The organism is Dietzia sp. NPDC055343, assembly GCF_053645265.1.
The window spans coordinates 114,412-196,176 of sequence record NZ_JBSHMJ010000003.1 but is presented as its reverse complement, the minus strand read 5'-3'; the positions used below and the strand labels follow the sequence as shown (position 1 = coordinate 196,176).

Annotated in this window: 65 protein-coding genes (1 of these 65 only partly in view); 27 read left to right on the top strand and 38 right to left on the bottom strand. The window is 71.3% G+C overall.

Translation table 11 applies throughout. The features are described from left to right. Positions 1-260: 260 nt before the first annotated feature. On the bottom strand, positions 261-2,318 hold the full coding sequence (locus ACWIE7_RS02805) for a DUF6541 family protein (protein WP_454068541.1): 2,058 nt from the start codon (positions 2,316-2,318) through the stop codon (positions 261-263). Beyond that, positions 2,318-2,839, bottom strand: a complete 522-nt coding sequence (locus ACWIE7_RS02800; RefSeq protein ID WP_454057937.1) for a GtrA family protein — start codon at positions 2,837-2,839, stop codon at positions 2,318-2,320. Before ACWIE7_RS02800 ends, ACWIE7_RS02805 begins: the two co-directional genes overlap by 1 nt. Before the next feature lie 95 nt (positions 2,840-2,934). Here ACWIE7_RS02800 and ACWIE7_RS02795 point away from each other — a divergent pair, with 95 nt between their 5' ends. The 6 genes from ACWIE7_RS02795 to ACWIE7_RS02770 all read left to right on the top strand — a co-directional run bounded on the left by ACWIE7_RS02795 (position 2,935) and on the right by ACWIE7_RS02770 (position 15,746). Next, on the top strand, positions 2,935-4,365 hold the full coding sequence (locus ACWIE7_RS02795) for a lipase family protein (RefSeq protein WP_454068540.1): 1,431 nt from the start codon (positions 2,935-2,937) through the stop codon (positions 4,363-4,365). Between the two features lie 201 nt (positions 4,366-4,566). After that, positions 4,567-6,015, top strand: a complete 1,449-nt coding sequence (locus ACWIE7_RS02790) for an FAD-binding protein (protein ID WP_454068539.1) — start codon at positions 4,567-4,569, stop codon at positions 6,013-6,015. 203 nt (positions 6,016-6,218) lie between these two features. Continuing rightward, positions 6,219-6,980, top strand: a complete 762-nt coding sequence (locus ACWIE7_RS02785) for a decaprenylphospho-beta-D-erythro-pentofuranosid-2-ulose 2-reductase (protein ID WP_454057940.1) — start codon at positions 6,219-6,221, stop codon at positions 6,978-6,980. A 2-nt stretch (positions 6,981-6,982) separates the two neighbouring features. Continuing rightward, the gene (locus ACWIE7_RS02780) at positions 6,983-8,950 is read left to right on the top strand and encodes an arabinofuranosyltransferase (protein ID WP_454068538.1); all 1,968 of its coding nucleotides are present in this window, start codon (positions 6,983-6,985) and stop codon (positions 8,948-8,950) included. A 6-nt stretch (positions 8,951-8,956) separates the two neighbouring features. Next, positions 8,957-12,325, top strand: coding sequence for an arabinosyltransferase domain-containing protein (locus ACWIE7_RS02775; protein WP_454068537.1), 3,369 nt, complete (start codon positions 8,957-8,959; stop codon positions 12,323-12,325). A 22-nt stretch (positions 12,326-12,347) separates the two neighbouring features. Next, entirely contained in the window at positions 12,348-15,746 is a 3,399-nt protein-coding gene (locus tag ACWIE7_RS02770; protein WP_454068536.1) for an arabinosyltransferase domain-containing protein, read from the top strand. Positions 15,747-16,065: 319 nt separating this feature from the next. Here ACWIE7_RS02770 and ACWIE7_RS02765 read toward each other — a convergent pair whose 3' ends face one another. From ACWIE7_RS02765 to ACWIE7_RS02715, 11 genes are all read right to left on the bottom strand, one after another. After that, complete coding sequence (locus ACWIE7_RS02765; RefSeq protein WP_452099822.1) at positions 16,066-17,619, bottom strand: acyl-CoA carboxylase subunit beta; 1,554 nt, start codon at positions 17,617-17,619, stop codon at positions 16,066-16,068. Next, positions 17,616-22,640 (bottom strand): polyketide synthase Pks13, encoded by a 5,025-nt coding sequence (pks13, locus tag ACWIE7_RS02760; RefSeq protein ID WP_454068535.1) that lies wholly within the window; start codon positions 22,638-22,640, stop codon positions 17,616-17,618. Before pks13 ends, ACWIE7_RS02765 begins: the two co-directional genes overlap by 4 nt. A gap of 90 nt (positions 22,641-22,730) precedes the next feature. Further along, entirely contained in the window at positions 22,731-24,686 is a 1,956-nt protein-coding gene (gene fadD32 / locus ACWIE7_RS02755; RefSeq protein WP_452099820.1) for a long-chain-fatty-acid--AMP ligase FadD32, read from the bottom strand. Between the two features lie 164 nt (positions 24,687-24,850). Then, positions 24,851-25,816, bottom strand: coding sequence for a cutinase family protein (locus ACWIE7_RS02750; protein ID WP_452099819.1), 966 nt, complete (start codon positions 25,814-25,816; stop codon positions 24,851-24,853). Between the two features lie 139 nt (positions 25,817-25,955). Next, entirely contained in the window at positions 25,956-26,447 is a 492-nt protein-coding gene (locus ACWIE7_RS02745) for a DUF732 domain-containing protein (protein ID WP_454057336.1), read from the bottom strand. Continuing rightward, positions 26,444-28,387, bottom strand: a complete 1,944-nt coding sequence (locus ACWIE7_RS02740; protein ID WP_452099817.1) for an alpha/beta hydrolase-fold protein — start codon at positions 28,385-28,387, stop codon at positions 26,444-26,446. The genes ACWIE7_RS02745 and ACWIE7_RS02740 overlap by 4 nt, the downstream gene beginning before the upstream one ends. A gap of 270 nt (positions 28,388-28,657) precedes the next feature. After that, complete coding sequence (locus tag ACWIE7_RS02735) at positions 28,658-29,800, bottom strand: alpha/beta hydrolase (protein ID WP_454068534.1); 1,143 nt, start codon at positions 29,798-29,800, stop codon at positions 28,658-28,660. Between the two features lie 185 nt (positions 29,801-29,985). Then, positions 29,986-32,049 carry an arabinosyltransferase gene (locus ACWIE7_RS02730; RefSeq protein WP_454068533.1) on the bottom strand — a complete coding sequence of 688 codons (2,064 nt, stop codon included), beginning with the start codon at positions 32,047-32,049 and terminating at the stop codon, positions 29,986-29,988. A 13-nt stretch (positions 32,050-32,062) separates the two neighbouring features. Then, a complete protein-coding gene (locus ACWIE7_RS02725) occupies positions 32,063-33,097 on the bottom strand; it encodes a decaprenyl-phosphate phosphoribosyltransferase (protein ID WP_454068532.1) in 1,035 nt (344 codons plus the stop codon). Then, the gene (locus tag ACWIE7_RS02720) at positions 33,097-33,663 is read right to left on the bottom strand and encodes a phosphatase PAP2 family protein (protein WP_454068543.1); all 567 of its coding nucleotides are present in this window, start codon (positions 33,661-33,663) and stop codon (positions 33,097-33,099) included. Before ACWIE7_RS02720 ends, ACWIE7_RS02725 begins: the two co-directional genes overlap by 1 nt. A gap of 82 nt (positions 33,664-33,745) precedes the next feature. Further along, on the bottom strand, positions 33,746-35,746 hold the full coding sequence (locus tag ACWIE7_RS02715; protein WP_454068531.1) for a glycosyltransferase: 2,001 nt from the start codon (positions 35,744-35,746) through the stop codon (positions 33,746-33,748). 171 nt (positions 35,747-35,917) lie between these two features. On the opposite strand from ACWIE7_RS02715, the gene ACWIE7_RS02710 reads away from it, so the two are divergent. Continuing rightward, positions 35,918-36,640 (top strand): peptidylprolyl isomerase, encoded by a 723-nt coding sequence (locus ACWIE7_RS02710; protein WP_452099812.1) that lies wholly within the window; start codon positions 35,918-35,920, stop codon positions 36,638-36,640. A gap of 132 nt (positions 36,641-36,772) precedes the next feature. Here ACWIE7_RS02710 and ACWIE7_RS02705 read toward each other — a convergent pair whose 3' ends face one another. Then, on the bottom strand, positions 36,773-38,224 hold the full coding sequence (locus ACWIE7_RS02705; RefSeq protein ID WP_454068530.1) for a DUF5129 domain-containing protein: 1,452 nt from the start codon (positions 38,222-38,224) through the stop codon (positions 36,773-36,775). 79 nt (positions 38,225-38,303) lie between these two features. On the opposite strand from ACWIE7_RS02705, the gene ACWIE7_RS02700 reads away from it, so the two are divergent. After that, the gene (locus tag ACWIE7_RS02700) at positions 38,304-39,578 is read left to right on the top strand and encodes a hypothetical protein (protein WP_454068529.1); all 1,275 of its coding nucleotides are present in this window, start codon (positions 38,304-38,306) and stop codon (positions 39,576-39,578) included. Between the two features lie 151 nt (positions 39,579-39,729). Here the strand turns inward: ACWIE7_RS02700 and glf are convergent, their stop codons facing one another. Beyond that, positions 39,730-40,929: a UDP-galactopyranose mutase gene (glf, locus tag ACWIE7_RS02695; protein ID WP_295650709.1), complete on the bottom strand. Its 1,200-nt coding sequence runs from the start codon at positions 40,927-40,929 to the stop codon at positions 39,730-39,732. A gap of 538 nt (positions 40,930-41,467) precedes the next feature. Here glf and ACWIE7_RS02690 point away from each other — a divergent pair. Continuing rightward, the gene (locus ACWIE7_RS02690) at positions 41,468-43,486 is read left to right on the top strand and encodes an N-acetylmuramoyl-L-alanine amidase (protein ID WP_452099809.1); all 2,019 of its coding nucleotides are present in this window, start codon (positions 41,468-41,470) and stop codon (positions 43,484-43,486) included. 302 nt (positions 43,487-43,788) lie between these two features. Here ACWIE7_RS02690 and ACWIE7_RS02685 read toward each other — a convergent pair whose 3' ends face one another. Both ACWIE7_RS02685 and ACWIE7_RS02680 read right to left on the bottom strand, forming a co-directional pair. After that, positions 43,789-44,679 (bottom strand): HAD family hydrolase, encoded by an 891-nt coding sequence (locus tag ACWIE7_RS02685; RefSeq protein ID WP_452099808.1) that lies wholly within the window; start codon positions 44,677-44,679, stop codon positions 43,789-43,791. Then, on the bottom strand, positions 44,676-45,542 hold the full coding sequence (locus ACWIE7_RS02680) for a lysophospholipid acyltransferase family protein (protein WP_452099807.1): 867 nt from the start codon (positions 45,540-45,542) through the stop codon (positions 44,676-44,678). Before ACWIE7_RS02680 ends, ACWIE7_RS02685 begins: the two co-directional genes overlap by 4 nt. Before the next feature lie 67 nt (positions 45,543-45,609). Between ACWIE7_RS02680 and ACWIE7_RS02675 the strand changes: the two genes are divergently transcribed. Then, complete coding sequence (locus ACWIE7_RS02675; protein WP_452099806.1) at positions 45,610-46,125, top strand: PaaI family thioesterase; 516 nt, start codon at positions 45,610-45,612, stop codon at positions 46,123-46,125. 151 nt (positions 46,126-46,276) lie between these two features. Here the strand turns inward: ACWIE7_RS02675 and serS are convergent, their stop codons facing one another. After that, complete coding sequence (serS, locus tag ACWIE7_RS02670) at positions 46,277-47,539, bottom strand: serine--tRNA ligase (protein ID WP_452099805.1); 1,263 nt, start codon at positions 47,537-47,539, stop codon at positions 46,277-46,279. Positions 47,540-47,627: 88 nt separating this feature from the next. Next, entirely contained in the window at positions 47,628-47,975 is a 348-nt protein-coding gene (locus tag ACWIE7_RS02665) for an ankyrin repeat domain-containing protein (RefSeq protein ID WP_230931205.1), read from the bottom strand. A gap of 142 nt (positions 47,976-48,117) precedes the next feature. On the opposite strand from ACWIE7_RS02665, the gene ACWIE7_RS02660 reads away from it, so the two are divergent. Together ACWIE7_RS02660 and ACWIE7_RS02655 are read left to right on the top strand one after the other, a co-directional pair. Further along, on the top strand, positions 48,118-49,236 hold the full coding sequence (locus ACWIE7_RS02660; protein WP_452099804.1) for a septum formation family protein: 1,119 nt from the start codon (positions 48,118-48,120) through the stop codon (positions 49,234-49,236). A gap of 22 nt (positions 49,237-49,258) precedes the next feature. After that, the gene (locus ACWIE7_RS02655) at positions 49,259-49,609 is read left to right on the top strand and encodes a metallopeptidase family protein (RefSeq protein ID WP_295650728.1); all 351 of its coding nucleotides are present in this window, start codon (positions 49,259-49,261) and stop codon (positions 49,607-49,609) included. Positions 49,610-49,648: 39 nt separating this feature from the next. Here the strand turns inward: ACWIE7_RS02655 and ACWIE7_RS02650 are convergent, their stop codons facing one another. The 3 genes from ACWIE7_RS02650 to ACWIE7_RS02640 are packed head-to-tail and all read right to left on the bottom strand — an operon-like array spanning position 49,649 to position 51,824. Beyond that, positions 49,649-50,281: a histidine phosphatase family protein gene (locus tag ACWIE7_RS02650; protein ID WP_230931146.1), complete on the bottom strand. Its 633-nt coding sequence runs from the start codon at positions 50,279-50,281 to the stop codon at positions 49,649-49,651. Further along, a complete protein-coding gene (gene pheA / locus ACWIE7_RS02645; RefSeq protein WP_452099803.1) occupies positions 50,278-51,210 on the bottom strand; it encodes a prephenate dehydratase in 933 nt (310 codons plus the stop codon). Before pheA ends, ACWIE7_RS02650 begins: the two co-directional genes overlap by 4 nt. 20 nt (positions 51,211-51,230) lie before the next feature. Then, a complete protein-coding gene (locus ACWIE7_RS02640) occupies positions 51,231-51,824 on the bottom strand; it encodes a hypothetical protein (protein WP_452099802.1) in 594 nt (197 codons plus the stop codon). Between the two features lie 82 nt (positions 51,825-51,906). Here ACWIE7_RS02640 and ACWIE7_RS02635 point away from each other — a divergent pair, with 82 nt between their 5' ends. The 3 genes from ACWIE7_RS02635 (at position 51,907) to ACWIE7_RS02625 (ending at position 55,132) form a co-directional block, all read left to right on the top strand. After that, entirely contained in the window at positions 51,907-52,599 is a 693-nt protein-coding gene (locus ACWIE7_RS02635) for an APA family fibronectin-binding glycoprotein (protein WP_452099801.1), read from the top strand. An 82-nt stretch (positions 52,600-52,681) separates the two neighbouring features. Then, positions 52,682-53,482, top strand: coding sequence for a CPBP family intramembrane glutamic endopeptidase (locus ACWIE7_RS02630; protein WP_452099827.1), 801 nt, complete (start codon positions 52,682-52,684; stop codon positions 53,480-53,482). A 108-nt stretch (positions 53,483-53,590) separates the two neighbouring features. Further along, on the top strand, positions 53,591-55,132 hold the full coding sequence (locus ACWIE7_RS02625; RefSeq protein ID WP_454068528.1) for an LCP family glycopolymer transferase: 1,542 nt from the start codon (positions 53,591-53,593) through the stop codon (positions 55,130-55,132). A gap of 39 nt (positions 55,133-55,171) precedes the next feature. On the opposite strand, the gene ACWIE7_RS02620 is transcribed toward ACWIE7_RS02625, so the two are convergent. From ACWIE7_RS02620 to ACWIE7_RS02605, 4 genes are all read right to left on the bottom strand, one after another. Then, the gene (locus ACWIE7_RS02620) at positions 55,172-56,203 is read right to left on the bottom strand and encodes a hypothetical protein (protein ID WP_454068527.1); all 1,032 of its coding nucleotides are present in this window, start codon (positions 56,201-56,203) and stop codon (positions 55,172-55,174) included. Between the two features lie 162 nt (positions 56,204-56,365). Further along, positions 56,366-57,274: a DUF5926 family protein gene (locus ACWIE7_RS02615; RefSeq protein ID WP_452099798.1), complete on the bottom strand. Its 909-nt coding sequence runs from the start codon at positions 57,272-57,274 to the stop codon at positions 56,366-56,368. Beyond that, positions 57,267-58,142, bottom strand: a complete 876-nt coding sequence (locus tag ACWIE7_RS02610; RefSeq protein ID WP_452099797.1) for a glycerophosphodiester phosphodiesterase family protein — start codon at positions 58,140-58,142, stop codon at positions 57,267-57,269. Before ACWIE7_RS02610 ends, ACWIE7_RS02615 begins: the two co-directional genes overlap by 8 nt. Positions 58,143-58,145: 3 nt before the next feature. After that, positions 58,146-58,991, bottom strand: a complete 846-nt coding sequence (locus ACWIE7_RS02605; RefSeq protein ID WP_454068526.1) for a DUF4328 domain-containing protein — start codon at positions 58,989-58,991, stop codon at positions 58,146-58,148. A 77-nt stretch (positions 58,992-59,068) separates the two neighbouring features. Between ACWIE7_RS02605 and ACWIE7_RS02600 the strand changes: the two genes are divergently transcribed. Continuing rightward, complete coding sequence (locus ACWIE7_RS02600) at positions 59,069-59,455, top strand: DUF488 domain-containing protein (protein WP_452099795.1); 387 nt, start codon at positions 59,069-59,071, stop codon at positions 59,453-59,455. A gap of 204 nt (positions 59,456-59,659) precedes the next feature. Continuing rightward, a complete protein-coding gene (locus ACWIE7_RS02595; RefSeq protein WP_230930860.1) occupies positions 59,660-59,863 on the top strand; it encodes a cold-shock protein in 204 nt (67 codons plus the stop codon). Between the two features lie 112 nt (positions 59,864-59,975). Here the strand turns inward: ACWIE7_RS02595 and msrA are convergent, their stop codons facing one another. Continuing rightward, positions 59,976-60,653, bottom strand: coding sequence for a peptide-methionine (S)-S-oxide reductase MsrA (gene msrA / locus ACWIE7_RS02590; protein ID WP_452099794.1), 678 nt, complete (start codon positions 60,651-60,653; stop codon positions 59,976-59,978). A 102-nt stretch (positions 60,654-60,755) separates the two neighbouring features. On the opposite strand from msrA, the gene ACWIE7_RS02585 reads away from it, so the two are divergent. Continuing rightward, complete coding sequence (locus ACWIE7_RS02585; RefSeq protein WP_230930861.1) at positions 60,756-60,929, top strand: hypothetical protein; 174 nt, start codon at positions 60,756-60,758, stop codon at positions 60,927-60,929. A gap of 25 nt (positions 60,930-60,954) precedes the next feature. Here ACWIE7_RS02585 and ACWIE7_RS02580 read toward each other — a convergent pair whose 3' ends face one another. Then, complete coding sequence (locus ACWIE7_RS02580; RefSeq protein ID WP_452099793.1) at positions 60,955-61,395, bottom strand: NUDIX hydrolase; 441 nt, start codon at positions 61,393-61,395, stop codon at positions 60,955-60,957. A 205-nt stretch (positions 61,396-61,600) separates the two neighbouring features. On the opposite strand from ACWIE7_RS02580, the gene ACWIE7_RS02575 reads away from it, so the two are divergent. The 3 genes from ACWIE7_RS02575 (at position 61,601) to ACWIE7_RS02565 (ending at position 65,401) form a co-directional block, all read left to right on the top strand. Next, positions 61,601-62,203 (top strand): superoxide dismutase, encoded by a 603-nt coding sequence (locus tag ACWIE7_RS02575; protein ID WP_452099792.1) that lies wholly within the window; start codon positions 61,601-61,603, stop codon positions 62,201-62,203. A 243-nt stretch (positions 62,204-62,446) separates the two neighbouring features. Next, on the top strand, positions 62,447-64,540 hold the full coding sequence (locus tag ACWIE7_RS02570) for a neutral/alkaline non-lysosomal ceramidase N-terminal domain-containing protein (RefSeq protein ID WP_454057350.1): 2,094 nt from the start codon (positions 62,447-62,449) through the stop codon (positions 64,538-64,540). A gap of 93 nt (positions 64,541-64,633) precedes the next feature. Continuing rightward, a complete protein-coding gene (locus tag ACWIE7_RS02565) occupies positions 64,634-65,401 on the top strand; it encodes an SDR family NAD(P)-dependent oxidoreductase (protein WP_454068525.1) in 768 nt (255 codons plus the stop codon). A gap of 258 nt (positions 65,402-65,659) precedes the next feature. On the opposite strand, the gene ACWIE7_RS02560 is transcribed toward ACWIE7_RS02565, so the two are convergent. Then, the gene (locus tag ACWIE7_RS02560) at positions 65,660-67,354 is read right to left on the bottom strand and encodes a TM0106 family RecB-like putative nuclease (RefSeq protein WP_454068524.1); all 1,695 of its coding nucleotides are present in this window, start codon (positions 67,352-67,354) and stop codon (positions 65,660-65,662) included. Between the two features lie 124 nt (positions 67,355-67,478). Between ACWIE7_RS02560 and ACWIE7_RS02555 the strand changes: the two genes are divergently transcribed. Further along, positions 67,479-68,321: a DUF6474 family protein gene (locus tag ACWIE7_RS02555; protein ID WP_454057352.1), complete on the top strand. Its 843-nt coding sequence runs from the start codon at positions 67,479-67,481 to the stop codon at positions 68,319-68,321. After that, a complete protein-coding gene (locus tag ACWIE7_RS02550) occupies positions 68,318-68,932 on the top strand; it encodes a copper resistance CopC family protein (RefSeq protein WP_454057353.1) in 615 nt (204 codons plus the stop codon). Before ACWIE7_RS02555 ends, ACWIE7_RS02550 begins: the two co-directional genes overlap by 4 nt. Before the next feature lie 294 nt (positions 68,933-69,226). Here the strand turns inward: ACWIE7_RS02550 and ACWIE7_RS02545 are convergent, their stop codons facing one another. Beyond that, positions 69,227-70,792 carry a succinic semialdehyde dehydrogenase gene (locus ACWIE7_RS02545; RefSeq protein WP_454068523.1) on the bottom strand — a complete coding sequence of 522 codons (1,566 nt, stop codon included), beginning with the start codon at positions 70,790-70,792 and terminating at the stop codon, positions 69,227-69,229. Between the two features lie 125 nt (positions 70,793-70,917). Between ACWIE7_RS02545 and ACWIE7_RS02540 the strand changes: the two genes are divergently transcribed. The 3 genes from ACWIE7_RS02540 to ACWIE7_RS02530 all read left to right on the top strand — a co-directional run bounded on the left by ACWIE7_RS02540 (position 70,918) and on the right by ACWIE7_RS02530 (position 75,166). Next, complete coding sequence (locus ACWIE7_RS02540; protein ID WP_454068522.1) at positions 70,918-71,712, top strand: MerR family transcriptional regulator; 795 nt, start codon at positions 70,918-70,920, stop codon at positions 71,710-71,712. Positions 71,713-71,842: 130 nt separating this feature from the next. Then, entirely contained in the window at positions 71,843-73,978 is a 2,136-nt protein-coding gene (locus tag ACWIE7_RS02535; protein WP_454068521.1) for a heavy metal translocating P-type ATPase, read from the top strand. Positions 73,979-74,278: 300 nt separating this feature from the next. Continuing rightward, a complete protein-coding gene (locus ACWIE7_RS02530) occupies positions 74,279-75,166 on the top strand; it encodes an oxidoreductase (protein WP_454068520.1) in 888 nt (295 codons plus the stop codon). Positions 75,167-75,222: 56 nt separating this feature from the next. On the opposite strand, the gene ACWIE7_RS02525 is transcribed toward ACWIE7_RS02530, so the two are convergent. Genes ACWIE7_RS02525 through ACWIE7_RS02515 form a run of 3 tightly spaced genes read right to left on the bottom strand, consistent with a single transcriptional unit; the run spans position 75,223 to position 78,729 of the window. Further along, positions 75,223-75,987: a hypothetical protein gene (locus tag ACWIE7_RS02525; protein WP_454057357.1), complete on the bottom strand. Its 765-nt coding sequence runs from the start codon at positions 75,985-75,987 to the stop codon at positions 75,223-75,225. Positions 75,988-76,045: 58 nt separating this feature from the next. Beyond that, positions 76,046-77,530 carry a cardiolipin synthase gene (gene cls, locus ACWIE7_RS02520; protein ID WP_454057461.1) on the bottom strand — a complete coding sequence of 495 codons (1,485 nt, stop codon included), beginning with the start codon at positions 77,528-77,530 and terminating at the stop codon, positions 76,046-76,048. 32 nt (positions 77,531-77,562) lie between these two features. Further along, positions 77,563-78,729: an amidohydrolase family protein gene (locus ACWIE7_RS02515; protein ID WP_454068519.1), complete on the bottom strand. Its 1,167-nt coding sequence runs from the start codon at positions 78,727-78,729 to the stop codon at positions 77,563-77,565. Between the two features lie 134 nt (positions 78,730-78,863). Between ACWIE7_RS02515 and rraA the strand changes: the two genes are divergently transcribed. Beyond that, a complete protein-coding gene (gene rraA, locus ACWIE7_RS02510; RefSeq protein WP_344992601.1) occupies positions 78,864-79,346 on the top strand; it encodes a ribonuclease E activity regulator RraA in 483 nt (160 codons plus the stop codon). Here the strand turns inward: rraA and ACWIE7_RS02505 are convergent. The 5 genes from ACWIE7_RS02505 to ACWIE7_RS02485 form a co-directional block, all read right to left on the bottom strand. Continuing rightward, positions 79,343-79,753, bottom strand: coding sequence for a hypothetical protein (locus tag ACWIE7_RS02505; protein WP_452099781.1), 411 nt, complete (start codon positions 79,751-79,753; stop codon positions 79,343-79,345). The two genes, rraA and ACWIE7_RS02505, sit on opposite strands and share 4 nt — an antisense overlap. 136 nt (positions 79,754-79,889) lie before the next feature. Continuing rightward, on the bottom strand, positions 79,890-80,444 hold the full coding sequence (locus ACWIE7_RS02500) for a hypothetical protein (RefSeq protein ID WP_454057360.1): 555 nt from the start codon (positions 80,442-80,444) through the stop codon (positions 79,890-79,892). Beyond that, entirely contained in the window at positions 80,441-80,743 is a 303-nt protein-coding gene (locus ACWIE7_RS02495) for an RNA-binding S4 domain-containing protein (RefSeq protein WP_452099779.1), read from the bottom strand. The genes ACWIE7_RS02500 and ACWIE7_RS02495 overlap by 4 nt, the downstream gene beginning before the upstream one ends. A gap of 10 nt (positions 80,744-80,753) precedes the next feature. Then, positions 80,754-81,113, bottom strand: coding sequence for a hypothetical protein (locus ACWIE7_RS02490; RefSeq protein WP_452099778.1), 360 nt, complete (start codon positions 81,111-81,113; stop codon positions 80,754-80,756). Between the two features lie 123 nt (positions 81,114-81,236). Continuing rightward, positions 81,237-81,765: the 3' end of a glutamate synthase subunit beta gene (locus tag ACWIE7_RS02485; RefSeq protein WP_454057362.1), read on the bottom strand. Its footprint extends 944 nt past the window's final position; the window shows 529 of its 1,473 coding nt (coding positions 945-1,473); the start codon falls outside the window, past its right edge; the stop codon is at positions 81,237-81,239.

The window sequence follows — 81,765 nt, the reverse complement described above, 5'->3', positions numbered from 1 at the left end:
CACGATGCCGCGGCTGACGCGCGAGTAGAGGTCGTCGTTGACCCATTTGCGCGGGCCCGAGAACAGGGTCCGCTGGAGGAGCAGGTCGCGGTCGGTCTGTCCGTCAGTGGGCGTGCTCGCGGCGGTGCTTCCGCCGGTCATGTGCGTGGGCATGTGCTCCCTCACTCGAGTCTCTGTGCTGACCGACGCGTACGGCGGGCCGACACCAGGCTAATGGCTGCGGTGCCCCACCCCGGCCAGTGCGTGGCAGGACGCCCGGGTCAGGGCTCGGCCGGCTGGTCCGGACCGCCCACCACTGACAGCGAATCGACGTCCTGCTCGACCGGGGGCACGACCGGAGGGACCCCCGGCGGTACCGGCAGAAGTGGGTGGGGTGACACCGGGCGCACGCGGTACAACCGTGCGCCTTCGTTGGCGGCGACCAACTCCAGATGCGGGTTCCAGCCCATACCGACGAATCCCGGGGGCCGTCCCGGCCCGCCGATGACCCCCGAGCCCACGATTACCCACCGCACGTCCATATTCTCGACGGTGAGGGTGACACCGGGATCGAACCCGTACCTGGCGATGGACGTGTAAAGCAGCATCCGGGCCGGGCCGACCTGCGAGTCCGGATCCTCCACCAGCGGCGCCGGCAGCACCACAGGAATGCCGTAGAGGGTATAGATCCAGCTCGATCCGTCGAACGGATCGCCCAGAACCATTCCGCCGTCGTACCGGTCGGCGAGCTCGGCGAACATCTCCGCCTCGTACTCGTTCACCGCGGGGCCGTTCCCGTATACCCACCGGGTGAGCTCCCCTCGGACGGTCAGATGTCCTCCGACAAGCGCCGCGGCCAGCATCAACAGCATCGCCGCTTGCACACCGCCTCGCGCGGCCGCCGGACGGATCCGGGCCGCGCCCGCGGCGAGCGCGCCCGCCCCCAGGCCGACCACCGGGGTCGACGCCACGATAACGAGAGCATGCAGGCGACTGCCGTCGTCCCACCACACCGCGGTGAACAGGTGTGACCAGTCCGCCGCGACCGTATACGCAAGGAAGAACTGCACGGAGAAGGCCAGTCCGGCGAGAGCAAGTGCGAGCGGCGGCCGCGACCGTCTTTGCACGGCCACCGCAACCCCCACGATCAAGAGCAACCACCAGAGGACGGATAGCGGCGGAAACAGCGCCACGTTGAGGTACTCACCGATCACGGTGGATACCGGTGACAACTTGGGCCAGCGGAAGCCCGCCACATCGGACCCGGAGACCAGGGAGAACTGTGGCAGGAACACGGCCATCGCGGCGAGCGCCGCCACGACGAACGTAACCAGACTCCACGCCCTGGAACCGTCGGCCGACCCCACGGCCAGCAGGGCCGCCAGCACGATCGCCGCCCCCGCGCCGACAGACGGGTGGACGGCCAACAGACCCGCCATAACCGCACCCAACAGCAGGGCCCGGCGCAGGTCGAAGCGTCGGAAACGGACGATCAGCACACCCAGTGCCACGGCTCCGGTGATCGAAGCGACTCCGAGAGCGTAAGGCAGAACCGGACCCCAGTTGATGCGTGCGAAGGGGAAGGACCACGTGGTGGCGGCCATCGCGGCCGATGCGGCCACTGCGACGGGACCGCCGTCGAGGTGACGCACCACGGCCACGGTGCCCAATACGAAGATCACCACGGTCGCCGCAGACAGCGCGGAGAGCACTCCGGGCATCGACTGACCGGGCAACTGTAGGAGCAGCGCCCCGACCGCGTGGTAAACGTCCGGGTAGTAGAACGAGTCGTTCGCGGGCTGCGCCGCCCCCGCGAGCGCGAACGGGCTGGCCGCGCCCTCCTCGGCGATGAAGCGGATCGCCACTCCGTGGAAGATCGCGTCCCAGTACTGGGCCGGCTGCCGCAGCAGGTCACTGGACCAGATCACCTGTCCAGCCCCGACGACGACAGCCCCGAGCACCACCGCCCCGGCGGCCCACCAGGCCCCTCGGGAGGACGTGGCCCCCGACGCGACCGGCGACACAGCCACGACGTCGTCGTCACCCTCAGTGCGTCGCGCCCACGGTGCGCGCTGGTCCAGCACGCCCGCCGCCACAGCGCCCAAGGCCACCACGACGAGGCAGATCACCAGCCATCCGGCGACGGCCGCCGGGGTCCACCGGATCCCCGCGGCCGTGGTGACCATCGCTCCGACCGAGTACATCGCGTACCCCGCCGCCGGCGCCGCCGCGAGCACGCTGAGCGGTCGCCGTACCAGCATCGCCGCGGCCGCGGCGCCTGGCAGATAGAGCAACATCAGGAGAAGGGCGACGCTGCCGATGGCGGAGAGGACGGTCATCAGCGCACCCGGAAGATCACCGTGCGCTGAACTATGAAGTTGGTCACCGTCGCCACACCCTGCGCGATCACGTAGCCGATCGAACTGGCCCAGAACTCATTCCACCCCATGCCCTGGAACCAGGGCATCAGCACCATGAACAGGCCCCACTGGACGCCGAACATCACGGCGTACAGGCACATCGTCGCCACGAACCGGGACCGCGACGGCTCCGCCTGGAACGTCCACCGCCGGTTGAGCGCGTAGGCGGTGAGCGTGCCGGCGACGAACGAGAGCGCCTTGGCCCAGCCCGGACTGACGCCTACCAGCATCAACAGCTGCAGCAGGCCGTAGTCGACGATCGCCGACAGCACGCCGGTCAGGAAGAACCGGATGATCTGAGTCTTGAGGTCGGTCGGGGCGGCCGGGTCGGACTCGTGCCGTGACTCGAGCGGGTCGACGGCGCCGCGCAGCGAATCCAGGACCGAATCGCCCGTCAGGTCCGCGCCGCCCGTGCCCGTGCTGTCTGGGGAGGAACTCACCCGACCAGCGTAGGTCGGCGCGCCGGGAAGTGAACATCGACACCTCCAGCGCAGGTCCGGCGCGTGCGCCCATTTGGTGCCGCTACCGTAGACGCATGACCCCTCGGCCCCGCCCCCTCCCCGGCCGCCTCGTCTCGACACTGGCCCTCGCCGTGGCCTGCGCGATAGCCGGCTCCCCCGCCGCGGTGGCCGACACGACCGGCACCGCACCGACGTTGCCGCCCGGCGCCGCACCGACCCTCTCGCCCGGCTCCGTCGAACTCCCCGACCCCCTGGCCGGCTTCCGCCCCGCGCCCGAACACGAGCGCACCCCGGAGCGGTACCTGCCCAGCCCGTCGCCGGACCCCTGGTACTCGGATCCGCCCGCGGTCGACCCGGCCACCGCGCACGGCACCATCCTCGCCGCCCGGCCGGTGACCGTCCCGCCGATCAACATGCGCAACTTCGGTCGGGGCTGGCAGGTCCTGGTGCAGAGCGCCGACTCCCACGACCAGCCGCAGCAGATCGTCTCCACGATCCTCGAGCCGGCCACCCCCTGGGACGGGCCCGGGCCGCGGCCGCTCGTGTCGTTCAACGTCACGATCGACTCGCTCGGGTTGGAATGCATGCCCTCGCACGTGCTGCCCAACAAGTTCAACATCGAGCTGCCACCTTTCCTGCAGATCCTTGCCGACCGCGGGTACGGACTGGTGGTGACCGACTTCCAGGGCCCCAAGGCCGCGTACGCCGCGGGCCGCGCGAACGGGCGGGCCGTCCTCGACGGGATGCGGGCCGCGCGCGCGTTCGTCCCGCCGGGTGACACCGACCCGCTGTTCGCCGACTCGCGCATCGTGCAGGTCGGCTACTCGGGCGGCGGGATCGCCACCGGGTGGGCGGCTCAGCTGCAGCCGGTGTACGCGCCCGAACTGACCGGGGTGCTGGTCGGCTCCTCCGTCGGCGGGGTCCCGGCCGACTATTCCGATCTGTTCGACAGCATGGACGGCACCGTCGCCTCCGGGCTCTACCGGGCCGCCGTGCTCGGACTCGCCCGCGAGTACCCGGAGCTCTACCCGCTGCTGAACGACACCGGCGACGTGGCCGCCTACCACCTTCGCGACTCGTGCGCCGCCGCCAACACCGCGATCGGGATCCTCCGCGCGCCGCTGTCGATGCTCACCGACGTCGATCCGCGCACCGACCCGACCGTCCGGCGCGTCATGGCCCGCAACCGGCTGGGCACCGCCGACCCCGCCAACGGCGCCGACCCGCGCGAGGTCCCGACCGGCCCGGTGCAGGTGTGGCACGGCGACGCCACCGTCCCGATCGGACCCGGCCCCGGCTCCTCGACGGGCCCCGGCGACTTCTTCGTCCCCGAGTGGACCGCCCGCCGGCTCACCGACGAATGGTGCGAGGCGGGCGCCGACGTCGAGTACACGCCCGTGGCGGGCGAACACATCACCGCCGCCTACACCGCGGTGGGGCCGGCCCTCGACTGGGTGGATGCCCGCGCCCGGGGCGTGCCCTTCACCTCCGGATGCCAGGCGTAGCGGATCCGGCATCCGCGCCCGCGCACAGCCCACCCGGCATCCGCGCCCGCACCTGTGCGTTCCGGAGCCAGGCGCTCCTCTCCGTGAACTCCCGCGCGCGCTTCCGCGGGGCGGGAGTTCATCAAGGGGAGCGCCCGCGTCGTCCACTCAGGGGCCCACGTGTAGACGAGCCCGGGCCGCGGTGGCGGTAGCCTCGACTGCGTGAGCACCGCACAGAACACGACCCCGGCCCGGCCCTCCCTCGACACCGAGCTCAAGCGCCTGACCGGCTGGGGGCGCACCGCGCCCGCGATGAGCCACGTGCTCACTCCCCGGTCGGTCGACGAGATCTCGGCGGCGGTCTCGACGGTCAACGACGCCAACGCCTCGTCGCCGGACCACCTGCGCCGGGGCGTGATCGCCCGCGGCCTCGGCCGCTCCTACGGCGACAGCGCCCAGAACTCCGGTGGCCTGGTGCTGGACATGAGCCGGTTCAACCGCATCCACGAGCTCAACGCGGAGAAGGCAATCGCGGTGGTCGACGCCGGCGTGAACCTCGACCAGCTCATGCGCGCGGCCCTGCCGTTCGGTCTGTGGGTCCCGGTGCTGCCGGGCACCCGCCAGGTGACGGTCGGTGGCGCGATCGGCCACGACATCCACGGCAAGAACCACCACTCCGCCGGGTCGTTCGGCAACCACGTCACGCGGATGGAGCTGCTCGTCGCGGACGGGCGGGTGTTGTCGTTGGAGCCGGGCGGGACCGACGACGACGAGGACGGCAGTCTCTTCTGGGCGACGGTCGGCGGCAACGGCCTCACCGGCATCGTGCTCAAGGTGTGGATCGCCATGACGCGCACGGAGACGGCGTTCTTCCTCGCCGACGACGACCAGACGGGCTCGCTCGACGAGACGATCGCGCTGCACACCGACGGTTCCGAGGACAGGTACACCTACTCCTCCGCCTGGTTCGACGCGATCAGCGCGCCCCCGAAGCTCGGCCGGGCCGCGATCTCGCGGGGCAACCTCGCGACGCTCGCGCAGCTCGAGGAGTACGCACCCGAGCTCGCCAAGAACCCGCTGACGATGGACGCCAAGCCGCTGCTGACGTTCCCGGACATCTTCCCCAACGGGCTGGCCAACAAGTGGTCCTTCAGCCTGGTGGGCGAGGCGTACTACCGCATGGGCGGGACGCGCCGGAACAAGATCAAGACGTTGCCGCAGTTCTACCACATGCTCGACCTGTTCGGAGAGTGGAACCGGGCCATGGGACCTGCGGGTTTCCTGCAGTACCAGTTCATCGTCCCGCCGGGCGCGGTCGACGGGTTCAAGGAGATCATCGGGGACATCCAGCGCTCCGGCCAGTACTCCTTCCTCAACGTGTTCAAGCTGTTCGGCCCCGGTAACCAGGCGCCGCTGTCCTTCCCGATGGAGGGCTGGAACGTGTGCGTGGACTTCCCGATCAACGACCGGCTGAACGCGTTCGTCAACCACCTCGACGCGAAGGTCATGTCGATGGGCGGGCGCCTGTACACGGCCAAGGACTCCCGCGTCCCGGCCGAGCGCTTCCACGCCATGTACCCGCAGATCGACTCGTGGATCGCGACGCGCCGGCGGATCGACCCCAACGGCGTGTTCGTCTCCGACATGGGTCGGCGTCTCGAACTGCTCTGACCCGGCGGGGCGACGCGGCCCCACCGCCCCCGCCGTCCGTCCATAAGAGCCTTCCGCACATTTCCACTCGCCCGACGTGTGCCGAACACTCTTATCGACCGGAGGGCGGGGGATCCCGGCGGCGCACCGGGGGATCTCGGCGGCGCACCGGGGGATCGAGACGGGCGGCCGGGGGATTGAGGGCCGTCGGTAGACTGCCGTCCATGATCAATGCCGTCGGCGTCCCCCAGACACTGCTCCTGCTCGGGGGTACCTCCGAGATCGGCCTGGCCATCTGCGCCGAGTACCTCACCCAGGGGCCGATGCGTGTGATCCTGGCATGCCTGCCGGGTGACCCCGGGGTCGAGGACGCCAGGGCCGAGATGACGGCCGCCGGCGCGACCGCGGTCGAGGTCGTGGACTTCGACGCCGCGGCCACCGACACCCACCCGGCCACGTTCGAGCAGATCTTCGCCGGGGGCGACGTGGACGTGGCGATCGTCGCGTTCGGCCTGCTGGGGGAGAACGAGGAACTCTGGTCGGACCAGCGCAAGGCGGTCCAGATCGCGCAGATCAACTACACCGGCGCCGTCTCGGTGGGCGTCCTGCTCGCCGAGCGCATGAAGGCCCAGGGCTACGGCCGGATCATCGCCATGAGCTCGGCCGCCGGTCTGCGCGCCCGCCGCTCGAACTTCGTCTACGGCTCCACCAAGGCCGGTCTCGACTCCTTCTACACCGGCCTCGGGTACGCGCTGGCCGAGCACGGGGTCGACGTGCTGGTCATCCGGCCCGGCCAGGTGCGCACCCGCATGTCGGCGCACGTCGACGAGGCCCCGCTGACCATCAACAAGGACGAGGTGGCCCGGATCGCGGTCAAGAACTCCGGTCGCGACAAGGGCGCGGTGTTCGCCCCGGCCGCGTTCGGCGGGGTCATGGCCGTGCTCACCCACGTGCCGCGGCCGATCTTCCGCAAGCTCCCCTTCTGAGCATGCGCCCAGCGCTCCGGGGACTCGGTCTGGCGGGGGCGGCGACCCTCCTCGCCGCCGTCGTCACCGCCGTCGTCCTCGTCGGGTTCTCGCTCGTGACGTTCCCCGCGTACGGCAACTCCAACGTCCTGCGCGCGCTGACCGTCGTGGGGCAGACCGCCGCGCTCGTGCTGGTGGTACTGGGGATCCTCGCCGCGCGTGCGGGTGAGCGGCCGGGCGGTCGGGCCGGGCTGGTGCGTCTGGGCAAGCTCGCCGCGCCCACCGGGTCCGCGCTGCTGGTGGCCGCCACCCTCGGCATCCCGCTGGCGGCGTCCCGCCTCTACCTGCACGGCGTGAGCGTCGACCAGGAGTTCCGCACGCAGTTCCTCAGCCGGTCCACCACGTCGCTCGGCCTGCCGGACATGGCCTACGCCGACCTGCCCTCGTTCTACCCGTCCGGCTGGTTCTGGCTGGGCGGGCGCTTCGCCAACCTCGCCGGGCTCGAGGGCTGGGCGGCGTTCAAACCGTGGTCGATCCTCTCGCTGGCCGTGGCCGCCGCCCTGGTCACCGTCCTGTGGACGCGCCTGCTGCGCACCGACCTCGGCGCCGTGGTGGGACTGGTCTCCACGGCCATGATGCTCACCTACGGCAGCCCCGAGCCCTACGGCGCCGTGGTGGCACTGTTCATCCCGCCGGTGCTGATCCTGGCCTGGCACGCCGTCCACCCCACCGCGGCCCGGCCGGCCGGCGACGCCCCCGGTCCCGTCCCGCAGCCCTCCGGCATCGCGGCCACGGTCGCCACCATGGTGTTTCTCGGCGCCTCCGCCAGCATGTACACCCTGTACACGGCGCTCGCCGCCGGCACCGTCGTGCTCATGGCCGCGATCGCCACCGTGCTGGCGCTGCGCGGCCGCACCGGTTACCCGGCCTGGCTGCCCGCGGCCCGGCTCGCCGTGATCGGCGTCGGCTCCCTCGCGATCGCCCTCGTCGTGTGGGCCCCCTACCTCCTGGCCTCGCTCGGCGGGGCGCCGGCCGACTCCGGCACCGCCCTGCACTACCTGCCTGATTCCGGCGCGCGGTTGCCGCTGCCCATGACCGCCGGCGGGCTGACCGGTCTCGTCTGCCTGGCCGGTCTGATCTGGATCGTCGTCCGGGCCCGGTCCTCGCGCCGCGCGCAGGCCCTCGGGCTCGGTGTGGCCGCCGTCTACCTGTGGTGCCTGGCGTCGATGGCCGTCACCGTTCTCGGCACCACCATGCTCGGCTTCCGCCTCGAGCCCGTGCTCATCGGTCTGCTGATGGTGGCCGGGGTGTTCGCGATCGCCGACGTCGCCGGGCTGCTGGTGCGGGCCGCCGGACGTCAGAACGGCTCGGATCGCCCCGCCGCGGAGGCCACTGGATGCCGACGGCGGGCGAGCGCCGCCGTGGGCGTGGTGTCCGCCCTGGCCGTGCTCGCGCAGGTGCAGGGCATCCCGGACCACCTGCACGAGGAGATCCGGCTCGCCTACACCGACACCGACGGGGCCGGCGCGCGGGCCGACCGCTTCCCGCCCGGACCGGAGTCCCACTACGCGGACGTCAACGCCGTGATCGCCGAGGCGTTCCCGGGCCGCGACAAGACCGACCTCGTCGTCGTCAGTACCGCGGACGCCTTCCTCGCCTACAACCCCTACCTGGCCTACCAGGCGGTGACCTCCCACTACGCCAACCCGCTGGGACGCTACGCCGACCGCAACGCGGCGATGATCGCGTGGGAGGAGGCCACCAGCGGCGAGGAGCTCCACGCCCTCATGACCGGCACGGACTGGCGCGCCCCCGACGTGATCCTGGCGCGCCCCACCGGCGACGGCTACTCACTGCGACTGGCCGAGGACACCTACCCCAACGATCCCAACGTGCGGCGCTTCTCCGTCACCATCCCCGCCGAGGCGGTCTCCGGGCCCCACTTCGAGGTCCACGACGTGGGACCGTTCGCCGTGATCGTGGTGCGGTGATCAGGCGTGGCGAACCGAGAGGCGGACGAGCGCGCAGACATCGTCGCTGACCCGCACCGCGACACCGACCCTGACCGGCCACTCGGTCTCCACCCCTACCCGGGAATGGGCCGCGACCGCCGCTGGGCGATCATCACCGGCTTCCTCGGGGCGTTCCTGGCGATCCTCGCCGGCCTGCTGCCGGTGCACCAGGACACCAGTCAGGTGCAGTGGACCGCCGGCCCCGACTACGCCTCGGTCACCTCGCCGCTCGTGTCCGGGCGGCCACTCGATCTGACCATCTCGGCGCCGTGTGGACCGCTGAGCCAGGTCCCGGAAAACACCGTCGTGTTCTCCACGCTGCCCGAGGACGCCCCCGGCCGGATCTCGGACGGGCTCGTGGTGCAGCGGTCCTCCGACGCCGCCGGGGACCCGGTCATCGAGGTGGTGGTCCGCAACCTCACGCTGCTGTCGGTGCCACTGGCCACGCTGCGCGACGCGGACTGCGAGACCCTGCACGTGCGGGCCGAGACGGGCATCCTCGTCGCCGAGCTGACCGGCCTGGACCGCGATCCCGAGGACGCCGACGATCCCGTCCGCGCCGCCGTCCCCGGCAGCATGCGGCCGCAGGTCACCGGCGTGTTCACCGATCTGACCGCCGCGACCGCGCCCGACGGCCTCGGCGAGTCGACCGTCGAGGTGACGGTCGACTCCCGCTACTCCTCGAGCCCGACGCTGATCAAGCTGGTGCTGATGCTGATCGGGGTGGCGGCCACGATCGCCTCGGTCTGGTTCCTGCACCGCCTGGACCGCATCGACGGCCGCTCCGACCGGCGCTTCGTGCCCCGCTCGTGGCTGCGCCTCTCCGGGGTCGACGGCGTGGTGATCAGCGTCCTGACCTTCTGGCACTTCGTGGGCGCCAACACCTCCGACGACGGCTACCTGCTCACCATGGCCCGCTCCGCCGGACCGAGCGGCTACATGGCCAACTACTTCCGCTGGCTCGGCTCACCCGAGTCCCCGGTCGGCTGGTACTACGAGATCCTGCGGGTCTTCGCCGAGATCTCCACCGCCAGTCCGTGGATGCGCCTACCCACGCTGCTGTGCGGCATCCTCTCGTGGCTGATCATCAGCCGCGAGGTCATCCCCCGCCTCGGCCGGCTGGCCCGCACCTGGCATCGGCCGCGCTGGACCGGCGCCGCCCTGTTCCTCGCGTTCTGGATGGCGTTCAACAACGGGCTGCGGCCCGAGCCGGTCATCGCGCTGGGTGCGCTGCTCACGTGGTCGCTGGTCGAGCGCTCCATCGCCACCCGCCGGCTCGTGCCGGGGGTCGCCGCGATCGGTGTCGCCGCGTTCTCCCTCGGCACCGGGCCCACCGGCCTGATGTGCGTGGCCGCGCTGGCCGCCGGCGCCCGCGAGTTCGTCCGCATGGCCCGCCGACGCGCGAAGATTGTGGGCTGGGCCGCGATCGCAGGCCCCGTCCTGGCCGTGGGCCTGGCGCTGCTCTACACCGTCTTCGCCGACCAGACCCTGGCCGCGGTCCTCGAGGCCACCCGCATCCGCACCGAGCTCGGGCCGAGCCTGCCCTGGTACGGCGAGAAGGAACGCTGGGAGGCACTGTTCAGCGTCTCGGCCGACGGCGGCGTGGCCCGCCGCTTCCCCGTCCTGCTCATGCTCATGTGCCTGGTGCTCGTCTCGGCCGTCATGCTACGACGGGGCGGGATTCCCGGCGCCGCCGCGGGGCCGTCCCGGCGGCTCATCGGCGTGATCGCGGGCTCGCTGCTGTTCCTGGTGTTCACCCCCACCAAATGGACCCACCACTTCGGCGTCTTCGCAGGGCTGGCCGGGGCGCTGGCGGTCCTGGCCGTGATCGCCCTTCGTTCCTCGTCCGTGTCGCTCGCCCGGAGTCGGTGGCTCGTGTGGGCGGCGCTGTGCCTCGTCGTCGGACTGTCCACCGCCACCAACAACACCTGGTGGTACGTCTCCGACTACGGCATCCCCTTCGCCGACTCCTTCCCCTCCGTCGGCGGCGTCCAGATCCAGTACCTCGCCTTCCTCGGCGGATTCGCGTGCCTGCTGGTCGCCGGGCTCATCCACATCGGGTTCCTGCCCGACGAACCCGGACGCGCCCTGTGGCGCCGGGTCACCCGCCACATCCCGTTCCTGCGCTCCCGCGCCGACACCCCCGCGGCGCGGCACCGCGACGGGCGCGGCATCGACGGCGCACCCCTGACGGTCGTGGCGTTCACCGTCGTGATCTTCGAACTGGTCTCCGTCGTCACCGCGGTGTTCGCCCAATCCCCCGCCTACACGGTCGGCCGCGCCAACATGCGCGCGATCGCCGGGCAGCCGTGCTCGCTCGCCGACTCCGTGCTCGTCGAGGAGAACTCCAACGACGGGATCCTCACCGCGATCGGCGCCGGGCCCGAGATCTCGCTCGGCGCCGGCGTCGTCAACGGCTTCGCCCCCAACGGCCTGCCCGATTCGATCACCGTCGACAGCGCCGAGGCCTCCGGCTCGCTCGCCCAGTCCCAGCCCGACGAGCGCGATCCCGGCGACGGCGTCGACGCCGGCACCACCGGCGGCCGCGGCGCACTGACCGTCAACGGCTCCACCGTGGCACTACCGTTCGGCCTCGACCCCGAGACCACGCCGGTGCTGGGCTCCTACCGGCGCGGCCCGCAGGTCGCCGCCGAACTCACCTCGGCCTGGTACCGACTCCCCGACCGCAGCCCCAACCGTCCGCTGCTCGTGATGGCCGTCGCCGGCCGCATCGGTGCCGGCGACGTGCGCATCGAGTACGGCCGGCCGGGCCGCGTGGGCGCGGCAGGGCCCACCGACTTCGAGGTGATGGGCTCCATGACGCCCACCGACATCGGGCCGGCGCCCGCGTGGCGGAACCTGCGGATCCCGCTCGAAGATATCCCCGAGGACGCCCAGGTCGTGCGCGTGGTGGTGGAGGACAACAACCTCGACCCGGACCGCTGGATCGCCGTCACCCCGCCCCGTAACCCGCGACTGAGCACCCTCGACGAGGTCGTGGGCCATACCGATCCCGTCCTCATCGACTGGGTCGTGGCGTTGGCGTTCCCCTGCCAGCGGCCGTTCGTCCACAACGGCGGCGTCGCCGAGATCCCCGAGTACCGGATCCTCGCCGACCGCGAATCCTCGTCCGCCGCCAACTGGTGGCAGAGCGCGGGCGGCGGCGGACCGCTGCTGTGGACCACCCAGACCGTCGAGGCCGTGACCGTCCCCACCTATCTCGACCACGACTGGTCGCGGGACTGGGGCTCCCTCCAGCGGTTCGAGCCACTCGATCCCACGGCCACCCCGGCCGAGCTGATCCTCGGCAGCGAGGTGCGGTGGGGCTGGACCACACCCGGACCGATGAACTGATCGTCGCCTAGAATCTGTCGTCGTGTCAGACTCTTCCTCCGCAGCCGGCTCGGGCGCGTCCCCTGACTCCGACCCGGCCACTCCAGCGGCATCCGATCAGGACGTCGCCCCGGTCGCCCCGGTCGCCTCGGACTCCCGGGTCGCCAGGCTCCGCGTCATCGCCATCGTCAGCGGTCTGGTGGGCACCCTGTGCTTCCTGGCCCTGCCGTTCCTGCCGGTGGCGCAGACGACCTCCTCGGTCCAGTGGCCCCAGAACGGGTCCGTCGAGTCGGTCACCGCGCCGCTCATGGCGCACACCCCGCAGGAGGTCACCGCGACCATCCCCTGCACCCTGGTCGCCGACCTCCCGGAGGACGGCGGCATCGTGCTGTCCACCGCCCCGGCCGCCGGCGAGGAGGCCGGGGAGCGTGCGATGTTCATCCGCGCCTCCGCCGACACGGTCGACGTGGTCTCCCGCAACCGGGTCATCGTCTCCGCGCCACGCGAGCAGGTCGCCGCCGGTGAGTGCAGTGTCCTGAGCGTGGTGGCGGCCCCCACCTACGCGGAGGCGTCCTTCGAGGGTCTCGACGGCCCCACCGCGGCCGGCCGCATCGACGCCGACAACCTGCGCCCCATGGTCGTTGGTCTCTACACCGACCTGCCCCTCGACACCGCCGTGCCGGACGAGCTCGCGGTGTCGGTCGAGGTGGATTCGCGCTTCACCACCGATCCCACCACGCTGAAGTGGGCGGCGATCGTCCTGGGCCTGCTGTCGACGGCGGTCGCACTGTGGGCGCTGCACGGGCTCGACCAGACCGACGGCCGGCGGAGCCTGCGATTCCTACCCCGCGGCTGGTTCCGCCCGCGTCTGCCCGACGTGGCCGTGATCGGCACGCTCGCCGTGTGGCACTTCGTCGGCGGCAACACCTCCGACGACGGCTACATCATGTCGATGGCCCGGGCCGCCGAGCCCGCTGGCTACATGGCCAACTACTACCGCTGGTACGGCGTCCCCGAGTCACCGTTCGGCTCGCCCTACTACGATCTGCTGACCCTGTTCGCACAGGTCTCCACGGCCAGCCCCTGGATGCGTCTGCCCGCGCTGATCGCCGCGATCCTGTGCTGGCTGGTCATCAGCCGCGAGGTGCTGCCGCGCCTCGGGCGAGCCGCCCGCACCACGCCCGTCGTGGTGTGGAGCGCCGCCGCGGTGTTCCTCGCGTTCTGGATGGCGTTCAACAACGGCCTGCGCCCCGAGCCGGCGATCGCGCTGGGCGCGCTGCTGACCTGGGTCTCCGTCGAGCGCTCCATCGCGACCCGCCGGATGCTGCCGTTCGCGGTGGCCGTGATCATCGCCTCGTTCTCACTGGCCACCGGGCCCACCGGGCTCATGGCCGTGGCCGCGCTCATCATGGGCCTGCGGGCCGTCGTCCACACCGTGGTGGTGCGCGGCCGCCAGGTCGGCTCCTACCTGGCGCTCGTCGCGCCCGTCCTGGCCGCCGGGACCATGGTGCTCATCTGCGTGTTCGGCGTGCAGACGCTCGCCGCGGTGCTCGAGGCCATCCGGGTGCGCGGCGAGATCGGCCCCAACCTGGCCTGGTACGAGGAGTTCGTCCGCTACTACTACCTGATGATCCCGACGGTGGACGGGTCACTGTCCCGCCGCCTGCCGGTGCTCCTGGTGCTGCTGTGTCTGGCTGTGGTGATCGGCACGCTGCTGCGGCGTGGCAAGGTGCCCGGCGCCGCGTCCGGCCCCGTCTGGCGCCTCGTGGGCGTCGTGGTGGGCACCGCGTTCTTCATGATGTTCTCCCCCACCAAGTGGACCCACCACTTCGGCGTGTACGCCGGGATCGGTGCGGCGATCGCCGCGCTGGGGGCGCTCGCCATCTCCGCGTCGGCCGTACGCACCGCCCGCAACCGGACCCTGTTCCTCGGTGTGATCCTGGTGGTCCTCGCGTTGGCGTTCGCCGGCCCCAACGGGTGGTGGTACGTCTCGAGCTACGGCATCCCCTGGTGGGACAAGGCGCCGAGCGTCAGCGGGATCTCCGCGTCCAACGTGCTGCTCGTCCTGGCGGTGCTCACGTTCGCGTTCGCCGGCTGGCAGCACCTGCGCCGCGACTACACCGGCGATCAGGCGCCCAGGACCACGGCGGGCCGCCGTCGGATGCGGACCTTCGCCGCCGCCCCGATCGCGGTGGTCGCAGGCCTGCTCGTGATCTTCAACGTCGCCTCGTTCGCCAAGGGGCTGCAGAAGCAGTTCCCGGCGTACTCGATCGCCGCGGGCAACGTGTCGGCGCTCGCCGGCAACCCGTGCATGCTCGCCGACCGGGTGCTCGTCGAGCCGGACGCCAACGCAGGCATGCTCGCCCCGCTCGGCGCGCCGCGGCTGCCCGACGGCTCCGTCGACCCCCGGGCCATGGCCGAGGCGATCGAGGCCGGCGGCAACACCGGCTTCACCCCGAACGGCGTCGCCCCCGACCTGTCCGCCGACGCGGTGGTCTCCGACCCGGGTGCCGCCAACACCACCTCGGAGCCCGGCGGCGGCCCCTCGGTCAACACCGGTGAGAGCGCCGGTACGGGAGGCGGCCGCGGTGCCGAGGGCGTCAACGGCTCCACCGTGGCCCTGCCGTTCGGTCTCGACCCAGCCACCACGCCGGTCCTGGGCTCGTTCTTCGCGGGCCCGCAGCAGCAGGCCGACCTCGAGACCGGCTGGTACGAACTACCGGACAACCGCGAGGCGCACCCGCTGCTGGTCATCTCGGCGGCCGGCCGGATCGGGCGCTTCGACGCCGACGGCATCTACGAGTACGGCCAGGAGGTCACCGTCGAGTTCGGCCGGGACACCGGCAACGGCGTCGAGATGGTCGGCGTCCCGGTCGTCCCGTACGACATCGGCCCCGCCCCGACCTGGCGGAACCTGCGGGTGTCGATGGAGGACGTGCCCGTCGACGCCGACGTCATGCGGATTCGGGTCGACGACGACGACCTCACCCCCGACGAATGGGCGGCCATCACCCCGCCGCGTGCGCCCGAGCTCGTGACGGTCCAGGAGATGGTCGGGTCCTCCTCGCCGGTCCTGCTGGACTGGGCCGTGAGCATGCAGTTCCCGTGCCAGCGTCCGTTCTCGCACTTCGCGGGTGTGGCAGAGCTGCCGGAGTTCCGGATCCTGCCGGACCGTCCTCTCGCGGTCAGCGCCACCGGTACGTGGATGTCGTACGAGGGTGGCGGCCCGCTCGGGTGGGTGGAGACCGCGCAGCGTGCCCAGACGATCCCGTCGTACCTGCGTCACGACTGGAACCGCGACTGGGGCTCCATCGAGGCCTACACGCCGCTGGGCACCTACCAGTCCGAGCCCCCGCGGCCGGCCGACGTCACCATGGACACGGTGGACCGCTGGGGCTGGTGGTCGCCCGAGGGCCCGATCCTGGTGACCAACCCGGAGTAGGACCGGGCGGCCGGTACGGCTGATGTGCGCCGAGCACGGCCCGCGGGTGGATCCCACCCGCGGGCCGTGTCGTTTCCCGAGCCGTGGCTGAGGGTGCGCCCGGCGCCCGGCTCCCGGTGTCCCCGAGCAGCTCAGCCGCTCCCGGTCATGAACTCCCGCGCGCGCTCCGGCGGGGGCGGGAGTTCATGACCGGGAGCGGCTGGGAGCTGGGCGAGCAGGCGCGCGAGCGGATGCCGCAGGCGCGGGGGCGGATGCCGCAGGCGCGGGGGCGGATGCCCGAGGGCAGGCGTACGGGGAGCCCGCCACCCCATCGCGGTTACTACAGCGGCGCGATGGGGTGCTTGCGCGGCGGCTCGTTGCGGATCTTGTCGCGGAGCTGCTTGAGGGCACCACGCAGGATCAGACGCGTCTCGGACGGCTGGACCACGGCGTCGATGTAGCCCCGCTCGGCGGCGGTGTACGGAGTCGCAATGAACTCGTTGTACATGTCGATGAGCTGCTGACGGAGCTTCGGGCCCTCCTGCGGGCCGGCCTCCTCGATCTGCCGACGCTGCAGCAGATCCACCGCGCCCTCGGCACCCATCACCGCGATACGGGCGGTCGGCCACGCGAAGTTGAGGTCGCCGCCGAGGTTCTTGGAGCCCATCACCGCGTACGCGCCGCCGTAGGCCTTGCGCACGACGAAGGTCACCTTGGGAACCGAGGACGCCGCGACCGCGTAGCCCATCTTGGCGCCGCGGTGGATGATGCCGAGCTTCTCCTGCTGGACGCCCGGCAGGTAGCCCGGGGTGTCCACCACGTAGACGATCGGGATCGAGTAGGCGTCACACAGCATCATGTGCCGGGTGGCCTTCTCGGAAGCGTCGATGTCCAGGGCACCGGACAGGTGCAGCGGCTGGTTGGCGACCACGCCGACCGGCTCGCCGTCGACCCGGGCGAACCCGGTGATCATGTTGGGCGCGAACTGGCCGGAGGTCTCGACGAACTCGCCGTCGTCGAACATCCGGATCAGGACGTCGTGCATGTCGTAGGCCGCGTTGTCCGAGTCCGGGATGATCTCGTCGAGCGCCAGGTCCGACTCGGTGATCTCCGGCTCGAGACCCGGATTGATCAGCGGTGCCTTCTCCGCGGCCGAGGACGGCAGGAAGCTGAGCAGGTTGCGCACGTACATGAACGCCTCGTGTTCGCTCACCGCGACGTGGTTGACGTTGCCGTTCTTGGCCTGCTGCAGCGCCGAGCCGAGATCTTCCATGGAGATCTCCTCGCCGGTGACCTGCTTGATCACGTCGGGGCCGGTGACGAACATGTACGCCTGGTCCTTGACCGCCACCACGAAGTCGGTGGTCACGGGTGCGTAGACGGCACCGCCGGCGCACTTGCCGAGCATGATCGAGATCTGCGGGATGTACCCGGACGCCGGGTACTGACGCTTGGAGATCTCCGAGTAGTAGGCCAGCGAGGTGACGGCGTCCTGGACGCGGGCGCCGCCCGAGTCGTTGATCCCGATGATCGGGCACCCGACCTTGAGGGCGAAGTCCATGATGGCGCAGACCTTCTTACCGAAGCCCTCACCCACCGAGCCGCCGAATACCGTGTTGTCGTGCGCGTACACGACCACCGGGCGGCCGTCGATGGTGCCGCGGCCGGTCACCACGCCGTCGCCGTACGGGTTGTTCGGGTCACCGGGCGCCTTGGCGAGCTGCCCCATCTCCACGAAACTGCCCGCGTCCAGGAGCTCGGAGATGCGCACCCGCGGCGGGGTCAGCCCGGCGGCATCCCGCTTGGCCTTGGCCCGCTCACTGCCCGGGTCCTGAGCCTGCTCGGTCTTGACCCGCAGTTCCGCGAGCTTGTCCGCGGTGGTCTTCGCCGTCACGCGTGGGATCCCTTCAGTACTTCGGAGTCGAGCTCGGAGAGCCGACGTGCCAGATGCTTACCGACCGTACCGACCACCGGCTCGTCCACCACCGCCAGGTGGTCACCGGACAGAGGAACGATCTCGAGATCGGTCACGATCGCGGCCCAGCCGCCGTCCGGGTCCACGTGCGCGTAGCGGGGCTCGAGCTCGATCGCGCCGTCGTGCATGCGCTCAGCCCGGTAGATGACGAACGGCACCTCTGCACCGGTCCCGGACCAGGAGGCCAGGTCGGCGCTCTGCAGGATCCGGTTGTCGACGAAGCTCGCCCGCTGGTGCTCGATCACGCCGCCGCCCATGGCGTTGGCCTCCGAACCGAGCGCCTCCAGCAGCATGGTCAGGACGCCGTCCTCGCCGTGCTCCTCGAGGAACTCACGCGGGACCTCGACGTCGAGACCATAGGTCTTCTTGGCGAACTCCGAGTAGCGCTTCCAGCGCGCCTCGGCCTCGTCCAGCGTGTCCGGCACCGGCTCCGACGGCTGCACGGTGTCCAGCAGCACGACCAGCGCGATCTCGTCGCCCGCCGCACGCAGCTGGTGCGCGACCTCGACGGCCAGCGCGCCGCCGAACGACCAGCCGCCCACGGCGATCGCGCGACCGCCGGCGAGCTCGCGGATGCGGTCGAGGTAGCCGGCGGCCCGCTCGGGCAGCGGCCCCTCGGTGCGCTCGACGCCGTAGACGGGCGTATCCGCGGCAAGACGCTCGACGAGTGGCTCGTACACGAACGAGGAACCGCCGGCGGCGTGGAACAGGAACAGCGGCGTGCGCTCCGCGGAGCCCTCCCGCAGCACCCGGATGTTGCCCTCGATCGCCGCCTCCGTGAACGGCCGCAGCAGGTCGGCGACGTCGGCGATCGTGGTGGCGCCGGCCACCTGCCCGGCGGTGATCTCACCGCCGGAACGCTCGGAGAGTCGGGCGGCGAGCGCGGCCCGGGTCGGGTCGTCGAGCGTCGGGAGGGTGCCGGTCACGCCGGGGGCGGCAGCACCGGTGACCACGGCCCACGCACCGAACGCCATGCGCTCGGTGTCATCGCGCGGGGCGATCGCGATCGCGGCGTCGGTACCGGCGCCGACGTCGGCGTCGGCGTCGGCGCCTGATTCAGTGCCGTCGCGCAGGGCGGCCACGTCCACCGCGCCCTCCCCGCGAGCCTGCTGGGCGGCCAGCTCGCCGACCTGCTCGGGGTTCTCCACCGCGAACGTCACCATGTCGGCGACATCGTTGAGCGAGGCATCCCGCATCGCCTGCAACTCGAGCGGCGGGATGGAGAACTCGTACTCGACCCGGTTCTTGATCCGCACCGCCATGAGCGAGTCCAGGCCCAGGTCGAGCAGCGGCAGCTCGCGCGGCAGGTCGTCGGGGCTGTACCCCATCGAGGAGCCGATGATGCGGGCCAGTCGGTCGGAGAGCGCCTCCCCGGTGTCCGGGCTCCAGCGACCGTCGGTCTCGTCGTCCTCCCCCTCGTCCACCACTGGGGCGTCGGACTCGGTGGACACGTAGGCCAGCTCCTGCGCCGAGCCGGGCTCGATCGGCGTCCCGCCGCTCACCGCGCACTCGGCGACCAGTTGGAACGACGACGCCGGCGCGTCACCCACGTGCGCGTGCACCTGCAGCGACGCACCACCCGGGTGCGGCGTCATGGTGGTCGTCACGGCGCCCGACGCCGGCAGCAGACCGGGCCGGTTCACGGCGGTGAGCGTCGCACCCTCGACCACCGACGCGGCCGCGGCCGTCATCAGCGCGTCGACGCTCGGCACCACCTCGGCACGGACCTGCCAGGCGTGGCGGCCGTCCGGCAGCGCCACGTGCGCGCCCGGCATGCGACCCTCGCCCGACCCGCCACCGGCGGTGACCGTCGGCCACAGGGTGCGGCGCTTCCAGCGGGTGCCAGGCACCGCGGCGTAGCGGCCGGCGCCCGTGACGTGCCCGTGGAGCATCTCCACCACCGACGGCATGTCGATCGAGTGCCCGTGGACGTACAACTGCGCGATCGCGCTCAGCAGCGTGTCCGCCTCGGACTCCTTGCGTTTGAGCGTGTACAGCAGGTTGGGCTCCATGAGCCCGGCGTCGAAGCAGGTCGCGGCGATCGACATTGCGGCGACCGGATTGGGTGCGAACTCGAGGAAGGTCACGTAGCCGGCGTCGACGGCCTTGCGCACGGCGTGGGTGAACCACACCTGGTGGCGCATGCCCTTGACCCAGTACTCCTCAGCGTGGATCGGTCCGTCGCCGGCGCGATAGAGCACCTCGCGATCGACCGACGAGAACAATGCCGAGGTGAGCGGGCGCGGCTCGAGGCCGGCGATCTCCGCGGCGAGCTCGCCGAGCAGCATGTCGACGTCCGAGGTGTGGCCGGCGCCGCGGACCTGGAGCTGACGGGCGAACTTGCCCTGCTCCTCGACCCAGGCCACGAACTCGGCGACCGGCTTCGCACGCCCACCGACCGTGGTGTGCGTGGGCGCGGCGTAGACGGCCGGCTCGATGGAGGCGAACTGCGGGTTGTCGGCGATGATCTGCGCGACCTCGTCGGCCGAGTACTCGACCAGCGCCATCGCGCCTGCCTCCTCGTCCGACACCTGCTGCTCGGCATCACCCATGAGACGCGAGCGCACGCAGATCACGCGCACCGCGTCCTCCAGGTTCAGGCCGCCCGTGGCGTACGCGGCGGCGACCTCACCCATCGAGTGGCCGATCACGGCCTCGGGCTTGGCGCCGAGCGCCTTGAGGGTGTCGATGAGCGCCACCTGGATGGCGAAGATGCCGACCTGCGCCGTCTCGACCCCGTAGGTCACCGAGTCGTCGAGGAACATCTCGGCCATGCGGTAGCCGGCCTCGAAGTCGATGAGTTCGTCCACCGCGTCCAGGCACGAGGCGAACAGCGGGTTGGACAGGTACAGCTCCTTGGCCATCTTCCGGTGCTGCGCACCGAATCCGGCGAACACCCACACGTCGCCGGTCCCGGCGGGCGCGTCGGCGCTGAACACACCGGGGCCGGGATCGCCGGCGGCGAGGGCCCGGAGCCCCTCGACCAGCTCGGCCCGGGTGTGGCCCACCACGGCACCACGGGAGCGGCCGTGGTTGCGGGTCGACAGGGTGCGGGCGACGGCGCCCAGGTCGACCGAGTCGTCCTGCTTCTCGAGCCAGTCGGCGATCTGACCGGCCGCGGCCTTGCGGCGCGAGGGCAGCGAGCCGGACACCACGAGCACGGTCGCGGGCGCGCCGGCCGCGGAGGTGCCGGTGGTCGCCAACTCGTCGGCGTTGTGCGCGACGGCGTCGGCCACACTGCGGGCGACGGAGTCCGCGGCGGGCGTCTCGGCTGCGGTCTCAGCATCGGCTGCGGTCTCAGCGTCGGCTGAGGTCTGCGCGTCCACGACGTTAACCGGGGTGGGCTGGTACTCGGCCACCACGACGTGCGCGTTGGTGCCGCCGAAGCCGAAACCGGACACGCCCGCCAGGGCGCGACCACTGTAGCGGGGCCACGGCGTCGTCTCGGTGACCACGCTGAGCCGCGCGGTGTCGAAGTCGATGTACGGGTTGGGACCCGCGAAATTGAGGGTCGGCGGGACCGCGTCGTGGTCCATGCCCAGGATGATCTTCGCCAGACCGGCGGAACCGGCGGCCGACTCCATATGGCCGAAGTTGGTCTTGGCCGAACCAAGCAGCGTGGGCTTCTCAGCATCGCGTCCACGGCCGAGGACCTGCCCGAGCGCGGTGGCCTCGATCGGGTCGCCGAGGATGGTGCCGGTGCCGTGGGCCTCGATGTAGTCGACCTCGCGCGGGTCGACGCCCGCGTCTGCGTACGCCTGGCGCAGCACGGCGACCTGGGCGTCCGGGTTGGGCGCGGTCATGCCGTTGGAGCGGCCGTCGGAATTGACCGCCGAACCCTTGATGACCGCGAGGATCTGGTCCCCGTCCCGCTCCGCCTCGGACAGGCGTTTGAGGATGAACACGCCGCCGCCCTCGGCTCGGCAGATGCCGTTCGCGTCCGAGGAGAAGGCCTTGATGCGCCCGTCCGGGCTGAGCGCGGCACCGGTCTTGGCGAAGCCCATCGTCGCGGCGGGCGCGAGCATCATGTTGACGCCGCCGGCGACGGCGAGGTCGGACTCGTGCAGGCGCAGCGAGTTGACGGCCTCGTGGATCGTGACCAGCGAGGTCGAGCAGGCCGTGTCCAGGGTCATCGAGGGGCCGCGGAAGTCGAACGTGTACGACACGCGGTTGGAGATGATCGAGTTGGAGGCGCCGGTGACCGCGTACGGGGAGGCCGCCGCGGAGTCTGCGGTGAGGAAGACCTGGTAGTCGCTCGAGGACGAACCGATGAACACGCCGACCTCGCGACCCTTGAGGTCACTGGCGGGCAGGTGGGCATTCTCCAGCGCCTCCCAGGTGAGCTCGAGCGCGAGCCGCTGCTGCGGGTCGACCATCTCGGCCTCGCGGGGGCTCATGCCGAAGAACTCGGCGTCGAAGTCCCGCACCTCGGAGTCGTCGAGCCAGCCGCCCCGGTCCGGAGCCTCGGACAGGACCTGCTGGACATAGGCGTCACCCGCCCACTCCGACCAGCGCGTGGCCGGGCGCGGCGAGGTGGCGTCGCGACCTTCGGCGAGGAGCTCCCACGTGGCCTCGGGCGTGTCGGCGCCGCCCGGGAACCGCGTGGCCATACCGATGACCGCGACGTCGAACTCCATACCGGCCCCGCGCTCACGGAACGTGTGCAGATCGACCGGCTCGTCGGACTCCACCGGCCCGTTGATCACGTACTCGGCGAGGGTCGCGACGGTGGGATGCTGGTAGGCGACGGTCGCGTCCAGTGGGCGGCCGAGAAGGTCCTCGAGGTCCGCCGACAGGGTCACCGCGTCGCGTGAGGACAACCCGTACTCCTCCAGCGACCGGTCGTCGGTCACCTTGGAGATGTCGAGGCCCGTGGCCCGGCAGACCCAGCCCCGCAGCCACTCGCGGAGCTCTACTACCGTCATCTCGCTCTGTGCCATCTGGGTGACTCGCCTTTCCTCGGGTGTCATCCGGGGTGTCCCGCGCCGCGGGGCACCCGTGGTGCCTTCTGCCAGCCCGGCCGCCGGACGCTATTCCGTCGGCAGGTCGGGGAAGGCGGTCTGCTGGTGTCCCCCGCGTAGCGTCCCGTCGACGTACGCGGTCTTGCATGCACGGCGCGCGATCTTGCCGCTCGACGTGCGTGGGATCGAGCCGGCGGGCACCAGGAGCACGTCCTGTGCCGTGACGCCGTGCCTGGCGGAGATCGCCGAGCGGACCGCGTCCGCGATGGGCCCGGGGTCCGCCTTGCCCGCGCCGGGCGCGCGCTCGCCCACCAGCACGAGCGTCTCCGAGGAGTCATCGGCCGCGATCTCCGCGCCGTTACGGGCGTCGATCGGCAGCTGGTTGGCCGGAACCGAGAACGCGGCCACGAAGCCGGGACGCAGTGCGTCGGACACGTCCTGCGCCGTGTTCTCGAGGTCCTGCGGGTAGTGGTTACGACCCGCGACGATCACGAGGTCCTTGACGCGGCCCGTGATGTAGAGCTGGCCGTCGACGTACGCCCCGTAGTCTCCGGTGCGCAGCCAGCGCCCGTCCTCGGGGACCGAACCGAACTCGCGGACCGTCTTACTGCCCTCGGGCAGGCGCTCGGTCAGCGTGTTTCCGAAGGTGGCCCGGGACTCCTCCGGGCGATCCCAGTAGGCGCCGCCCACGTTCGTGCCGTGGAGCCAGATCTCGCCGACCCTGCCCTCGGGCAGTTCGCGGCCGGTGCCGTCGTGTTCGCCGGTCGTCTCGTCGATGTTCGCGTCGACGATCGTCGCCCACTGGCTCGGCGCGACGTACCCGCAGGCGACCTGCGGGATCGCGTCGTCGTTGCCCTCGACCTGAGCGGGGTCCAGGACCGTCATGAGGCCCTTGTTGAGATCTCCCCGGTCGACGTGGATGACGATCGCCTCGTCGTCCTTACGCGGTGAGGACACGAACAGCGTCGCCTCCGCCATGCCGTAGGACGGCTTGATGGCGGTGGGGGCCAGCCCGTACGGGGAGAACGCCTCGTTGAACGCGCGCATCGACGCGGGCGTGACCGGCTCCGAACCGTTGATGATGCTGGTGACACCGGACAGATCCAGTGGCTCGCCCTCCCGCGGCAGGCCCCGGCGGGCGGCGTGCTCGAACGCGAAGTTCGGTGCCGCGGCGAACACGCCGTCGACGCCCCCTTCGCCCGCCGCCTCGGCCAGCTGCGTGACCCAGCGGCCGGGACGCTGGACGAACGCGCGGGGGCTCATCACCGTGATGGTGGCCCCGCCCATCGCGGGAAGGATCACCGTGAGCAGGCCCATGTCGTGGAACAGCGGCAGCCAGGTGACGCCGCGCGAGGCGCGGCTCAGCCCGAGGCCGTCGAAGAGCTGCATGACGTTGGTGACGACGTTGCGGTGGGTGATCTCCACACCGGCGGGCACCCGGGTGGAGCCCGAGGTGTACTGCAGGTAGGCGATGTCGTCCGCGCCGAGATCAGGTCGGTCCCATCCGGCGCCGAGCTCGTCGGGGATGGCGTCGACGGCGACGGTGCGCGGACGCTCGCGCGCGGGCAGTTCACGGAACAGCTTCCGGACGCCCGCCGCGGACTGGGTGGAGGTGAGGATGACCGTCGGCGTGCAGTCGCCCAGGACCGCGTGGAGACGGTCGTGGTGGCCGGGTTCGTCCGGGTCGAACAACGGCACGGCGATGAGCCCGGCGTGGATCGCGGCGAAGAACGACACGATGTAGTCGAGCCCCTGCGGGGCGAGGATCGCCACCCGATCGCCCGGCTCGGCCACCTGCTGCAGCCGGGCCGCGATGGCGTAGAGGCGGTCGCCGAACTGCGACCACAGCAGCTCCTGAACCTCGCCTTCGCGGGTCTTCGAGTAGTCCATGTAGCGGTAGATCAACCCGTCCTGCGCCGGGTCCTGACGGGCGGCGGAGACATTGGCCTCGACGAAGTCGACCAGAGTAGTGCGATCGGGGATGACAATCGCCCCGCTGGCGTCGTGGTACTGCTCGAACTCCACGTTGCTCCGTTCCGATCCGTGTCTGATGGTCGACGTCGCCGACCGCGGACATGCGGGTGCACTGACGACAGGCTTGGTCGATCTTACAGCGTGCCCCAGGCCACCTCCGAACTCCGAATCTACGCGCGCGGTCGGCGTGTCGAACCGCGACATGCAGAGTTCGTCTACCCGTGGGCGATCTCCGGCGCACCGTCGGTGAGCTCGCGGATGTGACCGATCGTCCATTCGGGCACCGTCGTGCCGATGATGACGTCAGGGTTCGTCGCGTACAGCGCGTGGACCGCGTTGTTGGCGACGAACTCCTGGAAGCGGGCCGCGCCGTCGACCACGTTGAGCGGGGCGTTACAGATGAGGTCGCGGGAGTCGCAGATCTGGGCGGTGCGGTCCGCGAGCTCCCCGAACCCGCCCGGCCGGACGCCTGTCATGGTGGCGCCGGCGATCAGCTGTGTGAACCCGGTGACCGGCTGCAGGGAGATCTCCATCCCCTGGCCGTTGCCCGGGTTCAGGCCGGGCGACTGGCCCTCGCCCGGCAGGCGGCGCCCGTCCGCGATGAGGACCGAGCCCAGGACCCGGTCGGCCGGGACCGGGCCGTTGCCGGTGCCGATCTCGTTCGTCAGGTCGCCGGCGATCACGGCGCCCTGGGAGAAGCCGAGGAGGATGAAGGAGGTGTACGGGCAGTGCTCGTGGGTGGCGGCCATCTCGGCGCGCGCCCGGTCCGTGCCCTCGGCACGGCTCTGGTCGTAGGTGATCTCGTCGGGCCGCTGCGGGTTCCGGAACTGGGCGACGTACGGCACGGTGTAGACCTCGAGCCGGTCGCCCGGGTACTGCTCGGACAGCGGATCGGTGATCGTCCGCAGGAGCGCCTGCGGCAGGAACGTCGGGTTGTGCGGATCGTCGGTCGGGCTGCTCTCCCACGTGCCCGGCACGGCGAGGAGCTGCACATCGGCACAGTCCGCCGGCTGCGCGATCTCGGGCGTCTCGGGAGGGGGCACGGGCCCGTCCGGATCGGTGGGCAGGCCACGCTGTCCGATCCACCATCCGACGCCCAGCACCACCAGGACCACCATCACGAGCGCTCCGATCGAGCACCCGAGACGGCGGCCGTACCCTCCACGGGATCCACGAGCCACGATTCGTACTCCTTCCCGGCCACCTCACAGGCGATGTCCGTCAGTGACCGATGCCCGGTTCAACGCACGGGTGGCCCCGCGGGTTCCGGAACCGGCCGAGACGTGGCGACCCTCACGCGCCGCCGCGGGACGCCTCCGGCTACGGGCAGAGCTGGCCGGCGGAGGCGTCCACGACGATCCGGGACACCTGATCGACCTCGAGATCCGAGTAGCCGCCCGCCACGATCTGGCCCGCGACCGCGTCGGCGATGGTCGTGGTCTCCTCCGCGGCACCGCCGGTGGTCCGGATCCGGCAGATGGTGTTCCCCGCAGCGACCAGCGGATCCTGCAGCTCCCCGGTCTCGATGCCCTCGCGGTCGAGGGTTTCGAGGTAGCCGCGTTCCCGCGCCCCCACGGCGGGGCCGTCGAATCCGGAGGCGTCCGAGGCGACGGGGGCGGGCGCCTCGGTGAACCGGCCGGAGTCCTCGGAGGCAGGCACCCTGGAGGAGGTCGGGGCGCTACCCCCGGGCGGTGGGGCCAGGGTCTCGGAGTCCGGTACGCCGGACACGGTCGAATCGCCGCCACCACAGGCCGCGAGCATGCCGCCGGTGACGATCAGGGCGGCACCCAGGGCTGTCGCGCGCGCCCTCACGAGATCTCCGCCCGGCCGCCTGAGACGGTGATCTGGCCACCCTCGAAGTCCATCACCTGGCCGTCACGCGTGGTGCGCACCGGGCCGGTCGGATAACCGAGGCGGCCGCGTTCGTAGTCGACCGTGCCCCAGGCGTCGAAGATCGGACCGCGCGGGACAACGTGGGCCCCGGTGCCACGCGACCAGTAGATGTAGCCACCCTGGAAGCGGCTGAACGCACCGCCCCGCGTGCTCAGTGCGATCTCGTCGGTCGTGGGGTAGCCCAGAGCCGAGTTCTCCGCCCCGGCCTCACGGTAGGTCTTGAGGATCTCGCCCTCGACGACCTTCGGCCCGGTCTCCTCGGACCAGTAGACCGTGCCGCCCTGGAAGCCCTGGACGACGCCCGGCTTATTGGGGTTGGCGATCTCGTCGGTGGTCGGGTAGCCGAGGTCCCCTCGCTCGGCCCCCTGGTCCTGCCACATGGCGCGGATGGCGCCCCGGACGGCGTGGGCGCCGGTGGTGGGCGACCAGTAGATGACGCCGTTCTGGAAGTCCGAGTACCGGCCCTTGCCGTCGGGAGTCGTGTTCTCACCCGAGGTGGGTAGCCCGAGCGAACCGGCCGGGCCGTCCTCGGACTGGTAGGCCGCGCCGATCGCACCGAGGACCGAGTGCGCCCCGGTCTGCTGCGACCAGAACACCTGGCCGAAGCGGAAGTCCGTGGCCTTGCCGCCGCGGACGTCGTACTCGTTGGTCAGGCACGGCCCCAGACCCGGCTCACGCTCGGCCAGGCGGGCGATCTCGCCCTCGGCCGCGCACGGGGGCTCGACGTTCGCGATGCCCACCGCGGTCGCGTACTGCGGCCACGCCTGGGTCATCTCGAACTGCCAGTAGGGCCACGTGTGGGTCCCGGAGGGCCGGAAATTGGCAGTGACGTTGACCCCGGCCTCGCGGGCGCGGTTGACGAAGGTCTGGGTGGTCATCCGCGACAACAGCTCGAGGCCGTAGCCCGGGAAGTTGGTGGGGATCCCCGGAAGGCCGGACGGCTCGTCCCAGGGTCCGGTGTTGCCACTGCCGGCGGAGACGTACACGGTCTGCTCCCGCATCTTGGCGGCGTGGAGCTTGGGATCCTGCTCCTGCCAGCGCGGCGAGCCGAGCGGGCCCCACATGCTCTCGGCCGGGTAGCCACCGGCGTCCTGCATGGCGACCTTGATGGCCTCCGGCATGCCGAAGCTGGTGGTGTCGAGGAATCCCGAGTAGCTGGCCGCGAACTGGAAGTAGTCCGGGTACCGCTGGGCGAGCATCATCGCGGCCGTGCCGCCCATGGACAGGCCGGCGACCCCGTGCTTGTCGCCGACACGCCATTCGCGCTGCAGCAGCGGCGGGAGCTCCTGCATCAGGAAGGTCTCCCACTGGTACTGCTCGCCCTTGGCGTCGGCGACCCAGTCGGTGTAGAAGCTCGACTCGCCGCCGATCGGCAGGACGATCACCGCGTTCTTGGCGTCGAAGAACTGCGAGATCTTGGTCTCGAGGGTCCAGCCACTCGCGTCATCCCGCGCCCGCAGGCCGTCGAGGAGCAGCAGCGAGGGGTAGGTGCGGTCCGGCTCGGAGTTCCACGTGGCCGGAAGCATCAACTGCACCTGCACGGCCTCGTCCATGGCCGGCGACTGCACCCAGAGCGCGACCCGGTTCGCGGACTTCCACTCGACGCGGTCCAGCCGCACACCGGCCGGCAGGTCGTCCGGCACCTGCAGGGTCGGCGCGTCCGGAGCGTTCTCCGGGTTCGGCGCGGGAGTGGCCCGCGCCGGGGCCTCCTGGCTCGGGCTCGGGCGGACGGGCGTCTCCTGGGCGCCGGCGAGGGGCGTCACGACGAGGCCGGAGCCCACCATGCCCGCCACGAGCGGTACCGCGACGAGGGACGCCCACCGACTGCGGGGGCTCACATATGCGCTGGGGGTCGCCATGGTGTCTGTTCTCTTCCTTGCCGCGTCGACTGGAAACGGATCCCGTGAGTGAACGGCCGGCATCGGCCGGCGGCTCCGGACTCCGGGGCCCTGAGTCCATGGCGCGTCCGTGGTTTCCCCTTCCACGGCCGAGCCCGGCGGCCGGATACGACCGGGGCCCCGCACGTGAATCTACGCGCGGGGCCCCGGTGTGACGGGTGAGGACTCGCTGGGATCAGCCGAATCCGTCCATTATTCGTCGGAAGACGTCCCTCGGGACGCCGCCGACCATCAGTAGGTCGAGTACGCGTCCATCACGTCGAGGATCTGAGTGGAACGGGCGTCGATGAGGTCGTCGTTCCAGTAACCCCAGCCGTGGATACCCGTGGCGCGGTAGTTGAAGACCGCCCGGTTGGACGCGGCGTTCATGGTGTTCTGGAACGCCAGGGTCGAACCGCGGGACAGCCCCTCGAGGATGACACCGTTGAACGTGTTGAACACGCCCTGCAGGCTGGACGGCTGGTCGTACTGGCCGGGGATCGCCGAGCCGGCGGTGACGTACATCGGGATATTCCGCAGCTTGTCGGCGTTGAGCAGCGGGTCGTTCCTACCCCAGGCCGGGGAGCCCGGCAGGCCCCACATGGCGAACGGATCACACTTGCACTGGTCGAACATCGCCAGCGGGATCATCGAGTACATCCCCGGGGCGGTCGGGTTCATGTAGCCGGAGAACACCGAGACCTGCTTGAACTGGTTCGGGTGGTTGGCGGCCAGCGTCGCGGCCGCCGAGCCGCCCATCGACAGACCGGCGATGGCGTTGTTGTTCGGGGACACGCCGAACTCCCGCTGCAGGTAGCCGGGCAGCTCCTGCGTCAGGAACGTCTCGTACTTGTACTCGAGCAGGTTGCCGCCCAGGTTGATGGGCCGCTCCCAGTCGGAGTAGAAGGAGACCTGGCCGCCGACGGGCATGACCAGCGTGATGTTGTCCATGAGGAAGATGCGCTGCGCCTGGGCGTCGTGGGTCCAGGCGTTCCAGTCATCCCGCGCGCGCAGACCGTCGAGCAGGTACAGGCCGGCGTTGCCCCCGCCCTGACGGGCCGGCTGGACCTGCACCTTGATGTGCCGGTTCATCGACGGCGACCAGACCTCGCACAGCTGGACCCAGGACTGGACCGCGTCGTAGACGCACCCGGCACGCAGCCGACCACGCTGGCCGTCCGGGTCCTCATTTCCACCGAACGCCATGGCAGCCGGGGCAGCGGCCGGGGCTGCGGCCGGCGCCCCGGCCGAACCGGCGGAGCCGAGGCTGGCCGACGAGCCCGGCTCGGTCGCCTGCGCGTTGACGAGGGCCGGGGCGCCGGCCATGAGCCCGGCGGCGGTCGCCATCGCGGTGAGCCCGGCAGCGAACCTGCGCCGGAGGGTGGAATGGGACATTCGTTGGTTCCTTTGTTCGTTCCTGGTGCCCCGGGAGGCATCGGTGACGTCCATCGGACCGACCCCACCAGGGAGGGCCGGAACTGCGACATGAATACTGTCGCGCACTATGGGACAGGTGTTACAGGTCGGGGACCATTTTGATCCCCTGCCGTTACCGTTCCGAGACAACAGCAGGCGCCACCCTACCTAGTGCCCTGATACTTCTCCACTTCCTCCGGCATGGGCAGACCACACCTCTGGACCTCGTATGCAGGGATTCTGTTCATCCGGTACTCGGCGAATGAGAATGCGTTCACGAGGTTTGACCACCGTCGCTCAGGCGTCAGCGGCGCGGAATACGACTCGATGAGCGCCTGTGTCGCAGAACACTGCAGAGCCACCTCGGCCTGGTTCACCCAGTTGACGTCGATCCACCGGGGGAAGTTCACAGGATCCTCCACCACCCCCGTGGACGCCATCACCCAGTCGTACGGGAGGAACTTGTCGTGCCCGATCCGCCCGTCCTCCATGCGGTCCGTGTGGGCGGCCAGCGGCGAGGCGAGGCCCACGGTGTCGTAGACCTTGACGTCGAGCGGCAGATTCATGCTCGTCATGCCGAGGTTGAGGAACACCACGGTCTTGATCGGGTCGTCGGGCAGCTCGAACGGCGCCAGCCCCGGCATGGGCCGGTCATACGACACCACATCCCAGCGGTCCTGGAACCCCGGCACCGGCAGGAACACCGCGCCCGTCCGGTTGGTCGAGACGTCCCGCACCAGCGCGCGCATCCGCGGGAAGTCGAGGTAGTCCTCCGCGAGCAGCGGGTGGCGGTGGCCGGTGCGCTGGATGTAGAACTGGCGCTCGTCCACGATCCCGGCAGCCGTGATGGACTCGGGCTCCTCGCGGAAGGGGTCCTGGGTGACCTCGACGGTCACCGCCCAGCCGACGACGACGAGCCACGCCGCCGCGACCACGGGCACCGCCACGCGGCGCACCCGCCCGTCCTGCTCCCCGCGCGGCGGCCCGATCGGCAGCGGCACCACCGAGACCGGCAGCATGAACAGGAACAGCGATGGCAGGAGCACACGGCCGTGCATGAAGTCGCCGCCGACGCGGGTGACGTAGAGCAGCATGATCAGGGCCACCACGAGGAACGCGACGGTGACGACCGGGGTGGAGCGCACCCCGCCCCGTAGACGGTTCAACCGGCTGACGTCGTTGTCGTCGTCGCCCTGGTCGCCGTGGGCGTCGGCGTCGTGCTCGTCGTCGTGGGTGTCGGCGTCGGCGTCGCCCCGATCCACCCCAGCGCCGGCGGATCCGCCCCCCTTACGGAAGTAGCGGATCCACGCTCCGGGTCGCGCACTCGTGACCGCCCAGAGCGAGACCAGGCCCCCGACCAGCACCACCGCGATCGGCACCAGAAGCGCATACGGCGACAGCAGATCCCACAGGTACTCCAGGCCGCGACCCCACTTGGAGCCGCCCGCGTCCTTGGCCACCGCGGTGAGCGGGTACGGCAGCGCGTAATACGACATGCGCCACAGCTGGTAGAGCACGGGCACCGCGCCGGCGATCGCCACCAACCAGCCCAGATGCCGCCACGACTGGCGCGCGGCCGCCATGAGCGCGAGGAAGACCGCCGCCGCGATGGCCATCTCCGGCCGCACCAGCGGACCCAGGCCCGCGATGAACGCGAGCACCGCCGTGCCCGGGGCGGGCAGTCCGAACCGATACTCGCGGTGCTCCGCCCGCGCCCACAGCTGCATCCCCAGCCACATGACGCCGATCCAGCAGATCACCAGACCCGTCTCCAGGCCCGAGCTGGCGAAATCGCGCGCCGGGGGCAGCATCACGTAGATGAGCACGCCGAACGGCAGCAGGAGCATGGGCACACCGGCGGGGGCACGGCGGGTGCCGCGGTACATGACTCGGGTGCCGAGCATCGCACACACCACCGCGGCCATGCTCAGGGTGAGCGCCAGGCCCAGGGCGACGAGCTCGAGCCGGAAACCCACGACCTCGTGGGTGAGGTAGATGAGATAGGTCCACAGCGTGGAGGTGTTGGACTCCACGCGCTCGCCGGCGTTGAACACCGGCCCGTTGCCCGCGATGAGGTTGCGGACGGTACGCAGGACGATGAGGCCGTCGTCGGCGATCCACCGCCGCTGCCAGGCGCCCGCGAAGAAGATCGCCACCACCACGGCCACGCCGGCCCAGAAGGCCGTCCCGGACCACCGGCGAGACCTGCCCGCCGCCACTTCCGTCATCGCCAGAGCCGGGTCAGATGGCCGGGACGATGTAGACGCCGATCACCACGGTCAGCACCCACAGGGCGGCCAGGATCTGCAGGACGCGGTCGCCCAGGGCGATGTCCTCCGGCTCGCCGGCCTGGGCCGCGTCGACGTCCACGGCGTAGCGCAGGACGGCGATGGTGAACGGGACGATCGAGATCTGGAGCCAGATCGCGGCACCGGCCGGCTGGCCCGGATCCGAGCCGCGGTCGTAGGCCCACAGCGCGTAGCAGAGCACCAGCACGGTGGCCGACAGCGTCCACACGAAGCGCAGGTAGGTGGGCGTGTAGCTCTCGAGCGCCTTGCGGATCTTGGCGCCGGTCTTCAGGTGCAGGCTCAACTCCGCGTACCGCTTGCCGGCCGCCATGAACAGCGAGCCGAAGGCCATGACCAGCAGGAACCACTGCGAGATGGCGACCTCGGCCGCCGCGCCGCCGGCCACCGCGCGCAGCAGGAAGCCAGAGGACACGAACGCGATGTCGAGCACCGGCTGGTGCTTGAGGCCGAAGCAGTACATGAGCTGCAGCACGATGTACACGGCCACGACGATCGCCAGCGCCGGGTGTGCGAAGAGCACGGAGATGACCAGCGCCGCGATGATGAGCACCACCGCCATGCCGTACGCCAGTCCGACGGGCAGAACGCCGGCGGCGATGGGACGGAACCGCTTGGTCGGGTGGGCGCGGTCGGCCTCGACGTCCATCGCGTCATTGATGAGGTACACGCTCGACGCGGCCATGCAGAAGGCCACGAACGCGATGAAGACCGAGAACAAGACCGACGAGTCGGTCAGGGTCTGCGAGCCGGCCGCCGCGGGGGCGGCGATCACGAGGACGTTCTTGACCCACTGGCGCGGACGGAGCGCCTTGATCATCCCGTCGAGGAGGTTCTTGGGCGGGGCACCCTTGGCCTCTTCCTCCGCCTCCGCGATGTCGTCGATCTCGTTGGCCGTGTGCGGCTCGGCGCCGAAGAGCTGGTGATCTCCCCCGCCCCGGGCTGCCGGGGCTCCGGTCTGATCGGTCATCAATTCTCCTCGGGATTCTCAGTGGTGCCTGGGCCCGCCTCGGCCTCGCGCCATGCCTCGGGCAACACGCGCTGGACGGCCGCGGTGGGCCATACTGCACGGGTGAGCGCCGCGCAGCCCGCACCGACCGTGGCGCCGGCGAGCACATCAGAAGGGTAATGGACTCCGAGCACGAGCCTGGACGCCAGCATCACCGGCACGAGTGCCGGGGCGATCGGTACGCCGCTGACCGACCCCGCGAGCAGGGCGAACGCGGTGGTCGACGTGGCATGGGAGGAGGGGAAGCTCAGCTTCGAGGGCGTTCCGACGCCCACCGCGACGCTCGGGTGGTCGGGGCGCTTGCGCCGGACGACACGCTTGAGCACGACGGAGGTGGCGTGCGCGCCGAAGGTCCCCACCCCGACCATCGCCCACCTGCCCCGGCGCGCGGGGTCGAGCACCATTCCGGCGCCGGCGATCGCCATCCAGCCGAGGGCGTGCTCACCGACATGCGAGAGCGTCACGGCGGCCTCCCGCGACCCGGGCACGGCCAGCAGTCGGCGCTGGATCCCGGAGAGTAGCCGCACCTCGCCGGTCGGCACGGGGATCTCGACCGTCGGGGCCGCCCCATGCCCGGCGGAGGCTCCGGCCGTGGCCGGCGTGGCGGGGTCAGGCGTCGAAGACACGGCTCCAGGCCTCCTTGCTCACGAGTTCGGCATGCGCCCGGCGGTAGCGACGGCGCATCTCGGGGAACCGACGGTACAACTCACGATGCAGGGCCGCGGATTCCTTGAACAGGGCTGCGGCCTTGTCGCGGTCGCGCTTGCGGTAGACGACTCCGCGGCCGTCCGCGGTGGTGACGGTGGCGCCGTCGACGCGGCTGAGCGAGTACCAGCGCGCCTCGACGGGCGGGAAGTTGGCCTGGGGCACCTCGTGGTGCGCCTTGTCGTCGCGGGACAACGTGTGGGCCAAGCCCTTGGCCAGGGCGACGACCTTGCGCGCCTTGCCCTTGGGCTCGGTGTGGATGCCGGCGGGCCCGCCCGACGGGGCGGGTAGGTCGACGGCGGAGGGGACGACGACGGCGTCCGGGAACCCGGCGCGCATCGACCGGACCTTGGGCAGCGCCGTGGGCAGCAGCTCGTACAGCGCCTCGGGGCCGCGCAGGAAGTCGCGGATCGCCTCGATCTGGATGGCCACGGTCGAGTATTCGAGGCACACCAGGTGCTTGACCAGCGCCTTGAGGCTGGACTGCATGATCCCCTTGTGGTCGCCGTCGTGGTAGAGCGAGGCCACCACGAGGCGGTTGCGCAGGTGGAAGTACGCCTGCCAGTCGATCGCGTCGTCCTTGTCGGACCACGCCATGTGCCAGATCGCCACGCCGGGCATGGTGACGGTGGGGTGCCCGGCCCGGCGGGCGCGGAGCCCGTACTCGGCGTCGTCCCACTTGATGAACAGCGGCAGCGGCTGTCCGATCTTCTCGGCGACCACACGCGGGATGAGGCACATCCACCAGCCGTTGTAGTCCACGTCGATTCGGCGGTGCAGCGGCTTGGGGTTGTCGCGGTCCGTCAGCGGGTACGTGGAGAAGTCGTAGTCGTAGTCCGCGTGCGGGGCGGCGGTCCACATGAAGTCGTGGCCGCCGACCACCTCACCCATGGTGTGGAGGTGGCTGCGCTCCTGCAGGTTGAGCATCTGCCCGCCGACAAGCATCGGCACGGTGGAGAACCGGGCGAAGGCCAGCGCGCGCAGGATCGAGTCGGGCTCGATCTCGATGTCGTCGTCCATGTACAGGATGTAGGGCGAGTCGGTGAGGCGACGGGCCTCGTACATGATGCGGCTGTACCCGCCGGATCCACCGAGATTGGGCTGGTCGAAGATCCGCAGCCGGTCGCCCAGCGCCTCGGCGGCCTCGGTGAAGCCCGGCTCGTCCCGCACCTTGCGGTCGCCCTGGTCGGGCATGAGCACCGCATCGATCACGGCGTCGACCTGCGGATCGGAGGTCAGGGCCTCCAGCGCGGCCACGGCGTCGCCCGGGCGGTTGAAGGTGGGGATGCCGATCGTGACGCGTCGGTCGTTGGGCACCTGCACCGACGGGGCGGGCCGGCCGTCGGGTCCGGCGTCGGGCCGGGTCTCCGTCGCGGCGACGGCCGAGTACCAGCCACCGGCCAGCAGCTCGACGTCCGTATCGGAGGTGAGGTCGAACCAGATCCAGCCGCCATCCTCGAACGGGCCGAGGTCGCAGACGAACTCGACCGTGGTCACGCGGTCGGTGTCGCCGGGGCTGCCCACGACGTCGCCGGTGATCGCGATGCGCGAGCCGTCGATCTTGGACCGGTAGAGGTCCACCCGCCCCGCGCCGCGGACGGTCAGGCGTAGGACGACGGAGTCCAGCACGGTCCACCGGCGCCAGTACGCGGCGGCGAACGCGTTGAAGTAGGTGGCGAACGAGACCTCGCTGTCCGCGCCGATGCTCAGCGTGGTGCGGCTGGACGAATGCGCGCGCCGGGCGTTGGTGGGCGCCTCCTCCAGGTACAGCGACCGCACGTCCAGCGGCTCGCCGGCCCGCGGCAGGATGATGCGCTGCAGGCATTCCAGGCCACGCGGGTCCGCAAGTGCTGCGACCGACCGCTCGATCTCGCCGCCTGCCTCGTGGTGGCCTCGGTGTTCCATGTACGCGCGTCCCCGTCCCGACGGCCGGGGCCGCCCTCGTCCACGTTGGATAACCCACGCCCTCGCTTCTGCGGGGCGAAAGCCGCATCGATCGTACCCGGCTGGCACGATCCGCCACCTTCACCACGCGCCGAGGACCACCGGTGGGCCCGCAGGGCCTAAGTTCATTCCATGCGCATCCACACCCACGCCCGTCCTCGTCCGACCCTCCGCACCGCACTGGGAGTGCTCGCCCTGGCCACTCCGCTGGCCCTCGCCGGTTGCAGCTCGGACGAGCCCGCCCCGGCAGCCGAGTCCGGGGGTGGCGCCTCCACCGCGGCCGTCGAATCCGGCAGCGGCGACGCGACCGTCGAGTGCCCGCCCGCCGAGGGCGCGGACGAGCGGACCACGGACTTCGACTCCGCTCCCCCGATGTGCCTCACCCCGGGCGTCGACTACTCGGCGGTCATCACCACGGACGCCGGCGCGGTCACCGTCGACCTGCTCGAGGACAAGGCCCCGGAGACGGTGAACAACTTCGTCTTCCTGGCCCGCAACAAGTTCTACGAGGGCGTCACATTCCACCGCGTGATCCCCGGCTTCATGATCCAGGGCGGCGACCCGCAGGGCACCGGAGCGGGCGGCCCGGGTTACGAGTTCTCCGACGAGCTCCCCGCGGCGGGCGAGTACGAGATCGGCTCCATGGCCATGGCCAACGCCGGCCCCGATACCAACGGCTCGCAGTTCTTCATCGTCACCGGCGACTCGGGCGTCTCCCTGCCCCCGAGCTACAGCCTGTTCGGCACCGTCACCGAGGGCATGGAGACGGTCACGTCGATCGAGTCCGACGGCAGCCCCCAGGGCGCCCCGTCGACCACGCACACCATCGAGTCAGTGGAGATCGTCGAGCGCTGACGGTCCGTCGCCGCACGAGAAGAGCGTTCCGCACACGTTGTCCGAGTGGCGGTGTCCGGAACGTTCTTCTCGATGGGGCGACGGGTGATGGGGCGACGGGTGGTGGGGCGGCGTGCCACGAGGGCGGCGGGGTCAGTACCCGCTGGACCCGCCACCGCCGGAGAACGACGCGTTCGAGTACCCGGTGTTCGTGGAGCTCGACGCCTGCGCCGCCTGCACGTCGTGGGAGTGCCAGCTCGAGGCCACGTAGAACGGCACGAAGCCGTTGTAGCCGTAGCCTGCGCGCCAGTCGCGGTCGTACAGCCGCGGCGCGTGGCGGTCGCCGGCGTCCGCGGCGGCCTCGACGTCCGACATCTCGCGCTCGCGGATGGCTTCGACGACCAGCCGGTAGTCCACGACCAACCGGGCGTAGCGATCCATGAAGTCGGTGGCGCCGGTGTCCCGGGCCAGGTCGTCGGCTCGTGCCTCCAGCTCCCTGGCCTCGGACGACAGCCTCGCGTCCTCGGCACCCAGCGCGGCGGCGCCCATGTCCTCGCGGAGCTCGCCCAGCTGGCGGCGCCGCACGTCGGCATCGCCCTGCTCCATGCGGAAGAGCTGATCGATGTTCTTCGCCGCCGTCTCCATCTGGTCGACAGTGGTGTGGGCGGTCTCGATGTCGGCGGCCGCCGCCCGGAACTCGGCGTCCGCGGACTCGGGCCGCAGGTCGCCGATCCGGCCCATGATCGCGTCCACCTCGAGGAACCGGTCCCGCACGTCGGCCCATTGCCCACGCAGTTCGTCGTCGGCCAGCGGAGACCGCAGGGAGTTGGCTCGAACGTCCAGCCCGCCGAGCTCGCCCGCGATCCGCCCGTATTCGCGAGAGATCCGGTCGTAGCGCTCCCGAGCAGTGGCGGCCTTCTTCTTGCGGACGCCCGCCACGGTAGCACCGATGGCACCCGCACCCACCACTCCCGCACCGCCGAGCGCCCACGGCAGCCAGGACGGCATGCCCTCGAATTCGGGCGCGAGGACCGTGGGATCGGCGGCGGCCTTCGCCCCGGCGAGCAGTCCGACGGCGGTGTTGTCGCGCCGCATCGGGTCCTTCATCGCCTCGAGTGAGCCGTCCAGGTGCGATCCCTCGAAGAGGTCCATGGCCACGCACACGTCGTCGCCGCAGTAGAGGCCGACGTCGCGCGCCTCGGCGTCGTTGGACACGATCAGCGTCCCCGGCGCCCACTTCTTCCGGTCCTCGGCCAGCAGGTCCGGACGCTCGTCCTCGGCGAACTCCAGGGTCGTGTCGTTGAGGTTGCTACCCCCGTCGTCGAAGACCAGGTACTCGACGTGCCGCACCTGCGGCGGGAAGTCGATCCGCGGCGTCTCGGTGCGCAGCAGGTCGTCGTCGCCGGCCGACAGCAGTCCCGCGCGGTCGGTGACGCCCACCGACACCGTCGTCGCGGGCGCGGTCTCGGCGGGAGCCGGCGCGGAAGCGGGCGCCTGGGCCCGTGCCGCGGGGCCGCCGGCGAGGTGCCCGGCCGAGAGCAGGAACAGCGCAGCGCCGACAAGCGCCACGAGTAGTCGGAGCACTGGCGAGGTCGCTCGTGTCATGCCGGAAGCCTAACCCCCGCGGGCGATCGATCCCCCGGCCTCAGGTCCGCCCGAACTCGAACCGGGCTACCTTTGGCCCATGCTCGTCGTGGAAACCCTCATCGCCGTCACCATCGCGTTGACCACCGCGTTCGGCGGCCTCGTGGCGGATGACATCATCAGCGCGGACGGCTCCTGCACCATCTCCGGCATCCCGGATCTGTGGTCCCACCACTGCACATCGCAGGCGCGGCTTGCGTGGTTCCTGGGCTCCGCCGGACTCCTGATCGCGATGATGGCGCTGCGGCACTGGATGATCAACCGCAACGGCACGCTGTACTACCTGCGCCTGCTGCCGGCCGCCTCCGCGGATCACCTTCGGGGCGCGATGGACATGGCCCGGGCGCGTAGCCTCGATTTCCGCACGGCCACCGGCTGGTTCGGCGCGGTGGGTGACGTCCTGGACCTGCGCGCCGACGTCGCGCGGGTGTCCGACGAGCTGGAACGCGCGATGAACGACGACGACGAGGCCACCGGCTACCTGTTCGCCCCCAATCTCTCGTTCCCCGCCGCGCTGTCGGTGGGCTACGACGTCCTGTTGCGGGAGCGGACCTCGCTCGCCGAAGTGCCGGAGGAGCCGCGGTCGACGCGAATCCCGGGCGGGGACACCGGGATGCGGACGGTGTACTTCGACGATGGCTACGACGAGTGGTCCTCGCGTGACTGGGCCACCCACCACGAGACGCCCGACCCGGACATCACGCTGACGACCGTCGTCGACCCTCGCGTCGACCGTCACGAGGTGAGGCGGGTCTGGCTGTCGTTGCAGGTGGGGCCGACCGGGCCGGTGTCCGAGGTCGACGCGCAGTATCCGCTGCGGGACACCTGCGACGTGGTGATCGTGGCGGGCCCCGTCGAGAGCGTCGGCGGGGAGGTGCACCTGCGTCCGTGGGAGCTTCCCGTCGGCCGGTGGATCCCGGGGTCCAGCGGACGGAAAATAGACCCGAAGGCCTTCGCCACCCTGGTGGTCGAGCTATCGGGAGCGATCGAGCACGTCCTCGACGACTACCCGGAGGCGACCGTGCTGCTCTGCGGCGACCTGCCACGCTCGGTGGGGTTCGCGCTGGGCTTCGTCATCTCCGAGCGCAAGGACAACCAGATCATCGGTAAGCGACCGGACCTGCACCTGCCGCAGCCGGACGATTCCGCCGCCGAGCGGATCCAGGCGCACGCGGAGAACGCGGGCCTGAGTTCGCTGAGCCGCTTCTGGGCCTCCGTGACGCCGGTGCTGGTCCATCTCGGTGAGGCCCGACCGACGCTGGTGCACCCGGCTCAGCGGGCCGAGATCGTGGCCGCCCTCGCCGAGCAGCCCTAACCTCGGCGGCCCAGGCATCCTCAAGAGAGTTCGGCCCACATCAGCCGAGTAGATGTGTGCCGAACCCTCTGCTCGACGCCGGCGGGGCTGGGCGGCGACGGGGCTGCGCGGCCCGCTCAGCGGCGCATTGCGTCAGGTCGCGGGCACCGCGTCAGTCCGCGAGCGGCGCCCCGTCGCGCAGGTGCGGCGCGAGAGTGTTCTCGAACATGGTCAGCGCGGAGGCGATGGCCATGTGCATGTCGAGGTACTGGTAGGTGCCCAGGCGGCCACCGAAGAGCACCTTGTTGGCGGCGGTCTCGGCCTTGGCCCGGTCGCGGTAGGCGGCCAGCCGCTCGCGGTCGGTGGACTCGTTGATCGGGTAGTACGGCTCGTCGTCGCGCTCGGCGAAGCGGCTGAACTCGCGCATGATCACGGTCTTGTCCGTGGGGTAGTTCTTGCGCTCCGGGTGGAAGTGGCGGAACTCGTGGATGCGGGTGAACTCGACCTCGGCGTCGTTGTAGTTCATCACCGGGGTGCCCTGGAAGTCGCCGGTGGGCAGGACCTCCATCTCGAAGTCCAGGGTGCGCCAGCCGAGTTCGCCGTCGGCGTAGTCGAAGTAGCGGTCGAGCGGGCCGGTGTAGACGACGGGCGCGTCCGGGCTCGCGGCGCGCACGGCCTCGCGGACATCGAACCAGTCGGTGTCGAGCACCACGTCGATCTTCTCGTCCGCCGCCATGTTCTCGAGCCACGCGGTGTATCCGTCGACCGGCAGTCCCTCGTAGGTGTCCGAGAAGTAGCGGTTGTCGAAGTTGTAGCGTACGGGCAGCCGGGTGATGTTGCCGGCGGGCAGGTTCTTGGGGTCGGTCTGCCACTGCTTGGCGGTGTAGCCCTTGATGAACGCCTCGTACAGCGGGCGCCCGATCAGCGAGATGGCCTTCTCCTCGAAGTTCGCGGCCTCGTCGGAGGAGAACTCGGCGGCCTGCTCGGCGATGAGCTCGCGCGCCTCGTCCGGCGAGTAGTAGCGGCCGAAGAACTGGTTGATCAGGCCCAGGCCCATGGGGAACTGGTAGGCGGTACCGGAGTACATGCAGAACACCCGATGCTGGTACCCGGTGAAGTCGGTGAACTTGTTGACGTACTCCCACACGCGCTCGTTGGAGGTGTGGAACAGGTGGGCGCCGTACTTGTGGATCTCGATCCCGGTCTCGGGCTCCGCCTCCGAGTAGGCGTTGCCGCCGATGTGGTGGCGCCGGTCGAGCACGAGGACGCGCTTACCGAGCTCGGTGGCCGCCCGCTCGGCGACCGTCAGACCGTAGAAACCCGACCCCACCACGATGAGGTCGTAGGTGCCCCACTGCCGCTCGTCCGCCATCGTCGACTTCCCCTTCGCTGAAGACTTCTGCGCCGCGGCGGTTCTCCGCAGCCGTGTCAGTAGGCCGCGCGCCGATCGGCGCGGGTCCTTCGTTCCCAGGGTATCCGTCGGGTCGGGGGGTGGTTAATGGCGCGCCGGTAGTGGGCGACCAGAGCGGGGTCGGGCAGAGGGGCGGAGCAGGGTCGACGACAACGACGACGACACCGTCGGCGACCGCGGGAACGCCCACATCGGACGAGTTCGCCCATCCCGCGGCGCGCCGGGGGCATCTGATCTGCCGATGACCGCCGACCGCCGGTATCCGCTCACGGCGCTGGTCGGACGTCGTCGTCGTCGTACGCCGGTTCGAAACTACACGCCTGTCATCCCAAAATTCACTTCCGTACCACTTGGTTTCACGCGTTTCTTGGCTAACATTGACCCCGTTCGTCACATCTGCCCCACTGACCGCGGCCCGCCCGCGGCCGGCGGGGTGGGGTGGGAGAAGTGGTCAGCGGCTCCACGCCGCGGGCCGCAGACACCTGATCTGGAGAAGCCCTTGAGCACACGACGCCGCCCTATGCATTTCAGCGGTCGACGCCGGACCCTCGCCGTTGCGGTGGCGGTCGCGGCGTCCGTCGTCACCCCCCTCGCCGTGTACGGGCCTGACCAGTTGGTCGAGTCCTCCGACGACATCACCACCACCGCCGGCACCGGTCTGCCCACCGGCGAGGTCCAGGTTCCGCTCGCCGAGGCGCCCGCCGCGGCCGGCGTGAACCGGGACATCGCCGGCGGTCAGTCCCCCGTCAAGGAGGTCACCTCCGAGACGCCGTTCTCGATGATGGGCGTCACCTGGAAGGGAACCCACCCCGAGGCCGTCGCCAACGTGCGTGCCCAAAACCCGGACGGCTCGTGGGGCCCCTGGTTCGAGGCCGAGTCGGTCGACGCCGAGGGCGACAGCACGACAGGCACCGGCGGCACCGAGCCCGTCTACCTCGGCCTGGACACCACGGCCGTGCAGATCGCGCTCAGCGGCGTCGACCTGTCCGACAGCTCCCTGGCGGATGCGCCGGACGCGGATGCCGAGGCGCCCGCCGGCTCCGACGACGACGCCAAGGCTGATGCCGACACCGCCGAGACGCCGGCCGACGAGGACATCGCGGCCCGCACCGACACGCCGGCCGCCGAGACCGCCCCGGAGCGCGCGAGCACGCCGGCCACGCCCGCGTTCGACGCGGCGCCGCCGGTGCCGACCCGCTTCGCGGACATCAAGCCGGTCGCCGAGAGCAGCGAGCTCGACGCGAGCACCGTGCAGGCCGTGCTGCTCTCCCCCGACTCCACCCCGACCCCGGACCCCGACGCGTTCGCCGACGTCTCGGCCACCGGCGGGACCGGCACAGACGGCGATATCGCCGCGAAGCAGCCCTCGATCATCACCCGTTCGGGCTGGGGCGCCAACGAGTCCCAGCGCTGCCGCAACGCGACGTACGACGACTCGCTCGCCGCAGCAACCGTCCACCACACGGCCGGCAGCAACAACTACTCCCGCGAAGAATCCGCAGGAGTCATGCGCGGCATCTACACCTACCACGCCCAGAGCCTGGGCTGGTGCGACGTCGGCTACAACGTGCTGGTCGACAAGTACGGGCAGGCCTTCGAGGGCCGCCACGGCGGCCTGAGCCGCAACGTCCAGGGCGCCCACGCCGGTGGCTTCAACGGCAACACGTGGGGCATCTCGATGATGGGCGACTACTCGACCCTCACCCCGCCCGACGTCACCATCCGTAAGGTGGGCGAGATCCTCGGCTGGCGACTCTCGGTGGCCGGTATCGACCCCAAGGGCTCCGACACCCACTACTCCGAGGGCACCTCGTACACCAAGTACGGCTACGGCACCTCCGTGCGACTGCCGAACATCTTCGCCCACCGCGACGTCGGCCTCACCACCTGTCCCGGCGACGCCGGCTACGCGAAGATGGGCCAGATCCGTGACATCGCGGCTTCCTACGCCAAGGGTGGCGGCGGCGGGGGCGGAGCCGCCCCGTCCAACCCCGACTCCGGCTCGCCCACCGGCGGAGGCGGAGGCTCGCAGGCGCCCGGCATCAACAAGGCTGACATCCAGGAGGCCGTGACCTCCGCGCTTCGGACCGTCCTGAACGGCGGCCGGATCGACGTGCCCGCCCTGACCCGCGCCCTCACCGGCGGCATGACCCTGGCGGACATCCCGTTCGACACGGGCTCGGTCGGCGATCTGGTCGGCGGCGACTTCGCGGCGCTCGCCGCGCAGTTCGGCGGGCCGCTGGGCAAGGTGCTGTCCGGGATCCAGAAGTTCGGCGACGTCTCGCTGGTCAAGCACGAGAACGGTGCGCTGTACTCCTCCCCCGGGACCGGAACCCATCCGGTGTGGGGCGTGATCGGTGACGCGTGGGCCGCCCAGGGCTTCGAGCACGGGCCGCTCGGCCTGCCGGTGTCCAGCGAGGCGGAGCGCGAGGACGGGACCGTCGCCCAGCGCTTCACCGGCGGCACCCTGGTCTACGACCCGGCCACCAAGGAGATCTCGGTCGAGCCGAACCCGTAGGACCCCTCAGACTCGCGGACCGGCTCCCACCAGGTGTGCCCGCCTCCCCACCACGGGGCGGCGGGCACACCGGGGAAGTGGTGGGGACCGGTCCGTGCTCTATTTCGTCGACCCGCTCGGCTGCCGGCCACACCTCCCTGGCATCCGCGCCAGCGCCTGCCGGCATCCGATCCCGCGCCCGCGGGCATCCGTTCCCGCGCCTGAACTCCCGCCCCTCGAAGTGAACTCCCGCTCGCGCGCCGGCAGGAGCGGCAGTTCATCGAGGCGCGCGGCTGTGCGCCGGGTACGCAGGAGCGGGTGACTCAGACCCACCAGCGGCGCAGCACGTGCGCCAGACCGGCGTCATCGTTGCTCAGCGTCACCTCGTCCGCGACCGCGTGGACCGACGCGATCGCGTTGCCCATGGCTACCCCGTGATCTGCCCACCGCAGCATCTCCACGTCGTTGGGCATGTCGCCGAACGCCACGGTCACCGGGACGATCCGCTCGGTGACGCCGCCGCCGGACCCTCCCCCGCCGGCCCGCGTGAGCGCGGACGCCGAACGCGCCGAGGCCGGGATCGCCACCTCGCCTGAGGTGAGCGCGGTGAGACCGCTGGCCTTGGTGACCCCGCGGGGGGCGAACTCGATGAGCCCGTCGGTCGTCGAGAAGGTCATGTCCGCGAGGTGCTCGACGGCCCCCTCCAGTGCGCCGGCCATGTCGGCGCTTGGCATTCCCGGAACCCGGGCGAGGAGCTTGAGCACCGGCTCGGACAGAACCTCGTCATGCCCCACCTCGAGGTGCTCGAGGCTGATCCACGCGTGCTCGTAGTCGGGACTCGCGACGAAGTCCGCGTCGGCCGCGTCGCGCCCGAGCCGCTCGGCCGCGATGCCGCTTCCCGGCAGGCGCTCCCGGAGGATCCCGTCGAGCTCGACGAGAGCGTCCGGCTGCAGGAGCGTGGTGGCCAGGAACTCGCCGCTGTCGGTGTCCATGATCACCGCGCCGTTCGCGCAGACCGCCAACGGCGCCACCGGGAGCTGGTCGACGATCTGGGACATCCATCGCGGCGGCCGGCCCGTGGCCAGGACGAACGACGCGCCGTCGGCCACGATATCCTCGACGACCGCCCGGTTGGCGGCCGGAACGAGATGATCACTGCCGATGAGGGTGCCGTCGACATCCGAGGCGACGAGCAGAGGTCTGGAGGAGGTCACGGAACGTTCGGACCACCCGTCACGGGGTCGCCGTCGTCGGTCTCCCGGGGTTCACCGGATCGCGGGGCCGCACCGCCCGCCGGCGACCCACCGCCCTGCGCGGCGTCCTTCTCCGCATGGCGCCGCAGTCGCTCGGCATGCTCGGCCTCGTCCTGCACCGACGCCTCCTCGAGTGTCGGCGCCGATCCCCCGAGGCGCGCCGGGACCCAGCTCGCCCCCGCCGGGTAGGGGCCGTACCGCTCGGCGTACTCGTCCTGCAGCCGCTCGAGGGTGGCCTGCATCTGCGCGCGGACCTGCGCGGTGCACTCGGCGGCGGGCTCGTAGGCCTCGATCGGCTCGCTGACCTCCATCATGACGGGCACCCGGGGCCGCAGCAGCTTCTTGGGCAGGCCCTTGGTCCACACGCGCTGTGAGCCCCAGATGGTCACCGCGAGGATCGGCACGCCGGCCTCGAGTGCCATTCGCACCGCGCCGGACTTGAAGTCCTTGATCTCGAAACTGCGGCTGATGGTGGCCTCGGGGAACACGCCCACCAGCTCGCCGGCGCGCAGCCGCCTGACCGCCTCGTCGAACGAGTGCTTGCCGGCCGCCCGGTCGACGGGGATGTGCCGCAGCTCGCGCATGATCGGACCCGCGACCGAATGGTCGAACACCTCGGCCTTGGCCATGTAGCGGATGAACCGCTTGTGCTCACGCGCCGGGATGCCGGCGTAGACGAAGTCGAAGTACCCGGTGTGGTTGATCACCACCACCGCGCCGCCCTTTTCGGGGAAGTGATGCTCCCCGCGCATGGTGATGTCCAGACCCTGGACCTTGAACATCGTGCGGGCGAACCCGATGATCCCCGTATAGAGCAGCTCCACGCCCCACAGCGTAGCGGCCCACGCCGCGCTCGGCCCGCCGTGTCCGTGGCCGTGTAGGTTCGGCGGCGTGGACCACGCCCCCTTCGACTCGGTCGATCCCGAGTCGCATAGCCGCCGATACTCCTGGGCCGCCACGCCCGCCGACCCGTCGGAGCGCGTGCACGCCGGCCTGGCGGCGCTCGAGGAGATCATCCGCGGCGAGCGCCACCTCTCCCCCGGCGCACACACCCTCGGGGTACGCCTCACCGCCGCCGCGGAGGGCTCGGTGACCATGACCGCCACGCCCGCCGAGTGGGCGCTCAACAACGGCGGCACCGTCCACGGCGGGATCGTCTCGGGCTGGGTCGACTCCGCGCTCGGCTATGCCACGGCCACCGTCGTCGAGCCGGGCGTCGGCTACAACACCCTCGACCTCACCGTCCGCTACATCCGTGCCCTGCGCCTCGAGCGCACGCCCGCGACGATCAGCGCCGAGGTCGAGCACGTGGGCCGGTCGACGTGCGTGGTGCAGGCCAAGGTCACCGACACCGACGGCCGCACGTGCGCCAGCGCGAGCGGCGTGATGATGCTGTTCCGCCCCTGACCGGGGTCCGCGCGGACCCCGGCCTCGGCCCCGGCCCCGGGCAGAGACGCTCCCCGGGGATGAACCCCCGCTCCCGCCGGTGCGCACGCGGGAGCGCACCCGGGGAGCGGATCCGGTCCGGACGAGCAGGCGCCGGAGCGGATGCCGGGTGTCAGCGGAGGGGCTCGAGTACGTCCTTGCCGACGAACGGGCGCAGCGCCTCGGGGACCACGACCGAGCCGTCGGCCTGCTGGTGGTTCTCGAGGATCGCCACGAGCCAGCGCGTGGTCGCGAGCGTCCCGTTGAGGGTGGCCGCGGTCTGCGGCTTACCGGTGGAGTCGCGGTAGCGCACCCCGAGGCGGCGGGCCTGGAAGGTGGTGCAGTTCGAGGTGGACGTGAGCTCGCGGTAGGCGTCCTGCGTGGGGACCCAGGCCTCGCAATCGAACTTGCGCGCGGCCGAGGAGCCCAGGTCGCCGCCGGCGATGTCGATCACCCGGAACGGCAGGCCCATGGCCTGCAGCATCTCCTTCTCGAAACCCAGCAGGCGCTGGTGCTCGGCGTGGGCGTCCTCCGGCTTGCACCAGGAGAACATCTCGACCTTGTCGAACTGGTGGACACGGATGATGCCGCGGGTGTCCTTGCCGTGGCTGCCGGCCTCGCGACGGAAGCAGGAGGACCAACCGCAGTAGCGCTTGGGGCCCTCCGACAGGTCGAGGATCTCGCCCTGGTGGTAGCCGGCCAGCGCGACCTCTGAGGTGCCGACCAGGTACAGGTCGTCGGCCTCGAGCTTGTAGACCTCGTCGGCGTGGGCGCCCAGGAAGCCGGTGCCCTGCATGATCTCCGGGCGCACGAGCACCGGCGGGATCATCAGGGTGAACCCGTTGGCGGTGGCCTTCTGCGCGGCGAGCTGCAGCATGCCCAGCTGCAGGAGCGCGCCGTAGCCGGTGAGGAAGTAGAAGCGGGCGCCGGAGACCTTGGCGCCGCGCTCCATGTCGAGCAGACCCAGCCTCTCGCCCAGCTCGAGGTGGTCCCTGGGCTCGAAGTCGAAGGTCGGGATCTCGCCGATCCGCTCGATCTCCACGAAATCGTCCTCGCCGCCGGCGGGCGTGCCCTCCTCGACGACGTTGGACAGCAGCCGCTGGATCCGGTCGACCTCGGCGGCGGCGGCCTTCTCCGACTCCTCCGCGTCCTTGACGGCCTGCTTCAGCGCGCCGGCGGCCTCCAGCAGCGCCGGGCGCTCCTCGGGCGAGGCCTGGCCGACCTTCTTGCCGTGGGCCTTCTGCTCACCACGCGCGGTGTCGGCGGCCGCGATGGACGTCCGGCGGGACTCGTCGGCGGACAGCAGCTGGTCGACCAGCGTCGGGTCCTCGCCACGGGTCCGCTGGGAGTCGCGGACGAGGTCGGGGTTCTCGCGGAGCAGCTTGAGATCGATCACGGGCCCCAGCCTAGCGGCCCCGTCCCACCCGACGATCCGGGCTCCACCTCACATTCCACCCCGCGCGGAGCGACTCGAGACCGGTGGCTCAGACGCCGAAGAGCTCGAGGAAGGCGTCCTTCTCGAACATGCGCGCCGTGTCGATGGCGGTGGGGACGCCACCGTTCGGGTCGGCGCCGGCCTCGAAGAGGATGCGGACGACCTCGCCGTAGCCCTTGAACACGGCGCCGGCCAACGGGGTCTGACCGCGATCATTGGCCCGGTCCACCTCCGCGCCGCGCTCGACGAGCGCCCGGACGGTCTCCGGGTGCCCGTTGTAGGCCGCCAGCATGAGAAGCGCGTCACCACGCTCGTTGGTCAGATCCGGGGTCACGCCCGCGTCGACGTAGGCGGCGAGCCGCTCGGTCTCACCGTCTCTGGCCAGCTGGAACAGCATCTGGGCGAACTCGAGGACCTCCGGGTCCACGCCTTCGCGCGGCGAACGCGCACCGCTGTCGGTCCCGTCCTGCTGCTCGTGGTCGTGTCCGCTCATGTCCGGGATCCTATCGCCACGGCGGGATTACGGCATCATAGGAGCGATGACCCCCACCTCCCGATCCTCTGATCAAGGTCGGTCCCTGCTCCGTTCGCGGGGCGCGGTCATGGCCTCACTCGTCGCGATCCTCTCCGGCGCGGCGGTCACGGGCGCGCTCATGGTCTCGGCCATCAACGACCCGAGCTCCGACCGCGCCGGTCGAATCGCCGCCGTGGTGCCGCAGGTCGACCCGCGCACGCTGTCCGGCCCCGCCTATGCGGGTGCCACGGCGGGCACCTGTCTGACCTGGTCCGTGGACGCCGCCGACCAGGTGTCATCGTTCGACACGGTCGACTGCGCGCAGCCGCACCGGTTCGAGGTCGCGGCCCGCATCGACCTTTCCGAGGTCCCCGGGTTCGGCGACGACCAGCCGCTGCCGGACTCCGCCGACCTGGCCCCCGTCGGGACCGACCGCTGCCTGCCCCTCGTCACCGAGTACGCGGGCGGCCGCGAGGTCGATCCGGAGGGCCGCTTCACCGGTCTGGTCGTCCCGCCGTCGCAGGAGGGGTGGGACAAGGGCGATCACAGCGTGCTGTGCGGCGTCGCCGCGTCCGAGCTCGACGGGCGTTCGGCGCTGTCGACCGGACTGTTCGCCGAGGCGGATCAGCACCGCCGGTGGGAGCCCGGCACGTGCCTGGGGTTCACCGCCGAGGGGCTGCCCGGCGCGCCGATCCCCTGTGCAGAGGACCATTCGATCGAGATCGTGTACGACCTCGACGTCTCCGGGATCTTCCCGGAGGGCCCCACCCCGCCGGAGCCGTCGGTGCAGTCCGAACTCACCGCGCAGGCATGCCTGGACGCCGGCATCGCCTACTTCGGGGACGGCGAGGCGCTTCGCCGCAGCACCCTCATCTCGACGCTGGTCAACCCGATCTCCGAGGTGTCCTGGCTCACCGGTAGCCGCACGGTCAACTGCGGGCTGATGAGGTCGGCGGATCCGGGGCCGTTCGCGGTACTGCGGGGCTCGGCGACGCAGGGCGTGCTGGTCGACGGCCAGACGCCGGTCGCGCCCACCACCACGATCATCCCGCCGCCGGGCCAGCAGCCGGGCGGTGAGGCCGGGGCGACGACAGGCGGCGACCAGAGCACGATCTCGGTGCCCGTCCCCGGCGGAAACCCGTGACGCCAGACGCGGACGGGGCCTCGTGAGCATCAGGGTCGACGAAGCCCGCTTCGAGCACCTGGTCGACGACGCGCTGGACTCGGTGCCGGACGCGTTGTTCCGGGCCATGGACAACGTCGTGGTGCTCATCGCCGACCGCAACCCTGACGAGCCGGGCCTGCTGGGCCTCTACGAGGGCGTGGCGCTGACCGAGCGCGACACCACCTATTCGGGATTCCTGCCGGACACCATCACGATCTACCGGGACGCGCTGTGCGACTTCTGCTCGACCGAGGAGCAACTGGTCCACGAGGTCGCGGTGACGGTGATCCACGAGATCGCCCACCACTTCGGCATCGGCGAGGAGACCCTGCACGAGCTCGGCTGGGGCTGAGCGCGGCCGCGCTCACCGGCCCGGAGGCCCCGTCCCGGGTCAGAACGCGGGCCGCCCCAGGTGGTCGCCCCACCGCTCGCACGACCAGCCGCCACCGTCCGGGGCGAGCTCGATGACCCCGCAGTTGGCGATGTGGTTGTCCAGGGCCCACTGCGAGGGCGCGGCGCCGGCGAACACGGCCATCATCCGCATGACCGCACCGTGCACCACCAGGACCACGTCGATCCCGTTGTCGAGGTACGACTCGCGCAGTTCGGCGACCAGCGGCATCGTCCGGTCCTGCACGTCGAGGGCGCTCTCCCCGTCGGGCAGGCTCGCGGTCAGGTCGCCTGCCTCGAGCCAGTCGCGCATGAGCCGGTTGTAGGCGAGCATCGCCTCGACACCGGTCTGCATCTCGTAGCGACCGGCCTGCACCTCGTAGACGCCGGGCACGGCCTGCGTCGGCAGGCCCATCTCGGTGGCGACGAGCCCGGCGGTCTCGCGGGCCCGGGCCGCCTCGGAACTCATCACGACGGTCGGGGAGATCCCGGAGCCGGCCAGCTCCTGCCCCACCAGCGCCGCCTGCTCGCGACCGAGCTCGGTCAGCGGCGCCCCCGGCAGCGCGGTGTCGAGCGCCCCGGCGACGTTGGACGGTGTCTGCCCGTGACGGACGAGGTGCAGGCGGGCGCTCATCCGACGCCCTCGCCGCGGCGGAGCCCCTCGAGCCAGGCCGTCTCGTCGGCGCGGTCCGGCGGCGGCGAACCGGCCTCCGCGAGATCGGCGACGGGCCACGAGCCCAGGTAGCGCAGGCTCTCGGTCCGGTGCCGCAGGGCGACGAGCGCCTCGGCGACCATCGGGTCGTCGATGTGGCCCACGAGGTCCACGTGGAACAGGTAGGTGAACCGCTCGACGCGTGTGGGCCGCGAGCCGATGCGGGTGAGATCGATGTCACGGATCGACAACTCGGTCAGCGCCTGCACCAGCGAGTTTGGCTGATGGGGCAGTCCGAAGATCACGCAGGTCCGGTCGTGGCCGGTGCGCGGGGTGGGCGGCGCGGGCCGGCCGACCAGGACGAACCGGGTGCGGGCCCCGCCGACGTCGGCGATGTTCTCCGCGAGCGGGACGAGCCCGTTGATCTCCCCGGCGCGGGCGGGCGCGGCAGTCGCGTCGGCACTCCCGGCGGCGACCTCCTCGGCGCCGGCAGCGGTGGAGGAGGTGGTCTCGATACGCGCTTTCGGCAGGTTCTCCCCGACCCAGCGTCGGACCTGCGCGGCGGCCACGGGGTGGGTGCGCAGGACCGCCACGTCCTCCGCGGTGGTGCCGGGGCGGACGAGGATGGAGAAGACCACGTCGATCTGGGTCTCCGCGAAGATCTGGAGCCGGCCCCCCACCGCGAGGGCGTCGCTGGTGGGGTTGACGGTGCCGTCGACCGAGTTCTCGAACGGGACGCACGCGTAGTCGGCGTCGCCGGCGCGGACCAGGTCCAGCGCCTCATCCGGGGTGCCGGCCGGTACGGCCCGGGCGTCGGCGAGGAGGGCCGCTATCCGGGCGTCGGCGCGGAATCGGTGCAGGGCGGCATCGGTGAACGTGCCGGGGGGGCCGAGGTAGGCGACGGTGACCACGACGACAAGCCTAGCCAGCGTCAGTCGTCGTCCACCGGGCTGAGGGCGGACTCGATGGTCGCGAGCTGATCATGCGGCACGAGCACGCACGTCACGACATCCCGGATCGCCTCCCGTGCCGATCGGGACAGGCCCACGATCCGGGCCGGGTCAGGCTCGGCGATCGCGGCCCGGATGTCTGCTCCGGTCATCGCGGCGACCGCGCCGGACAGCAGCGCCCACACCTGCGAGGCGTCGGCGCAGCGGGGCACGAGGCCCGAGCCGAACCCCACGCCGGCGTGGGAGGCCACCGCCAGCAGGTCCGCGAGGTGCGCGGCACTCTGGGCCTGATCCGGGCCGGGGGTCGGTGCGGCCGGGTCGGCGGGCGCCGCCGTGCCGGCGATCGCGGCAAGCCCCGGAGCCACGTCGACGACGGCCGGGGTCCCCCCTGCCAACACCTCCATGACCTCGTCGAGGGCCGGCTGCCCGGTCACCGGATCCGGCGCCACCACCACCGGCGCCGTGACCGACCACCTGCCCAGCACCTCCACGATCGAGGCCTCGTCCACCACGAGATCGTCCAGCAGGTCGGGCCGGGAGGGACCACGGCCGAGCAGTTCAAGCGACACCGTCATGGACTTAAGGTCTACACCGTGCGCCCCCGCCGCGTCCGCACAGCCCGACCTGGTGCCCCTGGCGTTGCTACGCTCTCCAGCGATGGGTTCCGACGACTCCACCGGCCCGGAATTCGCGGCCGACTACACCCCGGCCCCGGATGACGCCCCGGACGCCTCGCACCTCACCCCGGAGGAGAATCGGGGACCCCGCACGATCCACGTCGCGTTGGGGCTGCTCGCCCTGCTCATCGTGGTCGCGGTGGCCACGGCCCCCGAGTCGGTGCTGCCCCGTGACTCGACCCTGCACGGCGACTATCACCTCGACCAGGCATCGGGACTGGAGATCGTGGTCCCGGTGGGGTGGCGGGCCCGTGCCGACGCCGAGTTCGGCTCACTCGAGCTCGTGCCGGTCGGGTCGGGACGGGCCCCGGACACCCGCATCCTCGCCGGCGCCCTCGAGCCGGGTATCGCCGCCGCGGCGATCGCCGACAACGAAGGCGCCGCCACCGCTCTCGCCGAGACCATCCAGCAGTACGTCCTGGGCGTCACCGGCGTCCGGGACGACCGGCGCACCGCCACCGTGGAGAACGAGGCGGGATCCGGGGCTTCCGTGTCATACGTGGTGGTACCCGACGACCCGGCCAGGCTCGACGCCGGAGGGCTGGTCTACACCGCGGTGTTCGGCGTTCCCGAACAGCGGTGGTGGGTGGCGTACGTGACCACCGAGCAGCAGTCCTCCCCGGGCGCCCGCTGGATGGGGCGCATCGTCGAGCACGTGCGACTCCAGGACTGAGCGGGGCGCCGTCGTGAACGTGCAAGTCAGCACCAGCGAAGCCTCGGATCCCGCGCCCCGGCCCGGTGGGCTGCGACGGGCCCTGTCCCCCCGCGAGGCGTTCGCCCGGTACTCGGCGCGATTCGACCCCGTCAGCGACCGGCGTGTCCGGCGGCTGCTGATCGCCGAGGTCGTCGTCGTCCTCCTCGTCACCTTCGGACTGTCCGGCCTCTATGCCGTGCTCGACCTCGTCTCCGCGATGCTCGCGCCCACCGACCTGGCGGACCAGACCGCGGCGCTCAACGTCTCCCGTTCCACACAATCCTGGCTCGACCTCGCCTACCAGGCGCTCGGGGTGCTGCGGTTGACCGCGTGGGCCCTGCTGCCGCTGGTGCTGCTGGCGCACACCGGGGTCGGTGCGCGGGCCGTGGGGCTCGTCCGCGACCGACCCTGGCGGCAGGTGGGGTGGGGGCTCGCGCTGACGGCGGTGATCGGGATCCCGGGCCTGGCGCTGTACCTGGGCGCGGTCGCGGCCGGTGTCAACCTGCAGGTCTCCGCGTCGGGGCTGACGGAGACGTGGTGGCGGCCGATCGTGCTGGTGCTCGCCGCGGCCGGCAACGGGGCGGCCGAGGAGATCCTCGTGGTGGGCTACCTGCTCGTGCGGTTGCGCCAGATCGGGGTGCCGCCCGCGGTCGCACTGATCGGTACCGCGGTGTTGCGCGGCTCGTACCACCTGTACCAGGGCTTCGGCGGCGGGGTCGGCAACCTGGCGATGGGGATCGTGTTCGCGCTGTGGTGGATGCGCACGCGCCGACTGTGGCCGCTGATCCTGGCGCACACGCTGCTCGATGTGTTCGCTTTCCTGGGATACGCGCTGATCGCGCCGCATGTGGCGTGGCTCTGACCCGTTCCTGGGCGACCGGCGCCGGGAGGGGATTTCTGCTGTGATGCTCGACTCGGCGGCGCGGCGCGGGACGCCGGGGGTGTACCCGGGCAAGTAGAGTCCGATCCCATGACCGACGACCCCAGGCGCCGGCACCTCACCCCTGAGGAGGCCGCTGAACTCCGGCGTCGCGCGCGCGAGCGCCGCGGGCACGCCGATCCGGGTGGTTCACGGGGCGCCGCGCCGCGGCAGGATCCCCGTGCCGCCGGTCCGCGTGGTCCCCGGTCCGCCGCACCCCGTGAGCCCCGCGATCCGCGTGGGGCGGCGCCGCGCGATCCCCGTGCGGGCGCTCCCCGCGAGCCCCGCGACCCCCGGTCCGCGGCTCCGCGTGACCCCCGGGCCGCCGCGCCGCAGGATCCCCGCACCCGGTCCCTGCGCGGGGACGCCGCCCGCGACCCGAACCGCGCCGGCTACCAGCCCCGCCAGAACCCGGAGCCGCTCCCGCCGGAGGAACGCGCGCGCTACGCCGCGCAGCAGCGCCGGGACCCCCGCGCCGATCCGCGCCGGTCAGACCGCCGTGCCGAGGGGCGCGATCCGTACCGCCAGCCGGTCGATCCCCGTGGTCGCCGTCGCGGCGGCCGTGACCCGCGCACCGGCGCCCCCATGGCGACGACGACGAGGCGCCGGCAGCGTCCCGCCCGGACGCCCCGTAAGCGACGCATCGGCCCGCTGGGAATCGTCGGGCTGGTGCTCGCCGTGGTGCTCACCCTCGGGGTGGTCACGGTGCTGTGGGCGGATTCGAAGCTGCAGCGGATCGACGCCCTCGGCGACTACCCCGGCCGCGGCGGCAAGACGCCCGGCACCGTCACGCTCCTCGTGGGCACCGACTCCCGGGAAGGACTGACCCCGGAGCAGCAGGCGCAGCTGTCCACCGGCTCGGAGTCCGACGCCGGCGGCAAGCGCACCGACACGATGATGTTGGTCTACACCCCGCGCGACGGCGATCGGACGATGCTCATCTCGCTCCCGCGCGACATGCTCGTCGACATCCCCGGCTACGGGGAGAACAAGCTCAACGCCGCCTACACGTTCGGCGGTCCGCCGCTGCTCGCCCAGACCCTCGAGCAGCAGACCGGGGTGCGCATCGACCACTACGCCGAGATCGGGTTCGGCGGATTCGCCGACATCGTCGACGCCGTCGGCGGGGTGGAGATCTGCCTCGAGGAACCCATCAACGACCCGTTCGCCGGACTCGATCTGGCCGCGGGGTGCCAGATCCTGGCCGGGCCGCAGGCGCTCGGGTTCGTGCGCACCCGGTACGGGTTCGCCGAGCAGGACCTGCAGCGTGTGCGGAACCAGCGTCAGTTCCTCGGATCGCTGATGCGGACCGTCATGACACCCGGCAATGTACTCAACCCCTTCACCGCCCTGCCGCTGCTCGACGCCGGCGCGGAGGCCGTCACCGTGGACACCGGCGACCACATCTGGAACCTCGCCTCGGTCATGCGCAAGCTCAGCGCCGACCCGCTGACCGTGACGGTCCCCCACGACGGCATGGCCTCGGGTTCGGTCGGCTCCTACCTGGTGTGGGGACCCACGACCACGGGCTTCTTCGACGCTGTGGCCGCCGGCCGCACGCCCGGCCCGGAGTACCTCGAGACCGGTCCCTGACTCCCCGGCCCGGCCGGGTCGATCGCGCCGTCGCGCCGATCAGCCTGCCGGGGTGATCGAGACGATGCCCCATGTGCCGCCGGGGGTCTCGGCCACGCGGACGCGCTGCCGGATGAGGACCGGGTCCGCCTCCGGCGGGAACTCCGTGAGGTCCACCTCCAGGAGCGTGGGCGCGAGTTCCCGCAGCTCCACGCAGTGGGTGGTCCCCTCCGCGAGGCGGTCGATCCCCTCGGTGCGCAGCTGCTCCTCGGTCATCCGGCTCGTCGGGGCGACCGCCTCGAACGCCTTCGCGGCGGACCGCTCGACGTAATAGGCGTGGTCGAACGCCAGCACCGCGCCCGTCGGGCTGTCCAACGAGCCGGGGCCCGAGCCCACCACGCGCCCGTCCTCGACCAGTTCCGCGCACCCCGGGTTCGCCCCGGCCACCGCCGCCCCCGCCGCGCCGCCCGTGGCCCCGCGTGTCACCATGTAGCCGAGCACCGCGGAACCGCCGAGGATCGCGACCCCGGCGGCGGCGAGCAGGGCGATCCGGACCGGCCGACGGTCCAGCACCGCGGTCGCGGGGACAGGCGCCGGCGCGGAGGCGGAGGGCACATCGGCGGGCGGCGGGGCGGGAACCTTCACGTCCTCCGCGCTGCGGGTGGCCGGCGCGGGGGCCGGTCGCGGGGCGCCTGCCGCGGCCCGACCGGAGGTCGGCACGGGGGCACGCAACGGCAGCGTCGACAGGTCGTCGACCACCCGCTCCCCCGCGCCCTCGCCGGCCGCGGCGCCCCGACGATCCGCCGACGGTCCGTCGTGCGCCGGCGCGCCCCGGGCCGGCTGGCCGTCACCGGTAGCGGCCCGCGCCTGCGCACCGATCGTGATCCGGTTCGGCGGCGACTGCTCCTCCCGCTCCCCCGCGCCGGCTCGCTCGGCATCGGCCTGCGCGGGCCCCGCGGCCGACCGGGCCGAGGGCTTCGGGGGCGCGACCGAGGAGTCGGCGGCCGGGCCGGTACGAAGCCACGGCGGAACGGTCACTTCCGGGAGGACGGGGGCGGTGTCGTCGTCGTCCGAACCTGGTCGACCAGCCACGTCCTCGCCCTCCCCGCCCGACTCGTCCCACGTCCGGTGACGCGGTGATCCGTGAGGATCCTAAGCGGCGACGCGCCCCGCCGGGGACCGCATATACGAGAGGGCCGCGCCGACGCGGTGGTCGACGCGGCCCGGGGCCGACCCCGTGGGGCCGGCGGGATGTCAGCGGAGAGTGACCTGACGAGCCCGGAGGCCGTCGCGCGAGGAGCGCTCCTCGGACGTCAGCGGGGCCTGGTTCGCCAGCGCCTCGCCCAGACGCGCGTCGAGAGCCTTCAGCCCGTCGGCCCACTCCTGGTGGTGCATCTCCGGATCCAGGTCGAACACCGGGACCAGCAGGCCGTGGGTGCGGAACGAGCCCGCGAAGCGCGAGCCCTCCCCCAGGTCGAGGGCGCCGGCGGAGTGCACGCGGGCGAGGGCCTCGAACAGCGCCTCCTCGTCCTCCGGGCGGACCCAGCGGATGTGGGCCTTCTCGCCGGCGTCGACCCACCACGCCGCCTCGATACCCTCGGCCGACACGCGCGCCGACGGCATCATGACCTCGTTGGCGTTGCGGATCGCCTGCTCGATCTCCGGGCGCACCTCGACGCCCTCGGCGACCCACCAGGAGAAGTCGTTGTGGACCTCGATCTCCAGCGGGGCGTCGGCGACCACGACGTCGCCCAGGGCCGGGGTGGAGCCGTCCGGATGCGCGGCGCTCAGGGTCTCGCCATGGCCCGCGCGCGTGGCCCACTCCACGGCGTACGCGAGGTCCGCGGCGACGTCGGGGCCGTGGACCTGCACCTGCAGTCCGACGAACGCCTCGCCGCCCAGCTCCTCGTCGCGGACCAGGCCCGCGATGGCGCCGGGCAGGACCGTCGCGATGGTGACATCGCGGCCATCTGCGACCGTGGTCAGGCGCCCGGTGGCCGACGGCACGAACTCGCGCATGGCGACCATGTCGCACTCGCCGGCGAAGCCGACGAACGGACGCGGATCGACGCTCAGTTCCTCCCGCTCGGCCGCGCGTGCGGCGATCTTGGCCTGGCGGTTGCCGCCGGACTTGGGCTCGTTATGGCGATTCCTTCTACCCACGGCCACCACGATACGGTGCGCCACCGCTTCCCGCGCTCCCGGACCTCGGAGTTCTCCGTCCGGCCCGCCCGGGCCCGTCCAGCACGGCGAGCGCCCGCGACGGGACGTTGGTGCCGACCCACTCCACGCCGAGATCCCGGCACAGCAGCAGGTCGGCCGGGTCGTCGACGGTCCAGCAGTAGGTACCCATCCCACGCGAGCGCCAGTAGTCGACCAACCACGGCCGCGCCCGGATCGCCGCGATGCTCGGCCCCATCAGCTGCGCCCCGAACCCCTCGGCGGGCCACGACTTGAGCACGTTGCGCCGCTCGCGCAGCTGCACCGTCGGCACCGCGGGCGCGAGCTGCCGGAACCGTCGCACCGCCATCACGGAGAAGCTCATCATCACGGCCCGCGAGTCGGCGAAGGAGGCGGGCCGGTCCAGGCCGAAGTACGCGAGCTCGTCGCGCAGCGCGACCTCGACCCTCCCGCCTGAGGGCACCGGGTGCTTTGTCTCGAGGAACAGCTTGACGTGCGGGTACGCCTCGGCCAGTACGAGGAAGCTGCGGAGCGTCAACACGGGCTCGGGCGAGGAGTGGACGGGGTGCCACGACCCCACGTCGAGACCGGAGAGCTGTTCGAGGGTGCTGGAGTGCACCCACAGGTCGCGGTCACCGACGCGGGTGGTCCGCGGATCGTGCAGCAGCACGGGGACGCCGTCGGCGGTGAGTCGGACGTCCACCTCGAGCGCCTCGGCGCCCTGTTCGAGCGCCTGCTGGTAGGCGATGAGGGTGAGTTCGGGGAACTCGGCGGAGGCGCCACGGTGGGCGACGACCCCGCTGCGCGTGGGCACCGGGGACGGCAGGTGGGTGGCCTCGTGGACCGTCACGTCTCACTCCTTCCGGGATGCGGACTCCGACCCCACGATCCCCGCCGCGATGAACCGGCGGGTGAACCGAGGGGAAGGGTCGTTGAAACTCCGCATGACACCCCGTGTCTCGCGGAACGCCCAGGCGGCGGTGAGTGCCGCGACCATGGTGAGCAGGACGGTGTCGGCGGCGGCCTGGGGCCCGTCGCCGGTGCTCCTCCAGTAGGCCACCGCGACGGCCCCGACGTTGACCGCCCAGGCTGCCCACCAGCGGCGCAGTGCGGATCGGGACGGGGCGCGCGGGGACGCCCGGCGCAGTTCCTCCAGGTAGACGGGGAGGCGGAAGAAGTTGACGACGACGACGAGGCTGCCCGCCCACAAGCCGGCCCGCGACCGGGGGTCCGTGCCGGGCTCGTACGCCCGTCGGCGTGCCTCGACGAGCCAGGCCGTGGCCGTGACGGCCGCGCTGACGGCGATCGCGATCGCGACGGTGCCGGTCACCCAGACCAGGGCGGTGGTGACCGCCTCGATCCACCAGGGCGCCACCCGGTCGGCGTACCAGGCCAGGGCGAGGTAGCGCAGGCCGTGGGCTACGGCGGTGGCGACGAACCAGGCGATGGCCGCGCCCGCGATGCCGGGGGCCGCGTCGGCCAACCGGGTCCGCCTCGGGGCGGCCGGCGGCTCGAGCTGCCTGGGGACCGCGACCAGCGGGAGTCCCCAGCGCGGGGTGGCCGGGTAGCGGGGCGTCCGCTGCCGCCACGCCGGCCCGGCGCGGTGCCGGGGGACCGGCGGGCGGGCCACCTGCGTCGGGGGGCGCCACGGCGGGTGCGCGACCCAGCGCCACTGCCCCTGCCGTCGCGGTGTGGTCATGCGCCCCATGCTGGCACAGCGCGGGCCGGCACCGTCGACGCTGGCCCCGAGGCGGGTCGGAGGCGCAGGATGGACGCATGGCCGTGACGTGCATCCGAGTCCACGACCTCGTCTCGGGCGAGGCCGATCCCGGCGGCGCGAGCGTGGTGCTCGTGGACCGCCTATGGCCGCGGGGCGTGCGCAAGGACGCCTTCGCCCACGACGAGTGGTGCAAGGACGCCGCCCCGAGTCCGGAGCTGCGCAAGGAGTTCCACGGCGGGGACCTCGATTTCGAGGAGTTCTCCGAGCGCTACCGGGCCGAGCTCGACAGCGCCGAGGGCGCGGAGGCCGTCGACCATCTGGCCGGGCTGGCCGCTGATCCCGGGGTCGTGCTGGCATACGCCGCGAAAGACACCGAGCACAACCACGCTCTGGTCCTCGCCGAGGTGGTGCGGGCGGCCGCCCGCGGAGGCCGACACCATTAGTTCATGTACGCGTCATCACGAAGACGTGACGTAACGCCTCTTGGTATGTAGTGTCATTGCCAGTAGTTGAAACAGTACGTTGTATTTCTGTAGACCACCGTCCTCTCGGGGATGATGCGGCACCGCAGGGAAACACAGCTCGCTCTCTGCTGCATCACCTGGTGTCCCGACAAGCGGGGCACCGACTCTCGAAAGGACGCCACTATGGCTACCGGTACCGTGAAGTGGTTCAACGCTGACAAGGGCTTCGGCTTCATCGCCCCCGACGACGGCTCGGCCGACGTCTTCGCCCACTTCTCCGCCATCCAGGGCTCGGGCTACCGCTCGCTCGAGGAGAACCAGCAGGTCTCCTTCGACGTCGCGCAGGGCGCCAAGGGCCTGCAGGCGGAGAACATCACCGTCATCTGATCCGAGCATCCGGCCCCGTGACCTCACGGTGAGCTGAACTCGCAGGATCCGACAGAAGGGCCCCGCCCGGGAATTCTCCCGGCGGGGCCCTTCTGCATCCCTCCGGCCGCGATCAGGCCGGGCAGGCGACCCCGCTGCGCACGTGACAGTCGTAACCGCCGGGGTTCTTGACCAGGTACTGCTGGTGGTAGTCCTCGGCGAAGAAGTACCGCCCCGACCTGACCTCGTCCAGCATGCCGAGCTCGGTGGTCACCGACCCGAAGCCGGCATCGGCGAGCTTCTCGCCGTAGGCGTCGGCGATCCGGCGGGCCGCCTCGAGCTGTGCCGGGGTGGAGGTCAGGACCGCCGAGCGGTACTGCGTGCCCATGTCGTTGCCCTGACGCATCCCCTGGGTGGGGTCGTGCCATTCGAAGAACGTCGCCAGCAGCTTCTCGACCGGAAGCACCTGCGGGTCGAACACCACCCGGACGACCTCCGTGTGGCCGGTGCCGCCGGTGCAGACCTCCTGATACGAGGGGTTGGGAGTCCAGCCGCCGGCGTATCCCACCGAGGTGGTCCATACGCCGTCGAGTTCCCAGAGCACCTTCTCCGCACCCCAGAAGCAGCCCAGCCCGAGCACGATCGATTCGTGCCCGTCCGGGAACGGCGGGGTCATGGGATTGCCGGTGACGATGTTCGCCGACGCGACCGGGACCGGCTCCTGCCGGCCCGGCAACGCCGATTCGGCGTCGATGACCTCGGTCGCCGTACGCATCGCGGAAAGTCGGATCGCATCCTGTAGCCAGCCCATGCCGCCAGGGTAACCCTGTTCCGCGATCGTGACCCGGATGAGATGTGACGAGTGCCATAGTTCGCGTTAGGCTGACGCAAGTACGAGCGAGGGGGTCTCGACGTGTCAGGTTCCAAACCCGTCGCGCAGCAACTGCGCGACATCCTCGACGGCGAACAGAATCAGCCGTTCGAGGGTTCGGGGTGCAGCGACCACGTCCGGCGCCGCAACCTGCGGATGACCGTGACGGCCGCCCTCGTCCTCCTGGTCCTCCTCGTCGCGCTCCTCGCCGTCTGACCGCGGCCGGCAGCCACCACGGCGGCTACGTGAGGTGGTCGCGGGCCACGCGGACCAGCAGCGGAGCCCACGGCGCACAGTCCGACTCGTCGCGCGCGGCGATCTCCGCCATCTGCCCGGTCGTCACCCACCGCGCCTCGGCGATCTCGGCCCGGGGTCGCTGATGTCCGTCGACCCCTGCCGCGAAGACCTCCGACACCAGCCGGAAGCCGGGTTCGTTGGCGGTGGCCGTGGTGAACCGGCCGAGCGGCGTGAGCTGCCCGGGTGACAGCCTCACCCCCAGCTCCTCGTCGAGCTCGCGGATCGCGCACTCGAGCGGCGATTCGTCGCGCTCCCACTTCCCGCCGGGGAGCATGAAGCGATCGGTGCCCGCTTTGCGCACCGTCACCACCGCGCCGTCGGGTCGGGTCAGCACCACCGCTGACACGGAGATGACACGGCCGGCTGGCCTATCCGAGTGATCCACGCCCCCGATCATGGCAGTTCACCCCACGTCTCCGGGCCCACACACCGACGGACCGGGGCGCCGCGCGGCGGAGGGAGCCGGAAGCCGCGGGGACGGGGCCGACGCGACGGCTGCCGGATCACTATGGTGGGAAGCGGACGTCGTGACGGGCGACACGGGCGAGACCCGAGCGCAGCGCGTCACCCAATTGAAAGGACACTCCACTATGGCCGAGTACGTTCTTCCCGATCTCGACTACGACTACGGCGCTCTCGAGCCCCACATCTCGGGCGAGATCATGGAGCTCCACCACTCCAAGCACCACGCCACCTACGTCAAGGGCGCCAACGACGCCCTCGAGCAGCTCGCCGAGGCCCGCGAGGACGGCACCATCGCCGCCAAGGCCCCGCTGCTGAGCAAGAACCTGGCCTTCCACCTGGGCGGCCACACCAACCACTCGGTGTTCTGGAAGAACATGTCGCCGAACGGCGGCGGCCAGCCCGAGGGTGAGCTCGCCGCTGCGATCGACGCCGAGTTCGGCTCGTTCGACAAGTTCCAGACCCACTTCAACGCCGTGGCCACCACGCTGCAGGGTTCGGGCTGGTCCGTCCTGGGCTGGGACCACATCGGGCAGCGGCTGGTCATCCAGCAGCTCACCGACCAGCAGGGCAACATCTCCATCAACATCACCCCGCTGCTCATGCTGGACATGTGGGAGCACGCCTTCTACCTCCAGTACAAGAACGTCAAGCCGGACTACGTCAAGGCCTGGTGGAACGTCATCAACTGGGAGGACGTCGCCCAGCGCTACGCCGCTGCCAAGGGCTGACACCGCTCGTCCGACCCGGGCGGCGACGCCCCGCGCACGATCGAGCACCCCGGAGGCCGGGGTAGGACACGCTCCTACCCCGGCCTCCGGCCGTGTGGAAGGCAAGTCCGGGTGTGCCGCGGGCCAGCCGGCCCGCAGAGAGAACCGCCGGACGAGCGTCCGATTGGGTACCGTCGCCCTGAACGACGTGACCTCGATCACCGGACCCGGGTCACCTGACGCCCACACACCCGGGGAGCCCCGATGACCGCCGACCAGACCCACGGCAGCCCGAGCACCGCCGACCCGAAACCCGCACGCCCGGCCACGGTCAGCCGCCGCACGGTACTCGGCGGGGCAGCAGCGCTCGGCGGGGTCGCGGCCCTGCAATCCGTTCTGCCACCCCTGGCGACCGCTCAGCCCACCGCCATGTACGTCGGCCGCGGTATCGGCGACATGACCGGAGAGCCGCTGGGTGCCGGATTCAACGGGTACGCGGACACCGAGCAGATCTCGGTCGGCCTGCACCTGCGGCAGCGCGCGCGGGCATTCATCTTCGCGGACTCGTCGTCGTCACCCCGGTTCCTCCACGTCACGGCGGAGATCGGGCTCGTCTTCCAGTCCATCCAACAGGAGGTCCTGCGCCGCCTGGCGGCCGAGTTCGGCAGCACCTACCACGAGGGCAACGTGGTCATCACCGCCACGCACACCCACGTCGCACCCGGCGGCACCTCCGGCCACCCGATGGTCGACCTGTCGATGTTGGGCTTCCGCCCGGTCACCTTCGAGGCCAACTGCGCCGGCATCGTCGACGCGGTCCGCATGGCGCACCACGACCTCGCCCCCTCGACCGTCGGGGTGACCACCGGCGCCCTGCGCGACGCCGGCGTCAACCGCTCGCGTGGCTCGTTCGACCGCGACACCCCCGAGGAGCGGGCGCACTTCCCCGAGGGCATCGACCCGCGCTCCCAGTCTCTCCAGATCACCCGCGGCGGCCGGCTCGTCGGCGTGCTCAACTGGTTCGCCACCCACGCCACCTCCATGACCTCGCACTCGCTGCTCGCGTCCTCCGACAACAAGGGCTACGCCGCCTGGCACTGGGAGCGGGAGGTCGCCGGGCAGGACTACCTCGCCGGCGGCACCCCCGGCTTGATCACCGCGTTCGCCCAGACCAACCCCGGCGACATCAGCCCCAACCTCGACCTCGAGCCCGGGCAGGGGCCGACCGCCGACGAGTGGCTCAACACCCGTATCAACGGAGAGCGGCAGTACGCCGCGGCGCGGGACCAGATCGGCCGCGGCGTGCGCGGACTCGGCGGCGGCATCGACGTGCGGCACACGTGGGTCGACATGTCGGCGGTGGAGGTGCGACCCGAGTTCACCGGTGACGGCCGCACCCATCGGACCGCCGTCGCGGCGCTGGGCGCATCGTTCGCCTCCGGCAGCCAGGAGGACGGCGGCGGTGGCGACGAACTGCCCTTCGCCGAGGGTGATCGCGGCGGCAACCCCGCGATCAAGTCCATCACCGACGTGGTGATCCCGGCCTGGCTCCGCGAGGCGCACGCCCCCAAGGACGTCCTGCTCCCCATGGGGCTGGTCCCGAACGCCATCCAGCGCGTCTTCCCGTTCCACCTGGTGCGGCTCGGCGGGCACCACCTGTTCGCCCTCGGGTTCGAGCCGACCATCGTGGCCGGACTGCGGCTGCGGAGGACACTCGCCGCGGAACTGGGCGTGCCCGAGGATCACGTCACCGTGCAGGGCTACTCCAACGCCTACGGTCACTACGTCACCACTCCCGAGGAGTACGCCGCACAGAACTACGAGGGCGGCGCGACCATCTTCGGCCCGTGGACTCTCCCGGCGATCCAGCAGGTCGCCGCCGACCTGGCCCGCTCCATGCGCGCGGGCACGCCGCTCGACCCCGGCTCCCCGGAGCGTGACCTCACCGGCCGGGTCCCCACCTCGCCGCTCGGCAACCCGCTCGTGGACACCCCGGCCCCGCTGCGGAACTTCGGCGACGTGCTCGACCCGCCGCAGACCGAGTACCGGATCGGCCAGCGGGTGACGGTCCGGTTCAGCGGCACCCACCCCAATTCCGACCTGCGCCGCGGCGACACCTACCTCGCTGTCGAGCGCAACGACGGCGGCCGCTGGGTGCGGGCCCACGACGACGGCGACTGGTCCACGATGATCGTGTTCGAGGGCCTGCTCACCGTCACGAACGCCCTGATCACCTGGGATATCCCGAACGGCACCCCGAGCGGCGAGTACCGGATCGTCTACACCGCCTCCGGCCGGGGAATCGACGGCCGACTCTTCCCCGTGCGGGGGCAGAGCCAGGCCTTCCACGTCCGCTGACGGCGGTTCTGGGACACTGGTGGGCGTAACACTTGCACTGCCTAGTAATTGCACTTCTCCAGTGCTTGACCCCCCAAGGAAAGGACATCGCCCGTGGACATCAAGGGTGCATCCGTCATCGTCACCGGCGCCGCCTCCGGTCTGGGCAACGCCACCGCGCGGTCGTTCGCCGAGAAGGGCGCCACCGTCTTCGGTCTGGACCTGCAGCAGTCCATCGACAAGGCCGTCGAGCAGGGCATCGACGAGGGCATCACCCTCATCGCCGCCGACGTCACCAGCGAGTCCGACGTCCAGGCCGCGATCGCCCGCGCCACCGAGGCCGCCCCGCTGCGCGTCGTGGTCAACTGCGCCGGCATCGCGCCGGCCGCCCGCATCGTCTCCAAGCGCGGCGTGCACGCCCTCGACCTGTTCCAGACCTGCATCTCGGTGAACCTCGTGGGCACCTTCAACGTCATGCGTCTGGCCGCCGAGGCCATGTCCACCCAGGACACCGTGGACGAGGACGGCCAGCGCGGCGTCATCATCAACACCGCCTCCGTCGCCGCCTACGAGGGCCAGGTCGGCCAGATCGCCTACGCCGCCTCGAAGGGTGGCGTCTACTCGATGGGCATCTGTGCCGCGCGTGACCTCGCCCAGTTCGGCATCCGCGTCAACACCATCGCCCCGGGCACCATCGAGACCCCGATGCTCAAGGGCCTGACCGAGGAGTTCCAGAAGTCCCTCGAGGCCGCGATTCCGTTCCCCTCGCGCCTGGGCCGTCCGTCGGACTACGCGCAGCTGGCAGGCGCGATCGTCGAGCACGACTACCTCAACGGCGAGAGCTTCCGCATGGACGGCGCCCTGCGCATGGCCCCGCGCTGAGCAGCGCTCGCAGGCCCCCCGCGGCCGCGTGACGCGCCGCCGCCTCGGGTTGCACGACGCGTCACCGCAGTTGCACGACAGAATGCGCGAATTCCAGCCGGGATCTCGCGCATTCTGTCTTGCAGCCCGAGGGCGATGTCGTGCAACCCACGCGGGCGGTCCGGGCGGTAGCTGACGCGGCGGGCCAAGCGACAGCTGGCAGCGACAGCGGACAGCGACAGCGGACAGCGGACAGCGGACCGCACCCGAACCCGCAGGTCAGGCCCTCCGCGAAATCCACTCCCGCACCGCCCGCGTGGCCCGCACGTCGTCCTCGTTGTAGGCCAGGATCCGGGCCCGGCCCGAGTCTCGCTCGACGCCCCGTGCGGCCTGCGCGTCGCGGTACCAGCCGATAGAGGCTTCGCCGCCGGCCTCGGGGTCGCGCCACGTGAACCCGGCGACCGGCGCCACGACCTTGAGGCCGAGCCCCGAGGTGGAGACGAACTGGCCGGTCACCGCCTCGTGCACGTCCACCCACTGCGGGGAGGACAGGAACCGCCGTACCTCGGCGACCGACGGCACCCCTTTGACGACGGCCCGCGTGCCCTCCGGCCCGAACCTCGACGCCGTCGACAACATCCAGCCGTTCTCCGCCGACTTGGAGTAGCAGTAGGCCCGGAACGTGCGCCCCTGGCCGGCCGCCCGGTCCCGGATCGCGGTGAGCCAGCGCCAGAACTCGGCGAAGGACCGGCCCTCGTCCGGATCGGGCAGGCGGGCCCACGTGGCGAACGGGCGGTACCCCTCCTCCTCGAGTGGCCGCCCGTCGCGCAGCGTCAGCAGCGTGCCCCACAGGTAGGCGCCGTCGTCGAGGTGGCTCTCGAGATCCACGTCGACCTCGATGTCGGCCCGCGGGATGGACGGCCGGGCGACCTTGGGCACCACGACCTCGCCGTCCCGGTGCGCCCGCGCGCGCAACACGGCGTCCGCGAACGGCTCGCCGTTCCAGTCGGCCGGCCGGTCGGGACCGGCGTCCGCGAGCTCGGCCACGGTGCGGATCCCCACCGCGTGGAGGGGGCCCACCTGTCCGCCCCCGACGACGAGGCTGACGTCATCCGCCACGACCAGCCGGTCGCGGCAGCCCGTCACCGGCCCGTCCCGGCCCGCCCATCCCTCCCACCAGGGGCAGGTGCGGCATTCGCCGATCCGGCTCGGGACGGTGTCCAGCTCGCCGCGCACGACCGCCAGCCGCGTGTCATGGGCGCGTCCCGCCGACTCGAGGACCGGCCGTAGGTCGTGCACCACCGAGCGAGACGACCCCAGTCCGAGCACCGCCCCCACCGGCTCCGCCGCGGCGTGGCCGACCGCCTCCAGCAGGTGCCACGCGTGGACCAGCCGGTCCAGGTCCCCGGGGTGCCGCCGCACCCGCAGGGTCGGATCCGGCGCCGGGTGCCAGTCCAGGAGCCGGGTGACCAGCGCCCGCGAGGAGCTCCCGCCGCGTCGCGGGTCGACCACCTTGTGATTGACCACCAGCACCGGGGCGTACCCGCCCCCGGGCACCGCGGCCAATGCGCAGCGCATGCCCTCCCGACCGGTGACCGGATCAGCGGGCAGAGCGGCACCCCACACCAATGTCGCCCCGTCGGTGAGCGCGTGCAGGGTCGCGGCGACGTCGTCGTCGTCGGGCTGATCCCCCGGCAGATCTGTCCAGTGGTCCCCCACCACGTCCACCACATACGCGTCCGAGGTCTGGTCGCCCGGACTCGCTCCGCGCAGCGCGCGCTCCCGCAGACCCGCGCGGCGATCCGCGGCCGCCATCGCACGCAACCGCACGCCCTCGTCCACCGGCGCCCACCGCCACCAGCCCGGACCCGCGTCCCGCTCCCGGGCCACGCGGTGCAGACAGCGGGCCCCGGACGCCGGCCCCACCACCGCATCGTCGGGGGACCCTGGCGTGGCGTTCGCGGCATCCTCCATCACGGTCCATCATGGACCAGACAGAGCCGAACTGCCGCTTCCGGGCGACCGTCCGGTCCTGCGGCACCGGCAGTTCGCCTAGGCTGGTGGCCTGATGTTCGCGACGAGAGAAGGATCGACGCCCATGGGCAAGCTGACGACCTACCGCGACAAGCGTGCCGAGCTGAAGGCCCACGCCCGGGCCCTGAAGTCCACCGCGATGACCGAGGCGAAGCTCGCCGCCAAGGAGACCCGCGAGAAGGCCCGGGAGGCCCACCGCGTCGACCTGGCCGAGACCAAGGAGCGGGCCAAGCTCGCCCGTCGCAACGCGGACCGCAAGGCCCGGCGCGAGGAGAAGCGCGCCAAGAAGATGGACAAGCTGTCCCAGAAGTCCTCCAAGCGGGACCGTAAGGGCGAGAAGGCGCTGGCCAAGCAGGAGCGCGCCACCCTCAAGCGCGAGGGGAAGGTGCTGGCCAAGGACCGCAAGCTGGCGGAGAAGATCGACGCCGCCGGCCGCAAGCACGAGTACCAGCTCGCCGAGATGGAGCTTAAGAAGCTCGACGGCACCAAGATCGGCAAGGAGGACCTGCAGCGTTGGCTGGGCCTGGCCAAGATCGCCACCCCGGTCCTGCTGCCGATGATCTACAAGCTCGTCTCCAACGCGCAGTCCTCCGACTCGGGCTCGGCCGCCGGCGCCGTGGACCTCAAGTCGGCCGGCATCAACGCCACCGGCCCCGGTGCGGCGCTCGGTGTGCGCATCGTGCGGCTCGAGCAGACCCTCGACCAGCTCGAGGTCAACCGCGGCGGCGAGCGGGAGGTCACCGACTTCGTCGCGTCCACCCGCACCCGGCTCCAGGATCTGCGTGCCGCCGTCGAGGCCGCCGAGACCACGCCCACCGCGCAGCGTCGCGAGGTGCACTCCTCGATCTCCGGGGAGCTCGACCGGATCAACAAGGACGTGTTCGCGCGTCTCGGGGTGAAGCCGTGAGCGGATTCCGTAGGAGGCTCGGGGCCGTCGCGGCGGCCACGGCCCTGCTCGGAGGGGCGAGCGTCCCGGCCGTGATGATGGCGCCGGTGGCGGCGGCTCACTCGGTGCTGATCTCCAGCGATCCGGAGGACGGCAGCGAGGTCGCCGACTCACCCGAGCAGATCGTGTTGACCTTCAACGAGGAGATCAACCAGAACTTCGTGACCGTCGCCGTGACGTCCGCGGAGGACTCCACCAATCGGGTGTCCGGCGAGCCGACCGTCGCGGGCGAGACCGTGACCGCGCAGGTCGAGGACCTGGCGCCGGGAAACTACACCGTCGGCTACCGCGTGACGTCGGCCGACGGGCACGTCGTGAGCGGGTCCTCGGTGTTCAGCGTGATCGACTCGGGCGCCGGCGAGGGTGCCGACTCCACGGGTGCCGCCGGGAGCGAGGCGCAGCCCGGGAGCGGCGGCGACCAGAGCGTCGAGACCGAGGCCGGGGAGGCCGAGGTCGACGCGGCCGAGGAGTCGGCGTCCGACGAGGGCGTCAACCCGGTGATCTGGGTGGTCGCCGGCCTGGCGGTCGTGCTGATCGGCGGAGCGTTCTTCCTCTTGCGCCGCGGCGACTGAGGGCGCGCGGCCAACGCCGCGGCTGCGTGGCTGCGGCTGCGTGGCTGCGGCTGCGTGGCTGCGGCTGCAGAACCTGAATAGAGCAGAGGGGCAGCGTAACCGGCGATGGTTACGCTGCCCCTCTGACTTGCGCTGCCTCAATGGTCCATTTCGGGCGCGTAACCCCTGCACAAGCGTGCATTCTCCCAGCGCAAGTCAGCCAGCCAGCGGATCCGGCGCCGGATGCGCTGGCTGGCTGGCTGCTCGCGGTCAGTGCCGGATGCGCTGGCCGGCTGCAGGCAGGAAGCCCTCAGGTCACCGGGTCGGCAGGAACCGCATCGCGTTGGTGGCCGGCGCGAGCATCTGCTGCCAGCGCTTGCGCGGCACGAAGCCCGGCCCGCTCATGTTGATCAGACGCTGGGTGGCGATGGTCTGTGCCTCGGTGTACTTGAGCAGGCCCTCGTCGCCGTGACGGCGGCCGACGCCCGAGACACCCATGCCGCCCATCGGACCCGCGACCGAGCCCCAGCCGGCGACGTACCCCTCGCCGACGTTGACGGTGCCGGTCCGCAGCCGGGCGGCGATCTGCTCGCCCTCGGCGTCCGAGCCGGCGAACACCGACGAGTTGAGCCCGTACTCGGTGTCGTTGGCCTTGGCGATCGCCTCCTCGACCGAGTCGACCGGGTAGATCGACACGACCGGCCCGAAGGTCTCCTCCTCGTAGCAGGTGGCGTCCTCGGGGACATCGGTGAGCAGGGTCGGCTCGTAGAACAGCGGCCCCAGATCCGGGCGGGGACGACCACCGGCCAGCAGGCGGGCGCCCTTGGCCACGGCGTCGTCGACGTGCGTGGTCACCACATCCAGCTGGTCACGGGAGATGAGACTGCCCATCTCGGCCTCGAAGTCGTAGCCGGGCCCGACGCTCATCGCGCGCACCCGCGCGGTCAGCGTCTCGATGAGCTGCGGCGCGATCGACTTCTCCACGTACACGCGCTCGACCGAGATGCACAGCTGCCCGGAGTTCGAGTAGAACGCCCGGGTGGCGACCTCGGCCACCTCGTCGAGGTCCGCACCGGCGGTGACGATCATGGCGTTCTTGCCACCGAGCTCGGCGGAGTATCCGATCAGCCGCTCGCCGCACTGACGCCCGAGCACCCGACCGGTCGCGGTCGAGCCGGTGAACATCAGGTAGTCCACGTTCTCGACGATCGCGCCGCCGACGGTCCCGCCCGATCCGGGCACGACCTGGAACAGGTCCCGGGGCAGGCCGGCCCGGTAGAACATGTCGGCCGCGGCGAGCGCGCAGAACGGGGTGATGGACGCGGGCTTGATCACCACGGCGTTGCCGGCGGCCAGCGCGGCCAGGGCGTCGGTGGCGGCGAGGTTGAGCGGGTAGTTCCACGGCGCGATCACGCCCACGACACCCTTGGGCTGGCGGTGCACGACGGCCTTGGTCAGGCCCGGCAGCATGCCCTGGACGCGCTTGGGCGCGAGCAGGCCGGGCGCGGCCTTGGCGTAATGACGCGCGGTGATGAGGCAGTCGAGCACCTCCTCCTGCGCGGAGGCGCGGCTCTTCCCGGTCTCGGCCTGGACGATGTTCATCAGCTCGTCGCGGTTCCGCATGACCAGCTTGGCGAACCGCTCGAGGACGGCGACGCGGTCCTTGGGGCCACGCTCTGCCCACGCCACCTGCGCGGCGCGGGCCCGCTCGACGGCGGCCACCACGTCGTCGGCAGTGCCGGCAGGGATCTCGGCGAGCGGGTCGCCGGTGAAGACCTCGTTGATCGCCGAGACGGGGCGGCTCGTGGGGTCGGTGCGGAATTCGGGGATGGCGACAAGGTCGAGAAGACGGTCGTACACGCGGGTCGTGGGTCGGCTCATGCGCACGAGGCTACCGGCGAGTAGCAACGGATGCGTGTCCGAGGTCACGTGGGCGCGCCGCTTGCGGACTTGACCCTGACGTCGCGTCAGGCCCGAACCTCAGTGATGTGAGAGATGCTGGAGGAATGACGACTGGCGAGGGCTTCACCGTGGGCGCGGTCGCCGAGCTCGTGGGTGTCAGCGTCCGGACCCTGCACCACTGGGACCGGATCGGGTTGGCGCCGGCGAGCGGGCGGACGTGGTCGGACTACCGGGTATATGACGACGACGACGTCGCCCGTATCCACCGCGTACTCGTCTACCGGGAGCTCGGATTCCCGTTGGCCGAGATCGGCTCCCTGCTCGACGACCCCGCCGCGGACGAGCACGCCCATCTGGCGCGCCAACGCGAGTTGCTCCTCGAACGGATCTCCCACCTGCAGGAGATGGTCTCCGCAGTAGACCGCCTGAAGGAGGCGATCACCATGAATGCACCGCTGACACCGGAGGACCGCGTCGAGATCTTCGGTACCGACTGGAAGGAGGAGTACCAGATCGAGGCAGAGCAACGCTGGGGCGACAGCCCGCAGTGGGCGCAGTCGCAGGAGCGCACGGCCCGCATGTCCAAGGCGGAGTGGAAGCAGGTCAAGGCCGGCATGGACGCGCTCAACGCCGACCTCGCGGCGGCCATGCGTGCCGGCGTCGATCCGGCCTCTCCGGTGGCCGCCGAGCTGGCCGAGCGGCACCGCGCCTCGATCGCGCAGTTCTACGACTGCACCTACTCGATGCAGGTCTGCCTGGCCCGGATGTACACGCAGGACCAGCGTTTCGCCGAGACGTACGATGCGCTCGAGCCGGGCCTGACGCGGTGGCTCGTCGCCGCGGTCGAGGCCAATGCCCGCGCGCACGGAGTTGACCCGGAGACCGCGACCTGGGAGTAAGGCGTCATCTCGTCGGCAGGGAGAGGGTGAAGCCAGCCCGGCGGCCGAGCCCGACGGGAACATACCCCCCTGGGGTATGTTTGGCGACGACTAGGCACCCATACCCGGAACCGAGGAGGCAGCGACCGTTATGGCCGACGACGAGGTCCGCACAGCACGGTCACAGCACGGAGCCCGCGGCCACCACGAGCATCACGGTCACCACAGCGAGGCCGATGGCCACGATCACAGCAGCCACACCGGCCACGGCCACCAGGGCCACGGCGCCGATCATGACCATGGAGACCACGTGCAGGTGTTCCGCCGCCTGTTCTGGATCATGCTCCTGCTCGGCATCCCGACGGTGGTGTTCTCGCCGATGTTCGGCTCCCTCCTCGGCTACGAGGTGAGTGGCTGGGGACTGTGGGTGGCCCCGGTCCTCGGCACGGTGATGTACGTCTGGGGCGGTCAGCCCTTCCTCTCCGGCGGCTATGACGAGGTGGGGGCCAAGCAGCCGGGGATGATGCTGCTCATCAGCCTCGGCATCACGGTCGCCTTCGTCGCCTCGTGGGGCTCCACCGTGGGCGTGCTCGGCCACGACCTGGAGTTCTGGTGGGAGCTGGCGCTGCTCATCGTCATCATGCTGCTCGGACACTGGGTCGAGATGCGCTCTCTCGCGCAGACCAGCTCCGCCCTGGACTCCCTGGCGGTTCTCCTGCCGGACGAGGCCGAGCGGGTCGAGGGCGATGCCGTCGTCGCCGTCGCGCCCGGCGAGCTGCGAGTCGACGACGTGGTGGTGATCCGCCCCGGAGGCAGTGTCCCCGCCGACGGCGTGGTGGTCCAGGGTGCCGCGAGCATCGACGAGTCGATGATCACCGGTGAATCCCGCACGGTCCGCCGCGCGGAGGGCGACCCCGTCGTGGCGGGCACCGTCGCAACGGATTCCGGCATCCGCGTCCGGGTCGGTGCCGTGGGAGAGGACACCGCACTCGCCGGCATCCGCAAGCTCGTCGCCGACGCCCAGAATTCCTCCTCCCGGGCACAACGCCTCGCCGACCGGGCCGCCGCCTGGCTGTTCTGGTTCGCACTCGGGGCCGCGATGATCACCGCCGTCGTGTGGACGAGCGTCGGCACCCCCGACGAGGCCGTGATCCGCGTGATCACCGTGCTGGTCATCGCCTGTCCCCACGCCCTCGGCCTGGCGATCCCGCTGGTGGTGTCCATCGCCACCGAACGCGCGGCACGCGGCGGCGTCCTGATCAAGGACCGTTTGGCTCTGGAGAGCATGCGAACCGTCGACGTGGTCCTGTTCGACAAGACCGGCACCCTGACCAAGGGCACACCCGCCGTCACCGCCGTCGAACCCGGCGGCCGTATGACGTCCGACCGGGTGCTGGCCCTGGCGGCTGCGGCCGAGTCCGATTCCGAGCACCCGCTGGCCAAGGCCATCGTCTCGGCGGCCGCTCAGCGCGAGCTGGAGATCCCGGCCGCGACCGGCTTCAGTTCCTCGCCGGCCGTGGGCGTTCAGGCCACGGTCGAGGCACACACCATCCAGGTGGGTGGACCGTACCTGCTCGAGCAGGAGGGTGGCCGCGAACTCGGAATCGCTGACCGGTGGCGTGCCGAGGGCGCGATCATCCTGCACGTACTGGTCGACGGCGACGTGGTCGGCGCACTGCGACTGGTCGACGAGGTCCGTCCCGAGTCGAGGAAGGCGGTCGACTCGCTCCACGACCGTGGCCTGGAGGTCGTGATGATCACCGGTGACGCCGACGCGGTGGCCGCCTCGGTCTCTGAGGAACTGGGGATCGACCGCTACTTCGCCGGGGTCCGCCCCCAGGACAAGGCCGCCACCGTCTCGCGGCTCCAGGAGGAGGGTCGCCGCGTCGCCATGGTCGGCGACGGCGTGAACGACGCCCCGGCGCTGGCCCAGGCCGACGTGGGCCTGGCAATCGGCGCCGGGACCGACGTGGCGATCGCCTCGGCCGGCGTGGTACTGGCCTCCGACGACCCCCGCGCCGTGGTCTCCGTGCGGGCGATCTCGGAGGCCGCCTACCGCAAAATGGTCCAGAACCTGTGGTGGGCGGGTGGCTACAACCTGATCGCGGTTCCGTTGGCGGCCGGTGTGCTCGCGCCGATCGGCGTGGTGATGCCGATGTCCGTCGGTGCGATCCTGATGTCCCTCTCCACGGTCGTCGTCGCGGCGAACGCCCAGCTGTTGCGCCGGCTGGACCTGCGGCCGGACACGGTCACCGACTCGGCCCCACACCGACAGGAAACGACATGAAAGCACCTGTCCGGCGCGCCCTCCGTCGAACACGACGGATGGTCCGCGACGTCTCTGATGTCAACCGGAGATGACGACCTGACGTGCCTGAGATGTGCGCTGCCGCCTGCGCGAACACTGCAAGGTCTGCGGTGAAGCGGGCCGGCGATGCGAGAAGGCCTGCGCCGACCTCCTCGCCGCGATCGGCTGACGCCCGTCCGACGTGTCGCCAGGGAGTTCGCCTGACGTCTTGACGGACGGGTGCCGGGAATCCGGAAACGCGCCCGCCATTCGAGCCCAGCCGCCCGTAAGCTGCCCCCCATGAGCAGATGGACCACTGCCGACATCCCCGACCAGACCGGGCGCACGGTCGTCATCACCGGCGCCAACTCGGGCCTGGGCCTGCAGGCCACGGAGGCGCTCACCGCCGCTGGCGCCCGGGTCATCATGGCCTGCCGGGACACCGCCCGCGCCGAGTCGGCCCGCGCCGGGCTCGCGCAGCCGGACCGAGCCGAGGTCACCCAGCTCGATCTGGCCGACCTCGACTCGGTCCGCGCCGCCGGTGAGTTGCTGGCCGCGCGCGAGCCCGACGTCCTGATCAACAACGCCGGCGTCATGAACATCCCGCTGGCCCGCACCCCGCAGGGCCACGAGATGCAGTTCGGCGTCAACGTGCTCGGGCACTTCGCGCTCACCCGGAAGCTGGCCCCGGCCCTGTCTGACCGGGTGGTATGGCTGGGCTCGGCCATGCACCGCTTCGGTTCGGTCGATCTGGACGACCTGGACTGGACCCGCCGCCGCTACATCCCGATGTCCGCGTACGCCGCCTCCAAGCTCGCGTGCGTGATGCTCGCCTACGAGCAGCAGCGCCGGCTCGACGCACAGGGGTCACACCTCAGGGCGGTAGCCGCCCATCCCGGCTATTCGGCCACGAACCTGCAGTACCACAGCGGCAGCGGTATCCAGGACCTGTTCATGCGGGCGGCCGAGAAGATCCCGTTCCTGGTCCAACCGGCCGAGCGGGGCGCCCTCCCCGAGCTCTACGCCGCGACCGTTCGCGACGTGCCGGGCGGCGCCTACATCGGCCCCGACGGGCCGGGCGAGCTCACCGGTTATCCGAAGGTCGTCGGCTCCACGCGCGCGTCCCGCGACGAGGCCGTGGCCGCCGCACTGTGGGACCGCTGCGAGGAGATGACCACACAGGCCTGACCGGACTCCACGCCGCGGCCCTCGCCCGGCGTCGCCGACGGGCGACCCCGCGCGGGTCACCCCTCGGCGGCGCCGTTCGCCTCGGCGGCGGCCGCGGCTGCCTCGGCCTCCACGCGGCGGCGCTCGTTGTCCGCGTGGGGATCCGACTCGGCGGCGATCTGCACCGCATCGATGCTCCCGGTCAGCGGACCGGGCAATTCCGCCCCGGCGGCGTTGGCCGCGTCCTCGATCATGGTGCCGCCCTGGGCGGAGCCCTCGACGACCCCGTGCCAGAAGTTCAGCTCGCCCTCGTTCAGCTCCCCTCGCTCCTGGCGCGCGCCCATCTCCGCGGTGACGATGCCGGCGACCTGCACGCTGAGCACCGGGAAGACGTACTCGGGGATGACCACCGAGCCGAGCCCGATGGTGCCCGAACCGAGCGAGCCGACCGCGTTGACATAGGTCGATCCCGGAACGAGGCCAGAGGAGGCCACCGAGGCCACCGCGGAACCGCCCGCGGAACCGACCGCCTCGAGCGGGGCCACCGAGCCCAGCGTCTGGCCGACGGACAGCGCCGTGCCGACAAGCTCTCCGCTACCGGCCGCCTCCAGCCCCGCGGAGCCGAGGGCCGGGCCACCCACGACTATCTCGTCGGGAACCTGCTCGATCAGCTTGTCGACGCTGCCCTCGCCCGAACCCTGGCCGATCTGCTCGACCGACAGCGCGCCCGCCTCGGTGTCGGCATGGGCGATGGCCGGAACGCCGACGATCGTCAGCGTCACGGCCGCGAACGCTGCGCCGAGACGCTGGACTCGGGTTCCGAAGACACGGTTCAGGGACATCGTGAAAGGCCTCTCGTTACACCTCGGACTCCGATGGTCCGTGCATTCCAGCAGGGTACTACTGCAGCGCGGAGGTGAGCCGGGCAACGTTGTCCACGTAACGTCCCGGCCACGGTCGATTCATCCAGGTATCGAGATCCAGAGTGCTGCTCTCCAGGAGATACCTCTCCACCACGTCGTTGAGGTCGGCCACCGCCGCGCCGCCCAGGACGAGCATGCTGACCTCGAAGTTCAGGTTGAACGAACGGAGGTCCATGTTGCTCGAGCCGACGATGCCGCCGTAGTCGTCCACCAGCATCATCTTGGTGTGCAGGACGGCCGGTGACCGGAATCTGTGGATGATGACACCCGCCTCGAGCAGCGCCCGGAAGTAGGACCGCTGCGCGTGGTGGACCATGAACTGGTCGGCCTTGTCCGGCACGAACAGCTCCACCTCCACGCCCCGGTAGGCCGCCGAGGTCAATGCGTGCAGCAACGCCTCATCAGGAACGAAATAGGGGCTGACGATTCGCAGTCGCTCACGTGCCTGCGAGATGAGCTGGGTGAACATCCGGAGATTGGGCTGCGTGCGGTACCCCGGCCCCGACGGCACGAGCTGGAAAGCGCTCACCGGATCACCGGCCGTGGGGTCGCCGCCCATCGATCCCGCTGTGGCCGGCAGCCCCTTGGCGAGTTCGCCGACGGTCTCGATGATCTCCCCGCACTCGGAGTACCAGTCCACGGCGAAGACGGCGTCCATGGAGTGGACGATCTCACCACGGACCTCCATCATCAGGTCCACCCACTCCCGCCCGAGCTTGGCGTTGCGCGCGCTGCCGTAGTGCCGTTCGATGAGATTCTGTGAACCCACGAACCCGTGGTCACCGTCCACCATGAGCATCTTGCGGTGGTTGCGCAGGTCCGGGCGCCGAAACCGGCCGACGAACGGGTTGATCGGAAGCATGAGGTGGAACTCGACCGGCGTGTTCCGCAGGCGGCGCCGCAGCACCTTGAACCCCTTGTACTTTCCGGAACCGAGATGGTCGGCCAGGACGCGGACCGTCACCCCGCGCTCGGCGGCCTCCACGGCGGCGGTGAAGAACTCGTCGGTCTCGTCGTCCCAGGACTGGGCGTAGAACTCGATGTGGACCCGATCCGTCGCCGCGCGGACGGCGTCGGTCATGGCCGCGAGCGACAGCTTGTAGTCCGAGTACAGCGCCACGAACTCACCCGACATGCACGGGATCTCGGTGAGTTTCCGGTTCATCTCGAGGATCGTGTGCACCCCCGGCGCGACCCGGACCCCCACCGGGACCGTGGGGCGGTTCTTCAGCGCGCCCTCGTACAGCTGGTTGGCCTGGGCCTGGATGACGTGCCTTCGTCCCGTGATGTACGGGTTGCCGAACAGCAGGAACAGCGGCACCCCGACCACCGGGATGAACAGGATGGCCAGCAGCCAGGCCTGCGACGACCCCGGCTGGCGGTTCTCCGGGACCATGCCCAGAGCGAGGATCTTGATCGCGTATTCGGTGATGAGGATGGCCGAGGTGAGGCCCTCGGGCATGTGCAGGAGCGCGAGTTCCTGGGTTCCTGTGTTCACCCGTCCGCCTTGCTCAGCACCTCGCCCACGGGCAGCGTGCGTGGGTCGATCACCCCGCCGCGACGCATGGTCCACCGCACCACACCGGCGAGTGCCCGCTGGGTGTAGACCGAATCCGCCCGACCGAGCTCGCGGGCGCCGGGCAGGACGATGAACGCCTCGTCGTCCGCGACGACGGCGAAGTCGGCCCGCAGACCCTGCCGGATCCCCCCGCGGTCGCCCAGGCCCACGATCTCGGCGGGCCGGCCGGACATCCACCGCGCCACATCAGCCAGATCGAAGCCGCGTCGCCGTGCCTCCGTCCACACCACGGACAGACCCAGCCGGGCCGAGGCGACGGCGTCGATCGTGCCGTCACGCAGCGCCTCCCACAGCAACTCCCGGTTCGCGGCATCCCGGACCGGCGGGTCGAGGGTCGCCGCGGCGGCCGCACCCCGGGTGATCTCCGAGACCAACGCCAGCATGTGGGGGTTCGTCGAGGCGGTCACGGCCAGGCCGTCCCGCGACGCCGCCCGCAGCATCGGCAGCTCTTCGTGGTCCGCCACGGAGCGGACATGCATCCGGCCGCCGGTCCGGCGCACCACATCGAGCAGGTCGGGCAGCACCTCCACGCCGGCGTCCACTGCGAACAGGCCACCGCGGCCCATGACCTCCTCGGCGGCCGCGACCAGCCGGGACCGGTCGAGGGTCGGCGCGCCCGCCACGCCCTTGCCCTCCGCGACGGCCGACACCCCGAACACTCCCCGGTCCAGCAATTCGCCCAGCCGGCCCACGTTGCCCGGCACCGCCGCGCCCCACAGGCCCACGTCGACGGCCGACTCGCCGGTGACCTCGTCCCGCCAGGTGTCGACCTCCGCCGGAGTGGTGGCGGACGGCTCGCCGTCCGTGCCGTAGTCGATCACCGAGGTGATGCCACCCTGCGCGGCCGAGCGGGTCCCCACGGCCACGTCCTCGGTGCTGACGTGCGGGTCGACCAGTCCCGGCATGAGCACCACGTCGTCGCCCAGATCGATCGTGTGATCGCCGGCCAGACCGATGTCCCGCGCATCGGACCCCGTGCGCACCGACGAGATCACGCCCCCGTCCACGGTCACCGCCGCCTGCTGGATGCGGTCGTCGACCACGGCCCGGCGGGCGTGAATCAGGAGTTCGTACTGGGCCACGGCAGGTTCCTCCCCGTAGTGCGGACATCGGGCGGCGCTGTTCTCCGGCCATTGTCCCCCACGGGTGGGCCGACCCGTGGTCGGCTGGCCGGATAGCGTGAGGGGTGTTGACCGCATCGTTCAGGAGGACACGCATGACCGACAGCCCCACCGGATTCGTCCCCACGGCGGACCTCGTCGATGAGATCGGCGAGGACGTCCGCAGCTGCGACACCCAGTTCCGCGACCTGGGCGGACGCACCGAATTCTTCGGCCCCGTCTCCACCGTCCGGTGCTTCCAGGACAACGCCTTGCTCAAGAGCGTGCTCGGCGAGGCCGGCGGGGGCCGGGTGCTGGTAATCGACGGTGGCGCGAGCGTCCACACCGCCCTGGTGGGCGACCTCATCGCCGAGCTGGGCCGCTCCAACGGGTGGGCCGGTGTGGTTGTCAACGGCGCGATCCGTGACTCGGCGGTCGTCGGTGGCATGGACTTCGGCTGCAAGGCCCTGGGCACCAACCCACGCAAGTCCACCAAGACCGGCGCCGGCGAGCGCGATGTCACGGTGAGCTTCGGTGGGGTCGACTTCGTGCCCGGCGACATGCTCTACGCCGACACCGACGGCATCGTGGTGCGCTAGACCGCCCCGCCGAGGCTCGCGAGCGGCGCCGTGAGGAGCTGCCCGACCGACGCCTCCGGCCCGTAGCTCCCGGTCGATCCGGGCGCGTAGGACCCGGTGGAGTTGGGCACGCCCACCGACAGCACCACGGATCCGGTGTTGATGAGCCCGCTGATCAGGTCCGCCAGGGAGCCTGTGCCCAACGAGCCGTAACCGAAACTCCCGGCCGCGACGGCGGCGGTCGCCGCGTCGAGGGTCATGCACCACACCACGCCGGTGTAGGTGGGGATGAACACGCACCCTGCCGGGGTGTCCAGGTCGACAGTCGGAGCCGGCTCGCCGTCCTCGGCATGAGCGACCCCGCTGGCGGCGAAGATCGTGGCCGCGGCCAGAGCCGACGCGGCCGAGACGAGGGCGGTCTTGCGCATGGGGCATCCTCCGGAATCGCTGGCCCGCGCCACGGCGGGACTACGGAGCGTATGTTAACTCTCTTTCATCCGGTGCGTGTGCTGCACCCCGGCCGACCGAACGAACCGGGACGGCCCGCCCGCGGCGAGCAGCAGCTCACGCCTCCCGGCGGATCCAGCGCAGCAGCGGGCCGAGCGAGACGCGGTCGGTGAGGTCGAGTCCGCCCAGCTCGAGCATCGCGTCCTCCTCCGGGGTGCGGTCCGACTTGCGGCGAAGCGCGGCCAGCGCCGTCTTGATCCCCAGACGTTGGCGAAAGCCGAGCTGGTCCGGGGTCACCACCCCGCGCAACTGGAACAGCTTGAGCTTGCCGAGCTGGTCGGCGGAGAACTCGGTCGACATCAGCTCGATCCGTGCGTCGTCCGTGACCGGGGTGGGCCCCACCATGACGACCGCGACCCGGCGGCCGGCCTCGACCAGCGCCTCCCAGTTGTCGGTGATGAACGTCGAGCCGCCGAGGCCACCACCGGGCTGCATGCCGGTGAACAGCACGACCGTGCCGGCGACCACCATCTCGCCGGGGTCTGCCTCGTCATAACGGGTGGTCCGCGTCTCGAAGTCCTCCGCCAACCACTCGGCATACCGACGGGCGCCGGCGTCGTCGTCATGCAAGATCACCGGGGCCTGTACCGACCCCTGTGCCCCCTCGCTCATCGGTTCCCCTCCGCCTCGGACCGGGCCACCACGCGGGCCGCGCGGCCACCGGTGGCCACCACGTCCCCGTCGACCATGCCGCGGCCGCGCCGCAGGTCGACCTCACCGTTGACACTGACCTCGCCGGCGGCGACGGCGTCCTTGGCGTCGGCGCCGGAGTCCAGCAACGAAGACAGCTTGAGGAACTGGCCCAGCGTCAGTTTGCGGCTCAGGTCGCACTCGACGTCGTCGACCGGCGGACCGGCCGGCGCGGGTGCGGCCCGGCCGGCTCGTCCTCGTCCTGCGATGTGGCGGCTCATGCCGCTGAGCTTATCGGGCGACCGGCGGCGGGGTCGGAGCGCGCCGCGGCGCCTCCTCCGGCGGTGTCCCCCGACCGCGTCGCGTGACCAGCGCCAGGCCGGTCCCACCGGCGACGAGAGCCCCAACGGCCAGCACGAGTGCCACCATCTGCACCGCGGACATGCCGAAGGTCCCCTCGTCGGGAGCCTTCTCCTCCGCGGCGTCCTCCCCCCCGGCGGGCAGCGGGGGCAACTGGCTGAGCGCCGGCAGGTCGGTGATCACCACCCGCGGGCCCGGCTCGAGGACCTGCGCCGTCGCCGCCGGGGCGCCCTGCAGCGCGATCACTGCGCAGAGCGCACCGATCACGGCGAGAGGGCGACGGCGGACCATAACCTGCCTTCCGTGACGGCGGCCGGGCGGCCTGGAATTGTGATGCGCCCAATCTTAGGTTCGCCTCAGGTATTACGCCACGGCGCCCCTCGAGTCGTAGTGCTCCGGGGCGCCGTGCCGCCGTCAGCGCTGCGCGACGTCCGTCGGGCGGACGGGAGCCGGCAGCGCCGTCTCGCCCATCAGGTACCGGTCCACCGCGGCCGCGGCCGAGCGGCCCTCCGCGATGGCCCACACGATGAGCGACTGGCCGCGGCCCATGTCGCCGGCCACGAAGACCCCGTCGACGTTGGTCGCCCAGGTGCCGTCCCGGTCCACGTTGCCGCGGTCGGTGAAGTCAACACCCAGATCCGAGCACAGGCCGGAGCGTTGCGCGCCGGTGAAGCCCATCGCGAGCAGCACCAGGTCGGCGGGGTACTCGAAGTCGGAGCCGGGCACGGGCTCGAACCGGCCGTCGACCATCTTCACCTCGGAGCCCTTGAGCGCGGTCACATGCCCGCCGGAGCCCACGAACTCGGCGGTCGACACGCTGTACACCCGCTCACCGTTCTCCTCGTGCGCGGAGGCGGTGCGGAACATCAGCGGGTACACCGGCCACGGCGTCGAGGCCGCGCGGGTGGCCGGCGGGCGGGGCATGATCTCGAAACTCTTCACC

Bases quoted from the DNA above. Each gene is read 5' to 3' on its own strand.
- ACWIE7_RS02805 (WP_454068541.1), bottom strand. From the start codon at position 2,318: ATGACCGTCCTCTCCGCCATCGGCAGCGTCGCCCTTCTCCTGATGTTG.
- ACWIE7_RS02665 (WP_230931205.1), bottom strand. From the start codon at position 47,975: ATGCTGTTCCAGCTGGCCAGAGACGGTGAGACCGAGCGGCTCGCCGCC.
- ACWIE7_RS02595 (WP_230930860.1), top strand. From the start codon at position 59,660: ATGGCTACCGGTACCGTGAAGTGGTTCAACGCTGACAAGGGCTTCGGC.
- ACWIE7_RS02625 (WP_454068528.1), top strand. From the start codon at position 53,591: ATGACCGACGACCCCAGGCGCCGGCACCTCACCCCTGAGGAGGCCGCT.
- ACWIE7_RS02605 (WP_454068526.1), bottom strand. From the start codon at position 58,991: ATGACCACACCGCGACGGCAGGGGCAGTGGCGCTGGGTCGCGCACCCG.
- pks13 (WP_454068535.1), bottom strand. From the start codon at position 22,640: ATGGCACAGAGCGAGATGACGGTAGTAGAGCTCCGCGAGTGGCTGCGG.
- ACWIE7_RS02700 (WP_454068529.1), top strand. From the start codon at position 38,304: ATGCTCGTCGTGGAAACCCTCATCGCCGTCACCATCGCGTTGACCACC.
- ACWIE7_RS02575 (WP_452099792.1), top strand. From the start codon at position 61,601: ATGGCCGAGTACGTTCTTCCCGATCTCGACTACGACTACGGCGCTCTC.
- ACWIE7_RS02730 (WP_454068533.1), bottom strand. From the start codon at position 32,049: ATGACGGAAGTGGCGGCGGGCAGGTCTCGCCGGTGGTCCGGGACGGCC.
- ACWIE7_RS02500 (WP_454057360.1), bottom strand. From the start codon at position 80,444: ATGAGCGAGGGGGCACAGGGGTCGGTACAGGCCCCGGTGATCTTGCAT.
- ACWIE7_RS02725 (WP_454068532.1), bottom strand. From the start codon at position 33,097: ATGACCGATCAGACCGGAGCCCCGGCAGCCCGGGGCGGGGGAGATCAC.
- msrA (WP_452099794.1), bottom strand. From the start codon at position 60,653: ATGGGCTGGCTACAGGATGCGATCCGACTTTCCGCGATGCGTACGGCG.
- ACWIE7_RS02545 (WP_454068523.1), bottom strand. From the start codon at position 70,792: ATGAGCCGACCCACGACCCGCGTGTACGACCGTCTTCTCGACCTTGTC.
- ACWIE7_RS02650 (WP_230931146.1), bottom strand. From the start codon at position 50,281: ATGAGCGCCCGCCTGCACCTCGTCCGTCACGGGCAGACACCGTCCAAC.
- ACWIE7_RS02555 (WP_454057352.1), top strand. From the start codon at position 67,479: ATGGGCAAGCTGACGACCTACCGCGACAAGCGTGCCGAGCTGAAGGCC.
- ACWIE7_RS02530 (WP_454068520.1), top strand. From the start codon at position 74,279: ATGAGCAGATGGACCACTGCCGACATCCCCGACCAGACCGGGCGCACG.
- ACWIE7_RS02640 (WP_452099802.1), bottom strand. From the start codon at position 51,824: ATGACGGTGTCGCTTGAACTGCTCGGCCGTGGTCCCTCCCGGCCCGAC.
- ACWIE7_RS02635 (WP_452099801.1), top strand. From the start codon at position 51,907: ATGGGTTCCGACGACTCCACCGGCCCGGAATTCGCGGCCGACTACACC.
- glf (WP_295650709.1), bottom strand. From the start codon at position 40,929: ATGGCGGACGAGCGGCAGTGGGGCACCTACGACCTCATCGTGGTGGGG.
- ACWIE7_RS02540 (WP_454068522.1), top strand. From the start codon at position 70,918: ATGACGACTGGCGAGGGCTTCACCGTGGGCGCGGTCGCCGAGCTCGTG.
- cls (WP_454057461.1), bottom strand. From the start codon at position 77,530: ATGCCCGAGGGCCTCACCTCGGCCATCCTCATCACCGAATACGCGATC.
- ACWIE7_RS02660 (WP_452099804.1), top strand. From the start codon at position 48,118: ATGACCCCCACCTCCCGATCCTCTGATCAAGGTCGGTCCCTGCTCCGT.
- ACWIE7_RS02525 (WP_454057357.1), bottom strand. From the start codon at position 75,987: ATGTCCCTGAACCGTGTCTTCGGAACCCGAGTCCAGCGTCTCGGCGCA.
- ACWIE7_RS02735 (WP_454068534.1), bottom strand. From the start codon at position 29,800: ATGTCCCATTCCACCCTCCGGCGCAGGTTCGCTGCCGGGCTCACCGCG.
- ACWIE7_RS02705 (WP_454068530.1), bottom strand. From the start codon at position 38,224: ATGACACGAGCGACCTCGCCAGTGCTCCGACTACTCGTGGCGCTTGTC.
- ACWIE7_RS02560 (WP_454068524.1), bottom strand. From the start codon at position 67,354: ATGGAGGATGCCGCGAACGCCACGCCAGGGTCCCCCGACGATGCGGTG.
- ACWIE7_RS02740 (WP_452099817.1), bottom strand. From the start codon at position 28,387: ATGGCGACCCCCAGCGCATATGTGAGCCCCCGCAGTCGGTGGGCGTCC.
- ACWIE7_RS02795 (WP_454068540.1), top strand. From the start codon at position 2,935: ATGACCCCTCGGCCCCGCCCCCTCCCCGGCCGCCTCGTCTCGACACTG.
- ACWIE7_RS02490 (WP_452099778.1), bottom strand. From the start codon at position 81,113: ATGGTCCGCCGTCGCCCTCTCGCCGTGATCGGTGCGCTCTGCGCAGTG.
- ACWIE7_RS02495 (WP_452099779.1), bottom strand. From the start codon at position 80,743: ATGAGCCGCCACATCGCAGGACGAGGACGAGCCGGCCGGGCCGCACCC.
- ACWIE7_RS02785 (WP_454057940.1), top strand. From the start codon at position 6,219: ATGATCAATGCCGTCGGCGTCCCCCAGACACTGCTCCTGCTCGGGGGT.
- ACWIE7_RS02715 (WP_454068531.1), bottom strand. From the start codon at position 35,746: ATGGAACACCGAGGCCACCACGAGGCAGGCGGCGAGATCGAGCGGTCG.
- ACWIE7_RS02710 (WP_452099812.1), top strand. From the start codon at position 35,918: ATGCGCATCCACACCCACGCCCGTCCTCGTCCGACCCTCCGCACCGCA.
- ACWIE7_RS02600 (WP_452099795.1), top strand. From the start codon at position 59,069: ATGGCCGTGACGTGCATCCGAGTCCACGACCTCGTCTCGGGCGAGGCC.
- ACWIE7_RS02535 (WP_454068521.1), top strand. From the start codon at position 71,843: ATGGCCGACGACGAGGTCCGCACAGCACGGTCACAGCACGGAGCCCGC.
- ACWIE7_RS02505 (WP_452099781.1), bottom strand. From the start codon at position 79,753: ATGCGCAAGACCGCCCTCGTCTCGGCCGCGTCGGCTCTGGCCGCGGCC.
- ACWIE7_RS02780 (WP_454068538.1), top strand. From the start codon at position 6,983: ATGCGCCCAGCGCTCCGGGGACTCGGTCTGGCGGGGGCGGCGACCCTC.
- rraA (WP_344992601.1), top strand. From the start codon at position 78,864: ATGACCGACAGCCCCACCGGATTCGTCCCCACGGCGGACCTCGTCGAT.
- ACWIE7_RS02570 (WP_454057350.1), top strand. From the start codon at position 62,447: ATGACCGCCGACCAGACCCACGGCAGCCCGAGCACCGCCGACCCGAAA.